Genomic DNA, 84,938 nt, shown 5'->3' with positions numbered 1-84,938 from the left:
GAACTGAGGCTGGCTTTTTGAGATTTGCTTATCCTCGCAGATTTGCGTCTCTTTGTACCAGCCATTGTAGCACGTGTGTAGCCCTGGGCATAAGGGCCATGAGGACTTGACGTCATCCCCACCTTCCTCCGATTTCACATCGGCAGTCTCCTTAGAGTGCCCAGCCGAACTGGTAGCAACTAAGGACAAGGGTTGCGCTCGTTACCGGACTTAACCGAACATCTCACGACACGAGCTGACGACAGCCATGCAGCACCTGTCACCGCGCTCCCCGAAGGGCACAAGAGGCATTACCCTCTCTTCGCGGGATGTCAAACCCAGGTAAGGTTCTTCGCGTTGCTTCGAATTAAACCACATGCTCCACCGCTTGTGCGGGCCCCCGTCAATTCCTTTGAGTTTTAACCTTGCGGCCGTAGTCCCCAGGCGGTTCACTTAATGCGTTAGCTGCGTCACCGACCCTCAATTAGGCCGGCAACTAGTGAACATCGTTTACGGCGTGGACTACCAGGGTATCTAATCCTGTTTGCTCCCCACGCTTTCGCGCCTCAGCGTCAGTATTGGTCCAGTTCGTCGCCTTCGCCACTGGTGTTCCTCCAGATCTCTACGGATTTCACCCCTACACCTGGAATTCCACGAACCTCTCCCAAACTCAAGCCATACAGTTTCCAACGCAGTTCCGAGGTTGAGCCCCGGGATTTCACGTCAGACTTGCATGGCCGCCTGCGCGCGCTTTACGCCCAATGATTCCGAATAACGCTTGCACCCTCCGTATTACCGCGGCTGCTGGCACGGAGTTAGCCGGTGCTTCCTTGGGAGGTACCGTCTCTCCCGGGACAAGCCCGGGCACTCTTCCCTCCCGACAGTGCTTTACGACCCGAGAGCCTTCTTCACACACGCGGCGTTGCTGCGTCAGGCTTTCGCCCATTGCGCAAGATTCCCCACTGCTGCCTCCCGTAGGAGTCTGGGCCGTGTCTCAGTCCCAGTGTGGCTGATCGTCCTCTCAGACCAGCTACCCATCTGTGGCTTGGTAGGCCATTACCCCACCAACTACCTAATGGGCCGCGAGCCGATCTTCAGACACCTAAAAGGCTTTGACCTCTGCACCCAAAGGCGCTGTGGTCTTATGCGGTATTAGCCACCCTTTCGAGTGGTTATCCCCCATCTGAAGGTACGTTACTCACGTGTTACTCACCCGTTCGCCGCTGTACTCAGGACCGAAGTCCCTTTCTCGCTCGACTTGCATGTGTTAGGCACGCCGCCAGCGTTCATTCTGAGCCAGGATCAAACTCTCCAGTTTGATTGGTATCTTCACCGACCTCATTGCATCTAAGCAATCGAGGCGTATTCGGTGAACATTATAAGTGCAGGTTGTATCGGTGTTGATTTTATTTAACGAACACTCTCGATTCCATATACGCGGCCCGATACAGCCCTGCCGGACCATGTCTTTACCGCACCACATAAAACCTCGCGCTCGTGATAGATGCGCCTGGCGAGAACCTGTTAGTTTCGCACGCTCACGTCATCTATCTTCAACCCGCCTGCACAGCATAAGCTCTAATTTGACTTTTGCTTGTAAAAACGCTTGCTGTCAGCAGGACACTTAACGCGTCCTGTCTGGATTCCTATGAACTTTTCAAAGAGCGTCGAACTCTCGTTCGACTGAACCTCGCGTTTCGCCTTTTTAACTTTGGCGCCCCGTCGAGGGATGCGGAACTTACGTGCCGCGTTTGCTGCTGTCAAGATGTTTTTTTTCAAACTTTCTCGACGTTGCTCGCTGCGGCCCGTTTTGGCGTCGCGTTGAGCGGAGGGGCGTTTTACTCAGTGCCGACCTCCTCGTCAAGATGTTTTGCATCCTCAACTTCCTTTCGAATCGCGACCGGCGAGGGCCGCTCCCCGAAGGGAGGCGCTTTATGGGGGATCGCGAGAGATGCGTCAAGGACTTTTGCGGAATTAGTTTTCCACAGGAAACCCCTCTCACTTCGCTCCGGGAGTGCCCGTGCCTTCGTAGAAGTGGAGTCAGAGGAGCAATTGACGCCTTATTATATAGAGGGCGCTAACAAAGGCACTCAGGCCCCTGGCTTGACCCCCATTTTTTACGCGTGTTAGAACCCGCTGAGCCTTTTAAACGGCGAGCAATCGAGCGTTCTATACGCCAAATCCTAAGGCCTTGCCGTCCTTTCTCTTATACAAATTTCCCCGCTTCGACGGAGCACCCCATGACTGTTCGCGTTCGCTTCGCGCCCTCCCCCACCGGCTACCTTCATATGGGAGGCGTGCGTACCGGGCTCTTCAACTACCTCTTTGCCAAGAATCAGGGCGGCACCTTTGTGCTTCGTGTCGAAGATACCGACCTTGAGCGCAGCAAGCCGGAGTATACCGAAGTTATTCTGGACGCGATGAGCTGGCTGGGAATGCCGCCGGATGAAGGCCCCTACTACCAGACCAAGCGCTTTGACATCTATCACGAGAAGATCGAAGAACTGCTTGCATCAGGGCATGCCTACAAGTGTTTCAGCACTCCCGAGGAGCTTGAAGCGGACCGAGAGAAAGCTCTCGCCGAGGGCCGCAAGCCGATGTATTCGCGCAAGTGGCGCGATCGTAGCGATTATCCCGAAGGTGAGCCTTTCGTCGTCCGGATCAAAATGCCCCTGGAGGGGACCATCACCATCACTGACATGGTCCAGGGTACGGTGACGGTGGATGTCAAGGAGCTCGACGACTTCATCATCGCGCGTAGCGACGGTTCGCCGACCTACAACTTCGTGGTCGTCGTCGATGATGCGACCATGGACATCAGTCACGTTATTCGTGGCAACGACCATCTCAACAACACCTTCCGCCAGATTCCGGTCTACCGGGCGCTTGGCTACGAGCCGCCTACCTTTGGGCACCTTCCGCTTATCGACGGGCTCAGCAAACGTAAGGGCTCCATGTCGGTACAGGCCTACCGAGAGATGGGCTTTCTCAAGGAAGCGATCGTCAACTACGTCAGTCGTCTGGGCTGGTCTCACGGCGATCAGGAGATCTTCACCATGGAGGAGCTCGAGCAGTACTTCGGCTTCGATCATGTGGGGCGTAGCTCTTCGAGCTTTGACCAGGACAAGTTTCTCTGGGTCAACGCCGAGTGGATGAAGCGTCTTGCTCCGGAGGAACTCGCCAGCCGCTGGCTCCCCTACCTCAAGGAGGCCGGCTACGATGTGGACGTTGATGAGCGTCTCATCGCCATTACAGCGCTGATGCGCGATCGCGCGAACACGATGGTCGCGCTGACCGAGGCGAGCCACTACTTCTTCTCGGATGAGGTGACCTACGATGAGAAGGCGTCCGAGAAGTGGCTCAAACCCGGGGGACTTCCGGGCTTCCGCACCTTGGTGGAGCGCCTTGATGCACTCAGCGATTGGACTCCGCAAACAATTGAAGCCGTCTACAAAGAGGTCATGGCAGAGTTCGAACTCGGGATGGCCAAGGTTGCCCAGCCCACGCGCATCGCGCTGACCGGCGCAACCAACAGCCCTTCGGTCTACGAACTCGTCGCCACCTTCGATCGTGATGTCGCGCTGGCTCGCCTTAAGAAGGGAGTTACCTACTACGAAAGCCGGGTCGGTGATGCCTGACGCAGCGTATCCCCGCCTAACCCGGGCGCGATCTGCGAGGCGCTCCATTCTGAGCGGACTCTTTCTGGTCGTCGGAATGGGGTGCGCAAGTGTGCAGACGCATCCCTCGGAGCCCTTGAGCTGGCGCACGCCGCGGAGTTTTGAGGCGATCCCGGCGGACTCCCAGGCGGTCTTCGAAGCACACGGCCGCCCGGGACGGGCGGCCGTCTTTCGGATCCCCCACGCCTACCCTCCTTCGCTCGCGGGTGAGGCGGTGCGTTTGCACTGGCAGAAGCAGGGCCTGGCCGAAAATGACCATCGTTTTACCTACGAGGTCGATGAGACCGCCGGTGAGATCTGGGTCATCCAGGAGCTCGACTTCGGTCAACAGCGTGTTGCGCTTGTCGTCACGGATCAAGATGCCACCTGGGCCGTCTCACTGGTGGCGTCACGCCACAACGATCCCGATCAGACCATCCGTGAGACCCTGCGGAGTCTGGTTGCAGGACTCTCGCCGACGCCTCAACAGGTGGTCCACATGTCACCCGACATCAGCCTGGGGCAAGCACTTGCTGCTCCGGAGCAAGTCGAGCTCCTTCAGGTCGATGCCTCCGGGAGTCCCAGGCCGGCGACAACGCGAGAACTCAACGCTCCCACCACACTTTTAGAAGGGTTTGCCCTGGCGGAGCCGCTGCCATATGCGCTTTCGCTGAACGACTATCTGCATTCGCTTGCCGGGCGCTATATCACCGCCGATCCGAGCCTGGAGAGGAGCGGTGAAGCGCTCCCCTGTGGCGAGTCCTGTCTCCAAACGCAGCTTCACTCCCGCGCCTGGACGGTCACTCTGGCTGCGAAGCTCGATCAAGGCCAGGGGCGCCACCTTGTCATCTGGCACCCCCGTTGGTTTGCCTCCGCTGAACACCACACCCCACTCAAGCGCTGGGTCGAGGACTTCGCCCTTCGTGGCAATGAAGTCGTGGAGGCGCCTTCACCATGAAGGAACCCGATTTTGCCGAACGGGTCTACTGGCTCGTGACCCAGATCCCCTACGGGCAGGTCGCAACCTATGGCCAGATTGCCACGTACGCCGGGAGCCCTCGCGCCGCACGAGCCGTCGGCACACTGCTGCGTCACTCGCTGGAGAACTATGGCGAGCTCCCCTGGCAACGGGTCCTCAATGCGCAGGGACGCATTTCATTTAAGGGTGATCTCGGGCGCGCCGAGCTGCAGCGAGCCTTGCTCGAAGCAGAAGGCATTTCCTTTCACCAGGGGCAGTGTGACCTGAGACGCGTACGCTGGGCTCCCCGGGAGGTATTCTGGGATGTGGACTGAGTCTTTTCGGCGTCTCCTCACCCCCTTCGGCCAGCTGGTGACGGCGGGCGCGCTACTGGTTCTTGCCTTGATCCTGGCGGGTTCCGGCGTGCGAAGGCCGCCCCCCTTGTCTGCGCCGACCCTTGCGGCACTTGCCGCATCCTCTGCGCCGGTTTTGTTGGTGACCGACCACCAGGCATTCCGCGCGCTTCGTCAGCATCCGGAACTGGCCCACCGCCCGGTGGCTCTGCTTTCGAGCTGGCCTCCGCCCTCCCTGACACTAAGCGGCGCCAACGATCGCACGCGTTTTGAACGTGCTGAGATGACGCCGCTGCACGCCTCCAATGACTGGATTCTCTGGGAACCTACCGAACTTCTCCCCCTCCCCCTCTTTGGTCTGGCATCGGTGCACACCCTTGCCGCCGATGGACAGAAAGAGACATGCCCGCGGGACGATGCCGGGTTTGCCCTTTGCGGGGATGCACGTTGGATGCGCCCGGGCCCGATGGAGGTCGAGGTAGGCGGGCGTTCTTCAGAGTGCATCTGGGCGCATCCGCTCCCCGGGCGCACGCTACGCATCACCTACCCCCAGGTTCAGGCACGCGACGAACGGGGACGAATGCTGACACTGCTGACCGGCCTTCGTGACAGCTCCGTAGGCGGCGGGGTGCCCGTCGACGTAAGTGTCCAGATCGGCGATCAGACGCTCACACATACCCATCGCGATAAGCGCGGCTGGCAAGCCCTGGAGCTCCCCGGAGTTGAGGCTCCGTCGGAACTCACGCTGGAGATCAGCTCAGATAACCCGGGCCGACGCCACTTCTGCTATCAGTTTGAGTATCGCCCATGAATGAGCCCCCTCCGACCGACATCCCCCCCTCGGCCGCGACAAAGATCTGGGCCCCATTGCTGGCGCTCCTTGCCAGCCTGATCTTTGCGCTGACGGGCTACCGAGGCACGTCGGCCGAGGGGCTGGCCTGGATTGAGCGCAGCCACCAGAGTGCCCGCGCCTTGCGTGAAGGCGAATTCGCCTCGTTCTGGAGTCTCGACGACATCTTCGCGGCTGACGTTCTTGGCGCCATCTTGACCGCGGTGGCTCCAGCACAGGGCGCTATCGCGCTGCACTACCTGGGGCTGGTGTGCGGGGTCATCGCCACGCTCTGCGTGGGACTGCTTGCCCGGCGAGCTGCCGGCCCGATCGCCGGCCTGGTCGCGGGGATCGGCCTTCTGGGAGCCATGCCCTGGCTTACCCTCTTCTCGACCCACGATCCGGGCGCCATCGTCGTGACCCTCATTCTTGTCTTCGTAGCGCTGTGGAGCACCGAAACCATGGCGCCCTGGAGGATCGGTGCGGCGGCCTTGATTCTGGCACTGCTGGGCTGGAGTTGGCTCGGCGCTTTTGCGCTCGCCACGGCCCTGGTCGCCACCGAGCTCCTGGGCGACCGCGACGAAGGGGGCGGCTCCATCCTACGCTTAAACCGCTGGCTGATTGTGATCTTTGGGGCGGCCCTCTTCGCCGGCTCCCCGCATTTCTGGCCCGACCCTCAAACCAGCCTCCCGGACTTCTTTCTGGGGCCGCTGCTGGCCGATGCTCCCGACCTGGCGTATCGGGCACAGACCTATCCGCCGGCCCGTCCACCACTCTCGATGGGAATCTTCTGGTGGCTTGACCAAACCTCCCCGGCCGTCTGGCTGCCGCTGCTGGCCGGGCTTCTACTGGCCCGCCCGTGGCGCAACCTCGCCAGCAACGTGGGGCAGCGCACCACGGTGGCACTTCTGCTCTTTGCCTGCCTGCTTCCCTGGCTGGCACGTTCACCAGGGCCCTGGGGCATAAAAATGGGACCTCTGGCCCTGGCTGCCCTGGCCATCCTGGGCGGCACCGGGCTGACCCGCTGGTGGTCCGCCATCCGACGTCCGGAGCGTCGTGCGGGTCTGGATCACACACTGGCACTTCCGGCGATTGCGACGCTTGCCGCGCTGCTGCCGCCCCTGGTGAGCCCGACTTATCTGAGCTTCTCCACGTACTATGAGCTCCCGCTCCCCCTGGTGGGAGCTCCCGCGGCAACCTACGGGCCGGCTAGTGCACCAGTACTGGAAGTCCACTACCTGAGACGAGTTTACGACGAGCTCGACGCCCCCATCGATCCGGCCGCAGCTCGCGATCTAACTGATCTCTACGTACGCATGGGTAAACTCCCGGCAGAGATGTTCGCTCGGGAGGACGACGAGGAGTTTCCCACGCTCATCGAAATTCCGCAGATGGGCGCCGGTCCCACCTGGCGAGCCCTGGGGCCCGGGAGCGCCTGGCAAGCCGGTGTGCTCGCCAGGATTCCCGGAGGAGGCGCCTACGACGTGTTGCTCCCGCCGAAGAGTCCCGCCTCACCCGATCACGCCCTGACGCCTTAAATCGTCGATCGACTCGGTACTCCAACCAAAGTCCTGGAGCACCGCCTCGCTATGCTCGCCACGCCGAGGCGCCGGCGTCGCGTCCCTGGCCAGCGTCTGGGCGCTGAGGGGCGTGCGCGTCTGCTGGACACCGGCCAACATAAAAAAGACCTCCCGAGCCTGATGCATCGCGTCACCGATAAGTTCACCGACGTCACGCACCGGCTCAACACAGCAGTCGACCCGGGCCAGGAGCCGCTCCCAGTGGTTCAGTGACTCCGAGGCCAGCAGGTCGCCGAGCTCCCGGGCGACCTCTTCGCCGGCCTCGCCACCGAGCATGCCCTTCCCACTGAGATGCTCCAGGTGAAGCGCAGCGACCAGCGCCTCCCAGAATTTGGGCTCCAGGGCCGCCACCGCCAGGTGGCGGCCATCGGCCGTCGGATAGAGCCGGTAGCAGGGAAGCCCGCCACTGAGCAGTCCGGCCCCGGGGCGCACCGGATCGCCGGCGGCCTGCATCGCCACAAGCGGTGCCACAAGGCTCAGCGCGCCTTCCGTCATTGAAATATCGAGCCAGGCGCCCTCTTTGCCCCGCTCGCGCCCGTAGAGCGCCGCGGTGATGCCCAGCGCCGCGTAGAGGGCTCCGCCGGCCAGATCGGCAAGCTGGAACCCGGGCACCACCGGCGACTGCCCCGCGGCGGCGTTTTGCCCCAGGAGCCCGGCGCGGGCCAGAAAGTTCAGATCGTGGCCGGCCCGCTCCCGCGCCGGCCCGGTCTGACCGAACCCGGAGATCGAGCAGATGATCAACTCCGGGAAGCTCTCCCGAAGCTCCTGCGGAGCCAGCCCCAGCCGGGCCAACACCCCGGGACGATAACTCTCCACCAGCACGTCGACCTGCCCGAGCATCTGCCGGACCACGGATCTGCCGCGGGAAGACTTCAGATCCAATGCCAGCGAGCGCTTGTTGCGATTGATGCTGGCGTAAAGCGCCCCGACCCCGTCGACCAGCGGTGGGTAGTAGCGAGCGTAGTCGCCGACCTGCGGATCTTCGATCTTGATCACCTCGGCCCCCAGATCCGCCAGCAGAAGTGTGGCAAAGGGACCGGGCAAGAGCCGGCTTAAGTCCAACACCCGCACGCCGCTCAGCGGCCCCGGCTTCTCTGTGGTCTTCTCTTCCATCATCGCCTCCCCTCGCCCACCCGCGCCCGGGTGTGCTCCACCTAAAACACCTAAAACACATAAAAAAAGCGCACACCGACGTGCTGTCGGGTGCGCTTATCAGGCCATCGGCCCTTGAGTCGAGACCGACTCAGCCGATGAAGTTCTGCAGCTTCATCGCCAGGCCCATGTTCCCCTGGATCTTGATCTTGTTCATCATGAAGGCCTGGGGACCCGAGAGGCTCCCTTCCCACATGTCAACAAAGTCGCTGTCTTTCATGGTGATGGAGCAGTCGGCTTCGGCGCTCTCGCCTTCGCTGACGAAGTCCTCATCCTTGGTGAAGTCGAGCGTCCAGGTGCCGCCATCATCGCCGGTGATATTGAAGACGTACACGGCGTTGGTGGACTTGGCCTTATCCGGGCTCTCCTTGAGGTTGGCGGGAAGCACTTCCTGGAAGATCGAGCGGGCAGTCAGATCAGACATCATGGGCTCCTGACGATTCAAGGGGTTAGGTTCGACCGGTACTTAAAGACGCTCCGGGGTGGTCAAAGGCTCCTGAGCGTTTACTCACATCCTTTAGCGGCACTGGTGCTAGCATGCTGCCCGTAGCGCTGCAAGGTGGGAGCTTGCTGGCGCTGGCGAGCGAAGTTTATAACCCGAGAGCGCCCGGGCAAGTCAGGACCGGGCCTCCACGCGCAGCGTAAGGCAAAACGATGGCCGGCAACCCCCATATTCTGGTCGCCTATAAGAAGAGCCGCTACGAGCAGTACGTCCTCGACCAGGGCGATCAGGCGGTGGCCCACCTCATTGATGAGGGCCATGTCAGCGTGGCCCGCCTCCGGGCCTCACATCTGGCGCATCAGCAGAGCCTGGACACCGTTCTCCAGCATCTGAGCGCCCAGGGACTGAGCTTTGAGGCCTGCTATCGCGGGGAAGTTCAGGATGTGAGCCGCTTCGACCTGGTGGTGGCCGCCGGCGGCGATGGCACCGTGCTCGATCTCTCTCACCGGATCGACGATACGCCGATGCTCGCCATCAACAGCGACCCGGCCGCCAGCGTGGGGTACTTCTGTGCCGGGTATGCCTCGGAGTTTGCCCATCTTTTGGAGAAGACGCTGGAAGCCCGGTGGCAGCCCACCCGACTTAGACGCTTCTATGTCTGTCTGGATGGCGAGCGTCGCGGACCGCCGGTGCTCAACGATGTGCTCATCTCCCATGCCAACCCGGCCGCTGTCTCCACCTACCTTCTTAAGGTCGGAAATCACCCTCCGGAGGGCCAGAAATCCAGCGGGATCTGGTTTTCAACACCGGCCGGCTCCACCGCCGCCATTCGCTCCGCCGGCGGCTATGTGCTGCCCTTTCGCAGCAACAACTTTCAGTATCTGGTGCGCGAGCCCTACCCGCCACGTCAGGGGGGCTACCGCTTTTTAAAGGGGATCGTCCCCGTCCAGGAAGCCTTCGAAGTGGTCTCCCGCATGAGAGAGGGACGGATCTTTCTCGACGGACCGCACCTGGCCCTGGAATTCGGCGTCGGGGCCACGCTGACGATCGACGACAACGCCCCCTCGCTGGCGCTCTACGGGCTGGAAGAAGATCGTCGCACGGCGTGAATTAAACAGCCCGCGGGCGCCTGACCCGGCCCTTACAGGAGGGAATCCGTCGAACTTGACAAAAATCTTGTCGACCGATCGCGCTGTGCTACCGTCTCCAGACGTGACCTGTGGCGCCCCCGCGTCACTGTGGCGCAACCCATCGAGACGATCTGGATACACACACGATGAGCCGACGAAGAACTCACAAACAAGAGCGCGGATTTAGCCCTGGCCGCCTCATCCTCGCCACCGGAGTGCTCTCCCTGGTGTTTAGCGCGGGGCTCATTGCGGGCCAGCGAGTCATGCTTGAAGACGCGCTGCCGCCGCTGATTTCGGTGGGACAGCCCGCGCTGGCCTCCACGGGAGTGGTCGCCGAGGTAGCCGCGCAGGACGACGCGAAAGAGAATCGCCGAGACGCGATCTTCTCGTTCTACGAAAGCCTGACCCGCCCCGAGGCTCGCCCCCTGATTGCCCGCAAGCCCGCAGCAGCTCAGGCGGCTCCCCCAAAGGCGGCGCCCGAGGAGGCTGCCCGGCCCCAGGCGGCACCCGACGCTCCGAAGCAAGGCGCAGCCTCGCCAGCTGAGAGCCCGGCCCAACCGGCAGCGCCCGACGCGGCGGAAGCCGCACGTTACACCCTTCAGGTGGCCTCCCATCCGACCATGGAGCGCGCCCGGGCCGAGATGGATCGCCTCAGCGCGCAGGGGCTCTCCCCGCACGTCATCGCAGCGGACATCCCCGGGCAGGGCAAGTTCTACCGGGTACGCATCGGCAAGTTTCCCACCGTAGAGAAGGCCCGAGCGTTTCAGGCCCAGGCCGAACGTACTCACGATGTGCGCACCTTCGTAACGCCGCTCTGAGGAATCCAGACAACGCCTCCCACAAAAAAGCCCGCGCCTCCTTTAGGAGGCGCGGGCTTTTTTGTGATCCCTCGGCATCCGAGGCAATTAGACGCCGCTCAGATCAGCTCCACATATTCCAGGTCCCCGACCGGGCCCTTCCCCTTGCGGATCAGCTGCGGCAGATCGCCGGAGAAGTCGATCACCGTGGAGGGCTCCGGGAAGACGTAGCCCCCATCGACGATCAGATCGACCGAGTGCCCGTAAAGCTCCTCAATGGTCCAGGGATCAGGGATCAGCTCGCCATCGGGATGCGTGGCGCTGGTGTTGGCCACCGGGTTGCCCAGCTCTTCGATCAGCGCCAACGCAATCGCCGACTCCGGCACCCGGATGCCCACCGTCTTTCGCTTGTTCAGCATGACCTTGGGCACCAGCTTCGTCGCCTCCAGAATGAAGGTGTAGGGCCCGGGAAGCATGCGACGCAGGGTACGGTAAGCGAAGTCGTTGACGTGCGCGTACTCCGAGATGTTGCTCAGATCGCGGCAGATAAACGAGAGCGGGCTATGGTCGGGCTGCCCCTTGATCTCACGCACGAGGTTCTGCAGCCGCTCGACAGCATGCTTATTAAAGATGTCGCAGCCGATGCCGTAGACGGTGTCCGTCGGATAGGCCACAAGGCCCCCGTTTTTGAGGACATCGACCACCTGCGCGATGCGCCGCGGCTGAGGATGCTCGGCGTTGAGCTGGATAATCATGGCGTCAGGATCCCTCCGCGGCATCCCGCGGCAATCGAATCGTGGGTTTCTTGGGGTGAGCTTTATAGAGCACCAGGGTGTGCCCGATCTTCTGGGCGAGCTGTGCTCCGGTGCCCGCAACGATGGCCTCGGCCGCCTCGGCCAGACCATCGCCCTCATGGATCTTAACCTTGATCAACTCATGGGCCAGCAGCTGAGCCTGAACGTTCTCAATAAGGTTGTCGCTAACACCGCGCTGCCCCACGTACACCAGGGGCTTGAGCGAATGCGCAAGGGTGCGCAGATGACGACGTTGTTTACCGGTCAGCCCGGGGCTGAGACGCTGAACCAGGCCGGCGCCAGATGAAGAATTCGATGCGGTCATACGTATCCCTGTCAGGAATGAGGGTTAAATCGAGCGCCCTTATAAACGAGTTATCCGCGCGCGAGCAACTGCCCGCGCGCTGTGTTCGGTCGACCGCTGGCTTGGCCTGTTCAGACCCGGTGTGTACGATAGCGCGCATTTGGCACATGTCCCCTTCGGGCCATCTCCCTATCAGGCCCCTGCGCTGAGGAAATTTAGTGAAGTACTGCCCAACATGTACGGCGACGTTTGAGGGCGATGAGGTCTTCTGCCCCCACGATGGCACTCGACTGCTGACCCGGGGCAGTATCGATCCTGGCGCGCTGGTCGGTTCGTCGCTCGCCGGCGTGGTCAACCTGGATACCTTTTTACGCCGCGACCACCTGGGCGAACTCTACCACGGGCGGCTGCTCAGCGATGGAAGTGACGTGCAAACGCGCATCTTCCACCGCAACTACTCGCCAGAGACCCTGGCGAAGGCCACCAACCTGCTTCGAAGCACCGATGGGGCGCTGCCACCCGAGATTCTGAGTGTGGCCGGACTCTTCACCGAACAGCGCCCCTATTTTTTGGTAGAAGAGAGCAGCGCGGAATCGTCGCTGGCTCAGCTCATCGCCACGCGCGGCCCCCTGGGCTGGCGCGACGCACTTGCCATGGGCTGCCGCCTGGCTCGGGCGCTGGAGTGGATCGGTGCCAGGGGCGCGGCGCCACTCGGAGTGAGTCCAGCCTCGATCTACGTCGACGAGGATCTGCGCACCTTACGCCTGGGGGGCTGGTTGGTCGGCCACCTTGCCACTGAACTGCCGGCGATCGATGCTTCGACCCCACTCGACGCCCTGCCCCTCTCACCGGCCTACGTTGCCCCGGAGTTGCTGCGTGACGCGTCGGCGCCACACGGCCCGGCGGCCGTGTTCAGCGTGGGCGCCATCCTCTTTGAACTGCTTCGCGGCGAATCCCCGCTTCCCCCGGACGCGACGCCGGCGCAGCTCGTCGACCCGACACTCTATCCGCCGATTCCTTCTCTGGAGAGCGTGGATCTGAGTGACGCCCCGGAGGCGCTTCCCGATCTGCTGCGGATGAGCCTGGCCCGTGATCCATCCCGGCGCTTCCAGGCCCCGGCCGCTCTCATCGCCGCGCTCGCCACGATGCTGGGCAGCTCTCCTGATGCCATCGCGCCGCCCCTGCAGCCCGCTCTCCGACCTGTGTTCGGCCAAGAAGGCCGCACCGGCCCGCTGGCCCTGCCCGCCTACGCCGGCGCAGCTACGGCCGGAGCGCAGGTGGATGTCGCCGGAGAAACCCAACCGCAGCAAGAGCGCCATACCATGATCGGACTTCCGGCGGCGGCCCTGACCGACCCGGAGGCGGCTCGGGACGCGGATCTCGCCGAGAATGAGGGTCCTCCCCGGGTAATCATCGACGACCCCGGCGAGGGTCGACCTCCCGTTACCACCGCCCCCTTCACCGGCGATGCGTTTGACAGCGAGAGCGAAGGCGCCTCCAAGAACACGACCTCTCCGCTCAATGCCCTAACAGACGCCCCGGAGGGCTCCGATACGTCGTCGCCTGAAACTGACGCCCGGCTCTCACCCTCCACCCGGCCCCTCAATCCTGTGGAGCCCTCGCCATCTCAGACGCCTTCGGAGAGTGGCGCATCCGCCTCCCAGAACACAGTGAGCGAGCCGGAGGCTTCGGCCACCAGCGACGCCTCCAAAGCAACGGCCATCGACGCCGAGAAAGGCGACAAGAAGACGTTGATGATGACGTCTGTCTCGGTGCAAACACTCTCCGACGAAGTCGAGACCGCCGACGAGGAGCTTCCTCCATCCGAGCCTGAAGCGTCGGATGCCGATGCCACTTCAACTTCGGCTACCGCCCCCGAAGAAGCGTCCGCAGCGGTGGCCGGCGAGGTGGCTGGACGCCCGGAAGTCGCTCGAAAAAAGGAAGACGCCGGCCCCTCCATCGTGGTGGCCGAGGAACTCCAGGAGAAGGATCGCCCCACACCCGACACCTCCGTGGGCGATGCCTCCAGTCCCGACGCGCCATCTCCCAGCGAAAAAAGCACGGAAGGAACGAAAGATCCCCCCGGCCCCTCCATCGTAGTAGCCGAGGAACTGCAAGAGAAGGAGCGCCCCGCGCCCGACACCTCCGAGGGCGATGTCTCCAGTCCCGACGCGCCATCTCCCAGCAACAAAAGCCCGGAAGGCAAGCGTGACGCGAACGCCACAGCCGACCGCAACGAGGACTCCGCAACGAGCGAAGCCTCATCGAGCCCGCGGGTTTCCAAACATGTTCAGGAACTGAACATCGGCGCTATCAACGCCGCCAGGAGCAACGACACGTCCGGCGATATGGATGAAGGCTGGTTCAGCGATGCCGGCGGTGACGCGTGGGCCGAAGACGCCCTGCGCCAGGCCCAGGAGGACACCCGTGCTCGCGATCGCCTGGTGCGCATCGGGCTCGTCGTGATCCTCGTCGGTATCTTCATCGCGATCTTCTTCGTGACTCAGTCCTATGAGCCCCCCACTGAGGAAGTTCCGGAATCGAGTACCGAAACCTCCGCGGTGGATATTGAGCGCCTGGAGGGGCAGTTCAAAGATGCGATGCAACGCGGGGCGATCATCTCGCCGCGCCCCACAAGTGCGCTGGAATACCTTACCCAGCTTAAGCGCCACGCACCGACGCGCTACGAGGAGCTACGCCCCGAGTTTGTCCAGGCCGCCGATGAGGCCAGCCGTCGCTTCGAAGCTCAGAAAGACTGGCAACGCGCCCGCGACCTCTCGGGATTTGCAAGCCAACACGCCCCGGAGGACGCGGCGCTCCGCGAGCGCGCCGAGGCCATCCAGGCCCGCTACGTCGAAAACCTTGAGGGAGACAAGGGCGCGCCTACCGACACGGAAAGCGCATCTGCCATACCGCGCCAGGAAGCCTCCGACGGGAAGAAGTCGGCCCCCTCTGCGAAGCAGGAGACCTCCGCCAGGCCCACCGAAGGTACGAACAAGGATTCCGCCGGAGCGCGCGGCGATGCAGAGGCCTCGTTTCAGGAAGCCCGTCAGGCTTACGCGCGCGGTGACTTCGATGGCGCGCGCCGAGCCTACGAACGCACGCTGAACCTGCGGCCCAACCACGCCGGCGCTAACGCCGGCCTTGGCAAAATCCTCTTTGATCAGGCGCAGCTAACGCAGGCCGAGCGCTACCAACGCCGCGCCGTTGATGCTCGCCCGGACAATCTTGAGTATCGGTTGCAGCTGGGCACGGTGCTCTTTCGTCAGGGCCGGTATAGCGATGCCATTCAGGCCTGGCAGGAAGTTCTCCGCCGCGACCCGGACAACGCAGACGCGCAACGCTTTATCGAGTTGGCCCAACGCCGCACCAACTAAAGCGCGACGACGCTCCTTAGTCAGAGGCAAAAAAGCGCGGGCTCTGAAGCCCGCGCTTTTTTTTGAAGGAGCGCCAATGGCGTCGATTCCATGGAGAGAGACTCAGGGGGCAAAAAAAAGGGCTCATTGCGGATGTGACTGTCGTCAACCGCAATGAGCCTCGATACTAAAGCCCTCCATGAATGGCTCCTCAATGAGATGCCCGGTACACGATTGTGCGCTTGTCTGCGAGCAGACGGCACTGTGCGCTGAACTGGTCTAACGACATTCCCAGAGTACTCTGGTGTCGGGTCCAGTAACGCAGCATCGCGCGCTTGGCATCGAGTCGGGTTTGACCGCTGAAGACAATTTCGTCGTTCAGGGCCGGCTTCTTTCCGGTCTCTTCTGCAGAAGAAAAGACCTTTCCAATCAGCTGGATAACCCCAAGATGGCGCTCCTTTTTGTCAAAGACCGCGCTCGCCAGGCTGACGAACGCTCTGGTGCGAGGACGTTTTCGGCCGGGAAAAAATTCCGAGCCGAAAACTTGCGCGGACGATGCCCGAGTTCGACCACCGCGTCAAGTCGCGGGACCACCCCATCTTGCATTTTTTAAAGCGGTACTCGGCGCCGCCGCACCGTCCTGAAATGTGTACATCGCCGCGCAGCGCTCAAGGTTCATTCGCGGCATCCGGTGAGCTTAGTGCCTCCAGATCGTCGCGCAGCGTTGACCAGTGCACCTGCCGCATCGCTTCGACGGCCTCGCGATCATTGAGCAGCTCACGCACCCGGGCGTCGGCCAACGTCATCGCGTAGTTATCCTCGCGTACCCAGGCCATAAGGGCCTCGTCGGCGAGCATCTCCTGGAGAGCCTCGCGCCTCAAGAAATCGGCGGCACGCCCGTGGGCGCGTACGCGATCCTGAGCGCGCAATTCGACGGCCAGCGCCCCGCCTACCAGGGCGTCGTGTAGCCGACGCAGGTTGGGAAACTGCCAGGGCGCCAGCACATTATGCGCCTTCACAAAGGTGGCCGCCCGGCCCCCCTGAAGCCCCAGGGCGTTATCGGGGTCATGCTCGGTGAGGGGATTCTCAATCAGCACGACCAGCACGACGGCGAAGTAGACCAGGATCAGCCCTTTCAGCGCGCCCAACATCGCACCGGCAAAGCGGTCCAGCTTACCCAGCGTGTCGCTCGCCATGCGAAGGATTCGCACGGCCAGCCAGCCGGCAAACACCACTCCCGCGTAGATAAAGATTCCGGAGAGCAGCAGGCTCAGAGCCTCCACTCCGGGCGTGGCCGGTCCGGAGCTCTCAAAGAGTGTGTCTCGGACAAACGGAGAGACCGACGAGGAACCCGCGACCACGGCGACCGCCGCGATGATGCGCACGACCTGGCGCAGCGCTCCGGAACGCCACCCAAGTGCCACGAGCACCACCCACACAAAAGCTGCCACGATGTCGAGGGTCACTGCGCTTCCGATGCATCTAAATCAACGTTCAACGTGTACAGAAGAGGCCCTCACTCAGGGCGCCGATGCGCGTCCATTGGCCCCCTCCCCAAGACCGCTCACGGCCTCGGCAGGGTGCACGCGCTCCATCAACGCGTTGAGGTCCGCGCCCTCAAGCACCTCCTGTTCCTGTAGTGTATCGGCCATCTCGTGGAGGAGATCCACATTTTTGTTCAAGACATCCAGCGTGCGACCGTAGAGATTCTCCACAATTCGCTGGACTTCGGCATCGATCTTCTGAGCGGTCTGATCGGAGTAGCCCCGTGCGCCCACGCCCATCTGCTTCAAAAAGGGGCTGGAATCCTCACCGTAGCTCAAATTGCCGATGGCCTGCCCCATGCCGTACTCGCTGACCATTCGCCGCGCGATATCGGTGACCCGCTGCAAATCATTGGCCGCACCGCTGGACACATCACCAAAGACGATATGCTCGGCCGCGCGGCCGCCGAGAAGCATGCAGATACGGTCGTGGAGTTCACTCCGGGTGACCAGATAACGGTCTTCCAGGGGCACCTGCAGCGTATATCCCAACGCCCCGATCCCCCGAGAGACGATGCTGATCTTGTGGACCGGGTCGGCGTCGGCCATCGCTCCGGCGACAATGGCGTGACCGGCCTCATGGTAGGCGACAATACGCGACTCTTTCTCGGAGAGACGCCGACTCTTTCGCTCCAGTCCGGCCATCACGCGCTCAATCGACGCCTGAAAATCCTCCAACTCCACCTGAGACTTGTTTTTGCGGGCCGCCAGAAGCGCGGCCTCGTTGACGATGTTGGCCAGGTCGGCCCCCACAAACCCGGGCGTCTGAGCCGCGACCACATCAAGGTCTACCTCCGGGTCCATGACCACCTTACGGGCGTGAACTTCCAGAATGCGCCGGCGCCCCTTCTTATCGGGGCGATCGACAACGACCTGACGGTCGAAACGGCCGGAGCGCAAGAGCGCCGGATCCAGCACCTCGGGTCGGTTGGTGGCCGCAATGATGATCACACCGCTGCGGGGATCGAAACCATCCATCTCGACCAGCAACGCGTTGAGCGTCTGCTCGCGCTCTTCATTGGACTGATAGCCTGCCGCCCCGCGCGCTTTTCCGATGGCATCGAGTTCGTCGACAAAGATGATGCAAGGAGCGCTCTCCTGAGCCTGCTGAAAGAGGTCGCGCACACGCGCGGCCCCGACCCCCACGAACATCTCCACAAAATCGGAGCCGCTGAGATTAAAAAAGGGGACCTCGGCCTCGCCGGCGACCGCCCGCGCGAGCAACGTTTTTCCCGTCCCCGGCGGCCCTACCAGGAGCACGCCCTTGGGCACCTTGCCGCCCAGACGCGTAAAGCGCGAGGGCTCGCGTAAAAACGAGATAATCTCGCGCAGCTCCTCTTTGGCCTCCTCCACCCCGGCGACATCATCAAAGGTCACCCCGGTGCCCTCTTCGGCGTACACCCGGGCCCGGCTCTTGCCGAAACTCATCACCGGCGAGTTGTTGCCGGGCCCCGGGGCGTTGAGCATTTGCATGCGCCGAATCATGAAGCTCCAGAAGACGAAGATCATCACCGCGGCCAGCACCCAGATCCACAGATAACCACCCTCGCCACAGCCACTTCGGGGAGCCACCTCCACCACGACCTGGGCCGCTTCCAGCAGCGGCAAGAGCTCTTGGTCCTCCGCCGGGCGATGGGCCTGCCAGCGCTCAAACCCCTCGTCCTCCCGTACGTCGCGCTCCCGAGCCAGGGCCTCGTCGGTGGGAAGCGCTACCAGCTGCCCCTCCGAGAGCACCACCCGGGAGACCTCCCCGCGGGTGACGCGCCCTTTGAACTCGCTATAAGGAATCTGAGACACGGCCCCCGGGCCCTGCACCTGATAGAAAATCAGCAACGCGCCCAACCCCACGGCCAGCGCCACGAGCACCGTACGCCAGGTAAAACCCGCGCTCAGCGGGTCGGGGGTGGATTCCGGGCCTGGCCCTTTGTGGGGCGATTCATCCATCGTGCACTCCATCCATCGTCAAACCGGCGCGCTTGACGGGCGCGCGACGGCCATTCAACCTAAGTGCCTTCAGGCGCCGGTCAATTCGCGCCGCAAGCCCCCGGGTCCTGCCGCTGGAGCCCTCCGACCATGCCTCACCGCTGTGCATTTCGCTGCCCCCTGCCCCTTGCCGTCTGTCTTGTGTTGAGCGCCTGTAGCGATCCGGAAGAATTCGCCCGGATCGATGTCGCGGACGCCAGCGCCGCGCCGGCCTGCGTCGCCGCGAGCTTTCCCTTTGAGGGAGAGCTCCTCTCCCTGCGCTCGCGCGCCGAGAAGCTGGGCGTTTTCTTGCAGTCAGCGCCCGATATCAATGCCCGCCACGATGTCCTCTACATCGAACTTCTTCGCCCCGACGAACCCTTGATCGGCGTGGACATCATGCTTTCCCCGGACGCCCCTCAGGCCATCGCCCGCGCGCGCCTCGCGTTTTTCTCAAGCTGCTACCCCGCCCATCATTCCTACGATCTTGAGGGCACCCTGCGCTTTGAGAGTCTGGAGCCGGAGGCCCGGGGCCTGGTCGCAGGCACCCTTACCGATGCCCGGGCAATCGACGCTCGCAGTGGTGAGGCGCACCTGGAAGGACTCAGCGCTTCGTGGAACTTTGTGGTGCGCCGCGGCCCTCCTTACGAAGACTTCTACGCCCTCCCCGAATCCCCCTGAGCGGCGCATCAAACCTGCACCCACCTTCCCCCATGACAACCTTTTTCGGCGCATAAAAAAACCCGGCACTGGGCCGGGTTTTCAACGTTCAGATAGAACTGAGCGAACTCAGCCCTGAGCGCGCATCTTTTCCAGATGCAGCGCAAGACGACTGGCCTTGCGAGCGGCGCGCTTGCGGGGAATCACACCCTTGGACGCGGCCCGATCAAGCGCCGATTCGACCGAGCGGAAGCTCACTTCAGCGGCGCTCACGTCGCCGGACTCCACGACCTTGAGGAACTTGCGCGCTTTGGTGCCCAGGGCCGAGCGCACGTTGCGGTTGCGGTCACGACGCACCACGTTCTGTTGCGCGCGCTTTTTAGCAGACTTTGAATTCGCCACGAGAATCTCCTTGCTCGCCCCGCCCCTCTCGCGCTCATCAACCGTGACGGGCGCCTCAAAGGGTCGGGATGTATCGAAAAGTTAAACGTTATCTTGTGCTTCTATCGAAGTTGCTGCGAGATCAGGCGACCGAGACGTCAAATACAGGTCACTCGCAGGACGCGATTAGGTAGCACCGGCCCGGGGAGCTGTCAAGCCAGCGAGATGGCCGCGCGGCCCATTCAACCCACATGGACGAGGACCGGGCTCTGAAGTAGATCAGAGCCATGATGCCTGAGCTGACTCACAATCACCGGGGACTACGACGGGCCGGAGCTATCCTCCTGGGGCTGGCGCTCGCGAGCTGCGGGCCCTACCGCTTCGCCAACGATCTCACGCATTCCGAGAGCCACGTCAATGTGGTTTCGATCGCCGCGCCGGCCGAACTGGGCTTAAACACCCCGGCACTACGCGCGTTGTTAAGTGCACAGCTCTTTGACCGTGGACTGGCCAGCGCGCCGGATGCGGACTACACCCTGCGATGTGCGATCGGAGCCCACCGAAGCACCGGTTTTGACCAGGCCCTGGTCGCCGAGGTCGATCTGAGCTGCCCGCTCAGCTACCGCGGCACCGACCTGGAATGGGTAGAGGCCACCGGCGTCCACACCGACGCGCTGGATCCGGCGCTCTCTTCGAGCACCGCCGCGCTCCAGTCCACCGACCGCGCCCGGGAGCTCGCTGCGGCCGACGCCCTGTCCCAGATCGCCACCCGGGTGGCGTATCTCATCGATCGTCACCACCGCCGGGAGACCGCGCATGAGTAAAAAGGCCGAACGCGCCCGCCAGTTTTTCCGCGACCTGAAAAAAGGTCCGGTCGCTCCGATTTATTACGTGCATGGGGCCGAGACCTACCTGTTGGATCAAGCCGTTGAAGCGCTCATCGCCGCGGCCGCGCCCGAAGGTACCAATGCCTTTAACCTGGATACCTTCCAGGGGCGCTCAGCCAGCGGCGAAGCCATCCGTGCGGCCGCCGAGATGCTGCCGATGATGTCGAAGCGACGCCTGGTCGTGGTGCGCGACATGCAGGAGATTCCCCTCTCGGAGCTCGCGCACCTGGAAGACTATTTCACCAACCCCAGTCCGACCACCTGCCTGATCCTGCACGCGCGCACCGCCCAGAAAAAGATCGACGGGCGTTCCGGCGTGATCCGAAAGCTCAAAAAGGCCGCTGAGGTCTGCGAGTTTGAAGCCCTCTACGAGAGCGACATCCCGGCCTTTCTCGAGAAACAGGCCGCCAGCCGCGGGATGCGCCTGAGCCGACCGGTGACCCAGTACCTGGTCGACGCGGTCGGCACGGACATGGCCGAGTTGCAGCAGGCGCTGGAGAAGATCGACCTCTATGTGGGCCCGCGCAATGGCGAGTCCAGCCGCCAGGTCGACCTCGACGAAGTCCAGGAGGTGATCGCCCACACCCGGGTGCGCACCGTCTTTGATCTGACCGATGCCCTTGGTGAGCGCAACTATCAAAAGGCGCTGCTGATCATGGAGCGCATGCTCTTAGACGGGCAGTCCGCGCTGGTGATCAGCCACATGATCGCGCGTCACTTCCGCATCGTGGCACGACTCCAGGATCCAAGCCTGCGCAACGCCAACAACAGCGACGCGGCCCGGGCCGTTGGCGTCTCTCCCTTCTTTGTCAAAGACTACCAGCGCCACGCCCGCACCTTTGCCGTGGAGGAACTGGCGTCTATCCTTCGCCGAATGCTGGAGGTGGACAACGCGCTTAAGTCGAGTCCGCTGCCGGACCGGGTGACTCTCGAGGAGCTCTTTGCCCAGATCTGCATGCGCGCGCTGCACTCGACTGGCTGATCCCTTTATCTGTTGATGATTCCCCCTCATGAAAAGCCCGAGCACCGCACCGATGGCGAGCAGCACGTATAGCGAAGATCGCGAGCTTCGATGGTTGCTTCACGCTCGGGAACGCCTGCCCCTGCTCGCGCGGCGACTCTCTGCAGGCACCACGGAACTTACCCCAGAGCAATGCGACGCGCTCAGCGACTGGTCACGCTCCCTGAGCGAGGATCCCGCCTGGGCGATGCTCCAGGACGCGCTCGGCGAAGCGGCGGCCTGGCCCGCTGTGTGGGAGCGCGCGCGTCAGGCGGGGATGTCGGCGAGAACCGAGCACCACAACGCCCTCTTTCTCTCCCGGCAGTTTGCCCGGCTGCTGGCCAGCGCCGATCTGGAGCTGGCGCGCTGGAGCTTTGTACAGGCGTTGAGTTCCTGGCTGGCCGCCGACGCCGGCGAGGCCCTGGAACACTACCTGTGTGAGTGCGCTCCCGAAGGCCCCGAGGAGCTCCTGGAGCAAACGCGCCGCACGGCGCTAAGCCCCGTACTCTCCCCGGTGCTGACCCAAACGCTGGAGGCGCTCTACCTCGACGAGTTCCACCGCGCTCCGGAGCGCCGCCCGCTGCGCTTTGGCACCGAGCTGCTGACGCTCGCCAGGGAGCAGCTCGAAACCTCGCAGGGCGCGCTGGCCCGCGGGGGCCACGCCCGCCTGCAGCAGATGCACCGCACGCTTGAAGATCGCCTCATCGACGCATTCCAGAACGCGATTGAGTCGCTGGATCTTACGACCCTGTCCATGGCAGATGCGCTCCCCCTGCTGGCAAGCCTGGAGCAACGCTGCCGCCTTTTGGGTTTTCCACACCGCTGCGACGAGGCCGCCCTGCGCGTGGGCCTCAATATGATCTGGGAGCTTCGCCGCCTGGGGCGCGACGACGAAACCGAGGTGGTCGAACGCCTGGTGCCCGCGCTGCGACCGCTCGCCTCGCGTCTGGAGGCCCTGCCCTCAGAGGAGCATCTGGAGTTGGGCGGGGCACTGGCCGATTTCTATACCTTTGAGTCGGAGTTCGCCTTCTCCCTGAACCGCCGAGAAGAGCACCTGCGCCACGCGCTGGCCCTGTGTGAGGGGCATCGCAACGCCAGCCGCCTGCTCTCGCACCTCCTGATGGAGCGCGCCAACCGCGACCTGCTGAAGATCGTGGCCACCCCCGAGTTCGGTGTCGCCCTGGGTCCTCTGCGCCAGCGCCTGAGTGATGCTCTTGCGCGAGTGGAATCGTACCTGGATGAGGCCGCCACCCTCTTTCCGGCCAACGAGCGTCTCCAGGACTATCGCCACGATCTCGTGACCGAACGCGAGCGCCTCGGCATCCCCGGAGACACGCCATGACCCTGCCGCCCACCATCTTCGAGGAACGCGATCTCGATCCTCGCCAGAGTCCCGCCGAGTTGACCCGCACCTTGCAGCAGCTCGCGCGAACGCTACCGCCCGAAGAACGCCAGCGCCTTCGCGATGACTGGCGCACACTGACCACCGACCCGGCCGAGCGCCTGGCCCAGGCGATCTGGACGCCGCCGCGGGCCACCTCGCTGCGCGATCCCTTTGCCCGGCTGAGCGAGCGCCCCGAGCCCGCCCCCCCCGCCCTGCCGGCGCTGCGTCCAACCCTTGAGGATGCGCTCAACATGGACGCCCGCCAGCACAACCTCACCAGGCTTACTCCCCCCTTCTGGCCTGGACTTGACGCTGCTCACGGAGAAGAGGCGTGAAGCTATCCATCCCCTTTGGCATCGATCTGGGTACCACTCACAGCGCGGCGGCAGTCTACCTGCCCGGCGCCAGCCACCCCCTGTCCTTCAGTGACGAACACAACCGCCACGTAATGCCCTCGGCCATTGGCCTCTCTCCGGCCGGCGATCTGGTGGCGGGCTGGCCGGCCATCGAGGGACAGTTTGGCCCGGTCACCCCACTGACCTCGTTTAAACGCCGCATGGGGCAGCGCGCCCTCCTGCGGCTTCACGACCGAGAGTTCACCCCGACCGAGGCCTCCGGGCATCTACTCTCCGCGCTGACCGGACGCTTCTCCGAACAACTTCGCGACCGGGAGGAAGGCGCCGAACTTCGCCTGAACCGCGCGCTGATCACGATCCCAGCCTACTTCGATCTTCCTCAGGTCGAAGCCACTCGCGAGGCCGGGGAGTTGGCCGGACTGGAGGTGATTGGCCTGCTGCAAGAGCCCACCGCCGCGGCCATGTATTACAGCTGGAAGCATCAGCTCAACGACGGCAACTTCCTCGTCTACGATCTGGGGGGCGGCACCTTCGATGTCTCGGTAATTCGCTGCATCGCCGGCGAGTATCAGGTGCTCGGGATCGACGGCGACAATCACCTGGGCGGCGATGATTTTGATCGCCGCCTGGCCGACCTGCTGCGCGCTCGCCTCAACCAGGCCGGCTACGCGTTGGGAACCACGCTGGAAAGCGAAGACGACCACCTGCGCTTTGAGCTGCTCGCCCGTCATGCCCGCGTGCTCAAAGAGCGGCTCACCGACCAGGCCGTCGCCCACCTGCAGGTTTCGGAGATCTTTAGCGATCGACAGGGACAGCGGGTGGATCTCGACCTCGAGGTAAGTCGGAACGACTTTACGACATCGATCTCCGACCTCCTCCAGGGGACGCTGGCCGCCTGTCAGCGCGCCCTTCACCAGAGCCAGGAGCAGGCCGCGGTCGGACTGGCCGACATTGACTACGTACTCATGGTGGGCGGCTCGACCTACGTGCCGGCCGTACAGGAGGCGATCGCCGCGGCGCTCTGCGGCCCCGGCATCTCCCGAGCGACGGCGCCCTTGAGCGATGAGCCTGAGATGTGCGTGGCCCTGGGCGCCGCACTGCACGCCGCGACCCTGGGACGCGTGCGTATCGAAGGCGAACGCGCAGACATCGCCCTGGAACTCGAGGACCTCCCCGCAGCCCCCGGCGATCCGCTCAGCGGACAGATGGAACTCAGCCCCGAGAAAGACGCCCACGCCCTGGAGCTGCATGCCCCCGGCGGCGAGGTGCTGGCCCGGGCGCCCCTTCGACGGCATGCTCCGGGGCAATGGAACTTTTTTCTACCGGGCTACCCCGGCGGCCTCTCGGAGCGCCCGAGGGCCGTGGCGGTCGACGCCAGCGGCACTCCCGTGGCCTCCCTGACGATGTGGCTCCCGATGCGCGCCGCAGAGTCCCTGCCAGCGCCGGCTCCAACCCTGAGCAACCCGGCGGTGCTCTCCAAAGCGATCTTCCTGGAAGTCGTCGAAAATGGTCACCCTTCCCGCCACATGTTGGTGCCCCGAGGCGCGCATCTGCCAACGCGTGCTACACACCGCCTGCTGACCGCCGATCGTAGCGCCGCGGTTGTGCTGCGGCTTTTTCAGGAGCGACTGCCCATTCACACTCTGGTGCTCCCCCTGCCCGAGCACACGCCGGTGGGCACGCCGCTGACGCTTGACCTGGACGTCGACGAGGCCCTGCGCATGAGTGCGCGCGGCACCATCGGACCTCAGGACTTCTGGGTCCGCATCGATCCCCCCCAGGCCCCGGCTCACCTGGACTGGCCGACGATCGAAGCGTTGCTGATGCGCGCCGATCAGGTCGGCGCGCGCCTCTGGGGATTTGAGGCCGAACGCTTCGCCGATCGCGTCATCCCCCTTGTCGCGGGCATTGAAGCCGCTGTCCACCAGGACCCGGTACGCCTTCAGGCCCTGGCGCATCGCCTCCGGGGCTTACTCGACGATTTTGCGCCCCGGCCCACCCGCGTCCCCGGCCTCACACGCGTGGAAGCGACTCTCAACGCGATTCGCCGCGCGGTCTTTCGTCGCGGCGGCACCCTGCAGGGGCTTAACCAGGACGACTGGCGTGCCCGCCTGGAGACCCTTCAGGCCGAAGTTCGCCGGGTCTGGCACGAGGACGACGATCGCGCCTGGGGCCAACTCGCCGACCGCATACAGGCCATCTATGAGACCGTGGCCCAGGACGACTCTCGCTTCCTCCGAACGAATCCCGAGGCCTACGCCCGTCGCGTCCACGAGGTCCTGAAACTGCGCGCGGCCCGGCTCCGGCAGGAGATTCGCGAGTTTACCCGAAGCCCGGACCCTGACGAGCGTGCGCTCCAGGAACCCGAGCTGCTCGACATTGACGCGGCCCTGGCCGCCGACATCCAGGCCCCCCTGCAGTCCATTGGCGAGACCGCCAACGGCGCCCCCATGGCCCGCCACCAGGAGGAGCTGGAGCAGCTTAGCCTGCGCCTGGAGCAGCTCGACGATCGCCTCCAACGTGTGCGCACCCTGGGCCTGCTAAAACGGGCGGAGGACGCATGAGCCTGAGTGATCGCCTGAACCAGGCGCGCGCAAGCTATTTTGCAGCGCGCCACCGCCATCTGCGCGAACGCGGAGCCTGGGCCGATGCCCTGGCCTCCCTGGTGGATGAGGCCTCCTGGATCGCCAATCACCCGGCCCCCTCGTCACGATGGGTGGAGATCTTAATGGAGGCCACCGAGATCGCCGCCCACTTAGAAGACGCTTCGGAGTATCGCGCCTTTCTGAACTTCTTCGCCGACCACCTGCTGGGCACCGGCGAAGCGCGCGAGCAGGCCCTGCTTGACGCGCTTGGCGAGCTCCACGACCTCTCCCAACCTCGCGCCCTGGAAGAGCTCGGGAGCTGGCTGGCGGTGGCTCGCCACACCTGGCCCCTGGGGCCCTACCTGAAGGCCCATGGCCTGGAACAACGCCCAGACACCAACCTTCACCTGGTCCTCGAAGCCCTGGAAAGCGCCGCCAGGCGTGCCGAGGCCGGCGCACAGCCCCGTTTTGCGCGCCACTGCCGTATGCGCCAGGCGGCGCTTCGGCTTACCTGTGGCCAGGAACGCCATCTGGCCTATCCGGTCTTAAACCGACTGAACTGGGCTGAGCTCGACCTTCAAGAGCAGCTCTGGATGGCGCACGCCCTGACCTTTAGCGAGCGCTGGATCGATCGGGTACGCGCCATTGACATGCTCCTCGATCTGAATCGCCTGCACGCGCGCAACGAGGCCCCTGGCATCACCGCTGAGATGTTGCAGGAAAGCGCCCGAGGACTTCTACGCCGCGCCCCCCTGCACCTTCACCGCATTGAGGCTGAACGCCTGCCCGAACTTCTCGACGCCCTGGTGGTTCCCGATCAGCGCGCGCACTGGCAGCACCACCTCGAGGCGCGCCAGGCCCTGCAATCTCTGGTCGATGCCCCCCTGGACACGGCGACGAGCATCGAGCAGGCCCGCGCCCACCTCGACGCGCTCTACGCCATGGAGCCCGAGCGTTGGGGGCCGGCCGCACGCAGCTTCGGGATGCTCTTCGCGCCCCCCTCATCCGAGGCCTCCCCCGCGCTGGCCAGCACCAATGTCATCGCCCGCTTTTATCTGGCCCTCACCGACACGCTGCACGCCTTGGACGCACACGCCAACCCGGGCGTGGCCCTGGATCGACTCAACGCCAGCTGCGCCGCGCTGGGAGAGGAGCGCACCTCACTGCGGGTTCTCGCGCTCCTGTGGCCCCGTCTCTTCGAACACCTCGACCGGCCGCAACTCGTAGCGCTCGCCGACCCGCTGGAGCACCTGGCCGCGTATCACAGCCTCGGCCCCACTCCCTCCTACGGCTGGTGGACACTTGCCGCCCACCAGTATGCCCGGGGACTCGACGCCTCGGGCTTCCTCACCGCCGAACGCGCTCGCCAGGAGCCCGTTCACGGCGTGGATGCTGATATTTTTAATTATGTAAAATCCAAAACCCTTAAAAACGCCGCGTCCCGAAGGGACGCGGCGCTCTCAGCTCGCTGGCTCGCGATCAGTCTTTAAGATCGTGGAACCACACCTCCCGCTGCGGGAAGGGGATGCCGATGCCGGCTTCATCCAGCGAGTACTTGACCTGACGGATCAGCGCGGAGTGCACCGCCCAGTAATCGTCGGTATCGACCCAGGCCCGCATCGAAAAATCGACCGAGTTGTCCCCCAGCCCCGTCATCACCACAGCCGGTGCCGGGTCCTGGAGCACCTTCGGGTTGTCGGCCAGAATCTTATCAAAAATCGCCTTCGCCTCATCGATGTCCGCATCGTAGGCAATGCCCACCGGCACATCGACGCGACGGGTGTCGGCCTCGGAGAAGTTGGTGATCGGGTTGCCCCACACGCTGGAGTTCGGAAGCGTGATTCGCTTGTTATCCGGCGTGCTCAGCACGGTCGAAACCAGCGTCAGATCGAGCACCGTGCCGGTGATCCCGGTGATCTCCACAAAATGCCCGATGTCGAAGGGACGGTAGAGCAGGATCAGCATCCCGGCCGCAAAGTTCGACAGCGTGTCTTTGAGCGCGAAACCCAGCACCAGCCCCGTCACACCGAGACCGGCGATAAGCGCGCCGGTGTCGACACCCAGGTTCCCCAGCGCCACCACAAACGCCAGCAACACCACCGACTTGCTGGCGGTGTTGACAACAAACTGGGTGAAGAGCGCCGAAGGCTCCAGACGAGAGCGCTTGATCGCCGTCTTGATCGCCTTACGCGTAATACGCGCGGCAATGAAGCCCGCAGCAATGATGAGAAGAAAGACCACCAGGTTGCGCGCCAACGCCAGCCCTTCGGTCGTCAACCAATTCCCGGCCTGCTCAGCCAGCTGTTGAACATCAAACATCTACGTCACTCCTTTTTCGCGCAGCGCGCGCATCTAATGCCAACCCCCTTCCCTTGGGAAGCAGGGCAACCGTTCCAGCGCCCATGGGTTAGTCAGCTGGCGATGCAAAAGCAAGCCGAACGCTGCCTTGCTTTACCACGTCGGGGCCGAACGATACCCTCCCTGCGGTACTCCTTTTGTCCAAACACCTGCAACAAAGGCCTGTGTGCATGACTCGCTTATCGAACGCCATCGCCGCCTCCCTGGCGCTGCTACTTGTGTCTCCCGGGTGCGCATCGTCATCCGACACCCCGGAGGATCACGCCTCCCCTCGTCCGCAACAGGAAGAGGACTCCGCGGCCCGAGTCCACCAGCGCCTCAGCCAGGCCGAAGAAGCCTGGACGCATCGCCTTGACACCAACCAGCTCTTCACGGCCATCGAAGCCTGGGAAGAGGCCAGTACCCTTGCGCAGACCTCCGAGAGCTTAAGCCCCGAGGAGCGCTCCGACATCGCCCTGCGCCTCGCCAGGGCCTACGACTTTGCCGCCGACGCCACCCAACGCGGGCTCAGCGAGCGCGAAACGGATGCCGCAAGCCTCGCCAGGCTTGGGGCCGCCCGGGCCCAGGTCGCACTGAGCTTGACCCCGAACAGCCCCCACGCCCGCTTCTGGCTGATGCAGAACCTCCGACGCGCGGCGCACGCCGAAGGTGTGGCCGCATCGCTCGAAGCAGCTCCCCAAATCCATGAGCTGCTGGATGAACTTATCGCCAACCCGCCCCGGGATTTGGAAGCTCAGGTGAAGCTGGCCCGCGCCTGGCGAGCCTGCGGCGCGGACTTCGGGCGCGACCTGGCGAGCTGTGAAACCTCGCTGGACCAGGCGGCCACCCAGGCCCCGGACTTGCTCGACGTAGCGTTGGCCCACGCCCTGCTCCTTGATGTGGCTCGCAACGACCGCGCCGCGTTTGAAGCGCGCCTGAACGCGATCGCCAACACCCCCACCGATGCGCTCAGCCCCGAAGCCACCCTGCGCGTCAGGGAGGCTCGAGAGCTCGTCCAGAAAAGCGATCGTCTCTTCGGACCCTCCTGAGTTCAGGTCCCGCACCGTGCCCCGGGCGCACTCGCCACCGCAGGGCATCGCCACTCTCCACCGGTTCACTATGTCGAGCCCTCCCCGGCGCACCTCCTCCAAAGCCACGCGCTCGCCAGGACGCAGCTGGCTTACACCGCCACGCCAGCTGGCGCTGACCACCCCCGGGAAGTACTTCGTCCTGATGACGCTCGCCGTGGGCTTCGGGGCGCTGAATACCGGCAACAACCTGCTCTTTTTACTCCTGGGGATGATGCTCTCATTGATCGTGGCCAGCGGCCTGCTCAGCGAAGCCGTGCTGCGCGCGCTGCAGGTACGCCGCGAACTTCCCCGGCGTCTCTACGCCGGCGAGTCCGCCCCCGGGCGCTTTTTGATTCAAAACGCCGGCCGATGGCCCTCTCTGAGTATTGAGATCTCCGAGCACGACATCGAGGCCATCGCCGGACCCCTGCGCGGCACCATACTCACCGCGGAACGCCCTGCCTGGTGGAAATTATGGCGCCCCCAGACCAGCGACGACCATCGTCCCCTGGCCGCCGCCTATTGTTTGCGCGCCGACGCCGGGCAAGAAACCACGCTGACGACCCACTACACGATCGCCACCCGCGGCATCTATCGCCTTAAGACCGTGCAGATCGCGACGCGCTTTCCCTTCGGGTTCTTTGAAAAAGCCCGGGAGCTGCCCCGCGCACAGGAGATCACCGTGTACCCGCGCAGCCGCCCGACCCCGGTCTGGCTCTCCCGGCTCCGCCAGGACCTGGGCGACACGCCCCGGCACCGCCTCGGACAGGGCGAAGACTTCTTTGGGCTGCGCGATTATCGCGACGGCGCAGATCAGCGCGCCATCCACTGGAAGTCCTCCGCGCGACGCAGCAAACCCCTGGTCCGAGAACGCGAGGCCAATGATCGCCGCGACATCGCCCTGGTGCTCGACCCCCGGGCGGCCACCGACCAACCAGACGCCGACGAACGCCGGCGCTTTGAGCGCGGCATCGAACACCTTGCCGGACTACTCGAAGGGCTTGTCACGGCCGGATTTCGCGTGCAGCTCCTCGGTAGCGCCTCGGCCGGCCTCCACCCGCCGGCCTCGGAGTCCCAGACCATCGACGGGATGCTGGCCGAGCTCGCCACGGTGGAGCTCCTCCCGGCATCTTCCCCCGGTCCTGCGACACCACCGGTGCGCCCCGGCCAACCTTCGCAGGCCATCCTCATCCTCGGACTTCATCCCCAGGCCCCTCCTCCCCCGGCGCTCGCGCTGAGTTTCGATGAACTCGCCAGGGCTGAAGCCACCCCAGGGGCCTCATGAACCCTTTTGTGCGTCGACTCGACCGGCTCCACGACCTCTTTTTGTACATCTCGCTCGGGCTGGCCTTCCTGGCTACGCTCTTCGGTGGAGCTCTGGGACCGGTGATGGCGGCGCTTTTTCCTGCGGGCGCCTTGCTGGCACCGCTGCTCCGGCGTCGAGTTCCCGCTCTGACGCGCCAGAACGTGGTATGGAACGCCCTGATCATCGGCGTCCTCTTCTATACCGGCGTGGAGTACCTAAGCGACCCCCTGGCCGATGTGATCGGGCTGGGCATTCGCTTTGTGCTGGTGCTCGTCCTTATCAAACTTTTCAGCCGTCAGGGGCCTCGCGACGAGCTGCAACTCCACGCGCTCAGCCTCCTGACCTTCGCAGCAGCCAGCGCCGCTAACGAAGGGCTCTCCTTCGGGGTGCTCTTTGGTGCCTACATCCTCTCGGGCACCTTTACGCTCGCCCTCTTTCACCTGAAAACCGAGAGCGCACGCCGCCCCTCACTGAGCCCTCCTCGCCGCTCACCATTCGATCGCTTCTACGTCATGGTATTGGCCGCCATCAGCCTGGCCATTTTCGCCTCGTCGCTGGCGATCTTCTTTACCTTCCCGCGGGTCGGACTCGGACTCTTTGTCACCCAGACCCGCGAAAGCGTCTCGGTGGCGGGCTTCTCCGAAGACGTGGCGTTGGGCAGCCATGGCCTGATGCGCTCGAACCCGGCGGTGGTCATGCGCGTGGAGTTTCCCGAGGACCCCCGCCCCGCCGACACCGACACGTTGCGCTGGCGCGCGATGACCTTTGATGCCTACGACGGGCAGCGCTGGAGCCGCACCCACAGCCAGAGTGAACGCCCGGCGCCCTACAGCAGCCAGGCACACTACGATCTGGCCTTCCTGAGAACAGCAGCGCTCGACGAGCTTCTCAGCGGCCAACCCGCGCGCCGTGCCCGGATCTATCTGGAGCCGCTCGGCACCAACATCCTTCCCTCGCTCTGGCCTCCCGCCACCCTGGCCCTGGGCCCCGGCGAGGGCCTTCCCCGCATCGGCTCGCGGGCGGCAAGCCTCACCCGGGATAACTACGGCGATCTTCGGCACACCATGGATTCGGAGCTGGGCCTGACCTACACGCTGGGCTTCTACGAACCACCTCCCGAGTCGGCGCTGCTCCGGCATAGGGGGCGCTCCCTCAACGAGCAGGAGACCCGACGCTACACCCGGGTGCCGATCGATCTGGATCCCCGGGTGACCGAACTCGCTGCCGACCTCAGCGCTGGCGAGCGCACGCCCTATGCCAAGGCGCGGGCGATTGCGTCCTACTTTCAGCGCGAATTCACCTACACCACCGATCTCCCTCAGGTCGATCCCGAGCAGCCCGTGGCCTCGTTTCTCTTTGAGACTCGCGCCGGCCACTGCGAGTACTTCGCCACCTCGGCCGCACTGATGCTGCGCACCCAGGGCGTCCCCACACGCCTGGTCAATGGCTTTTTGGGCGGCACCTGGAACGAACTCGGGAACTACCTCACCGTGCGCCAGGGAGATGCCCACGCCTGGATCGAGATCTTCGTCCCGGAGTTGGGCTGGGTGCCGGTCGAAGCCACCCCGGCGATCGAGAGCGGGTTTGCCGACCGCTCCCCAGTGGCACGCTGGGGCTCCGATGCCTACGACGCGATGCGACAGGCCTGGTTGAAGTGGGTGCTAGAATACGATCTCCAGGCCCAGATCGTGGTGATCCGCCGCGCCGCGCGCACGCTCTCCCCGCGGGGCACCCCGGCCCCTTCTCGCTCCGACGAAGCGCGCGCAAACCCCCGAGAGTCCATCCCACTGCGCGATCTGCTCTTCGGGCTGGGCTGGATCTTCTTGCTCGCGTCCGCCACCTGGCAAGGAGCCACTCGCCAGCCCGGCTCCGGGCCCCGTCGCGCGATCGTGCTCGCGATCTGGGGAGGCGCCGGCGCCCTGTGGGTGAGCTGGTTCCTGGGCTGGTCCTGGTCCCATGCCCTTCTGGGCGCCCTCAGCGTGGGCGCGGCGCGGGCCCTGAGCCCGATGCTCGGCGCCAGCCCCGCGGCCCGCGCCCAACACCAGGTCACGCACCACTTCCTGGCGATCGAGCAAGCGGCCACGCGCCACGGGCTGGCGCGCCACAACGACGAAGGCCCCCGAAGTTACTTAGAACGCGTCGCCTCCCAACTCGACGCCCGGGGACGCGAGCACGTCGAGCACTTCCTGAGACGCTATCTGGCCCTGCGTTTTGGCGGCAAACCCTACGGTCCCCATCAGGCCCGCGAGATGCGACGCCTGACCCGCGCCGTGATCACCGCCCTCAAACGCTCCGCCCGACGCTAAAAAACGCCCCACCGGCCCCCTCAGACCGGCGCCGGAACCTCCGCGACGATCGCCGCGATCAACGCCTCGCTGCGCCCACGGTCCTGTCCGCCCGACACCAGGCTGAGCCGGTGCGCCAGCGTCGGCACAAAAAGCTCCCGGGCATCATCGGGCACCGCGAAGGTTCGCCCTTCCATCAGCGCCAGGGCGCGTACCGCCCGCATCATCGCCAGCACCCCCCGCGTACTCACACCGACGCGCACCTGGTCATGGGAGCGCGTCGCCGCCGCCACCGCCAGCACATAATCGACCAGACTCTCGTCCACGCGCACCTGGGCGGCCAGCGCCTGAATGGCCCTGAGTTCATCGGCGGCACACACCGGCGCCAGGTGTTCCACCGGTTCCTCCAGCCCCCGCGACATCACGATCTCGCGCTCAACCTCCCGGGTGGGATAACCGATGGAGAGACGCACCATAAAACGATCCAGCTGGCTCTCCGGCAGCGGATAGGTGCCGTGATGATCCAGCGGGTTCTGTGTCGCCAGCACCAGAAAGGGCTTTGGCAACTCGTAGGTCCCTTCATCCACACTTACGCGGCCCTCACTCATCGCCTCCAGCAGTGCCGACTGCGTGCGCGGGGTCGTGCGGTTGATCTCATCGGCCAGCACCAGCCCGGCAAAAATCGGCCCCGGCCGAAAAGTAAAACTCTCCTGTTTCTGGGAGTACATCGACACGCCGACAATATCGCCCGGCAAGAGGTCACTGGTGAACTGCACCCGCTGAAAGCTCAGCCCCAGACTTCGCGCCAGCGCCAGCGCCAGCGTCGTCTTGCCGACGCCGGGCACGTCTTCCAGCAGCACATGCCCCCGCCCCACCGCGCTGGCCACCGTCCAGCGCACCACCTGCTCCTTGCCCCGGAACACACTGGAGACCTGATCGACGAGGCGATCCAGAATCCGTGAGGCGTCTTCAAGACTTATCGTTCGGGGGGGAAACGCATCGGCACTCATAACACTCCTGCTCACATGATCGATCCCCGCGCGCATCGCCGATGCGCGCGCCCGGGCGCTGCACAACACTCCCACACCAGAACCTAACAAGCCCCGCCGCCGACGGCCATCGGCCTTCGCCCACACCTGCTGCCTGCACTCTTGCCCCCAAAGCCCCTGTGCGCAGCTTGTGTGTGCTATCTCGTCGTTTTTCAACACGTTATAGACTCCGCAGGGGGATCCGTGTCCCGAACACAACGCATCTATGGTTGGAGCATGCTCCTCGGCGCCACGTTGTTGTGGTCATCCTGCGGTGGCGACTCAGACTCCCCCTCACCGCTGACGATGCGTCCACCGGAGGTGGCCGTAGAAGTCGCCCTCAAGCAATCACGCAGGGTGCAGATCACGCTCGAAAACCCACAGCCCCGGCCGCAGGCCTACACCTTTGAAACCACGTCCAACCAGGTCGAGATTCGCACTCCGACGCTGCGTCTCCCCCCCTACTCCACGTCCCAGATGGAGTTACTCCTCACCTGCCCGTCCCGGCCCGGCGTCTACCGGCTGACGGTAGAGATTCGCGCGCTCCACAGCCGCACCGAAGCGCGTCTCCCCATTGAACTTAGCTGCACCCAAGCCACCACCGATCGATCCATGCTCGGCATCACCCTGGCCGGAGTGCCCGCTGATGCCACCGCTCCGGTCTTCATCACCGACGCGCGGCGCGATAGTACGCATCTGAGCTCCGGCGCCTCGCATGAGCTTTTGCCCGGCTCATATCGCCTGCGTGCGCCCGATCTTGAGATCCAGGGAGAGATGTTCACCCCGGAGCTTCGTGAGCTGGAAGTCGAACTGCTTCCCGGGCAGCACGCCGATCTGAAGATCGCCTACGCCCCACTCTTCGCGCGCAGCGGCGCCAAACTTCAGGTCTCGCCAGCGGGCCTGCCCCCCGGCGCGCGGGTGCACGCCACACTGCGCACCCCGAGCGGCATCTCGCTGGCGGTATCCACGGGTACCCCCATCGAAAACCTGCCCCCGGGGACCTACACCCTGCGCTACGGCTGGGCTCATGCCCGCAACGCCGACGGCTCTCCCTGGCTGGGCCGACCGCTCCCGCCGGAGCACACCCTGGAGCTCGACGAACGAAGCCGCATCGAACTTCGCCCTACCTACATCGACGCCCGCATGATCAGCGAACCCGCCGATCACGGCCCAGGGAGCCTGCGGCGAGCGCTCAACGAAGCCGTGGCGGGTACGACCTTCTTTTTAGATGACACGGTGGATGAGGTGGTGCTGGATGCCCCGCTGCACATTTCCGCAGACGCCACCCTGGTGGGGGGCGCCTCTCCTCCCCGGCGCATCACCACCCGCGGGGCTCACGGCGCATTCCTCATCGAGAAACACGCCTCTCTGACCCTGGCGGGCCTCACCCTCAAAGAGTGCGCCGGCCCCCACGCTCCGGCCATCGAAGCCTACGGCGCTCTCGACCTGCTGGATGTCACCATCGCCGACTCCCGCACCATCAGCACCCCGGCGGCCATCCGCGCGCACACCACCTTGAGCGCCGTGGGCCTGAAGCTGCACAACAACCACAGCGACGAGGCCACCGGCGGGATCTGGGTGGGGCCCGATGCCCTGGCCTGGATTCAAAACCTGGAAGCCGTCCATAACATCGGCCAGGCCGGCGGCGCCGCGCGCGTCCTGGGCGAGCTGACACTGCGCGATAGCAACTTCACGTTGAATCAGGCCCGCCGGGGCGGCGCCATGGACATCCCCGGGGTTCTCCGCGCCGATCGCGTCGGGTTCTGGTTTAACCGCACCTCACACCAGGCCGGCCCCGGCGGCGCGCTCCTCTCCGGAGGCGCCAGCCATCTGAGCAACGCTACCTTCGGATACAACCTCGCCCGACAGGGAGGCGCGATTCACACCCAGGGCACCCTGGATCTTCGTTTCAGCACCTTTTTCCAAAACCAGGCCGACCGCGACGCCACCATAAGCCTGACAGACCGGGCCCGGGTCAGCGTAAACACATCCCTCATTCTGGGAGGCAGCGCTGATAATGAACATTATGTAAAAACAACTACATCTGCCTCGACGAACTTCCGACATGCCCCCGAAGGCTCGATCCTCTACCGCAACGGACTACCCACGGCCGCAGCGCCCGCACGCCTCGGCACGGAGCTCCTCCTCCCTCCGGAACAATGCGCCTCCCTGCATGACGATGACCTTCGCCTCGATCAGCTCGGCACACCCCGCTTCACCGAAACCTACTGCACGCCCGGCGCCGTCGAGCTCGCCTCGCCACGCACCCTCCTGGATCACCTGCAACCCGGGCCCCTGGCCAACCGCCCCCATACAGGCTTCTTCGTCTCGAAGCAGGGGCTCACCTACCATTTCCAAAATGCCTACCGCGAACACGGCGCCTTGCACCTGAGCACCGGCAGCATTCAGACGCAGCTCTCCGGCCGCGGCCACCTGTGTCACGCGTCCTTTTTGCTTGAGATGCCCGATGACACTCTCCCCCGGGTCGCGCTGAGTTCCACGCCCCCGGGCCAGACGCTCGCCACCATCGCTGTGGCCCCCCGGCGGTGGCGCGTCGACCTGAGTACCCCCACCCCCATCCAAACATTGCACCTCGCCACCCACAGCCCCCAGGTGACCCTTCTCGAAGTGCAGCTCCTTGCCACAGGCTGCGACCGCGGCCCGGGCCTTGACACCCCCTCGACGGACTCTAATCTGCCCGAGGTTACCTCCCTGCCCTAACCTGGCGCCTTCGGGCCACGTCGCCACCCGGCGACTTCTCCGCGGCAGGGGGAATGCGACAGGTCGACCGGCGGTTTTTTCTCGACGTGCCCCCGGCCCTCTCAGGACGAAGTTATGGCCAAATCCCGAAGCTCCTCCCGACGCTCCCGAAAGCCCCGCTCCGCCGGCAGCCGTTTTGTCTCGTTTCTAAAGTGGATGCTCGTTCTGGGCATCCTCGCGGGGCTCGCCGGGGTCGCGGGCCTGGCCGGCATTTTTTACTACTACGGGCGCGATCTCCCCGAGATTCTCAAGCGAGAGGACTACAATCCTCCCCAGGTCTCCCAGGTCTTCGCGGCCGGCGGCGAGCTCATCGCCGAGTTTCACACCCCGGGAGAGCGACGCACGCTGGTGCCCTTGGACCGCATTCCCCCCGTGGTTCAGAACGCCTTTATGGCGGCCGAAGATGCCGAGTTCATGACCCACTCCGGTGTCGACTACGTGGGTCTGGTCCGCGCAGTGTACTACGCACTTCGCTACGACCAGGGCATGAAGGGCACCTCTACCATCACCCAGCAGACCATCAAGAACCTCATGCTCACCCCGGAGCGGGCCTACGAGCGCAAGATCAAAGAAATGATCCTCGCGCGTGAGCTGGAGGAGAACCTCACCAAAGAAGACATCCTCTACCTCTACCTCAACACCATCTACCTGGGGCACGGCACCCACGGCGTAGAGGAAGCCTCTCAGCATTATTTTGGCAAGAGCGTCAGCGATCTCAACGTCCAGGAAGCCGCACTGCTCGCCGGCCTGACCAGTGGCCCCGAAGCCAACACCCCCTTCCGCAACCCCGAGGGAGCCATGCGCCGACGCACCTACGTGCTGCGTCAGCTCTGGGAGAAAGGCTTCATCGAAGAAGGCGTCTACCGCGACGCCGACAAGACCGAGATCGAAATCGTGCCTCGCTCCACCTCCCGGCCACACCTGGGAAGTGCGCCCTATTTTGTCGAGCATATCCGTCAAGATTTGATGGAGCGCTATGGCGAAGAGAAGGTCTACACCGGTGGCCTGCGCATCCACACCACCCTTGATCTGGACATGCAGCTGGCTGCCGAACGCGCCGCTCGCCAGGGGCTTCGTGCCTACGACGACCGCCGCAAATTCTTCCAGGCTCAGCGACGCCTCGCCGAAGACGACATCCCCAAACATATCGCCCGACAACACAAGGAACACAGCGGCACGCTGCGCCCGACCCAGGTGTATGAGGCGGTTGTCACCGGGGTCGACGTAGAAAACGACCGCGTCGACGTGCAACTCGGGCAGATCAAGGCCACGCTCGCGCTGACGCCGCGAACCCGCATCCTGGGAGAAGGCTCCGAGGCCAAGCCCCTTGACGAAGCCTTCGCGCGCGGTGACGTGCTCCGCGTCCAACCCCTGGCCGAGATTACCCCGGACCATAGCGACTCCGCGGTGGTGCGCTTTGAAACCAGCGCCGAGGCCGCACTGGTCGCAATCGATCCCCTCACCCGGGAGGTCAAAGCGCTGGTCGGGGGCTATGACTTCGGCGCCAACAAATACAACCACGCCATTCAGGCACGGCGCCAGACCGGCTCCGCGTTCAAAACGCTGGTCTACGCCGCGGCCCTCGAAACCCGAAACATCACGCCGGCCACCGTCTACCTGGACAGCCCCACAGTCTTCAAACTTCCGGGCGGCGAGAGCTGGTCCCCGCGCAACTCCGATGGGAAATGGCGCGGCCCGATTCGCGTTCGCGAAGGGCTGGCCTCCAGCCGCAACGTCGTCTCCGTCCGGGTCCTCAACGACGTGACCCTGCCCCGCGCCATCGAATTCTCCAAACGCGTTGGGGTTCAGAGCCCGATCGTCAACAACTACACCATGGTGATGGGCTCCAGTGAAATGCCCCCCATCGAAATCACCAACACTTACGCTACGTTCGCAGCCAACGGGCAACTTGCTCAGCCCCGCTTTCTCAACCGCGTGGAGTCAGCCCGCGGCGATCGCGATCTCTTCCAGACCCATGCCGAGCCCGTCCTCGCCCCGGAGGTCGCCCACCTGACCACCTCGTTACTCCAGAGCGCGGTCGACGGATACATCGACAGCAAGGGCAATCGCCGCGGCGGCACCGCCGGCCTCCTACGAGCGGTGGGACACCCCATCGCCGCCAAAACCGGCACGACCAACGAGAGCCGCGACGCCTGGATTGTCGGCTACATCCCCGACCTGGTCGTCGGCGCCTGGGTGGGCTTTGGCGACAACCGCTCGCTGGGACCGCGCCAGTACGGCGGCTCCGTCGCCGGACCGATCTTCCGCGACTTCCTCATCGCGGCCCTCGAAGACCGCAAGGTCCCCCTGGAGTTCCAACCTCCGGTCACCGGCGTCACCACCGCTCAGATCGATCCGATCACCGGCAAGCTCGCCCGCTCTGCTGACGACGGATTTGAAGAGGTGTTTATGGTGGGCACCGCTCCCACCGAGTACGCCCCGAGCAACGAAGAAGACTCCGGCGAGAACTTCCTCTTCGAACAATTTCAATAAGCCGCTGCCCGCTGGCTGAGCGCCGTTCACAAAGCGGCGCTCAGCCAGCGCCAGGCGCGGGCGCTACCGACCAACAACTCAAACGCCGAGACGCTCACCACCACAATGAGCAGCCAGCGTACCCAGCGCCCGGCCCCGGGCCAGCGCACCATAATGCGCGCGCCGAGCCACGCCCCCACCCCCTGCCCCAGTGCCACTACCGCTCCCACGCCCCAGTCCACCTGCCCGTTGACCACAAACACCGGTAGCGTCATCGAGGTAAAGAGGCAGACCGCCATCAGCTTCAACGCGTTGGCCCGGGCCACATCCTTGCCCAGCCCCAACACCAGCGTCATCAACATCAACACCCCCACCCCGGCCTGCAAAAAGCCTCCCCAGAACCCGACCGCCGCCAACGTCAAGGCACGCGTCAGGGAGTAGCGTCCTCGCTCCGGGTCGCTGGTATGACGCAACCAGCTCTGCGGACGCATCAGGAGGATGGCCAACATCGCCAACATTACCCACCCGATGATCGTCTCCAACGCATCGGCCGACGTTCGCACCGCCAGCGCCGCACCACACAACGCCCCCAGGCTCGTTGCCCCGAGCACCCACAGGTTGCCGCGAAGCTCCACCTTGCCGGCCCGGGCCAACGTGGCAATGCCCACCAGGGTCTGAACCATCACCCCCACCCGGTTGGTCCCATTGGCCTGGCTGGCATCAAGCCCCAACACCATCAACAGGGGCAGCACCACCAACGAGCCACTGCCGGCCAGAGTATTGATCATTCCGGCCAGCAACCCCGCGCTCACCGCCAGCGGCCACATTTCCATGCTCAAAACCACGCACACCTCATCAATTTCAACAATTTGCAGGTGAATTTTTTGGGCACACCCGACTTCGGCGGTACAACGATCGTCGTCGGGAAACCGATACCCCCCTCAACCGACCGCGCCCGGGCCGCCACCCTGGCCGGTCATGCTTCCCGGAGCCACGGACGGCAAAAGGAGCAGGCATGCGACAGATCCTCTGCACATTTGACTCGCCGCGCGAGTACTTCGCCCAGCTCAAGCGCCACGATGAGTTCTCACGCCACGGCGACACCCTGGCCTTCCTCGGCGCCTTTGGTCTGCGCCAGGGCGAAGTCATCAAAGTAAGTATCGTCGTGGAGAGCTGCGATCAACGCACCGATCTGCACATGCGGATCGTCCACCGACGCCCCTCGGCCGCCGGCCGTGACCGTGGTGCGCCCTGGCGCTATCAGGCCGTCGTTACCGCCGAGGACGCCATCTGGCTGCAGATGTTCTCCTCCAAGATGGCCACACTCCTGCGCGTTGGCCACCCGTCGATCTAAGACCTTCGCCCCATCAGATAGTGTCCCTAACAAAAAAGCCCCCGGAGACCTGGCTCCGGGGGCTTTTTTGTCATCCTGTCACTTACTTACGCTTGCGAAGGCTGTGATTGAGTTCTGCCTTGCGCAACCGAATCGACGAAGGCGTGATTTCCACGTACTCATCGGCCTCAATGAACTCGATGGCCTTCTCCAGCGTCATCTGCACTTTCGGCGAGAGCACCAGCGCGTCATCACTACCGGAGGCCCGCACGTTGGAGAGCTGCTTTTTCTTGTTGGGGTTGACCACCAGGTCGTTGTCCCGGCTGTGCAGACCGATGATCTGACCGCCATACACCGGCTCGGCCGCCTCCACAAACAGCGTCCCGCGCTCCTGCAGGTTATGCAGCGCGTAGGTCGTGGTATCGCCCTTCTCCAGCGCGATCATGACACCGTTGCGGCTGCTCTGAAGCTCGCCACGATAGGGCTCATAGCCGGCAAAGTTGGTGTACATAATGCCGGTACCACGGGTGTCGGTAAGAAACTCCGAGCGGTACCCGAAGAGACCACGCGAAGGCACCCGGAACTCCAGGCGCTGCGTGTTATCGCTGTTCATATCCAGCCGCACCAGCTCGCCCTTTCGCTCGCTGAGCTTCTGAATCACGGTACCGGCGTAATCCTGCTCGGTCTCCACGATCACTTCTTCAATGGGCTCGAGCTTCTTGCCGTTTTCATCTTCCCGGTAGATGACCTGCGGCTGAGAAACCTGCATCTCAAAGCCCTCGCGGCGCATCTGCTCAATGAGAACCGAGAGGTGAAGCTCACCACGACCCGAGACCACAAAAGCCTCGGCGCGTTCGGTGGTCTCGACCTTCAAGGCCACATTCTGCTCCAGCTCGCGGTCCAGACGCTCACGAATCTGGCGACTGGTCAGGTACTTACCCTCCAGACCGGCGAAGGGCGAGTTGTTGATCATCAAGACCATCGAGACGGTGGGCTCGTCGATGGCGATCATCGGCAGGGGATCGACATGATCCGGAGCGCAGATGGTCTCTCCCGGAAGGATACCCTCCAGACCGGCCACGGCGACGATATCGCCGGCGCTGACCTCTTCGCGATCGACCCGGTCGAGTCCTTTAAAGCCAAAGAGCTTGGTGATGCGAGCGCTGATCTGCTCGCCATCGCGCTGCGAACGCACTACGCGGTCGCCGATGCGCATCGTACCGCGGAACACCCGACCGATCGCCACACGCCCGACGTACTCATCGTACTTCAGCGTCGCGACCTGCATCTGAAGCGGGCCCTCCGGGTCATCCTTGGGCGGGGGCACATGCTCGATGATCGCCTCCAGCAGGGGGCGCATGTCGCTGGACTCGTCTTCCAGCTCCTTTTTGGCAAAACCGCCCAACCCGGAGGCGTACACCACCGGGAAGTCGAGCTGCTCATCATCGGCCTCCAGATCTCCAAAGAGATCAAAGACCATGTCGAGCACCTTATCAGGGCGACCGTTGGGGCGATCGATCTTGTTGATGACCACCACCGGGCGCAACCCCAGCTCCAGGGATTTGCGCAGCACGAACTTCGTCTGGGGCATCGGCCCCTCAAACGAGTCGACCAGCAGCAGCACCGAGTCGACCAGCTTGAGCACGCGCTCAACCTCGCCACCGAAATCGGCGTGGCCCGGGGTGTCAATGATGTTGATGCGGTAGCCTTCCCAGTCAATGGCCGTGCATTTGGCCACGATGGTAATGCCTCGTTCTTTCTCCAGGTCGTTGGAGTCCATCGCCCGTTCCGCGAGTTCGCGGTGTCCGGAGACGGTCTGGCTCTGCTTGAGAAGCTCGTCGATCAGGGTCGTCTTGCCGTGGTCGACGTGTGCGACGATGGCGATATTACGAATGTTGGTCATGGGTCCGTGCCGGGAATATCCAAAGGCTAGGCTCAGCCCTCCGCCCTGGCCTCTCCGAGGACGGCGCCGAACGACGGCCTTTTTTGGAACGCACAGGAGGCTTACGCCACCTGAATTCCCAACTGCGGCCGCAGGGACAGATATTGCTCACTCACCGAATAGTCAATAAGAGACCGCATTCGGCTTTCAATGGAGCGTTGGCTAATGCAACGCGGCTCTTCGCGCAAACATGCCTCAGCCACCCCCAGATCGTCACAAAAAAGAAATCCGATGCGGTTGGCCGTATCCTCAATCGCCTCGACCCAGGGCCCCAGCGCCAGCTCATCACGGCCTTGAAGCATCGCTTCGACCACCCGTTTAAGCCGGGCCAGGTCGTCGCCCTTAAACGCCCGCCGCATCAGTTTAAACGCCTCCTCATTCTGGAAGCTCGCCGCGTAATCAACCTCCGGGCGCACCAACGCCACCGCCCGGTAGAGAATGGCCTCCAGATCCGTCTGCGCGAGAATCCCGGCCAGGTAGAAGGGATCCAGAAAGAGAAAGAGCTGCTTGGCCACCATGAACGCGATGTGCTTCTCGCGCGCTGACACCAGGAGATCTTCGCTGACAATGAGCCCCTCCGGAACCAACGCTCCGTTGACCAGGCCGACCTGATCAGCCTTGCGCCACAACTCCGGAAGTTCCGTATAGCCCAGCGCGGCACCCACGCTCTTATAAAAGTTGCTAAACGCCATGTTGTCGCCCAGCTTCACCCGATCGCGACGCTTAAGCCCGTAGGTACTTCTCGATTCGCCGGTGTACTCCTTGAGCGGCGGCTTGAGCAGGCGGAAACACTCGTTGAGTTCGGACTCCAGCCCGGGCGTAAAGATGTAGCGACGCATCATACTCGGGTTGATCTGCCCGCGGATGGGCTTGATCAGCTTCGAATCAAAACGCTCCACAAACCCCAGCGCTTTGGCATCCAGACGCGCCCCGCTGGCGCGCAGCGCCCGGTACACGCAGAAGGCGTGATCGATGTTTTTCTGCCGGAGGTAGACCTTCCCCAGACGATCGAGCCACTGGGCCGGCTGCACCCCGGGGGTCTGCCCCATGGCACGCAGGTGTGCGATGGCCGTCTCATAGTGCTCAGGATGCTCCTCGGTCAGCGCGATCAGCTCCGAACGAAGCCCGGCATGGTCGGGCAGGTACTCCAGCGCCTGGTTAAACGCAAAGATCGCATCGTCGTTGCGATCCAGATGGTCACGATACAGATCGCCGAGCTTCTGCCAGAGCACGCCCAAAAGATTCGGATCCACATCGTCGCGCTCGGAGTTCGCCGCGATCACCTGTACATAGGACGCCTCCAACTCTGCCCAATCACGAGCATCGACCAGAATCGAGGTCACGGACTTAAACGCATCCAGACGCGTGGAGTCGTACTCCAGCGCCTTGCGATAGCCCGCCAGCGCCTTCTCAGACTCCCAGAGTTCGGTACGAGCCACGTTGGCCGAACGAATCAGATACTCGGCCTTCTCAGGCCCCTGCTCAGCGATCATGCTCAGTGTGAAATAGGCCCGGCTCACGCGACGGAAGTCCCCCAGCTCCCGGGCAACCTCGGCGATGCGCTCGACCGCATGGCGGTTCTGCGGCCACTGCGCCACCGCTTCTTCAAAGGTATCAAGCGCGCGCTCGGGATCATTGAACGACTTGATCCAGTCATCCCCCAGAGCCACCAACGCCATCGAGCGAGCCCGATCATCGTCCAGCCCCTGAATTAGCTTCAGCCGCGCCTCTACCACATCCCCCGGGTCGCCCAGCTCGCCAACCGCGCGCAGAAGCCCGGTCAGCGCTTGTTTGTCTTCAGGCACCTCGACCAGAGCCATTTCAAACGCGGCGCGAGCCTCGCGATGATCCCCGAGTGCCTCGCGCAATCCTCCAATACGGTCGTAAATCCCGGCAACCTGCCCCGCATCCAGCCCGGGCTTGTGATGGAGCAGGAGCATCTGAGCGACCTGGAGCGCGCGTTCACGTTCCCCACCCGACTCCAGCAGTTCCGAGTAGGCCGCGGCCACCTCCCGATCGCGCGGCTCAATGGCGTACGCACGGCCAAACGAGAGCCGCGCGTTTTCGGCATCATCGAGCGCCAGATAAACCTGCCCCAGACGGCTGTACAGCCAGATGTTCTGACTTCCATCCCGCGTGGCTTCGGGCTGGCGAGCCAGCTCCTCCAGGCGTAACCGGGCCTTCTCGACGCTCCCCTGCCCGAGAAGCGCTTCAATCTGCGCTCTGGATTCGGAGAAGGGGACAAGAGCGGGACCAAACTCAAGCCCGCCCGGCTCTACGTGCACTTCGACCATCGCCATCTCCAACGACCTGTGAGGGCCACGCCATGTAGGACTGGGGTTAGAAGGGTGCCTCTAAGACAACCATTCTATGAGCCCCGGCCACCACGTCAACCGTCTGACGCGCGCGAACCTGACCATGCTGCCGCAGCGTGAGCTGATGGCGCCCCTCGGGCAGGCGCAGGCGCTGGCGCGTGGCGTCACCACGGGCACGGCTCCCCACGTAAAGCGTTCCCCAGGGGATGAGCGTTACCTGGAGCGTCCCCATCTTAGGCCTGCTCTCGTCATAAAGCGCCGCCACCTCCCCGGCGATACTGACACTTACCAGCGCCCGCTGCGCTGCGCTTCGCTCAGCACCGAGACGAAACGCCGCGCTCCGGGCGACCTCCCGCGACCGAGCCACCTGCCCGCCGGCCTCCGTCTGCACCTGAGTCAGCACGTGCCGAACCGGCGGCCCCTCGTCCGCCTCCAGCTCAACCTCGCGCGGGGCCGCCTCCGTCTCACCTCCCCCGCGGCCCAGGAACCCCGTCACCACCACCAGACTCACTAACCCCACCATCGCCACCAACACCGCCGCCAGTGACGGGCGCAACCGGGCTCCCCACAAACGACGCTGTCCCCGGCCCGAAGCCACAGCACCAGTCGCCTCGGCAGCCACCGCCGCCGCGCGAATCACCGCAGTATCGTCGCCCGCGCTCTCCACCTTGAGCACCGTCGGAATCACCTGATCGGTGGTAGCCGGGTCGGCCCGCGGAACCTCGTCGGCCCCCGTCGTGACCACCGCGGCTTCCTCATCCTGCGAAAGGGCCAGCTCGCACCCTTCCCCGCGCTCTTCCCGGGCCTCAACGGACTCCACATCCCCGTCCTCCTCCCGGGCCTCGACGGGCGCCTCATCCCCCTTGTGCGCCGATGCTCCCGCGCCCGACGCCTCCCGCACCGGGGCTGCAGCCTCGGTCAGAACCTCTCCGGTCGTCACAGCTTCGAGGACACGCGTACGAACGTTGGCCATCTGAGCGCTGAGCAGCGGCCAATCTTCGGTGGTGCGTTGACCACTCTCCTCCTCGGGCCCCACATCGCCCAGTGCTTCTTTGAGCGCATCGACCATCGCGACCACGCTGGCGTAGCGATGCTTGGGCGACTTCTCCAGCGCCTTGAGCAGCGCGTCTTCAAACGCCGGCCCGACCTGCAACTCCGGGCAATACGTCCGCAGGGGCAGCGCCCGCTCATTGAGATGGCGAAGTGCTGTCTCCATCGGTGCGGCCGCCGCAAAAGGGTTTCGCCCGGTCAGCATTCGGTAGGCCACTACCGCCAGCGCATATTGATCGGAGCGGGCATCGACCTCCGAGCCCAGGAGCTGCTCCGGCGCCATGTACTGAGGAGTCCCCACCAGTGTGCCGGTCTGCGTCAGCCCCTCATCCTCGCCAGCCCCGGTGAGCGCCTTGGCAATGCCAAAATCAATCACTTTGACAAAGTCACGCTTCCCCGCGCGCTCCACCAGCATGATGTTTTTGGGTTTTACATCGCGATGCACCAGCCCCTGCTCATGGGCATCATGAAGGCTCTGGGCGATCTGCTCCAGAATCGCCACCGCCCGGGCCGGTGAGAGCGCCTGTTCGGCGTCCAGCAACTCATCGAGGCTCTGACCGTCGAGAAATTCGGTGACCAGAAAGAGAAAACCGGTCTCGGTATCGACCCCAAAATCGTAGAGCACCAGCGTATGCGGATGAGTCAAACGACTTGTCGCGCGCGCCTCGGCGCGAAAGCGTTCCTCGACGCTGTGATCATCGGCGCGCCCGGGCAAGAGCACCTTGACCGCACACCGACGATCCACCGAGAGCTGGCGCGCTTCAAAGACCGCACCGTAGCCCCCCTTCCCGATCAAATCCTTCAATTCAAAGCGGCCCGCAATCACGCGCCCCATCAAGTCATCGAGTCGCATCGCCTCTCCCCGGTGAGCCGCAACCGCACCCTGCGCGCGGTCGCACCCCTCGCGTTAGTCCTCACGCGCCCGAGCCCACAACGAGACGGCCTTGCTCAGTCACGAACCTCACCATGAACGCTCCCCACAGATTGTGCGGACTTCATGACCACCATGTGATGCAATGGACCGAGTTTAACATGCCCTTCGGCCAGATCAACCACGCCCCGCAGCAAATCACCGGGCACCCCGTGGCTGCCCTGGCGCCGAACGCGCTTTGAGCTCCCACCGCCCAAGCCCCACCTGTGGCGGCACGATCCACTCACCATCAAAGCCACCTTCGGCGCTCACCTCGGCCTGCCCCAACGAAACAGCACGCTCGAACGCGCGGGCTCCCACCGGCACGAGCAGCACTTCCACGCGCCCCACCTCGCCAGCCACCACACGCCCGCGCACGGCCAGGGGTTGCCCGCGAAACACCTCGCCGGTGGCATCGGTGATGGTGATAACCGGCTCGGTCCGCGTCTCCAACTCCTCGCTCCCCTCACGAAGAGGAGACGTCGTCAGGGGATCCTGGCCCGCCCCTCGCGGGGGTTCCGGCATCTCTCCACCACGCCCGGAGGGCATCGACACGTCACGCGGGGCTGCACGCTCGGGCTCCATCGGCATCGGCCCGCCGTCGCCGAGGGCCGACGCGGAGCTGGTCCCCGGGTCAAACGCCACAATCTCATCAAGATAGCGCTGAGGCTGCGGAAACCCATCGCGACTCCCACCCTCATGCACGTTATTCGAACCCATATTCTGGTAGTTGAAGCCGTCGGCCGCGCCCCCCAGGTCAATGCGGCGCCACCCCTGCCCCGGCCACCGTACCTCGGCAAAGGCGTGAGCTTCGTTGTAGACAAAACGACTCTCAAACCCGAGCGCCCCGGCACTCACCAAAAATGCCAACGCGCGATGGCGACACACCCCGACCTGCAGGGTTGTGATCGCCTCGTAACGGTCTCCCTGAACCGCGTCCTCCGGAAAGGGCTTTCCTTCGAAGTCGCGATAATACCCCACCAGCGCGTCGAGCGCCTGACGCGGCGTCATCTGCCGGGTGATACCGCGCGCCCCCAGCACGCGCCCGGCCACCTGACGCGCCTGCTGATCCGGCAGACGCAACTCAGGTGAGTCGAATTGCTCCCACCCAATCTGCGGGTCGAGCACGCCGTCGAAGTAGAAGCGGTCAACGCCCAGCTCCATATTCACCCGCACCACGCCGTCGTACGCCGCACTCACATAGAAGTTCCCTGCCCCATCACGCAGCACCTCCACCGGCACCGGAGGCTCGGAGAGCACCTGGAGCACCCGCTGCTCCGGCGCCACGCTGGGAACGGGGTGAACACGCCCCCGCTCCATGCGCACCAGAAAGCTCCCCCAAAAGCGATCTTCGTTCGCCCCCAGCCCTCCGCCAATCGCCACCTTACGGCGCTGCGCTCCCCCCAGACGCGTGCGGTAGTCGCCGGCGTCGGTGCGGAGCACCGCGTCATGAACAACCCCACGCTTCCAGGGTACCACGCTGGGCTCAAAGCTCGCCTGATAGTCCAGCGCATTGACCCGATCGGTATTCGCATCAAGCTCCGCGCTGCCCACCCGGGGGTCGAGCCCACCGTGCGGATACTCCACACCTTCGGGCCCCACAGGCCCCTGATCAGTCCACACCCACTCTTGCCGTCCCGGCTCCACGCTTAACGAGGGCTGGCTCCCCGCGCTCCAGGGGCTCGCCAGAGCTCCGCGCGTCGGTCCGCTGCTCCCCCCGGCCACCCCGGCCCCCTCTTCACTCAACGCCCGAAGCTGCTCAGCATCGAGATAACGGTGCAGCACCCGCTCCCCTGGAGGCATCTCCTGGGCCAGTACAATCCCCCACCCCAGAGCCACCACTAGCCCCACCGGCCCCCCCACCCACACTCTCAGATGCCTGTCACGTCTTCGCCGCACATCACGCTCCTGGCCCCGCCGTCCACCCATCCCCCTGCTTCAGGGCGTGGGCACGCCCGTGGTGGTCAGCAACGCTTTCAAGTCTTCATCATCAAAACGAATCCCTGCCCCGATAAAGTAGTCGCGCCGATCGGGGTTGATCACGTCATCAATCCCGCCGGAGATGTACGCAAACTCCAGGAATCGATAAGAACCCCAGGCGCGCAGGCGAGGATTCTCCGCCGCGCTGAAATCAAAGAGGTCGGCCTGGACCTCCAGGCGTCGATCAGGAAACAACCCCACCGTCGCCCCGATTCCGCCGGTACTCTCGATGATTCCGAAGCGCCCTCCCAGGCGCAGCCAGTCGGCCAGCTGGAACGAGCGCCCCAACAACAGACTGAACTTAAACTCATCGGTCGTGGTGGTACGCGTCTCCTGATAGAGCGGGTCCTCGCTGGAGTCGGTCGTGTTCACCCGCTCGGTGACCACCGAGGTCGAGCCCCGGAAGTCATCGACAAACTCAAACATGTAATATTTGTCGTCGTTGGGCTCCAGACGCAGCCCGAAGACGTTTTTGAGCTGCTGGTTCTGCAAATGATACTCGCTGCGCAGCTCCACAATCGTGCGCAGGCGAGTCACCCGATTCACGAAGTCGCCGGCGTCTTCCAGAATCTGCTCGGTGCGGTAGGCAATCGTCGGGTTGTTGATCAACTCCCCCACCGTACCCTCGCCCTCGTTGATCTTCTCGGTGATATCCTGAACGTTCTGCAGGCTGTAGTTCAGCGAATCCAGCGTGCGCTGAAGCCGGGAAAGCGTCCCCTGCATCGTGCCCAGACCAGCCTGAACATCGGTAGTCGACTGACCGATGATGTAGCGCACCTCCTGCACAATGGCTTCGGTATCGCGCAAAATCGTATCGATGGACTCCGATCCCCGCGCGGTCAAGAAGCTGACATCGCGCCCCACGTTAGCCGCGTCGTTGACCAGCTGATCGAGTTTCGGGCTATTGGTCGTCACAAAGAGGTTGAGCGTGGCCACCATGTTCTGCAGGTCGTGGAGCATCTGCTGAATGCCCTGCTGAGCCTCATCCCCTCCAAAGACCCCGGCCAGCGAACCGGTCACCGCTTCGATATCGCGCGTAATCTCATTGAGACGGTCGAAGAGTTCCTCGGGCCCGGCCCCTTTGATGGTGTTGGCGATGCGATCGCCGTCCTCCAGAACGCGCCCCTCGGTGCCCGGCGTTAGCTCCAGGTAATAGTCACCGATGATGCTGGCCTGCTTCTTGGCAATCGTCGCCCCGTTAACGTCCATCCCCGCCGGCGCCGGAATCCCCTCATAGAGGACGATATCGCCGCGCACCGACACATCGACGCGCGCCCGATTCCCATCCAGACGAATCGCGTCGATCGTCCCTACCGGAATCCCCGCCATCTGAATGCGCGACCGCACGGCCAGGCCGGTCACATCATCAAAATGCGTGTAATAGTGCTTCATCGGGGTGTCGCCCATCGAGGAATCCCCGCTGAGCGTGGTCACCATAAAGACGGTCGCAGCGACTCCCGCGATCACGAGCAGCCCCACCTTAAAAGGCGTCATCACTTCCGCTAACTTCATCGTGCCACCGCCTCGTTCCGAACCATCTTCCCATGCCTGTTCACAGCGACCACATCATGAGCGTCAGCGCATAGTCTACCAGCAAAATCGTAATGCTGCTGGTAACCACCGAGGAGGTCGTCGCTTCTCCGACGCCCTTAGCCCCGCCCGAGGCGTAAAACCCCTTGTAGCACCCGACCAGACCGATGATCAGCCCGAAGCTCGCGGCCTTAATACTGCTGAACAGAAAATCCTGTCCGCTGATAAATCGTGTGATGTGATGCAAAAAGATCCCGGGGTCGGAGTTCATCACCCAGACCGAGAGCACGTAGGCCGCGCCGATACCCACCAGGTTAAAGAGCATATTGAGCACCGGCACCATCAGCGTGGTCGCCAGCACCCGCGGCATCACCAGGTACTGAATCGGATTCACCGCCATGACCGACATCGCATCGATCTGCTCGGTGACCCGCATCGTCCCCAGCTCGGTGGTCATCGCGCTTCCCGTCCTTCCGGCGACCATCAGCCCGGTGAACACCGGCCCCAGCTCACGCAGCAGACTGATCGCCACCGTCGCCCCCACCAGCGTCTCGGCGTTGAACATCCGAAACGCCATGTCGGACTGATAGGCCAGCACCAGCCCGGCAAAGAGCCCGGTCAGCAGCACGATAAAGAGACTCCCCACCCCCACCGACTCGAAGTTCTGGAAAATCACCCGTACCCGAAACGGGGGGCGCACCATCCACACCAGCGCCGACACCAGCATCGAGGTCATCTGACCGATCTCCTCGATCGCTCCGATGACCTTCTCGCCAATTCTCTCGATCCCGCGCTTTAACATCGCGCTCTTCGACTCACGGGGACACAGAAATCTGGCCCCATCTACACACCAGGGGCAACCTCACATCCGTGCCTGCTTACCATAGCCCCCCGAAGCGGGTCACTCTCAACCACCTCCCCGGGCAGCCCTCCCACTCAAGCCCCCTTCGCGGTCAACGGCGACGCATCAGCACCGTCAGCTGCAACGCCCGAGCTTCCGCCGGCAGCTCTTCGCCGCCGACCATCGTCTCGATCCGTTTCTGCACGCAGCCGCTCAGCGTTGGACGCTGAAGTGTATCGAGCAACACACGCGAATTCGCCGCCGCCCCACTCAACCCGACGCGCACCACCATCGCCCCCTGCAGGGCCCGATTCTCGGCGAGTGCGCGCACGTAGCAGGGATACACCGCCCGCTCCACGCGTCCCCGCCAGGTGGCATCCTCCACCACGTGCTCGCCAGTGCCCCCCTCCAGGGGCGCATCATCGCCCCACCAGCGCAAATCACTCACCTCCACCTGCGGCGTCGCCCGCGACGCCTCGTCACCATCAAGCGCCCGCTGATGCAACGCCCATTGATGACCAAACTCGGTGCGATACGAGGCCAGCTGACCATCGAGCGCATCGACCAGGTCGGCACTCAGAAGATCCACCTCGACCACTCGCGGCCCCTCGGCGCTCCGGCCACAGAAATTGACTTCGTAGTCGTCATGCGCACCGAGCAACACCTGCGCGCGCAAAAAGACCTCTCCCATGGCCGCACGGGTCATCACGTCGGCGGCCTGACTCTCGGAGAGTTCAAAGTAGAGCACGCATTCGTTGCGAAAGCGCAACGTATCCGACGCGCCCACCACCGGGTGGTACCGAAAACCACTGACACTGAGCAGCCCGCTGACGCGATCGTAGCCCAGGGAGGCTTCCTCGACCCCGAAAAGATCGATCTCGTAGATCCGATGCACCGCCTGACGACGCGCATCATAGTAGCGCCCGCTGGCCTCATCCGGGCAGCTCGCTTCGGCCGCGCCCTCCCCCTCCGGAGAGCTGACAGGCCCGGCACGTCTCTCCTCGCTCCCCGGCGCTGCCGGAGCGCTCATGGCACAAAGCGCATCCAGGGCGGCCTGGGAGGTCAGACGCTCGGGCTCCTGCGCCCCAAGCGCCACGCCCCAGGTCACCAGCACCAACGCGACCGCACTGCCCACCATCCAGGGTCCCGAGAAATCACTCATAGCAACGCCTCAATCAACTGACGGGCTTCGGGGCGAGTCCAGTCGTAGTCGCCGACAAAGCGCGCCACGATGGTGCCTTCGCGGTCGATGATATAGGTCTCCGGAATCATCTCAGTGCCGTAGAGCCTGCTGATCTGATTCTCCGAATCCAGCAGCACCGTCATCGCGCTACGCTGGCCGGGCAGAAACTCCTGCATAAACCCGTCCACCTCGCCCCACTCCGCGTCCAGGCTCACGGCCACCATCACCATGCCTCGATCGCGGTACTGCCGGACCAACGACTCCATCGAAGGCATTTCTTTACGACAGGGCTCGCAAAAACTGGCCCAGAAGTTCAAAAAAACCACCTGTCCCTGATAGCTCGACAGGCTGTGCTGCTGGCCCTGGCGATCGGGCAGCTCAAACGCGGGTGCCACCCGGTCGACCCACTGCCCTTCGAGCGCCACGACGGCATCCACCAGGCCCGGATCGCGGTAGAAATGCCACGACGATCCGGCCACCCCGGCGATCAACGCCACCACCCCCGCTACAATGATCCACCTTAACTGTCGCTCCACCGCTCGCTCCTGCACAGCCACTCCATCACCACTGGTCACGCAGCGCGCGCACACAGCGGAAGATCGCCTCGGACTCCTCCGACGACTTCGCCCGCGCCGCCTCCAACTGATCCCCGTAGCGCGTGGCCAGCGCCTGACGCAAGCCTTGTTCGTCCAGACGCATAAAGGGGTTGTAGCGCCGCTCCTGGCCCAGCGTACTCTCAAAGAGCGTACCCGGCTCCTGCGCGCTCGCCACCTCTAACACCCGCTGCGCTTCCTGATGTTCCGGCTCAATCGAGAGAACAAACTCGCAGTTGCGCACGGTGTAATCATGTCCGGGATAATAGTGCGTGCTCCCGGGCAGCCGAGAGAGCACGTGGGCAAAGGTCTGATAATGCTGCGCCACATCGGCATCTGCCGCCCGACAATGCCCGGCCCCGCCGGCAAAGATCACATCCCCACTGAAGAGATGATCGCCGCACAAAAAGCTGACATGTCCCGCGGTGTGCCCCGGGGTGTCGATCACGTCCAGCTTCAGGGAGCCAACCTCCAGCGTCTGACCGCCGCGGACCTCGACCTCCACGCCGCCGCGTCCCGCCCCCTCAAACTGCGCATCAATACGGGCGCGATCGCCGCTCGGCCCCACGACCTGCGCCTCGGGGAACGCGTCGAGCACCTCGACGTTGCCCAACACATGGTCAGGATGCCAGTGCGTGTTGATCACCCAGACCAACTCCCATCCGCACTGGCGCACCCGCTCAATCGCCTCCTGGGCATCGACCGGGTCGATGAGCGCCGCCCGCCCCCGGGTATCCGCCACGCCGTAGAAGAAGTTATCGCTCACCGAGCTTCGAATGATCTCAATCTTCATGCAGGTCCTCGCTCTCTAGCACTCGTCCATGTCTGCTCCCCCTCCCAACTCCGGGGAACATGCAACATGCACACCTCTTAGATGAAGTTCCCGGGTCAACCGGGCACGCATCCGCGGGCGCTGTGCATCCATCAAAAGAAGCAGCTCCCAGCGCGGCGAGCCGGAGAGCCCCGACACCAACGCCCCGCTGAGTTCGGAAGGCGCACACTGCGGCGTCTCCCGCAGGTCGAGCACCACCCGGGCCACGCTCACCGCAAGACGCCTCGACACAAAACGTAAAAGCGCTGTCAACTCTTCAAGACTCAGGGGGCGATACCACCAGAGATCGCGCTCGCTCCCGGCCGGAGCCTCTGCCCCCGGCATAATCCAGATCGTGGTTCCCGAGGTAACTTCAACTCGCTCCACCACACGAACTCGAACCTCGCCCCCCCTAACCCCCAACCACCGTCTCCATACTCCCATCATCCCCTCCCTGGCTAAAGAATTCGCAGTATGGTGCTCTCTTCTATTATCGGGCGCGCAACCCTGATGTTGCCTCAACCCCGACCTGCCGACCGTCTCATGCGCTTGAGAGGCCGGCCTGACCGGTTGCAAAGTTTTTTTACGCTGTGCTAACCTTCAAGAGACACGCCGCCTACGCGTGACCCGCTTCCTTCCATACAATTTGCCTCACCATCCCGCGCCCGAACCCCACTTTCCGGTCGATCATGAAGAACCCTCTGATGCCTCGACGTGCTCGCCGCGATCGTTTCGCCTGCGTCCTCACGCTCCTCGCCATGGGAAGCCTCCTGAATGGCTGCCTGAATGATTTCGACGGCTTTACCGCCGGCCAGACCGGAGTCCTCGACGACGCCGATCTTCCCGACGATGCGGATGTTGACTCCGACACCACCGACGCCGGTGCCGACGCAGACGCCGAAGACGATACCGAGGTCCCCCCCGAGAGCGGTGAGCCCGGAAGTTTCTGTGAAGAGGATCAGGAGTGCGCACAGGGCAGCGTGTGCCGCAGCAATGTCTGCCTGCCCTCCTGCGACACCACCGACAGCACGAGTCTGTGCCCGCAGAACTTCCAGTGCGCGGAATTTGGCCAGGAAGACCTCTGTGTCCCCGCCTGCTCCGACCGACTCAGCTGTGACCGACACAACCTGGGCCGAGACGATCTCTCGTGTGTCTTTCTGGGGCGCTCGACCATCAGCTCGACGCAACACGATGTGCGCTTCGTCCGGGCCTGCCTGGCAGACAGCGACGACGACGGGGTGACCGACACGCTCGACAATTGTCCGGACATCCCCAACCCCGCGCAACGCGATACCACAGGCGAGGGCACAGGAGATGCCTGCACCGAGACGCCAACCTGCCACCCTCAGGCCAGCGAGGGACTCCTGGTCTACCCGCGGGTTGACGTTCCGGACGGCGCGCTCTCCATCGCCAGCGTCGCCTCCGGGCCTGATTTTGTGGTGCTGATCGACGCGAGCGCCAACGGCCCCCGACGCACCGACGCGCGCGTGCTCAACCGCCGCACCCAGGAGTGGACCGCCCTGGATGAGCTTCCCTACCCCGGCGCTCAGCGCGCGGTGCTTCCGGTTCCCGGTCGCTTCACTCTCCTGAGCCCGGGCTACGGCCCCCTGACCGATACGGCCTCCGGCGACTGGACCTCGCTGCGTCAGGGCGCGGAGTTCGGTGCCGAACTCCCCTTGAACGCAACCATCCACACCATGAGCGCCGCGCTTCATGGCGACGGCACCTCGGTTCTGGTCAGCCAGGCCTCCCCGTCCAGCTCCTTTGTAGCGTACCGACTCGGTCTCAACGGTGCTCTCCGGACCCTCGGTGCCCTCTCTACCCTGGACCCCGGCCTGAAACCGCAACTTCATCTTCAACCCGACGGCGCGCTTGTCGCCGCCCAGTGGCGCTCCTCAGACCGCGTACTCAGGCGCGCCCACCTCACAGCCAGCGGCTCCATTGTATCCCCGGCCAACGTCACCCTTCCCACAACCTGGCCCGCCGCGCCGGTTCCGGGCGAAGAAGCCCTGGCCGAAGACCTCAACGGCTTCAACCCGGTGCTTTTCTCCGCGACCAACAATCAGACCTATCTTCTAGATCGCAACAGCGGCCGCATGGGACGTCTCAACAGCTTGACGTTTGAACGCATGGAAGGCTACGACCTGCCCCAGCTGGTGACCGGCCTCAGCCAGACGCACTTCTACGCCCTGCCCCACAACAGCGGGCTGGGAGTCGTCGGACGTCCCGATGACGCCCCCTCCCAGATCGAAGTGCGCGAGCTCTATTGGGACTGCTTCCCGCAGGCCAACACCATCGACACCGACACCGATGGCGTCGGTGACCTCCTCGACAATTGCCCCGACGTTGCCAACCCCGCCCAGGACGATCTGGATGGTGACGGCAACGGCGACGCCTGCGACATCGACAAGGATGGCGACCAGATCACCAACGACGCCGACCGGCTGACCATCCCGGGTGAGAACGGCGCCGAGCCCCAGGTCATCGACCTCTCGGCCGATGCCGATAACGATGGCACTCCCGATCTGGAAGATGACGATCGCGACGGAGACGGCATCCCCGACAGCCAGGATCCCTTCCCGCTGGACAGCTCCAACGACGGCCGTCGCAACGCCTGGAGCTATGATGCTGACGCGGATTCCGTCTCCGATGGCACCGAACGCACCCGAGGCACCAACCCCTACACCTTCCTGGATCACGCCGGCATCGCATCGATCATCTTTGCCACCGAGGCCGACGACGGCCACCGTACGCTCTACCGCGGGACGCTGGCCTCGGCCCGGGACGCCGTCGCCCTGGAGTTGCCGGCGACGATGAACCCCCATGGCATCGAAGTCAGCCCGAGTGGCCGTTTCCTCAGCTTCCTGACCGCCGCACCGGGCACGACCGAAACCTTTGCGGTCTACGATCTGCGCGAAGATACCCTCCTCTTTGAGCGCAACGTCGGCGCCGCCCTGCGCTCCATCTCGGTGCTCGACGAAGGAGCCTCCGCTCCGACCTCCTACGTGGCCACCCAGCAGCGCTTCGGCGACACGGAGCGCTGGCGCGTCTCGCGCATCACGGTCAACCCCGACGTCGATGTCACCACCCTCTTTGCCGGCATCGACCACGTCTGGGAGGCCTCGCAGAAAGGCAACTTCCTGATCTTCAACGCCTTTGATCGCGACTGCCGTGAATGCGCCCTGACCTACGCCATGAACACCTCGGTCTCGCCCCAGAATCCGTTCCGCTTAAACAACGTTGCCCCGGGCGCTCGCGGACTTCACCACAGCGTGAACTCCGAGCGCTTCTGGGTCTACCAACAGGACCCTGCCGGCGAGATCACTCTCGCTGAGTTCTCCGTCAGCGGCACAGACGCCCAGCCGCTCTACCGCTACATCCTTCCCGAGCGCTTTACGGAGTTCCAGTCCCATACCGGCCTGCCCTCCTCTCCCCGCGTCAACATCTTTGCCGCGTCCGGAGACGGAGAGCCCACCATGATCTGGTATCAAAACACCCAGTCCCCGCTTCCTGCCCTGCGACTTGTGCCGCTGGCCGGGTTTGATGACCCGGTCGTCGAAGTGCGGGTCGCCCCCTGATTCAACCTGTGCTCCCGGTGGGCGATGCGTTGGAGTGACCGCTCACCTGTGGTAAGACCTCAGGTTAAGCCGCCCTTAGAGGTGGCCTTGCAAGTCGCGAGATAGGCCGCATCCCTGCGGCCCTCAACGATGGTCCAGGATATGGCTGCAAAGTTCCCCCAAAAGTTCGGCCCTTACACGCTACACCAGCTGGTGGCGCGCGGAGGTATGGCCGAGATCTATCGGGCAACAATGCCGGGTATCGGCGGCTTCGAAAAAACCGTCGCGATCAAAAAGATCCTGCCCCACCTCGCCGAGAACGACGAATTCATCACCATGCTGATCGATGAGGCCAATATCATCGTCAGCATCAACCACTTCAACATCGCCCAGGTCTACGATCTGGGCTGCATCGACGACACCTATTACATCGCCATGGAATACATCCATGGCATCGATCTGGCCCACATCATCAAGGGCATGGCACGTCGGGGCCAGACCGTACCCACGCCTCACGCCGTCTACATCGGCTCGTCCATCTGCGCCGGACTGCACGCCGCGCACTCCAAAACCGATGACCAGGGCAACCCGCTCAAAATCGTCCACCGCGATGTCAGCCCGCACAACGTGCTCTTGAGCTACGCGGGCGACGTGAAAATCATCGACTTCGGCGTGGCCAAAGCCGCCGTCAAAGAGAGCCATACCCAACACGGCGTCATCAAGGGCAAGCTCCTCTACATGGCCCCCGAGCAGGCCAATACCAGTGACATTGACGGGCGCGCCGACCTCTTTGCTGCCGGCCTGGTCATCTACAAGATGCTCACCAACCGGCTGCCCTTTGAAGGCGACAACGAATTTCAGATCTACAACAACATCATGTCCAAGGAGATAACCCCGCCGCGCATCCTCAACCCGCAGGTGCCCGAGGTGGTCGACCAGGTGGTCATGAAGTTGCTGGCTCGCGACCCCGACCAACGCTACCAGGACGGCTACGCCGCCAAACAAGATCTCGACCGCGCCCTTCATCAGATCGCCCCGGGTTATACGGTCAACCGGCTCAGTCGTTACATCGACGAGACCTTCGCTCCGGGCGCCGAGCAACCCTCCGCCGGCGGCAGCACTCCCGGAGCGCTCGCCCCCCACACCCCGGCGAGCCCTGCGGTAAAAACCGGCGAACACGCTGCTGCGCAGATGGATGCTGCGTTTTCGGAAGACGATCTCGACACGGTCAACGTGGGAGCTCCTGCCATCCACGCCCAGCTGCAGGCGCAACAGGCAAATGCCGGCTTCGCTCCTCCCATGCGGGCGACCATCAGCGCCGCCGACACCGGTGAATTTCCCGCCGCCGGCGCTCCGCCTGCCACTGCGGCCGCCGACTCCGGAACCTCCGGACGCAAAGTACCGCTGGCGGCGATCGCCGCCGTCGTCATGAGCCTGGTCGTAGCAGTCCTCCTGGCGCTCGTCTTCCAGGGCCCACCCCCCGAAGACGTCCCGGCCGACACCCCGCAAAACGACGCTCCAAGCGAGCCTGTGGCTCTAGAGCCGGCGCCCCCGGAGCTTATCACCGTCGAGGTTGCCTCCATCCCTCAGGGCGCGCGCTTCTTCCAGGATGGCGCCCTTGTGGGCATCACCCCCATCACCCTGGAGTTGCCCCGGTCCGAGCAGGCCCTGACCTTTGAACTCAAGCTCGATGGTCACGAAGAGCGCACCTTCCGCTTTGAACCCACCGAAGATCGCACCTTCGAGATCGATCTTCCCACCATCGCCCTCGCCGGCGATACCGGTCTCACCGACGCCGCTCTCGACTCCGAAGATGCTGCAGAAGTCGTCGCCGAAGCTGCTGAGCCCGAGGAAGAAACCGCCACGCCGCGCGCCGAACCGGAACCCGAGCCCCGTCGAGAGGAACAAGTTCAGCGCCCCAAACCCAAAAAACAACGCGCTCCCAGGCCTCGCCCCACACCTAAGCCCGAGCCCGAGCCCGAGCCCGAACCCAAGTCCGATCGCGACGACATCATCGATCCCTTCGGCTGATGACACCTGAGCCCATACCGGGCCCCCAGGCTGAGACCCCTATGGTTTACATTCCCGCCCACGCTCGCCATATCCGACGCGCCCTGCTCGCCAGCGCTCTTCCCCTGGTGCTCTCCGTAGCGGTGGTCCCCGCGGCCTCCGCCCAGGAGAACGTGGAACAGGCCCGCGCCCGCTTTATGGAAGGGCGCACCTATTACGATAACGACCAGTACGAGCAGGCCGCCGCGGCTTTCCTGGAGTCCTACGAGCTCTCCGGACGCTCGGAACTTCTCTACAACGTGGGTCAGGCCTACCGCCTGGCGGGCATGCTCTCCGAGGCGGAGACCTACTTCCAGCGCTACCTCGCCGAACTTCCCGGCGCGGCCAACGCCGAGGAAGTCGCCGAAACCATCATTGAGATCCAGCAGACCATCGCCGCCACCCTGGCCACGCTGAGCGTATCGACCTCCCCGCAGGGAGCGACCGTCCTGGTGGAGGAGCGCGATCAACGCTGCAACAGCCCCTGTGATCTCGACCTGCCCCCGGGAACCTATCAAGTCGTGGCCAGCCTCCCCGACTTTGAGCAGACCCGCCGGGAAGTCACCCTGGAGGCTCGGGCCCGCGAAGAACTAACGCTTACCCTGCAGTCCGCGGTCCAGCTGGGACAACTGCTGATCCAGACCGATCTGCGCGGCGCCACCCTCTACGTCGGCCCCCAGAGCTATCCCCTGCCGATGAGCAGCCCGGTCAGCGTTCCGGCCGGTGACACCGCAATCGCCATCCGCGGCGGCGGCGTGGACTTTCGCGACACCCTCACCATTCCGGCCGATGACACCCTGACGCTCTTTGTACCGGCAGCCATGGCCAGCTCCGGCGGTCTCTTTGCCAACCCGGTCCAGACCGCGGCCGTCGGGTTCAGTGGCGTCGGCCTGGCCCTGGGCGCGGCCGCGGCCCTGGTGGGTATGCAGAGCAACGCGACCTATGCCTCACTGGAGGCACAGCAAGCCGCGTTCGGCAACGTCAACAGCGAGCTCCTCGATACCGGCATCGCCCAGCAACGCACCGCCAACGGTCTGTGGATCGGCGCGGCCGTCTCGCTGGTGGCCGGCGCCGGACTCTTCACCTGGGATCTCCTCTCCGGGGCTCCCGACGAAGCGCCCACCCCCACTCCGGAAGTCAAGGAAGAGGAAGAAGAGAAGCCGCAGCCGAGCACCTCCAACTCGCCCGTTGAACTGCTCGACTAAGACGCATGCCCTGCGATCAGAGCATAAAGCGCACGCCCTGCACCGCTTTCAAAAGCCCGTAGACCTCAAGCACCATCTGCGGGCTCTGCACCCGGGCTGAGAGGGTCACCGCCACATGGCGCCCCTTTCCGCTCTCGCGGGTGTCCACGTCCACACCACCGCTCTCGCCAATGGCGTTCACCGCGGCCTGGACCACCCGGCTGACAAAGGTCGGCTCGTTCTCTCCGATCACCTTAAAAATAAAATCCCCCGGGAACTCGTGCATGGCATTGAGCCGGTCGATCATCGTCTGTTCTTCTGACACGTTCATCCTCCCGTGTTGTGCTGCCTTGTTAAGCTGAGCGTCCACGCGTCCCTGCGTGCGCCCTCCTTGCCCTGCCCGCTATAACACGCCCTGGCACCTCAAACATCCCCATGACACACAAGCTGATCCTGGCCACCGAATCGCGCTACAAGATCGAACTCCTGGAGCGCCTCTCCCTCCCCTTTGAAGCCATCGCCGCCCAGGTCGACGAACGCCGTCTAGAAGGCGAATCTCCCGCGGCGATGGCCACGCGACTGGCCGATGCAAAAGCAAAACGCCTCCAACAGTCTCACCCCGACGCGTTTGTCCTGGGCGCCGACCAGGTCATCGCCCTGGGCGATACGATCTTCCAGAAACCCGGCAACGAAGAGCGGGCCTGCGAACAACTCATGCAACTGCAAGGACGCACCCATCACCTGATCACCGCGATCGCGCTCCGCCCTCCGGCCGGCGCCCCGCTTCACGCCCAGGTCGCCTTTGAGATGGTCATGCGCCCGCTGACCGAGACTCAGGTGCGCGCCTACGTGCACCAGGATCTCCCCGTACACTGTGCGGGGTCCTACCGCATCGAAGCCGCCGGCATCCGCCTCTTTGAGGCGGCCCGCGGCGACGACTTCACCGCGATCATTGGACTTCCCCTGACCCGCGTCTGGTCGCTGCTTGAGCAGGCCGGATACTTTGAGCCGTCATGACCTCCACTCCCGATTTCTCTCGTTACCGCGCGATCATCGACGACTTCCCGGCGTTTGAGGCCGCGCTGGCGCGCCCCCTGCCTCTGTGCGTGTGGGCCAATCCGCTGAAAATCTCCCCGGCCGAGATCGAAGCCCTCTTCCGAGATCATGGTATCGCCTTTGAGCCTCGCCAGTGGCGCCCGGGCACCTACCTGCTCGATCCCGCGCTGAGCCCGGGCACCCGCTTTGAGTACGCCGCCGGGCTCTACCACGTACAGGAAGAGGTCTCCCTGCTCCCGGTAGAACTCATGGCACCGCTTCCCGGTGAGCGCATCCTGGATACCTGCGCCGCCCCCGGGAACAAAAGCGCCCAGATCGCGGTCGCCATGCAGAATCGCGGCACGCTCCTGGCCAACGATCGAGACTACCGCCGCATGCGCGCGGTCAGCCGCGTGCTCGACCGCCTGGGCATCTACAACACCTCGCTAATCTGCCACGACGCGGCCAACCTGCCCTCGCCAATGGGCAGCTTCGACCGCATCCTGGCCGATGTGCCCTGCTCCTGTGAGGGAACCTCCCGCAAGAATCCCCGGGTGGGGGCGGCCTCCGACCAGGAAGTGCTGCGCATGAGCCGCATCCAACGCGCCATCCTCAAACGCGCCATGGACATGTGCCGCCCCGGGGGCATCATCGCCTACTCCACCTGCACCTACGCCCCCGAGGAAAACGAGGCCGTGGTCGACGCCTGCCTGCGCGACCCGGAGACCGGAAACTTCACCCTGCTTCCGGCCCGCATTGAGGGCTTTCACAGCGCCCCGGGTCTGGTAGAGTGGCAGGGAGAAACCTACGACCCTACGCTCAGCCGGACCATGCGCGTCTATCCCCATCACAATGACAGCGGCGGCTTCTTTGTGGCGCTGATGCAAAAGGAGGCGTCTCCATGAGCCATGCTCCTCAGGCGTTGACCGACCTGCTCACCTCGCTGGGCATCCCGCCGATCGATCCCGACCCCTACCTCCACATCCTCCAGACCCGCTTCGGCATCGGCGCCGACCAGCTCGCGCAGCTCGTGTTCATCCGCGCCAACAAACGCATCGTCAACGTCGTCCATCGCGACCACCTCCCGCCGCTGGAGCCGCGCCCGGAGTCGGTGGGGCTGGCCTTTATGCGTGACGATATGGTCGACCCGAAGTTAACCACGCCGGCGGCGATGACCTTTGCACGCCACGCCACGATCAACGCTGTCGACACCACCCGCGCGCAATGCGACGCCTACCTCAAGCGCGAGGCTTTTGAGCTGACCCCGGCCCAGCTCACCGGCTGCACCGCCCGGGGTTACGTCCTCATCCGCCACCGCGGACAGGGCCTGGGCGTGGGGTTCCTGCGCAGCATCGAGCCCGGCCAGTGCACCGTCGAAAGCTTCTTTCCCCGGGCCTGGTCCCAGGACGTGAGTCGCTCCGCATTTGGCGAGGAGCCATGAGCACCGAGAGCCCTCAGCAGGATCTGCAGGACCCCTCGCAACCGGAGGACTCCCTTGAGCAGGTTCGCCTGGTCGGCACCGGCGAACTCGGAGAGTCTTTCGAAGTGCTGCGCCGTCGTCAGATTCTGCCGGAGGCCGGTGACAAAAGTGGTGAGCACCCGCTGCCGGAACGGCTCATCCTCAAAAAGCTGACCTTTGCCCGCGTTTGTGATCCGGCCGACTTCGAGCGCCGATTCGACAGCCTCACCCGGCTCAACCACCCCAACCTGGCCACCTACCGGGAGATGTTTCGGGGCGAAACCGTCACCCGCATCCTGCGCGACTTCGTCACCGGCGTGCCCCTGGATGTCTACCTCGCGCGCCCGATCACCGAGGCCGAGGAGGCCATCCTCAGCGCCGAGCACGAAGAGGACTTGGCCCCCGCCCCCTCGACAGAAGCCCTCTCCGAAGACGATGTCCCCACCATTGAGCTCCCGGACCAGGAGTTCTCCGGCGCCGGGAACTCCGCCGAGCCCCCCGCAAGCGCCGAGGCATCCGCCCCCTCCGACGAGCCTACCTCAGCGATCCTCACCGCCTCCCCGGGTGAAGATCGACCCAATACGCTAGAAATCCCCGAATCCCTCCTCGACGATCCCGAAGCTGCCGATCGCGCCCTGGACCTGATCATCCTGCGCATCCAGGCCGTCGGTCCGCAGATCGTCTCTGCGCTGGAGTACCTGCACCGCTTTCGCAAGGTTCACGGCGGCTTAAAGCCCACCAACATCCTGGTCAGCGACCGCGGGCAGGTCGCGCTGACCGATTTCGGTATCCATCCCCATGTGGAATGCCCCGGCGCCCGGCACGCCCGCTCCGTCTACGCCGCCCCCGAACAGCATCACGAGGGCTCTGGGCCGGCGGCCGACCTCTACGCCCTGGGCGTGATCCTCTTCGAAGCCCTGGCCGGCAAACCCATGGAGGCCTGCCAACGTCTGGTCGAACGCGAGTGCCATCAGCCGCCCGCCCGCGAGCGCATGTTTCTCTCGGAGGTCGCCCCGCACTGTCCGGCGACCTGGGTCGATCTGATCCACGGCCTACTCGACCCGGATCCCGAACGCCGCCCCTCCCTCAACGACGTACTGGAGCTGCTCTCCACCAGCGAGAATCGCTCGGTTACCATTCCGGCCACCGTCGTCGAAGACAAAGAGATCCTCTTTGGCCGCCGCGACCTCTTCGACCAACTCACCGAAGAGGCCAAAGCCAGCGCCCAGGATCGACGCCTGGGCCTGAGCGTGGTCGAGGGGCCTCAGGGCACCGGCAAAACCGCGCTGGTCGACGCCCTGGCACACTGGGCCTCCCAGCTCGGCTGGATCGTGCTCCGGGGGCGCTGCTTTCACAAAGATGCCAGCGCCTATCAGGGCTGGGACGACATCGCCGATCAACTCGCCAGGATCATCGCCCACCTCCCCGAGAAGACCCGGCTGCGCATGGAGCCTGCCCGCGCCCGCGCCTCACTGCTCTTTCCGCAGCTCGGCCCCGGGGCCGAATCCGCCTCCCAGATCAGCCGCCGCTCGGCCATCGATGGGCTCCGCGCGCTGCTCCTCGAACTCAGTGAGCAGCGCCCCATTCTCATTGGCCTGGACGACGCCCACTTTGCCGGGCTCGACACCGCCGCGCTCCTGGCCGATCTGACCAGCGATCCGCGCGGCATGCGGGTGATGATCGCGGCGAGCCTTCTGCTGGAGGCCACACCCCGGCACACGACGCTTCCCTTCTATGGCGAGCTCGCCACCGCCCCGGTTCGCCCTCGCAAAGTCATCATTGAGGGCTTCTCCAAACAGGAAGCCCGCGAATACGTGCTGGCCAACGCCGCCAACCTCTCGCTGCGAAACAAGCAGCTCATTCTGCAACGCAGCAACCTCCACCCTCGCCTGATCGATGAACTCATCCACGAGCTGGAGCAGGCCCCCGAGGAGGTCAGCCAGAACCTTGAGGAGAGCGCCCCGGCGCCGGCCGATGAGCTGCTGGGCATGTTCATTCGCCGACGCGTCGCACAACTGAGCCGCCCGGAGCGTCTGGCCCTGCAATTGCTCTCGGTGGCATCGGCTCCACTGAGTGCGGCCACCGTGGGCAACGCCATGAGCCGCGAACTCGGCGCCAGCGCTGCCCCCCAGGGTATTGGCGAGTCCACGCTTCACGCCCTGCTCACCCGGCGCCTGGCCCGACGCGCCCGGGCCAGCACCGACGACGAGTCCCTGGAAGCCTTTGCCATCATCCACGACCGGGCCCGCGCGATCATCCTCGAAGACCTCGGCCGCGATCATCACGCTCGCCTGTGCGGGCTCATCGCCGACGCCCTCAAAGAGTGCGCGCAGGGGAGCCTGACCCGGCGCCTGGACTACCTTCGCCGGGCCGGTCGCAAGCGCGAAGCTCTCGAAGCGGCCATCGCGGTCGCCCGCAGCGCCCAGAGCCGCTACGCCTGGGACCGCGCGCTGGCCTTGTGGACCTTCATCGACGAGCACGCCCCACCGGACTCGCAACGCCGCCCCGACATCCACCGCCCCAGCTTCGAGGCGGCCGTAGCGCTGGGGCGCATTGAGCAGGCCCAACGCCACCTCGACGCCCTGCTGACCGACGAGCCCCCCGCCTCGCGCCTGGCGCTACGCCGCACCTGGCTCGATGCCTGCCTGGCCTCCGGCCGCCCCGATCACGCCATCGACACCCTGGATGACGCGCTCCGAGACGTCGGCAGCGCGTATCGCCGGGGACGCCTGAAGGCCGGCCTCCGCGCCTGGCGCCGTCACCTGGCGGTGAACATCGCCCGCTGGTCCGACCCCACCGCCGTGGCCAACGACACGACTCCCTCCGAGCCCACCGACCAGACCGCCCGCCTGCTCTGGCGAGCGGCCGAGGCCTCGCCCTTTCTCCTGAGCGCCCGGCACGAGCGCCTGACCACACACTTCGCACGCCTGGCCACCCGCCAGGGCTACGGCCCCTGGCTGGCCCGCGACCGCCTGCAGATGGTCAGCTCCCCCGCCATGCCCCTGCTCCTCGACCCCACCGCCCCGGTGGATCGCTGGCTGGAGCAAAGCCAAATGCTCTTTGAGCGCTTCGAAGACGCCCCCGGCCAGGCCCGCACCCTGGAGCTGCGCAGCCTCGTTGCCGCTCACCGAGGGCAGTGGGCTCAGGCCCACAGCCTGCTCTACGAGGCCATCGAAGCCCTCCAACACGGCGGCCACGACGACTCCCTCTTCGTCGCGCGCTGGCTCACCCACGCCACCCGCTCCGGCATGGAACTCGGGCAACTCCACGAGACGGCCCCGATCATCGACAACCTGGCCCATCGCCTGCGCCGAGACCACAGCGCCATCGCCCTGATCGCCCTCTCCCGCTCCGATCTCCTGATGGCCCGCGGCGCCATCGACGAAGCGGCCCTGGCCCTGGAGCCGGCGACCGCCCTGGCCGAGCACGCCCCCAATAGCCTGCTCCACCTGGCGATCGTCACTCGCCGCGCCGCCATTGATGTGGCGCTGGGACGCCCCGAGCTGGCCGTCGCACACCTCGACCTTTTGCGTGATCAGGTCTACGAGCGCGACTTCCTGGCGCTGCCCCGGGTCGACTTCGCGCTCCACCGCGCCCTGGCCATCGCGCTGGCCAGTCAGGCCGAACGCCAGCGCACCCTCCAGCAAGACGCGCTACGCCAGACCCTGGCGCGCCTGCGCTGCGCGATCCGCCGCCTCTCCCGCTACGACGAGCGCCTCGGGCTCAGCGATCGGGCGGCCCTGCTCCGCCTGCGCGCTCGCCAGGCCCTCTTGCGCGAGCAGCCCGCCCGCGCGCTGCGCCTGGCCCGCCAGGCCGTCGACCTTACCAGCACCTCCGACGCGCTGCTCACCCGTACCCTCAATCAGGAGGCGCTGGGCCTGACCCTGGCCCGCCAGGAGCGCCCCGAAGCACGCCAGGTCCTGGAAGGCGCCCGCGAACAGGGCTCACGCCTGGGCTTCTACCTCCCCCTGGTCCTCGAAGGCTGGCCGGTCCCCCGCGCGCACGCCACCCTCAAACCCGACGCCCCTTGACGTCGCTCCCGGGTTGTCGCCCGCCTCCCCTTCTCTTAGACTCCCATCGCACAGTTCACTCGCCATCTGCTGACTTCGAAGGACCCCGGTCATGGTGCAAATCCGTCTGCTCGACCTGCTCAACACCATCGACGACGCCGTTGAGTCCGAGGAGCACGCCCGCGCGCTCCAGCTCATCCTCAACAACTGGTACAACCTGCCCGACCCCTCACCACTGCGCGAGCGGGCGGCCCTGATCCTGGCCTCGCTCGGGCGCAATCGCGAGGCGGTGGAGATCTACACGCTGGCCGCACGCCATTACGCCAACGCCGGCTTCCCCACCCGGGCCATCGCCGCCATCAAACAGATGCACGCGTTGAACCCGGCCAGTACCGAGCTCCTGGATCACTTCGCCACCCTCTACTCAGTGCGCAGCCCCTACCTGGAAAGCGGCCGCCTGCAGGCCAGCTTCCCACAACCCGCCGGCAACCTCACCACCCAGGTCGCCTCCGAACGCGACCTCGACGAACTCTTTGAGCGCGTGCTCGCCCGCGCCATCGATCCCGATGGCACCGCCGAACGCCCGGGCAGCCTCCCGGCGCTCCCCCTGCTCAGCGTGCTCCCCCCCGACACCCTGCGCCGGGTGCTCGACTTCATCGACTACGAGATCTTCGCCGAGAGTCAGCTCGTCTGCGAGCCCTCCCAGAAGTCCTCCGACCTGGTCTGGACCGTCAGCGCGGACCTAAGTGTCAACGACGATCAAAACACCTACCGCATCCCGGCCGGAACCCTCCTGGGACTCAACGCGTTTGGAGAGGTCGAACGCGCCCCTCGCCACCGCGTGGTCAGCGAGCGCGGCAGCGAGTGCCTGCGCCTGCCCCAGGTCGCCATCGGCAAGCTCAATGACGAGTTCCCCGACTTCCTCAATCGCCTGGCCACCCTGCGCCGACACGCCCTCACCGAGGCGCTCCTGGACCGCCACGAGTTCTTCGCCAACCTGGAGCCCGAGGAGCGCGCCCAGATCGTCGGCCGCTTTACCGGCCTGACCCTGGATGCCGGCACCCACTGCGTGCGCCAGGGCCGCCCCAGCCCGGGCCTCTTCATCATCCTCGATGGCAGCGTCGACATCGTGCGCCAGGATGACGACTGGGAAATCACCGTGGCCACCCTGGGCACCGGTGAGATCGTCGGCGAGGTGGGCCTGGTCGCCAGCGATCAGGCCACCGCCACCGTGATCTGTGCCTCCGGCGGCCACGCCCTCTTTTTGGCCCGCGAAGATTTCGAACTCCTGGCCGGCGAATATCCCCCGATCGCCCTCTACACCGCTCGCCTGGCCCGCGAACGCCTCGACGCCATCCAGAGCACCCTCTCGGCCCAGGATTTGGCCGAGGTCCCCTGACCCGCTACACTGTAGCGAAGCGCTTTGCGGGCCCGTTGCCGGGAATGGCGCCAGTGCTTAGCTTCGTTGAAGCTCTGTGCTCCGCCGGGGTGCGATTCTCCGACGGACGCCACGTGCGAAAACCAAACTCACCGAGGACTGGACGGATGATGCGATACTCACGCCCCCACCATCGACGCCTCGCGCCGGCCGCCGCCGCGCTGACCGGCCTTACTCTGATCTTTGGCATGGGTGGTGTGGCTGCCGCGCAATCGGCTCCCGAGATCAGCCCGGCCGCCCCCTGGCAGGCCTGCCTCAACGGCCAGGCCCCCTCCACCCAGAACGTGCCCGGCGTCGACATCAGCGGCCTCCATGAGATCCCCGCCGATGTCGACATCCTCGACACCAACCCCGACTACGATGAGGTCGTCCTCGATTTTGACGACCGCCTCGACAACGCCGAAATCCAGGCCTTCGCCCGCCAACAGGGGCTCCACGCCGAACTCAACAGCCCCTTTGCCGACGACGCCAACATCTTCGTGGCCCGCGTCGAAGAAGGCGCCGTTCCCTTCGTCAAAGATTGCCTGACCCAATCCGCCCCCCAGGGCTGGCTGGAGAGCGTCGAAGAAAACATCGAATACCGCGCCTTCTTCGTGCCCGATGACCCCCTCTATCAGTTCCAGTGGAACTTTGAGCAGGTCGGCGCCGAGGAGGCCTGGAAGGTGTCCACCGGACGCGACGTCGTGGTCGCCGTCATCGACACCGGCGTCACCGTCGAAGACAACGCCAGTGGCTCCATCAAGGTGGGCAAAGACCTCAAAGGCATCAAAACCGTGCCGGGCTACGACTTCGTCGACAAAACCGACTTTGTGTACGACGGTCACGGCCACGGCACCCACGTCGCCGGCACCATCGCCCAGGCCACCAACAACGGCTACGGGGTGGCGGGTCTGGCCTTCGAATCCAAAATCATGCCCCTGCGCGTGCTCAACAGCCGCGGGTTCGGCTCGGTCGCCGATATCGCCGACGCGGTTCGTTTTGCTGCCGACAATGGCGCTCAGGTCATTAACATGAGCCTGGGCGGCCCGCTGCCCAGCCTGGTGCTCAAGCGCGCGGTCGACTACGCCCACAAAAAGGGCGTCACCGTAGTCGCCGCTGCCGGCAACGCCGGCAAGCGCTCCCCGAGCTACCCGGCCGCCTACGCGCATTCCTTCGCCGTGGCTGCCACCCAGTTTGACCAGCGCACCACCTTTTATTCGCAATGGGGCACCTACGTCGACATCGCCGCTCCCGGCGGCAACACCCGCATCGACCAGAATGGCGACGGTCGCCCCGACGGCATCATGCAGGAGACCCACCCGGCTGGGAAAACCGCCAAACATGAATTCGCCCTCTACATGGGCACCTCCATGGCCAGCCCCCATGTCGCGGCGGCCGCGGCCATGGTGATCGCCACCGGCGTGACCCACCCCGACAAGGTTCAAAAAGTCCTGCAAAACGCCGCCGACACCTCCATGCGCGAGAAATACGACAGCGAAGTGGAGTACCGCGAGCGCTACGGCGCTGGCCTCCTCCAGGTGGACAAGGCAGTGCGTAACTCCACCACCGGCCAGGGCACCACCCGCTACGCCGGCGCCCTGCTCCTGGTGCTGATGAGCGCGCTCGGCCTGCGTCGCCGTGACATCATGGGACGCCTGCCCGAGCACCTGCCCCTGGTGGCCACCAGCGCCGCGGTAGTCGCCGGCGGCCTCTTCTTCATCCCGCTGCTGGTGCCCGCCGGCGGCATGCTCGGCTTCGCGGCCAACGTCATCGGACGCCCCCTGGCCGAGGCCAACGTCCTGGTCTCCGGCCTGGGCGCTCACCAGAACCCGCTCTTCGCCAGCTTCCTCATCCCCCTGGTGGCCTACGCCTTCCTGGGCGGCCACCGTGTTGGCCGCGCCGTGGCCGGCGGTATCGCCCTGGGGATGGCGGGCTTCTCGCTGACCGAAGCATTCCTGCTCACCTCCGACGTGAGCTGGATTCCGGGCATGAACCTGCTCGACCGCATCTGGTTGGCCGTCAACGGTCTGCTCAGCCTGGCCATCGGCTTCTTCGGGCTTAAGCGCGACTAAAGCCGACCATCAGCTGGCTCAACTGAGCCTGCCACCCAACAGAACGCCCCGCCGAATTTCGGCGGGGCGTTTTGCGTATCAAGCCTAACTTAGTGTTCCATCAGCCGCGCGTCCCCTCACGCCGACACCGAGAACTCCGGAAGCCCCTCGCTGATGGCCCGCTCCCGCAACCAGGCGCGCAGCTTCACAAAATGACCGTGCGAAATATTGGTAAAGCGCACCCCGACCCGCCCCTCGTTATCATAGACTTTGTGGCCAGTTACCCAGATCGGCTCCTCCTCACCAGGCAGCGCGAACTGAAGCTGCACCGACTCCCCTTCGGAGCGATAGGCCTCGGCCAGACGCTCCAGTCGAATGCCTCCCAGCGAGAGATCCACGGCCCGGCAAATGTTCGTATGGCCGGCCTCGATCTTATTTAGAATCATGTCGCAGCCTACGCGCGGCTGTTGACGTTGCTCCTGCATACTGACCTCCCTGTCACTCGGCGCCTCTGCGCCTTTCGGGTTCATGCCACCATGGCGTTATGACGAGCCTCTTGCCGACGAACTCGCCATCCCTAGAGCTACCATGAGGTGCGCCGCGCTCAAGAAATTGCCCCCTCTTCTTCCCGGCGCTTCCTCCATCAAGCGATTGCATCGACCTCCCTCCCGTTGCTACTCTTGGCCCTGGCGAGCCTTGCTCGACACCACCGCTGACATTGCCCACGCGACCGCTTCGCGATGGAGATTGCTATGACCGAAAAGATTGTTGAAACCATCCAGGAGAGCCCCCTCTTCAAGCACCTCAGCGCTGACGAGCTCGGAGCGCTCGTCAACGCCAGCGAACTCAAGATCTTTCAGCCCGGTGAACGCATCATCGAAGAGAACGGCCAGGTTGAACACCTCTTCATCGTGCTCAGCGGCCGTATCCGCGTATGGACCCGGGGCCCGCAGGGCGAAGTCGAACTCAAAGCCATGGGCCCCGGGGCCTACTTCGGCGAGGTCTCACTGATAAGTGGCAACTGCGCGACGGCGACCGTCGAAGTCAAGACCGGCCCGGCCCAGGTCGTCGCCATTGGCCGCCAGGCCCTGCTCGGCCTGGTGGATCGCGACGAGAAGATTCGCAAAATGCTCCAGGGCGTCACACTGGCACGAGCCAAAGACACCATCGGCAAGGTCTTTAAGTAAGCCCCTCCTCGCCGCCGCCCTGTCGCCTGATTATATTCTTGAGAATGCAATGCGCGCTCCTGAACGTTATCGGAGCGCGCTGCCGTATGCCCGGTGGCAACCTGCCCCCGTCTACGAGAGGCCACGATGTTACGATCCGTGCTCGCAATGATTCTGGCCACCTGCCTGGGCCTCCTGACCTTCTCCTCGACCGCCTGGGCCACCACGCTGGAGCGCCTCGACCTGCAGGAGCTGGTCGTCAACTCCGACGCCGTCGTCATCGGCCAGGTCACCCGCATCGAGACCGAGCTCGATGAGCGCGGCCGAGTCCATTCCATCATCGAGGTACGCGTCGACGAGTCTCTCAAAGGTGCCCCAGGCCAGACCGTCACCATTCGACAACTCGGCGGCGTCCACGGTGACATCGGAACCCGGGTGGCCGGCATGCCTCGCCTCAACGTCGATGACCAGGCCATGCTTTTTTTAAGCGGTGACGTCCACCAGGCCGTCGCGGTCACCGGCATGGCCCAGGGCTTCTTTCGCCTGGCACTTGGCCCGGACAATCGCACCGAGTTCGCCATCCCTCAGCTCCACAACATCAACCTGGTCGAGCGCGTTAGCCCCGACGAACTAAACGCCTCGCGCCTGCAGCAAGTGGCTCCGGCGGAACTGCACCGGCAGGCCCACACGCTCGATAACCTTCGTGCTCGCGTCCTTGATCTGGTCCAGAGCCAACAGCCCGCCCGGGAGCTCCCATGACGTTCTCCTTGCGCTCCGCCGCCCTGGCAGCCCTCCTGGCCATCGCGTGGGCCAGTCCCGCGGCCGCCCAAGATTTTGTCCAGACGATGACCTGCGATCGCAGCGGCATCAACGCATGCACAGGCGACTTCACACCGCAGCCGGTGCACTGGCCCAAACTCGATGTGAACTTTCACATCAACGGGCGCGGCTCGGTCAAACTCTACCCCGAGGGAGACGCCTTCCCCACCGAGCTCGAGCACAGCATCCGCGACTCCTTCGATGCCTGGAACGAGCCCGAGTGCAGCCAGTTCACTCTGACCTATCAGGGCGTCACCGATCAGGAAATCCGCTACCTCCAAAACTCTGACGATAATGCCAACGTCGTCCTTTTTCAGGACGACACCTGGCCCTACCCGAGCTTCCAGGCCGTGGCCCTGACCACGGTCACCTTCAGCATGCGCGATGGCCGAATCCTCGATGCCGACATCGAAGTAAATGGCGCCGACTACCTCTTCAGCAACACCGAACTGCCCAACAACTCGGCCATGGACCTTCGCAACACGCTGACCCACGAGGTGGGGCACTTCCTGGGGCTGGACCACTCATCCAACGCCTCGGCCACCATGTATGCCACCGCCGAACTTGGCGAAATCACCAAACGTGATCTTCACCAGGCTGATATCGATGGGCTCTGCCATATCTACCCCCTCGGCACTCCCGAAGAGAGCCCGGTGGTCCATGAGCAGAAGGATTCCTGCTCACTGATCGCGCCGGGACAGCCCGATGATAGCCCCCTGCTCATTGCCGCCCTTCTGGGCCTGGGGTGGCTCGCGCGCCAGCGGACCCAACGATGAAGTCCCGCACGCTACTGGCCGACGAACTACCCCTGGTGGTCAACGCCCTCTGTGCCGCCGAAGTCGGCCCGCCCGAGATGGTGAAGCGCGCCGCCGACATCGCCCGCATCATCGCCTACCCGACAGCGCGCGCCGCTATCAGCGGTCCCCGCGCGCTGGTCGCCCACGTCGCCCTGCGTCGCTCGGCCAGCGGCATCACCCTGCGTGAACAGATCTTTGTCCGCGAAACCGTCGTCGACGCCGAGCTACGACTTCCCCTCTACCTGCTCATCCATGAGATGGCCCACGTAGTCCAGTTCCTGCGCGACGGCACCACCAACTTCCTGGCTCGCTACCTCGCGGAATACTCGCGAGGCCTGCTTGCCGGAATGGGCGATCACCAGGCCTACCTCAACATCTCCTACGAGGTGGAGGCCCGCCTGGCCGAGACCTACCTGCCGCCCCACCTCCGGCGCGGCCCGCTCATGGGCTGACATCATCCCTGGCGCAACGCATCTGCCACCGCCAGAAAGGCCTCAAACCCCACACGCTCCGGCCGCACCTTCGGCGAGAGCCCGGCACTCTCAATCGCCGAAATCACCCGCTCGCGGGGTAACTTCAGCGCCTTAAGCCCGTTGGGCAAAGTCTTACGCCGCACCTGAAACGCCGACTTCACGACCTTGACAAAGAACTCGCGTCGGGCCTCGTCCTCAATGCGCGTTTCGGGCAGCAGCTCAAAGTTCACCACGCTGCTATGCACCTTCGGCGGTGGCACAAAGGCCCCGGGCGGAAGGTGCATCACGAGCTCAGCATCGGCGTAAAGACGCACCATCACGCTCAACGCCCCGTAAGCATCGTCACCTTCGCGGGCCACCATCCGCTGCGCAACCTCGCGCTGGTACATCAGCGTCATCCGTTGCAGACGCTCACGCTGCTCAAAGAGCCGGAAGGTCACCTCGGTCCCCACATTGTAGGGCAGGTTCGCCACCGCCTTCCAGGTCCCGGCGCGACTCGCCAGAATGCCCGCGATATCAGCCTTGAGCGCATCGCCCGCATGGAGTTTAAATCCCCAGTCTTCCGCCAGCGATTCCTGCAAAAACGCCACCGCGTCACGATCGATCTCGATGGCATCCACCGTCGCGCCCGCCTGCAGCATCGTCAGCGTCAGCGTACCGCACCCGGGGCCCACCTCCAGCACGTGATCGCCCGGGGCCACCTTCCCCAGCCGCGCGATCTCCCCGAGGATCCGCGGATCGACCAGAAAATGTTGCCCGAATTGTTTTTTGGTCCGCTGCCCGAATGAGCGCAGCAGATCGCCCGGGCTGAGTGCCTGCAACGGATGCTTATCGTGTTGGTCGACCACAACTACCTTTGATAGCTAAAGAATCTGGATTCATCGCGCCGGCCAGTGAGACTTCTTCCGGGTGGCACGGATGTGCCCCCCGGGCGCGCTTGCCTGTTATATGCGCCGAGGCTTGCCACAGGCAATCACGCTCGCGATCATCGGCGCGCGAACCGCCCTGAAGTTTGACGCGACGCCGTACCGGAGCCTTCCATGCCCCCTGCCCCTCGACACGCCCTGGCACTCGCCAGCCTCCTGGCCTTTTGCCTGATGAGTTCGCCGGCCCTCGCCGCTCCTCCCTCCGAGGCGTCCCCGGCCCCCCAGGCTAGCCCGGCTCCCCTGCCGGAGTCCCCCTCCCTGTCCCTGACCGACACCTACTCCCCGGTTGCCCTGGGAACCATCGGACTGCTCTTTCCCACGTCGGCGGCCATCACCGTGTTTGGCGGCTACTTCTTCGACGCCCCGGTCCCGGCCATGGGCTCGCCCACACCAGGCAGCCTGGACTACCGGGTCGCCGAGAACTTTCACGGCGATCTGGAGACCGGAGCGCCGCTGCTTGGCGGCATCCCCGACCACGGAGGCTACGCGCTCAGCGCTCTCCCGGTGCTCTACTACGGGCTGGGCTCCGCCTGGAAAGGCATCACCGGCCGCGACCTCTACCCCTGGCAGGGCCCCTACCATCACCAGTCGACCTTCGCCTACCTGGAGACCTTCACCTGGACGGCGCTTCTGACCAACGCCGCAAAGTTCTTCGTAGGACGAGCGCGCCCCTACGTGGCGCTCAACCGCCGCAGCTACGGCTGGCACGGCGGCGAAGACTACCTCTCCTTTTGGTCGGGACACGCCTCCTTGAGCTTCGCCGCCGCGACCTTTATGGCCCGCGACATCAGCGACGGGCTCTACCACCGTGTGCTGGCCAACGCCGAACCCCTGCCGCGCTTTATGTTGGGTCGCGCCCTCCCCTACACAGTACTCTACGGCGCGGCTTCCACCGTGGCCGTCAGCCGCCTCTACGATCAGAAGCACTTCGTCTCCGATGTGGTCATCGGCGCAGCGGTCGGCACCCTGCTGGCCACCCTGGTTTACAACGCTCGCTTTGACGCCCGCGGCATCCCCCGAACCCGCCCCGGCGTTGCCCTGGACATCGCCCCCAGCGCAGAGCCCGCGCCAGTTCCGCCCGAACCGTTGAGCCGGACCACCCCGACGCGATCCTCGCCAGCGGCCTCAGCTCCTTTCGCCATCCACAATCGTTTTCGCATTCTCCCAGGTCAGCAGCTCAAGCTCGCGCTCCCCTGAGCCCAGCGCCCGCAGCGCCTCAACGGTCTTGGGGATCGCCAGCAGGTCGGCGCCGCCCACTCTTAGCGCCGAACTCAGCGCGATCCTCTCCACCGCCCCCAGCTCCTGAGCCGCCCGCATGATCACCTCCGCGGCCTGGCGCGGGTTCAACGTCGTGGCGCCCACTGCCAGCCCCGCGCCAAAGCCGCTCTGCACCACATTGACCAGCGTCTTCTCATCGACGTAGGTCATGAGCACCCGCCCCGGCTCGACCCCCAGCTTTTCCAGACGCTGCATCATCTTATAGGTCAGCGTTACCCGGAGTTCGCGTGGCGGCGTCACGATCATCGCCTTCACGCCCACCTGCTGTGCGATCGCCACCTGAGACTCAAAGAGCTCCCAGTCCGCCGCGCTGTCTTCCCAGACGCCGATCTCCCCCAGCGCCACCACCGTAGGCAACGCCAGCAGCTCCGGCAGACGCTTCCACACCTCGTAGTGGGCACGCCGGGGCCGGGACGGCGGCAACACCCCGAGCGCCGCACCGGCGTCAAGCCCACAGCGCTCCAGACGTCGCACCTCCCCGCCCGCATGCGCCTCCATGGCCTCAATCAACTCCCGGGCCCCTTCTTTCGGCGGCCCAACCGTGGCACAACTCACCACCCGGGCCGTCCCGAAGTAGGCCAGATTCTTGAGATCGGCGTCGCTTTGCGTACGACTACGAATATGCGGATCGAAGATCTTCAATTGCTCGCTCGTCAATGGTAGCGAAAATAGCGTTCACCCCTCTTACCGGGAGTCTAACCATGTCGAACCCCCGAGCGCGAGGGCTGCTCCAGGCGGCCTGCCTCTCGATCCTACTCACCGGCGCAGCCTGCGCCCACAAACCCTCCCCGGGTGAACTCTACCTGGCAGACGCAGAGGCCGCACTTAACTCCGAGCGCCTGGAAGAAGCCCAGGCCCTGGCACAACTGGCCATCGACGAGCCCGATACCCCGGAGCGCGAAGCCCTCACCCTGCTCGCCCAGACCTACCGCGCGCAGAGCCTCCGAGCCCACGCCGCCGGGCAGCTTGAGGAGGCCATCGCCTTTCTGCGCCAGGCTGCATCCCTGGAGCCGGCAACCGCACAACGCCGCAGCGATCTCGATCAGGCGCTGGCGCTGGCCACCGAGACTGACCTTCCCGCCGCGCGCCTTGAGCCCCTACTCCTGGATGCCCTCGCCCTGAATCCGAACCTCCCCGAACTTCACCGGCGAGCGGCCCGTACCTACGAAGAGCTCGGGCGACATGAGGACGCGCGCGCTCACTATCTCTGGCTCTGGACCGCCTCCCCGGGCGACCTCCAGGCCGGTCTGCGCCTGGGCGTACTTCTGCTGATGGAAGAGCGTCACCGCGAGGCGCACACCTACCTCGCCAACCTCTACGAAGCGCACCCTGACGACCTCCAGATCGGCCTCAACCTCAGCGAAGCCCTGGAGGGACTCGGACGCACCTCACGCACCCACGAACTCTTTGAAACGATGCTGGAAGCCCACGGCGAACAACCCGGGCTACTCTTTCGCTACGCGGCGTACCTCGAGCGCCAGGGGCACTCCGAAGAAGCTCGACGCATGCAGGCCCGCGCTCGTGACGCCATGCCCTCCATCGAACAACGCGACGATCTCCGTCCCCTGCGCTGACCCCAATCACATGGGCGCGCTCAGGCCTGCATCACCACCGAACCGGAGAGTTCATCGATGATCTCTTTGGCCGACTGGTAACGGGCGTCGGGCTCTTTCTCGAGCAACTTCAAGATCATGCGGTCCGTCTCTTCACTCAACCCCGGATTGATCGAGCGCGGGGAGGGAGGACGGGTGTGCAAATGATGGTAGCTTAAGTCGCCTTTGAAAAACGGAACCGTGCCGGTCGCACACTCAAAGATCATGCACCCCAGGCTGTACAGATCACTGCGGAAGTCGATGTCCCGGCCGATGATCTGCTCCGGCGACATGTAAAAAGGTGTACCGACCTGCTGAGTATGGTTGTTCTGATACTCTTTAAGAAACTTCGCCAGGCCAAAGTCCATCACCTTGAGCGAACGGTCGCGAGTGGTCATCACGTTCCCGCTCTTGATGTCGCGGTGGATGATCCCCTTGCCATGCGCGTACTGCAGAGCGCGTGCGCACCCGAGTAGGATGTGCCGCACCTTATCGTCGGCAAGCGCGCCGGTACGACGCACCAACTCCTTGAGCGTCGTCCCCTCCACAAACTCCATGGCCATATAGTACTCGCCATCTTGCTCACCGGCGTCGTAAATGGTCACGATATTGGGGTGCGAGAGCGCCGCGGCGGCCCGCGCCTCGCGCAAAAAGTACATCACCGCCGTCTCGTTATCGCGCAGGTTTTCCCCCAGGATCTTAAAGGCCACCACACGTCCGAGCACGGTATCGCGGGCCTTGTAGACGATCCCCATCCCCCCGCGCGCGATCTCCTCCAGAATTTCATAGCGGCGAGCCACCTCCCCGTCCTCAGTGGCGCCTCCCCCGAAGAGTCCGCTGCTGGTACGTCCGGTAAGGGTTCCTCGACGCAGACGTTTGCGAATCGCCCCGACACGCATGCTCGCGTCCTCGAAGTTCGCTTCCACCTCGAGCACCTTACTGTAGCACTCCAACGCACCGGGAAGATCGGGCTCATCCTCAAGCGCTCGCCCCATTTTGTAGAGCAAAGGCAGCGTGGCGAGTTCGGCCTCCCGATTGCCCAGCGCTGCCCGATACTTGCCATAGGCCTTCTCCGCACGCCCCTGAGCGCGCAGCACATCACCCTGAAGCTCCAGGCTCCGCGCGTACATGGCATCACGGGAGTCGAGCTTCGACAACGCCTCCAGCGCCTCTTCATACATGCGATGTTCAAAGCGCAGACGGCCCACTCGGAAGAAGTCCCCCTGGAGTTCCAACACCCGCAGCTGCCCCTCGACGTCCCCGGCCTCCTGATAATACTCAGCCGCCCGAGCCAGCAGGCCGGCCTGCTCCGCGCAGCGCGCCGCGTGCGCGTAGCGCGGTATCTTCAGATAGAGTTCCAGCGCCTCTTCAAACGCCTCGAGCTTCTCGTAGAGTTCGGCGGCCTGCTCGGTTTTACCAACTTCAGCAAAAAGCTCCGCAGCCTGCTCCAGCTCCCCGGCATCCCGAAGGTGCTCGGCAGCCCCTCCCCGGTCTCCATCGGCCAACGCCACCTGGGCGCGCATCCGCGCGGCGCGTTTGGCCTCGCCGGCCTCCTCCAGAAATTTTGCGGCCAGTTGAGGCTGCCGAGCCTCGATCAACAGCTCGGCGGCGCGGCTGAAGTCCCCGGAGACACGAAGCGTTTCCGCAGCTTCCTGAGCCAGGCCCGCGGCCAAGAAGATCTCACTCGCACGCTGAATCTCACCGGCCTCCCGAAAGAGTTCGCCAGCGCGACGCGCCTGCTCGCGAAGCTCCTCCGGCAACGCGCCCCCCTCGTAGCCGCCATGGTCGGCGCGATAGTGCTCCACGTGACGCGCATAATGTTCGGCCGCCTCCCGAGGCATCCCGGCCGCATCAAACGCCCGGGCCGACTCCAGCCAACGCCGTGCGCGCGCGTAATTCTCGGCGGCGCGGCGCATGTCCTTCGCCCGCTCATAGAAGATCGCCGCGCGCTCCCAGGCCCCGGCCTGAAAATACTCGGCCGCCGCCGCGCGCGGCTCATCCATCTGCTCATAGATTCGGGCGGCCTGCTCGTGATCGCCGGCACGCTTATAGCAATAGATCGCCTGCGGACGACTTCCGGCCTGCTCAAAAGAGCGGGCAGCCTTCACAAACACCCCGCCCTTTAAATAGGCCTCGGCCGCCTCTTCCAGCGCTTCGGCGCGCGTGAGGAGATCGCCGGCAACGTCAAAATCGCCGGCAGCAATGGCCTCATCCACACGCCGCCGCGTCTCCGGAGGAAGCATCCGCCCCGGCGCGCTGGAACTTTTGGCCATCGCGGCGCGCACATAGCGAATCCCGGCAAAGACCACACCGATCAGAACCGCGACGACCATCAGGCCGCCCACCAGCGCAATCCACGTTGAGAGGCCGGTGCCGTACCCCACCCCCTCGGCCAGGTCCACATCGTCAGCAACCTGCGCCAGTATCCACAGTCCGGAACCGCTCATGCCCTGCCTCGCAAGCGACTCAGAAGCGGCCGCGCAACCCGACGAAGCCACCATCCGAGCTGACACCGCCCTCAAAACTCAGCGCCTGCTCTTCGGTCGTATCGCCCTGAGTGGCCTGGTAAATGATCATGCCCAGACCCGCTGCCGTCAGCACCCCGCCGGCAATGTAGGTCACCCGCGCCGTCTCAAAATAGCCATTAGCGTCGTTTTTATATCCTTCCAGCTCGTCACGAGTCGCCCCGATAGCGCGCTTATCATAGGAGTTCACCGACTCCGTGGCGCTCTGCTGAAGCAAGGTAAAGACGCCACCGGTGGCCAGCGCCGCAACCCCGAGCCCGGCCGTGGTCCAGCCCCAGGCGCCGAGCGAGCCCCCGCTCTCGCGCACCTCCAGGTCGTCCTCCACGACCATCGCCACGGGCTCCGCGACCATCTCCGGGCTCCAGGCGTAGCTGCCCTCGGCCTGAGCGTCTTCCTGCCAGATGACCTCCTCATACCCCTGTGCGCGAAGCACCACCGTCACCGGCCCCGGCCCCACGTCTACCGTCGCCGGCGTCTGTCCCAGCTCCGTCTCCACGCCGGCCTCATCCACGCCCACGATCGTGGCGCCTGCCGGCACACTGGCGATCTCGAGCATCGCCGGCACCTTCTCGCGAAGCATCGGCACGACCTCGGCAATTCGGCCGATGAATTCGATATCCTGCCCTTCATCCAGGTACGTGGTGTAATGCTCAATCGCCTCCCGATACATCCCCAGCTGCTCGGCAGCCTGCCCCATCCGGTAGAGAATCGTCGGCTCGGGAAGCTCCGCATAGGCGCGGCTGTAAAGATCGTAGGCCGTCTGGTAGTCCTCAGCCTCAAAGGCGTCATTCGCTCCGCGGATCGTCTCCAGCATCGAGGTGCCCTGAGCCATCGCCGGCGACGCTGTCGCCAGCGCGCAGACCATCAGGCACAGCCCGAGCAGCGTCTTCATAAGACCGCTCGAAGCCTTGATTCGATCGACCACCATGCGTTGCCTCCTATCCTGTTGCGCGCCTTGTGGCGACGCGCCTTCGCGTGACCTGCGGGGGCGGGTCACCATGTTGAGTGCGTTGTCATTCCTGGACATTGTCTCGCGCCCTATCGTAACGCTGCGTAAGACTCGGGCGCAACCTCCGCCTTCATCGACTCGGGGCCGCCACAACACAGCCGATGCTTTGCCTCTCGGGATGAATCTGGGAAGATGTCGCCCCCTGGAGTCGCGCCTGGCGCTGGATGGTGATGAAACGCTGGATAACACGAATAGCAAAAGGCCTTGGCCTGAGCCTGGCGGCGTTGCTTGCGCTGATCCTGCTTGCGTTGCTTGCGCTGCAGATCGGCGCGGTGCGCGACCCGCTGGTGCGTCGCGTCCTCGCCAGCGTCAATGAAGGCCTCGAAGGCCGCGTTGCGCTCGGACACGTCCGTGGTTCACTCCTGACAGGCGCCCGGGTTAGCGACGTCACGATCTTCGACAGCCGGGATAATCTCGCTGCATTCATCCCCGAAGTAGCCCTGTCATATAAGCCAGGCGCGCTCCTTCGCGGCCAGCTCATCATTGAAGAGGTCCAGGTCAGCGAACCCCAGCTGGTGGTACGCTCCTACCCGGACCAGAGACTCAACTGGACGCTTCTCAGCGCCCCCTCGGACGCACCCGGCGAACCCCTTGGCATCGCCATCTACGTCGACCGGGTACGCATCCAACAGGGGTTCATCGCCTATCTGGACGAAGCCAGCGAAGCCCCCGACAACGCGTCCCTTCAAGCGCTACGCTCGCGCTCCGTCCAGGCGCTTAACCAGGCCCGGGATACGCCCTCCCAGCTCTCGACCATCTGGCGGCGCTCCTGGCAAAGTGCTCACCCGGACGCCGACGGCATCCCCGGCGCCCCGCTCAGCGCCGCGCTCGACGAACTCCACGCGGAACTCACCACGTCGCTCTACCGGGAAGACATCCTGGCAGACCTTAAACACCTCGAGTTTCAGGCCCACCTCGACTGGTTGGCCGACGCCCAGCACCTGAGCCTCGGCGAGAGCCACCTGCGCCTCAGCGGCAACCTTATCCACGCCGAGATCGGGCAGCTGCGCGCCGGCGAACTCTTCGACGTAAACGCGCTCCAGGCCACCCTCACCTTACCCCCCGCCTCGGAAGCATCATCCACCGACGACACCGCGCCCTCCCCCCCGCTGGAACAAGCCTTCGCCCACCTGGACACCTTGCGCGTACCGGCCACTACCCTGGATCGCTTCAGCGCGCAGCCCCTGGGACTCTCCGGCCCCATCACGCTGAGCGCCCGCGCTGCTGGCGGCAAACAACTCGAAGCCCTCCTCACCCTTAACCTCCCTGGCGTGGAGGCCCCTCTCGAACTCAGCGCTCAACTCGCCGACTACAGCTCCGAAACCCCGCGCTACCTGGCCACGCTGAGCACGCCCACCCTCACAACCTCGGCTGTTGCCCCGGGCCTCGAACTCCCGGGCTTGACCACCCGGCTCCGTGCTCAGGTCATGGGCCTGGGCTTCGATCCCGACACGATGCACACCGGCATCCGCGCCCGGGCCGACGAGCTGCGCTACGACGCCACCTACGAGGCCGAACTCCTCTACGTTGCCGGCGATCTTTCCGCCGGCGAGCTTCGAGCCCATCGCCTGGCGGCACTCTCGCCCTACCTCGACCTCTTTGCCTCCGCGCGCCTCAACCCCGAGGGCCGCCTGCAGGCGGCCCTGCGCACCACCGCCGACAACGTGCAGGCTCGTCGGGCCAGCGAACTCACCGGCGAAGCCCCGGTGACCGCCGACGTCTCCCTGGATCTCGACGGACGTTTCGACCCGGCCATCGACGAACTCACGGAGGCGGCCCGGGCCCTCAGCCTCGACGCCCGGTGGCGTTTCGAGGGTTTTGACGCCTTCGACGTGGCCATCAACAACAGCCGCGGAACCCTGGTGGCCGACCTCAAACGCGCCGGAGAATCCTCCCACCGCTACCACGCCACCTACACCCTGGACGCCCGCGCCGCCGGCGTCGCCCTGGGCCCACACCGCCTTGGCAGCCTCCGCGCTCAAGACCAGGGGCGCATCGAACTCGCCCTCCCCCTAAACGATCCGCTCGCCAGCCTCACCGACCTGGAAAACGATCTACGGGTCAACCTCACCAACCTGCGCACCCAGGGCAACCGAGTCGAGCGCGCAAACCTCCGCCTCGCCAGCCAGAAGCGCCCCGAAGCCCCACGTTCCCTCCAGACACGCCTGGTCGTCGATGCCCAGGGAATCCACAACCCCGGCGCCTCGGTCGAACGCTTCAACACCGATCTCCGAGCCACCGCGCGCCTGGGCCAGGGCGACGATCCCTTCGAGACGCTGCGGGCCTTCACACTGCGCGGCGAATCCACCGCCAGCCGGCTGCGCGCCCCCCAGAGCGACGCGGCCATCACCACCGCCCGCCTCCATCTTGATCTGCAGGGGCGCCTCGACGCTCCCCGGGGCGATGTCACCCTGGAGCTCGACAAACTCACACTTGGCACTAACACCTTCGATAGCGCCGCACTCCAGCTCCACATGGCCAGCGGCGATCAGGTGCGCGCCGAGGCTCAACTCTCCCGTGATGCCGAGCGCCACTACGGTCTGGGAGCGACCCTCACACACGCGCGACGCTACGCGCGCCTGGCCCTCACCGAACTTCATCTCGGCAGCGACCGGGCCCGCTGGGAATCCCCCCCCGAGAGCCGCATCACCTGGGACGGTCGCACCCTGGGCCTGGAGTCCTTTCAGCTCGACGACACCCACGCTTCGGGCTCGCTCCGCGCTGATGGCACCTGGACGCCCGGGGCCTCCCAGGCGCTGGAGCTCGCCATGCTCAACATCGCGCCCGGGCAAATCGCCAGCGACTTTCATCTCGACGACCTCCCCCGCATCGACGGCCAGATCGATCTTCTCTTTTCCATGGCGGGCACCTCGTCAGCCCCCACCTTCAACCTGACCACCGAGCTCTCATCGATCACCTACGAGGAAGAGGGCCCCTTCGGCCTGACGCTGGCTGCCGGCTACGAGCGCGGTTCGCTGACCCTGCCTCAGACCCGCGTCTTCGCCTACGGTCAGCCGGTCCTGGAACTCAGCGCGCGCCTCCCCGTCAACCTCGATCTCAAGGGCAACACCTCGGTCGACTGGAATGAAGACTTCCTGGTGGATCTGGCGCTCGCCCCCTTACGCCTGCGCGACTTCCACCAGGCCCTGCCCCAGCTCAACGACTACGGCGTCGAAGGCGATCTCAACGGGCGATTCCGCTGGACGGGCTCTCTTTCGGAGCCTGACTTCTCCCTCGCTCTCAACGCGCAGGGACTCCAGTTCGCCGGTGAAGTTGGCGGCGACTACCTCTCCATCCGCAGCCTGGATCTGGCCTCTCAGACCACGTACAGCCCTCCCCGGGGCTCCCGCGGCGGACTGGATACCCGAATCAACCTGGACTGGCGCAGCCAACGCCTGGCCCTCCTGGAGGCCAACGCCGCCCTGCCCCTTGCCCAGTGGCTCCGCTCGGCCACCGGCGTCAGCGACGAAGCCCTCTCCTGGCAGGATGCCTTTTTGACGCTCCCGGTACGTCTGCTCCTCGACATCCCCGACATCAACCTGCGCAGCATTCCCCTGCAGCTTCTGCGCGACGCTGATGCCAGCGGTGAAGGATCGATCAAACTCGATCTGGCAGGCACCCTGGGCCGCCCCTCCGGCCGCGTCGACGTGGCGCTCAAAGAGCTGGGCTGGCAAAACTTCCGCGATATGTTCGTCGATCTCAACGCTCGCCTGGGCGACGGGCGTCTCAACGTGGAGCGTTTCCGCTTTGAATGGG

At 64.6% G+C, this 84,938-nt stretch carries 63 protein-coding genes and 1 other annotated feature (2 of these 64 only partly in view); of the genes, 37 read left to right on the top strand and 26 right to left on the bottom strand.

The window, feature by feature from the left end; genetic code table 11:
- Positions 1-1,297: a sequence feature (most likely nonfunctional fraction of RNA operon), on the bottom strand (it extends 1,315 nt beyond the left edge of the window).
- Positions 1,298-2,219: 922 nt separating this feature from the next.
- The 5 genes from gltX (at position 2,220) to DL240_RS12775 (ending at position 7,313) form a co-directional block, all read left to right on the top strand.
- Entirely contained in the window at positions 2,220-3,617 is a 1,398-nt protein-coding gene (gene gltX, locus DL240_RS12795; protein WP_111730292.1) for a glutamate--tRNA ligase, read from the top strand.
- Between the two features lie 91 nt (positions 3,618-3,708).
- Positions 3,709-4,593, top strand: coding sequence for a hypothetical protein (locus DL240_RS12790; protein WP_146618278.1), 885 nt, complete (start codon positions 3,709-3,711; stop codon positions 4,591-4,593).
- Positions 4,590-4,928, top strand: coding sequence for an MGMT family protein (locus DL240_RS12785; protein WP_111730290.1), 339 nt, complete (start codon positions 4,590-4,592; stop codon positions 4,926-4,928). Before DL240_RS12790 ends, DL240_RS12785 begins: the two co-directional genes overlap by 4 nt.
- A gap of 160 nt (positions 4,929-5,088) precedes the next feature.
- Positions 5,089-5,757, top strand: a complete 669-nt coding sequence (locus tag DL240_RS12780) for a hypothetical protein (RefSeq protein WP_146618277.1) — start codon at positions 5,089-5,091, stop codon at positions 5,755-5,757.
- A complete protein-coding gene (locus DL240_RS12775) occupies positions 5,754-7,313 on the top strand; it encodes a hypothetical protein (RefSeq protein ID WP_111730288.1) in 1,560 nt (519 codons plus the stop codon). The genes DL240_RS12780 and DL240_RS12775 overlap by 4 nt, the downstream gene beginning before the upstream one ends.
- On the opposite strand, the gene DL240_RS12770 is transcribed toward DL240_RS12775, so the two are convergent.
- Both DL240_RS12770 and DL240_RS12765 read right to left on the bottom strand, forming a co-directional pair.
- The gene (locus tag DL240_RS12770; RefSeq protein ID WP_111730398.1) at positions 7,287-8,468 is read right to left on the bottom strand and encodes a CaiB/BaiF CoA transferase family protein; all 1,182 of its coding nucleotides are present in this window, start codon (positions 8,466-8,468) and stop codon (positions 7,287-7,289) included. The two genes, DL240_RS12775 and DL240_RS12770, sit on opposite strands and share 27 nt — an antisense overlap.
- A gap of 130 nt (positions 8,469-8,598) precedes the next feature.
- Positions 8,599-8,931, bottom strand: a complete 333-nt coding sequence (locus DL240_RS12765; protein WP_158542547.1) for an SCP2 sterol-binding domain-containing protein — start codon at positions 8,929-8,931, stop codon at positions 8,599-8,601.
- Between the two features lie 230 nt (positions 8,932-9,161).
- Here DL240_RS12765 and DL240_RS12760 point away from each other — a divergent pair, with 230 nt between their 5' ends.
- Both DL240_RS12760 and DL240_RS12755 read left to right on the top strand, forming a co-directional pair.
- Positions 9,162-10,058: an NAD(+)/NADH kinase gene (locus DL240_RS12760; protein ID WP_111730286.1), complete on the top strand. Its 897-nt coding sequence runs from the start codon at positions 9,162-9,164 to the stop codon at positions 10,056-10,058.
- A gap of 167 nt (positions 10,059-10,225) precedes the next feature.
- A complete protein-coding gene (locus DL240_RS12755) occupies positions 10,226-10,897 on the top strand; it encodes an SPOR domain-containing protein (protein WP_111730285.1) in 672 nt (223 codons plus the stop codon).
- A 98-nt stretch (positions 10,898-10,995) separates the two neighbouring features.
- On the opposite strand, the gene DL240_RS12750 is transcribed toward DL240_RS12755, so the two are convergent.
- Positions 10,996-11,631, bottom strand: a complete 636-nt coding sequence (locus DL240_RS12750) for an L-threonylcarbamoyladenylate synthase (RefSeq protein WP_111730284.1) — start codon at positions 11,629-11,631, stop codon at positions 10,996-10,998.
- 4 nt (positions 11,632-11,635) lie between these two features.
- Positions 11,636-11,995, bottom strand: coding sequence for a ribosome assembly RNA-binding protein YhbY (gene yhbY, locus DL240_RS12745; RefSeq protein WP_111730283.1), 360 nt, complete (start codon positions 11,993-11,995; stop codon positions 11,636-11,638).
- A gap of 197 nt (positions 11,996-12,192) precedes the next feature.
- Between yhbY and DL240_RS12740 the strand changes: the two genes are divergently transcribed.
- Entirely contained in the window at positions 12,193-15,351 is a 3,159-nt protein-coding gene (locus DL240_RS12740) for a tetratricopeptide repeat protein (RefSeq protein ID WP_111730282.1), read from the top strand.
- Positions 15,352-15,998: 647 nt separating this feature from the next.
- On the opposite strand, the gene DL240_RS12735 is transcribed toward DL240_RS12740, so the two are convergent.
- Both DL240_RS12735 and ftsH read right to left on the bottom strand, forming a co-directional pair.
- Positions 15,999-16,796, bottom strand: coding sequence for a CvpA family protein (locus tag DL240_RS12735; protein WP_158542546.1), 798 nt, complete (start codon positions 16,794-16,796; stop codon positions 15,999-16,001).
- Positions 16,797-16,850: 54 nt separating this feature from the next.
- Positions 16,851-18,818, bottom strand: a complete 1,968-nt coding sequence (gene ftsH, locus DL240_RS12730) for an ATP-dependent zinc metalloprotease FtsH (RefSeq protein ID WP_158542545.1) — start codon at positions 18,816-18,818, stop codon at positions 16,851-16,853.
- A gap of 129 nt (positions 18,819-18,947) precedes the next feature.
- Here ftsH and DL240_RS12725 point away from each other — a divergent pair, with 129 nt between their 5' ends.
- Positions 18,948-19,517, top strand: coding sequence for a hypothetical protein (locus DL240_RS12725; protein WP_111730279.1), 570 nt, complete (start codon positions 18,948-18,950; stop codon positions 19,515-19,517).
- A 108-nt stretch (positions 19,518-19,625) separates the two neighbouring features.
- Here the strand turns inward: DL240_RS12725 and rpsT are convergent, their stop codons facing one another.
- Positions 19,626-19,898: a 30S ribosomal protein S20 gene (gene rpsT / locus DL240_RS12720; protein WP_111730278.1), complete on the bottom strand. Its 273-nt coding sequence runs from the start codon at positions 19,896-19,898 to the stop codon at positions 19,626-19,628.
- Positions 19,899-20,167: 269 nt separating this feature from the next.
- On the opposite strand from rpsT, the gene DL240_RS12715 reads away from it, so the two are divergent.
- Genes DL240_RS12715 through DL240_RS12690 form a run of 6 tightly spaced genes read left to right on the top strand, consistent with a single transcriptional unit; the run spans position 20,168 to position 27,579 of the window.
- A complete protein-coding gene (locus tag DL240_RS12715; protein WP_158542544.1) occupies positions 20,168-20,701 on the top strand; it encodes a hypothetical protein in 534 nt (177 codons plus the stop codon).
- Positions 20,694-21,746, top strand: a complete 1,053-nt coding sequence (gene holA / locus DL240_RS12710; RefSeq protein ID WP_111730276.1) for a DNA polymerase III subunit delta — start codon at positions 20,694-20,696, stop codon at positions 21,744-21,746. The genes DL240_RS12715 and holA overlap by 8 nt, the downstream gene beginning before the upstream one ends.
- A gap of 52 nt (positions 21,747-21,798) precedes the next feature.
- Complete coding sequence (locus tag DL240_RS12705) at positions 21,799-23,106, top strand: hypothetical protein (protein ID WP_146618276.1); 1,308 nt, start codon at positions 21,799-21,801, stop codon at positions 23,104-23,106.
- On the top strand, positions 23,103-23,483 hold the full coding sequence (locus DL240_RS12700; protein ID WP_111730274.1) for a hypothetical protein: 381 nt from the start codon (positions 23,103-23,105) through the stop codon (positions 23,481-23,483). Before DL240_RS12705 ends, DL240_RS12700 begins: the two co-directional genes overlap by 4 nt.
- Complete coding sequence (locus tag DL240_RS12695) at positions 23,480-26,068, top strand: Hsp70 family protein (protein ID WP_111730273.1); 2,589 nt, start codon at positions 23,480-23,482, stop codon at positions 26,066-26,068. The genes DL240_RS12700 and DL240_RS12695 overlap by 4 nt, the downstream gene beginning before the upstream one ends.
- Positions 26,065-27,579: a hypothetical protein gene (locus tag DL240_RS12690; RefSeq protein ID WP_111730272.1), complete on the top strand. Its 1,515-nt coding sequence runs from the start codon at positions 26,065-26,067 to the stop codon at positions 27,577-27,579. Before DL240_RS12695 ends, DL240_RS12690 begins: the two co-directional genes overlap by 4 nt.
- On the opposite strand, the gene DL240_RS12685 is transcribed toward DL240_RS12690, so the two are convergent.
- Complete coding sequence (locus tag DL240_RS12685; protein ID WP_111730271.1) at positions 27,569-28,408, bottom strand: mechanosensitive ion channel family protein; 840 nt, start codon at positions 28,406-28,408, stop codon at positions 27,569-27,571. The two genes, DL240_RS12690 and DL240_RS12685, sit on opposite strands and share 11 nt — an antisense overlap.
- Positions 28,409-28,617: 209 nt before the next feature.
- Between DL240_RS12685 and DL240_RS12680 the strand changes: the two genes are divergently transcribed.
- The 3 genes from DL240_RS12680 to DL240_RS12670 all read left to right on the top strand — a co-directional run bounded on the left by DL240_RS12680 (position 28,618) and on the right by DL240_RS12670 (position 33,108).
- Positions 28,618-29,475: a tetratricopeptide repeat protein gene (locus DL240_RS12680; protein ID WP_111730270.1), complete on the top strand. Its 858-nt coding sequence runs from the start codon at positions 28,618-28,620 to the stop codon at positions 29,473-29,475.
- A 70-nt stretch (positions 29,476-29,545) separates the two neighbouring features.
- The gene (locus DL240_RS12675) at positions 29,546-30,781 is read left to right on the top strand and encodes a DUF58 domain-containing protein (RefSeq protein WP_158542543.1); all 1,236 of its coding nucleotides are present in this window, start codon (positions 29,546-29,548) and stop codon (positions 30,779-30,781) included.
- Positions 30,778-33,108 carry a transglutaminase TgpA family protein gene (locus DL240_RS12670; RefSeq protein ID WP_111730268.1) on the top strand — a complete coding sequence of 777 codons (2,331 nt, stop codon included), beginning with the start codon at positions 30,778-30,780 and terminating at the stop codon, positions 33,106-33,108. Before DL240_RS12675 ends, DL240_RS12670 begins: the two co-directional genes overlap by 4 nt.
- Before the next feature lie 20 nt (positions 33,109-33,128).
- Here the strand turns inward: DL240_RS12670 and DL240_RS12665 are convergent, their stop codons facing one another.
- Entirely contained in the window at positions 33,129-34,097 is a 969-nt protein-coding gene (locus tag DL240_RS12665; RefSeq protein WP_111730267.1) for an AAA family ATPase, read from the bottom strand.
- A gap of 222 nt (positions 34,098-34,319) precedes the next feature.
- Between DL240_RS12665 and DL240_RS12660 the strand changes: the two genes are divergently transcribed.
- A complete protein-coding gene (locus DL240_RS12660; RefSeq protein ID WP_146618275.1) occupies positions 34,320-36,836 on the top strand; it encodes a hypothetical protein in 2,517 nt (838 codons plus the stop codon).
- A gap of 114 nt (positions 36,837-36,950) precedes the next feature.
- Positions 36,951-39,368, top strand: coding sequence for a penicillin-binding protein 1A (locus DL240_RS12655; protein ID WP_111730265.1), 2,418 nt, complete (start codon positions 36,951-36,953; stop codon positions 39,366-39,368).
- A gap of 26 nt (positions 39,369-39,394) precedes the next feature.
- Here the strand turns inward: DL240_RS12655 and DL240_RS12650 are convergent, their stop codons facing one another.
- Positions 39,395-40,192, bottom strand: a complete 798-nt coding sequence (locus tag DL240_RS12650) for a sulfite exporter TauE/SafE family protein (RefSeq protein ID WP_158542542.1) — start codon at positions 40,190-40,192, stop codon at positions 39,395-39,397.
- 170 nt (positions 40,193-40,362) lie between these two features.
- On the opposite strand from DL240_RS12650, the gene DL240_RS12645 reads away from it, so the two are divergent.
- On the top strand, positions 40,363-40,701 hold the full coding sequence (locus DL240_RS12645) for a hypothetical protein (RefSeq protein WP_111730263.1): 339 nt from the start codon (positions 40,363-40,365) through the stop codon (positions 40,699-40,701).
- Between the two features lie 82 nt (positions 40,702-40,783).
- Here DL240_RS12645 and typA read toward each other — a convergent pair whose 3' ends face one another.
- The 10 genes from typA to DL240_RS12595 all read right to left on the bottom strand — a co-directional run bounded on the left by typA (position 40,784) and on the right by DL240_RS12595 (position 54,225).
- Entirely contained in the window at positions 40,784-42,583 is a 1,800-nt protein-coding gene (gene typA / locus DL240_RS12640; protein ID WP_111730262.1) for a translational GTPase TypA, read from the bottom strand.
- A 101-nt stretch (positions 42,584-42,684) separates the two neighbouring features.
- Positions 42,685-44,916: a tetratricopeptide repeat protein gene (locus DL240_RS12635; protein WP_158542541.1), complete on the bottom strand. Its 2,232-nt coding sequence runs from the start codon at positions 44,914-44,916 to the stop codon at positions 42,685-42,687.
- Between the two features lie 46 nt (positions 44,917-44,962).
- Positions 44,963-46,840 carry a serine/threonine-protein kinase gene (locus DL240_RS12630; protein ID WP_111730260.1) on the bottom strand — a complete coding sequence of 626 codons (1,878 nt, stop codon included), beginning with the start codon at positions 46,838-46,840 and terminating at the stop codon, positions 44,963-44,965.
- A 216-nt stretch (positions 46,841-47,056) separates the two neighbouring features.
- Complete coding sequence (locus tag DL240_RS12625) at positions 47,057-48,796, bottom strand: transglutaminase-like domain-containing protein (protein WP_146618274.1); 1,740 nt, start codon at positions 48,794-48,796, stop codon at positions 47,057-47,059.
- Between the two features lie 39 nt (positions 48,797-48,835).
- Entirely contained in the window at positions 48,836-50,389 is a 1,554-nt protein-coding gene (locus DL240_RS12620) for an MlaD family protein (protein ID WP_111730258.1), read from the bottom strand.
- Positions 50,390-50,429: 40 nt separating this feature from the next.
- Positions 50,430-51,209, bottom strand: coding sequence for an MlaE family ABC transporter permease (locus DL240_RS12615; RefSeq protein ID WP_111730257.1), 780 nt, complete (start codon positions 51,207-51,209; stop codon positions 50,430-50,432).
- Between the two features lie 151 nt (positions 51,210-51,360).
- A complete protein-coding gene (locus DL240_RS12610; protein WP_111730256.1) occupies positions 51,361-52,410 on the bottom strand; it encodes a hypothetical protein in 1,050 nt (349 codons plus the stop codon).
- A complete protein-coding gene (locus DL240_RS12605; RefSeq protein WP_158542540.1) occupies positions 52,407-52,967 on the bottom strand; it encodes a peroxiredoxin family protein in 561 nt (186 codons plus the stop codon). Before DL240_RS12605 ends, DL240_RS12610 begins: the two co-directional genes overlap by 4 nt.
- 25 nt (positions 52,968-52,992) lie before the next feature.
- Positions 52,993-53,817, bottom strand: a complete 825-nt coding sequence (locus tag DL240_RS12600; RefSeq protein ID WP_111730254.1) for an MBL fold metallo-hydrolase — start codon at positions 53,815-53,817, stop codon at positions 52,993-52,995.
- Between the two features lie 15 nt (positions 53,818-53,832).
- On the bottom strand, positions 53,833-54,225 hold the full coding sequence (locus DL240_RS12595; RefSeq protein WP_146618273.1) for a hypothetical protein: 393 nt from the start codon (positions 54,223-54,225) through the stop codon (positions 53,833-53,835).
- A 314-nt stretch (positions 54,226-54,539) separates the two neighbouring features.
- On the opposite strand from DL240_RS12595, the gene DL240_RS20885 reads away from it, so the two are divergent.
- The 3 genes from DL240_RS20885 (at position 54,540) to DL240_RS12575 (ending at position 60,646) form a co-directional block, all read left to right on the top strand.
- Complete coding sequence (locus tag DL240_RS20885; protein ID WP_199589806.1) at positions 54,540-57,413, top strand: thrombospondin type 3 repeat-containing protein; 2,874 nt, start codon at positions 54,540-54,542, stop codon at positions 57,411-57,413.
- A gap of 141 nt (positions 57,414-57,554) precedes the next feature.
- A complete protein-coding gene (locus DL240_RS12580) occupies positions 57,555-59,423 on the top strand; it encodes a serine/threonine protein kinase (protein ID WP_158542539.1) in 1,869 nt (622 codons plus the stop codon).
- Between the two features lie 41 nt (positions 59,424-59,464).
- Positions 59,465-60,646: a PEGA domain-containing protein gene (locus tag DL240_RS12575; protein ID WP_158542538.1), complete on the top strand. Its 1,182-nt coding sequence runs from the start codon at positions 59,465-59,467 to the stop codon at positions 60,644-60,646.
- 16 nt (positions 60,647-60,662) lie between these two features.
- On the opposite strand, the gene DL240_RS12570 is transcribed toward DL240_RS12575, so the two are convergent.
- Positions 60,663-60,950 (bottom strand): DUF493 domain-containing protein, encoded by a 288-nt coding sequence (locus tag DL240_RS12570; RefSeq protein ID WP_158542537.1) that lies wholly within the window; start codon positions 60,948-60,950, stop codon positions 60,663-60,665.
- Between the two features lie 110 nt (positions 60,951-61,060).
- Here DL240_RS12570 and DL240_RS12565 point away from each other — a divergent pair, with 110 nt between their 5' ends.
- The 6 genes from DL240_RS12565 (at position 61,061) to DL240_RS12540 (ending at position 70,618) form a co-directional block, all read left to right on the top strand.
- On the top strand, positions 61,061-61,642 hold the full coding sequence (locus DL240_RS12565; RefSeq protein ID WP_111730249.1) for a Maf family protein: 582 nt from the start codon (positions 61,061-61,063) through the stop codon (positions 61,640-61,642).
- Positions 61,639-62,565, top strand: coding sequence for an RsmB/NOP family class I SAM-dependent RNA methyltransferase (locus tag DL240_RS12560; RefSeq protein WP_111730248.1), 927 nt, complete (start codon positions 61,639-61,641; stop codon positions 62,563-62,565). Before DL240_RS12565 ends, DL240_RS12560 begins: the two co-directional genes overlap by 4 nt.
- Positions 62,562-63,101, top strand: coding sequence for a hypothetical protein (locus tag DL240_RS12555; protein ID WP_111730247.1), 540 nt, complete (start codon positions 62,562-62,564; stop codon positions 63,099-63,101). Before DL240_RS12560 ends, DL240_RS12555 begins: the two co-directional genes overlap by 4 nt.
- Positions 63,098-67,150: an ATP-binding protein gene (locus tag DL240_RS12550; RefSeq protein ID WP_111730246.1), complete on the top strand. Its 4,053-nt coding sequence runs from the start codon at positions 63,098-63,100 to the stop codon at positions 67,148-67,150. The genes DL240_RS12555 and DL240_RS12550 overlap by 4 nt, the downstream gene beginning before the upstream one ends.
- A 91-nt stretch (positions 67,151-67,241) precedes the next feature.
- Positions 67,242-68,528, top strand: coding sequence for a cyclic nucleotide-binding domain-containing protein (locus tag DL240_RS12545; RefSeq protein ID WP_111730245.1), 1,287 nt, complete (start codon positions 67,242-67,244; stop codon positions 68,526-68,528).
- 146 nt (positions 68,529-68,674) lie between these two features.
- A complete protein-coding gene (locus DL240_RS12540; RefSeq protein WP_158542536.1) occupies positions 68,675-70,618 on the top strand; it encodes a S8 family serine peptidase in 1,944 nt (647 codons plus the stop codon).
- A gap of 116 nt (positions 70,619-70,734) precedes the next feature.
- Here the strand turns inward: DL240_RS12540 and DL240_RS12535 are convergent, their stop codons facing one another.
- On the bottom strand, positions 70,735-71,082 hold the full coding sequence (locus DL240_RS12535; protein ID WP_158542535.1) for a PilZ domain-containing protein: 348 nt from the start codon (positions 71,080-71,082) through the stop codon (positions 70,735-70,737).
- Positions 71,083-71,349: 267 nt separating this feature from the next.
- Here DL240_RS12535 and DL240_RS12530 point away from each other — a divergent pair, with 267 nt between their 5' ends.
- The 4 genes from DL240_RS12530 (at position 71,350) to DL240_RS12515 (ending at position 73,831) form a co-directional block, all read left to right on the top strand.
- Positions 71,350-71,784, top strand: a complete 435-nt coding sequence (locus tag DL240_RS12530) for a cyclic nucleotide-binding domain-containing protein (RefSeq protein WP_158542534.1) — start codon at positions 71,350-71,352, stop codon at positions 71,782-71,784.
- A 126-nt stretch (positions 71,785-71,910) separates the two neighbouring features.
- On the top strand, positions 71,911-72,522 hold the full coding sequence (locus DL240_RS12525; protein WP_146618272.1) for a hypothetical protein: 612 nt from the start codon (positions 71,911-71,913) through the stop codon (positions 72,520-72,522).
- Entirely contained in the window at positions 72,519-73,358 is an 840-nt protein-coding gene (locus tag DL240_RS12520; protein ID WP_111730240.1) for a matrixin family metalloprotease, read from the top strand. The genes DL240_RS12525 and DL240_RS12520 overlap by 4 nt, the downstream gene beginning before the upstream one ends.
- Complete coding sequence (locus tag DL240_RS12515; RefSeq protein WP_111730239.1) at positions 73,355-73,831, top strand: hypothetical protein; 477 nt, start codon at positions 73,355-73,357, stop codon at positions 73,829-73,831. Before DL240_RS12520 ends, DL240_RS12515 begins: the two co-directional genes overlap by 4 nt.
- A gap of 2 nt (positions 73,832-73,833) precedes the next feature.
- Here the strand turns inward: DL240_RS12515 and rsmA are convergent, their stop codons facing one another.
- Positions 73,834-74,700 carry a 16S rRNA (adenine(1518)-N(6)/adenine(1519)-N(6))-dimethyltransferase RsmA gene (gene rsmA / locus DL240_RS12510; protein ID WP_111730238.1) on the bottom strand — a complete coding sequence of 289 codons (867 nt, stop codon included), beginning with the start codon at positions 74,698-74,700 and terminating at the stop codon, positions 73,834-73,836.
- 192 nt (positions 74,701-74,892) lie between these two features.
- On the opposite strand from rsmA, the gene DL240_RS12505 reads away from it, so the two are divergent.
- Positions 74,893-75,975 (top strand): phosphatase PAP2 family protein, encoded by a 1,083-nt coding sequence (locus DL240_RS12505; protein ID WP_111730237.1) that lies wholly within the window; start codon positions 74,893-74,895, stop codon positions 75,973-75,975.
- Here DL240_RS12505 and DL240_RS12500 read toward each other — a convergent pair.
- Entirely contained in the window at positions 75,904-76,698 is a 795-nt protein-coding gene (locus DL240_RS12500; protein ID WP_111730236.1) for a TatD family hydrolase, read from the bottom strand. The two genes, DL240_RS12505 and DL240_RS12500, sit on opposite strands and share 72 nt — an antisense overlap.
- Positions 76,699-76,757: 59 nt before the next feature.
- Here DL240_RS12500 and DL240_RS12495 point away from each other — a divergent pair, with 59 nt between their 5' ends.
- Positions 76,758-77,630, top strand: a complete 873-nt coding sequence (locus tag DL240_RS12495; protein WP_111730235.1) for a tetratricopeptide repeat protein — start codon at positions 76,758-76,760, stop codon at positions 77,628-77,630.
- Between the two features lie 20 nt (positions 77,631-77,650).
- Here the strand turns inward: DL240_RS12495 and DL240_RS12490 are convergent, their stop codons facing one another.
- Entirely contained in the window at positions 77,651-80,095 is a 2,445-nt protein-coding gene (locus tag DL240_RS12490; protein WP_158542533.1) for a serine/threonine-protein kinase, read from the bottom strand.
- 19 nt (positions 80,096-80,114) lie between these two features.
- On the bottom strand, positions 80,115-81,101 hold the full coding sequence (locus DL240_RS12485; protein ID WP_111730233.1) for a tetratricopeptide repeat protein: 987 nt from the start codon (positions 81,099-81,101) through the stop codon (positions 80,115-80,117).
- A gap of 251 nt (positions 81,102-81,352) precedes the next feature.
- Here DL240_RS12485 and DL240_RS20740 point away from each other — a divergent pair, with 251 nt between their 5' ends.
- Positions 81,353-84,938, top strand: the 5' portion of a protein-coding gene (locus DL240_RS20740; protein ID WP_158542532.1) for a translocation/assembly module TamB domain-containing protein. The gene runs 1,814 nt beyond the window's last position; only the first 3,586 of its 5,400 coding nucleotides appear in the window; it begins with the start codon at positions 81,353-81,355; its stop codon lies off the right edge, out of view.

The sequence above is a fragment of the Lujinxingia litoralis genome (genome assembly GCF_003260125.1).
Lineage (GTDB): Bacteria > Myxococcota_A > Bradymonadia > Bradymonadales > Bradymonadaceae > Lujinxingia > Lujinxingia litoralis.
The sequence above is the reverse complement of the archived record's forward strand: the minus strand, read 5'-3'. Positions and strand labels throughout refer to the sequence as shown.

Excerpts from the sequence above, each read along its gene's own strand:
- DL240_RS12630 (WP_111730260.1), bottom strand. The coding sequence starts at position 46,840 with ATGCGACTCGATGACTTGATGGGGCGCGTGATTGCGGGCCGCTTTGAA.
- DL240_RS12540 (WP_158542536.1), top strand. The coding sequence starts at position 68,675 with ATGATGCGATACTCACGCCCCCACCATCGACGCCTCGCGCCGGCCGCC.
- DL240_RS12560 (WP_111730248.1), top strand. The coding sequence starts at position 61,639 with ATGACCTCCACTCCCGATTTCTCTCGTTACCGCGCGATCATCGACGAC.
- DL240_RS12775 (WP_111730288.1), top strand. The coding sequence starts at position 5,754 with ATGAATGAGCCCCCTCCGACCGACATCCCCCCCTCGGCCGCGACAAAG.
- DL240_RS12485 (WP_111730233.1), bottom strand. The coding sequence starts at position 81,101 with ATGGTGGTCGATCGAATCAAGGCTTCGAGCGGTCTTATGAAGACGCTG.
- DL240_RS12680 (WP_111730270.1), top strand. The coding sequence starts at position 28,618 with ATGACTCGCTTATCGAACGCCATCGCCGCCTCCCTGGCGCTGCTACTT.
- DL240_RS20885 (WP_199589806.1), top strand. The coding sequence starts at position 54,540 with ATGCCTCGACGTGCTCGCCGCGATCGTTTCGCCTGCGTCCTCACGCTC.
- DL240_RS12675 (WP_158542543.1), top strand. The coding sequence starts at position 29,546 with ATGTCGAGCCCTCCCCGGCGCACCTCCTCCAAAGCCACGCGCTCGCCA.
- DL240_RS12575 (WP_158542538.1), top strand. The coding sequence starts at position 59,465 with ATGGTTTACATTCCCGCCCACGCTCGCCATATCCGACGCGCCCTGCTC.
- yhbY (WP_111730283.1), bottom strand. The coding sequence starts at position 11,995 with ATGACCGCATCGAATTCTTCATCTGGCGCCGGCCTGGTTCAGCGTCTC.
- ftsH (WP_158542545.1), bottom strand. The coding sequence starts at position 18,818 with ATGGATGAATCGCCCCACAAAGGGCCAGGCCCGGAATCCACCCCCGAC.
- DL240_RS12765 (WP_158542547.1), bottom strand. The coding sequence starts at position 8,931 with ATGTCTGATCTGACTGCCCGCTCGATCTTCCAGGAAGTGCTTCCCGCC.
- DL240_RS12690 (WP_111730272.1), top strand. The coding sequence starts at position 26,065 with ATGAGCCTGAGTGATCGCCTGAACCAGGCGCGCGCAAGCTATTTTGCA.
- DL240_RS12495 (WP_111730235.1), top strand. The coding sequence starts at position 76,758 with ATGTCGAACCCCCGAGCGCGAGGGCTGCTCCAGGCGGCCTGCCTCTCG.
- DL240_RS12520 (WP_111730240.1), top strand. The coding sequence starts at position 72,519 with ATGACGTTCTCCTTGCGCTCCGCCGCCCTGGCAGCCCTCCTGGCCATC.
- DL240_RS12565 (WP_111730249.1), top strand. The coding sequence starts at position 61,061 with ATGACACACAAGCTGATCCTGGCCACCGAATCGCGCTACAAGATCGAA.
- DL240_RS12665 (WP_111730267.1), bottom strand. The coding sequence starts at position 34,097 with ATGAGTGCCGATGCGTTTCCCCCCCGAACGATAAGTCTTGAAGACGCC.
- DL240_RS12760 (WP_111730286.1), top strand. The coding sequence starts at position 9,162 with ATGGCCGGCAACCCCCATATTCTGGTCGCCTATAAGAAGAGCCGCTAC.
- DL240_RS12490 (WP_158542533.1), bottom strand. The coding sequence starts at position 80,095 with ATGAGCGGTTCCGGACTGTGGATACTGGCGCAGGTTGCTGACGATGTG.
- DL240_RS12550 (WP_111730246.1), top strand. The coding sequence starts at position 63,098 with ATGAGCACCGAGAGCCCTCAGCAGGATCTGCAGGACCCCTCGCAACCG.
- DL240_RS12620 (WP_111730258.1), bottom strand. The coding sequence starts at position 50,389 with ATGAAGTTAGCGGAAGTGATGACGCCTTTTAAGGTGGGGCTGCTCGTG.
- DL240_RS12545 (WP_111730245.1), top strand. The coding sequence starts at position 67,242 with ATGGTGCAAATCCGTCTGCTCGACCTGCTCAACACCATCGACGACGCC.
- DL240_RS12580 (WP_158542539.1), top strand. The coding sequence starts at position 57,555 with ATGGCTGCAAAGTTCCCCCAAAAGTTCGGCCCTTACACGCTACACCAG.
- holA (WP_111730276.1), top strand. The coding sequence starts at position 20,694 with ATGAGTAAAAAGGCCGAACGCGCCCGCCAGTTTTTCCGCGACCTGAAA.
- DL240_RS12525 (WP_146618272.1), top strand. The coding sequence starts at position 71,911 with ATGTTACGATCCGTGCTCGCAATGATTCTGGCCACCTGCCTGGGCCTC.
- gltX (WP_111730292.1), top strand. The coding sequence starts at position 2,220 with ATGACTGTTCGCGTTCGCTTCGCGCCCTCCCCCACCGGCTACCTTCAT.
- DL240_RS12615 (WP_111730257.1), bottom strand. The coding sequence starts at position 51,209 with ATGTTAAAGCGCGGGATCGAGAGAATTGGCGAGAAGGTCATCGGAGCG.
- DL240_RS12505 (WP_111730237.1), top strand. The coding sequence starts at position 74,893 with ATGCCCCCTGCCCCTCGACACGCCCTGGCACTCGCCAGCCTCCTGGCC.
- DL240_RS12555 (WP_111730247.1), top strand. The coding sequence starts at position 62,562 with ATGAGCCATGCTCCTCAGGCGTTGACCGACCTGCTCACCTCGCTGGGC.
- DL240_RS12670 (WP_111730268.1), top strand. The coding sequence starts at position 30,778 with ATGAACCCTTTTGTGCGTCGACTCGACCGGCTCCACGACCTCTTTTTG.
- DL240_RS12645 (WP_111730263.1), top strand. The coding sequence starts at position 40,363 with ATGCGACAGATCCTCTGCACATTTGACTCGCCGCGCGAGTACTTCGCC.
- DL240_RS12785 (WP_111730290.1), top strand. The coding sequence starts at position 4,590 with ATGAAGGAACCCGATTTTGCCGAACGGGTCTACTGGCTCGTGACCCAG.
- DL240_RS12700 (WP_111730274.1), top strand. The coding sequence starts at position 23,103 with ATGACCCTGCCGCCCACCATCTTCGAGGAACGCGATCTCGATCCTCGC.
- DL240_RS12635 (WP_158542541.1), bottom strand. The coding sequence starts at position 44,916 with ATGGTCGAAGTGCACGTAGAGCCGGGCGGGCTTGAGTTTGGTCCCGCT.
- DL240_RS12685 (WP_111730271.1), bottom strand. The coding sequence starts at position 28,408 with ATGTTTGATGTTCAACAGCTGGCTGAGCAGGCCGGGAATTGGTTGACG.
- DL240_RS12725 (WP_111730279.1), top strand. The coding sequence starts at position 18,948 with ATGCCTCACCGCTGTGCATTTCGCTGCCCCCTGCCCCTTGCCGTCTGT.
- DL240_RS12655 (WP_111730265.1), top strand. The coding sequence starts at position 36,951 with ATGGCCAAATCCCGAAGCTCCTCCCGACGCTCCCGAAAGCCCCGCTCC.
- DL240_RS12705 (WP_146618276.1), top strand. The coding sequence starts at position 21,799 with ATGGCGAGCAGCACGTATAGCGAAGATCGCGAGCTTCGATGGTTGCTT.
- DL240_RS12530 (WP_158542534.1), top strand. The coding sequence starts at position 71,350 with ATGACCGAAAAGATTGTTGAAACCATCCAGGAGAGCCCCCTCTTCAAG.
- DL240_RS12535 (WP_158542535.1), bottom strand. The coding sequence starts at position 71,082 with ATGCAGGAGCAACGTCAACAGCCGCGCGTAGGCTGCGACATGATTCTA.
- DL240_RS12600 (WP_111730254.1), bottom strand. The coding sequence starts at position 53,817 with ATGAAGATTGAGATCATTCGAAGCTCGGTGAGCGATAACTTCTTCTAC.
- DL240_RS12715 (WP_158542544.1), top strand. The coding sequence starts at position 20,168 with ATGCCTGAGCTGACTCACAATCACCGGGGACTACGACGGGCCGGAGCT.
- DL240_RS12610 (WP_111730256.1), bottom strand. The coding sequence starts at position 52,410 with ATGAGTGATTTCTCGGGACCCTGGATGGTGGGCAGTGCGGTCGCGTTG.
- typA (WP_111730262.1), bottom strand. The coding sequence starts at position 42,583 with ATGACCAACATTCGTAATATCGCCATCGTCGCACACGTCGACCACGGC.
- DL240_RS12755 (WP_111730285.1), top strand. The coding sequence starts at position 10,226 with ATGAGCCGACGAAGAACTCACAAACAAGAGCGCGGATTTAGCCCTGGC.
- DL240_RS12770 (WP_111730398.1), bottom strand. The coding sequence starts at position 8,468 with ATGGAAGAGAAGACCACAGAGAAGCCGGGGCCGCTGAGCGGCGTGCGG.
- DL240_RS12515 (WP_111730239.1), top strand. The coding sequence starts at position 73,355 with ATGAAGTCCCGCACGCTACTGGCCGACGAACTACCCCTGGTGGTCAAC.
- DL240_RS12750 (WP_111730284.1), bottom strand. The coding sequence starts at position 11,631 with ATGATTATCCAGCTCAACGCCGAGCATCCTCAGCCGCGGCGCATCGCG.